Source organism: Microbacterium sp. Cr-K32 (assembly GCF_000708345.1).
Taxonomy (GTDB): Bacteria; Actinomycetota; Actinomycetes; order Actinomycetales; family Microbacteriaceae; genus Microbacterium; species Microbacterium maritypicum_A.
In genome coordinates this window covers 228,899-341,885 of the sequence record NZ_JARD01000008.1, presented here as the reverse complement: position 1 = coordinate 341,885, position 112,987 = coordinate 228,899, and the positions used below count along the sequence as shown (strand labels likewise).

Annotated in this window: 111 protein-coding genes, 2 tRNA genes and 1 other RNA gene (1 of these 114 only partly in view); 49 read left to right on the top strand and 65 right to left on the bottom strand. The window is 68.0% G+C overall.

What is annotated here, in order from left to right; translation table 11 throughout:
• Nucleotides 1-235: 235 nt before the first annotated feature.
• The 4 genes from rnpB to GZ64_RS0102995 form a co-directional block, all read right to left on the bottom strand.
• Nucleotides 236-592, bottom strand: an RNA gene (gene rnpB / locus GZ64_RS19365) — RNase P RNA component class A.
• A 43-nt stretch (nt 593-635) separates the two neighbouring features.
• The gene (locus GZ64_RS0103005) at nt 636-2,336 is read right to left on the bottom strand and encodes a bifunctional 3'-5' exonuclease/DNA polymerase (RefSeq protein WP_029265059.1); all 1,701 of its coding nucleotides are present in this window, start codon (nt 2,334-2,336) and stop codon (nt 636-638) included.
• Nucleotides 2,337-2,358: 22 nt separating this feature from the next.
• Entirely contained in the window at nt 2,359-3,093 is a 735-nt protein-coding gene (locus tag GZ64_RS0103000; protein WP_029265058.1) for a zinc ribbon domain-containing protein, read from the bottom strand.
• A 36-nt stretch (nt 3,094-3,129) separates the two neighbouring features.
• Nucleotides 3,130-3,552 (bottom strand): YchJ family protein, encoded by a 423-nt coding sequence (locus GZ64_RS0102995; protein ID WP_029265057.1) that lies wholly within the window; start codon nt 3,550-3,552, stop codon nt 3,130-3,132.
• A gap of 42 nt (nt 3,553-3,594) precedes the next feature.
• Here GZ64_RS0102995 and GZ64_RS0102990 point away from each other — a divergent pair, with 42 nt between their 5' ends.
• The gene (locus GZ64_RS0102990) at nt 3,595-4,443 is read left to right on the top strand and encodes an aldo/keto reductase (RefSeq protein ID WP_036330961.1); all 849 of its coding nucleotides are present in this window, start codon (nt 3,595-3,597) and stop codon (nt 4,441-4,443) included.
• 12 nt (nt 4,444-4,455) lie between these two features.
• Here the strand turns inward: GZ64_RS0102990 and GZ64_RS0102985 are convergent, their stop codons facing one another.
• Nucleotides 4,456-5,292: a helix-turn-helix transcriptional regulator gene (locus GZ64_RS0102985; RefSeq protein WP_029265055.1), complete on the bottom strand. Its 837-nt coding sequence runs from the start codon at nt 5,290-5,292 to the stop codon at nt 4,456-4,458.
• A gap of 100 nt (nt 5,293-5,392) precedes the next feature.
• Here GZ64_RS0102985 and GZ64_RS0102980 point away from each other — a divergent pair, with 100 nt between their 5' ends.
• A complete protein-coding gene (locus GZ64_RS0102980; protein WP_029265054.1) occupies nt 5,393-6,157 on the top strand; it encodes an SDR family oxidoreductase in 765 nt (254 codons plus the stop codon).
• A 33-nt stretch (nt 6,158-6,190) separates the two neighbouring features.
• Here GZ64_RS0102980 and GZ64_RS0102975 read toward each other — a convergent pair whose 3' ends face one another.
• The 6 genes from GZ64_RS0102975 to GZ64_RS0102950 form a co-directional block, all read right to left on the bottom strand.
• Entirely contained in the window at nt 6,191-7,144 is a 954-nt protein-coding gene (locus GZ64_RS0102975) for an L-lactate dehydrogenase (RefSeq protein ID WP_021200718.1), read from the bottom strand.
• A 74-nt stretch (nt 7,145-7,218) separates the two neighbouring features.
• Entirely contained in the window at nt 7,219-8,106 is an 888-nt protein-coding gene (locus GZ64_RS0102970) for a TIGR01777 family oxidoreductase (RefSeq protein WP_029265053.1), read from the bottom strand.
• 82 nt (nt 8,107-8,188) lie between these two features.
• Nucleotides 8,189-8,746, bottom strand: coding sequence for a dihydrofolate reductase family protein (locus tag GZ64_RS0102965; RefSeq protein ID WP_029265052.1), 558 nt, complete (start codon nt 8,744-8,746; stop codon nt 8,189-8,191).
• 75 nt (nt 8,747-8,821) lie between these two features.
• On the bottom strand, nt 8,822-10,252 hold the full coding sequence (locus GZ64_RS0102960; RefSeq protein WP_029265051.1) for a PepSY-associated TM helix domain-containing protein: 1,431 nt from the start codon (nt 10,250-10,252) through the stop codon (nt 8,822-8,824).
• A 166-nt stretch (nt 10,253-10,418) separates the two neighbouring features.
• Nucleotides 10,419-11,024: a hypothetical protein gene (locus GZ64_RS0102955; protein ID WP_051667816.1), complete on the bottom strand. Its 606-nt coding sequence runs from the start codon at nt 11,022-11,024 to the stop codon at nt 10,419-10,421.
• A 51-nt stretch (nt 11,025-11,075) separates the two neighbouring features.
• Nucleotides 11,076-11,148 (bottom strand) — tRNA-Val (locus GZ64_RS0102950).
• 153 nt (nt 11,149-11,301) lie between these two features.
• Here GZ64_RS0102950 and aceE point away from each other — a divergent pair.
• The 6 genes from aceE to GZ64_RS0102920 all read left to right on the top strand — a co-directional run bounded on the left by aceE (nt 11,302) and on the right by GZ64_RS0102920 (nt 18,919).
• Nucleotides 11,302-14,028 (top strand): pyruvate dehydrogenase (acetyl-transferring), homodimeric type, encoded by a 2,727-nt coding sequence (aceE, locus tag GZ64_RS0102945; protein ID WP_021200723.1) that lies wholly within the window; start codon nt 11,302-11,304, stop codon nt 14,026-14,028.
• Between the two features lie 31 nt (nt 14,029-14,059).
• Complete coding sequence (locus GZ64_RS0102940; RefSeq protein WP_021200724.1) at nt 14,060-15,256, top strand: PucR family transcriptional regulator; 1,197 nt, start codon at nt 14,060-14,062, stop codon at nt 15,254-15,256.
• 92 nt (nt 15,257-15,348) lie between these two features.
• Nucleotides 15,349-16,269 carry an ACP S-malonyltransferase gene (locus tag GZ64_RS0102935; RefSeq protein ID WP_029265048.1) on the top strand — a complete coding sequence of 307 codons (921 nt, stop codon included), beginning with the start codon at nt 15,349-15,351 and terminating at the stop codon, nt 16,267-16,269.
• Nucleotides 16,266-17,267 carry a beta-ketoacyl-ACP synthase III gene (locus GZ64_RS0102930; protein WP_029260261.1) on the top strand — a complete coding sequence of 334 codons (1,002 nt, stop codon included), beginning with the start codon at nt 16,266-16,268 and terminating at the stop codon, nt 17,265-17,267. Before GZ64_RS0102935 ends, GZ64_RS0102930 begins: the two co-directional genes overlap by 4 nt.
• 68 nt (nt 17,268-17,335) lie before the next feature.
• Nucleotides 17,336-17,584: an acyl carrier protein gene (locus GZ64_RS0102925; RefSeq protein ID WP_017830435.1), complete on the top strand. Its 249-nt coding sequence runs from the start codon at nt 17,336-17,338 to the stop codon at nt 17,582-17,584.
• 96 nt (nt 17,585-17,680) lie between these two features.
• On the top strand, nt 17,681-18,919 hold the full coding sequence (locus GZ64_RS0102920; protein ID WP_029260260.1) for a beta-ketoacyl-[acyl-carrier-protein] synthase family protein: 1,239 nt from the start codon (nt 17,681-17,683) through the stop codon (nt 18,917-18,919).
• A gap of 138 nt (nt 18,920-19,057) precedes the next feature.
• Here the strand turns inward: GZ64_RS0102920 and yczE are convergent, their stop codons facing one another.
• Nucleotides 19,058-19,723 carry a membrane protein YczE gene (gene yczE, locus GZ64_RS18905; protein WP_029260259.1) on the bottom strand — a complete coding sequence of 222 codons (666 nt, stop codon included), beginning with the start codon at nt 19,721-19,723 and terminating at the stop codon, nt 19,058-19,060.
• A 95-nt stretch (nt 19,724-19,818) separates the two neighbouring features.
• Here yczE and yczR point away from each other — a divergent pair, with 95 nt between their 5' ends.
• Entirely contained in the window at nt 19,819-21,222 is a 1,404-nt protein-coding gene (yczR, locus tag GZ64_RS0102910) for a MocR-like transcription factor YczR (protein WP_029265047.1), read from the top strand.
• A gap of 134 nt (nt 21,223-21,356) precedes the next feature.
• On the opposite strand, the gene GZ64_RS0102905 is transcribed toward yczR, so the two are convergent.
• Both GZ64_RS0102905 and GZ64_RS0102900 read right to left on the bottom strand, forming a co-directional pair.
• Nucleotides 21,357-21,860 (bottom strand): DUF3145 domain-containing protein, encoded by a 504-nt coding sequence (locus GZ64_RS0102905; RefSeq protein ID WP_017830431.1) that lies wholly within the window; start codon nt 21,858-21,860, stop codon nt 21,357-21,359.
• Between the two features lie 185 nt (nt 21,861-22,045).
• Nucleotides 22,046-22,819 carry a hypothetical protein gene (locus GZ64_RS0102900; RefSeq protein WP_021200730.1) on the bottom strand — a complete coding sequence of 258 codons (774 nt, stop codon included), beginning with the start codon at nt 22,817-22,819 and terminating at the stop codon, nt 22,046-22,048.
• 176 nt (nt 22,820-22,995) lie between these two features.
• On the opposite strand from GZ64_RS0102900, the gene GZ64_RS0102895 reads away from it, so the two are divergent.
• From GZ64_RS0102895 to GZ64_RS0102885, 3 genes are read left to right on the top strand one after another with little or no spacing between them, the layout of a single operon-like run.
• Nucleotides 22,996-24,999: a DUF262 domain-containing protein gene (locus GZ64_RS0102895; RefSeq protein ID WP_029265046.1), complete on the top strand. Its 2,004-nt coding sequence runs from the start codon at nt 22,996-22,998 to the stop codon at nt 24,997-24,999.
• Nucleotides 25,000-25,001: 2 nt separating this feature from the next.
• Complete coding sequence (locus GZ64_RS0102890; RefSeq protein WP_029265045.1) at nt 25,002-26,249, top strand: alpha/beta fold hydrolase; 1,248 nt, start codon at nt 25,002-25,004, stop codon at nt 26,247-26,249.
• A 56-nt stretch (nt 26,250-26,305) separates the two neighbouring features.
• Entirely contained in the window at nt 26,306-26,587 is a 282-nt protein-coding gene (locus tag GZ64_RS0102885) for a hypothetical protein (RefSeq protein ID WP_021200733.1), read from the top strand.
• A gap of 89 nt (nt 26,588-26,676) precedes the next feature.
• On the opposite strand, the gene GZ64_RS0102880 is transcribed toward GZ64_RS0102885, so the two are convergent.
• The 3 genes from GZ64_RS0102880 to glgA all read right to left on the bottom strand — a co-directional run bounded on the left by GZ64_RS0102880 (nt 26,677) and on the right by glgA (nt 29,013).
• Nucleotides 26,677-26,934 (bottom strand): type B 50S ribosomal protein L31, encoded by a 258-nt coding sequence (locus GZ64_RS0102880; RefSeq protein ID WP_021200734.1) that lies wholly within the window; start codon nt 26,932-26,934, stop codon nt 26,677-26,679.
• Nucleotides 26,935-27,025: 91 nt separating this feature from the next.
• Nucleotides 27,026-27,811, bottom strand: a complete 786-nt coding sequence (locus GZ64_RS0102875) for an ABC transporter ATP-binding protein (protein ID WP_021200735.1) — start codon at nt 27,809-27,811, stop codon at nt 27,026-27,028.
• A gap of 17 nt (nt 27,812-27,828) precedes the next feature.
• Nucleotides 27,829-29,013 (bottom strand): glycogen synthase, encoded by a 1,185-nt coding sequence (glgA, locus tag GZ64_RS0102870; RefSeq protein WP_029260256.1) that lies wholly within the window; start codon nt 29,011-29,013, stop codon nt 27,829-27,831.
• A 46-nt stretch (nt 29,014-29,059) separates the two neighbouring features.
• Between glgA and glgC the strand changes: the two genes are divergently transcribed.
• Genes glgC through GZ64_RS0102855 form a run of 3 tightly spaced genes read left to right on the top strand, consistent with a single transcriptional unit; the run spans nt 29,060 to nt 31,728 of the window.
• Nucleotides 29,060-30,301 carry a glucose-1-phosphate adenylyltransferase gene (gene glgC, locus GZ64_RS0102865; protein WP_029265044.1) on the top strand — a complete coding sequence of 414 codons (1,242 nt, stop codon included), beginning with the start codon at nt 29,060-29,062 and terminating at the stop codon, nt 30,299-30,301.
• Nucleotides 30,302-30,350: 49 nt separating this feature from the next.
• On the top strand, nt 30,351-30,986 hold the full coding sequence (serB, locus tag GZ64_RS0102860; protein WP_021200738.1) for a phosphoserine phosphatase SerB: 636 nt from the start codon (nt 30,351-30,353) through the stop codon (nt 30,984-30,986).
• 46 nt (nt 30,987-31,032) lie between these two features.
• Complete coding sequence (locus GZ64_RS0102855; RefSeq protein ID WP_029265043.1) at nt 31,033-31,728, top strand: alpha/beta fold hydrolase; 696 nt, start codon at nt 31,033-31,035, stop codon at nt 31,726-31,728.
• 15 nt (nt 31,729-31,743) lie between these two features.
• On the opposite strand, the gene GZ64_RS0102850 is transcribed toward GZ64_RS0102855, so the two are convergent.
• A complete protein-coding gene (locus GZ64_RS0102850) occupies nt 31,744-32,454 on the bottom strand; it encodes a beta-ketoacyl-ACP reductase (protein ID WP_017830420.1) in 711 nt (236 codons plus the stop codon).
• A 139-nt stretch (nt 32,455-32,593) separates the two neighbouring features.
• Between GZ64_RS0102850 and GZ64_RS19975 the strand changes: the two genes are divergently transcribed.
• From GZ64_RS19975 to GZ64_RS0102830, 4 genes are read left to right on the top strand one after another with little or no spacing between them, the layout of a single operon-like run.
• Nucleotides 32,594-33,127 carry a DUF4190 domain-containing protein gene (locus GZ64_RS19975; RefSeq protein ID WP_036331007.1) on the top strand — a complete coding sequence of 178 codons (534 nt, stop codon included), beginning with the start codon at nt 32,594-32,596 and terminating at the stop codon, nt 33,125-33,127.
• A 52-nt stretch (nt 33,128-33,179) separates the two neighbouring features.
• Nucleotides 33,180-33,527, top strand: a complete 348-nt coding sequence (locus GZ64_RS0102835) for a DUF3099 domain-containing protein (protein WP_029265042.1) — start codon at nt 33,180-33,182, stop codon at nt 33,525-33,527.
• Nucleotides 33,524-33,718 (top strand): hypothetical protein, encoded by a 195-nt coding sequence (locus tag GZ64_RS20140; RefSeq protein ID WP_081859644.1) that lies wholly within the window; start codon nt 33,524-33,526, stop codon nt 33,716-33,718. Before GZ64_RS0102835 ends, GZ64_RS20140 begins: the two co-directional genes overlap by 4 nt.
• Nucleotides 33,715-34,527 (top strand): SURF1 family cytochrome oxidase biogenesis protein, encoded by an 813-nt coding sequence (locus tag GZ64_RS0102830; RefSeq protein ID WP_029265040.1) that lies wholly within the window; start codon nt 33,715-33,717, stop codon nt 34,525-34,527. Before GZ64_RS20140 ends, GZ64_RS0102830 begins: the two co-directional genes overlap by 4 nt.
• Nucleotides 34,528-34,531: 4 nt before the next feature.
• On the opposite strand, the gene GZ64_RS0102825 is transcribed toward GZ64_RS0102830, so the two are convergent.
• From GZ64_RS0102825 to abc-f, 4 genes are read right to left on the bottom strand one after another with little or no spacing between them, the layout of a single operon-like run.
• Nucleotides 34,532-34,981, bottom strand: a complete 450-nt coding sequence (locus tag GZ64_RS0102825) for a cupin domain-containing protein (protein WP_021200743.1) — start codon at nt 34,979-34,981, stop codon at nt 34,532-34,534.
• On the bottom strand, nt 34,978-35,601 hold the full coding sequence (locus tag GZ64_RS0102820) for a pyridoxine/pyridoxamine 5'-phosphate oxidase (RefSeq protein WP_051667814.1): 624 nt from the start codon (nt 35,599-35,601) through the stop codon (nt 34,978-34,980). The genes GZ64_RS0102825 and GZ64_RS0102820 overlap by 4 nt, the downstream gene beginning before the upstream one ends.
• 44 nt (nt 35,602-35,645) lie before the next feature.
• A complete protein-coding gene (locus tag GZ64_RS0102815) occupies nt 35,646-36,314 on the bottom strand; it encodes an HAD family hydrolase (protein WP_051667813.1) in 669 nt (222 codons plus the stop codon).
• A 42-nt stretch (nt 36,315-36,356) separates the two neighbouring features.
• On the bottom strand, nt 36,357-37,955 hold the full coding sequence (gene abc-f / locus GZ64_RS0102810; RefSeq protein WP_029261766.1) for a ribosomal protection-like ABC-F family protein: 1,599 nt from the start codon (nt 37,953-37,955) through the stop codon (nt 36,357-36,359).
• Nucleotides 37,956-38,117: 162 nt separating this feature from the next.
• Here abc-f and GZ64_RS0102805 point away from each other — a divergent pair, with 162 nt between their 5' ends.
• From GZ64_RS0102805 to GZ64_RS0102790, 4 genes are all read left to right on the top strand, one after another.
• On the top strand, nt 38,118-38,735 hold the full coding sequence (locus tag GZ64_RS0102805) for a DedA family protein (protein ID WP_021200747.1): 618 nt from the start codon (nt 38,118-38,120) through the stop codon (nt 38,733-38,735).
• Between the two features lie 5 nt (nt 38,736-38,740).
• On the top strand, nt 38,741-40,003 hold the full coding sequence (locus tag GZ64_RS0102800) for a sensor histidine kinase (RefSeq protein ID WP_036330957.1): 1,263 nt from the start codon (nt 38,741-38,743) through the stop codon (nt 40,001-40,003).
• Nucleotides 40,000-40,671 (top strand): response regulator, encoded by a 672-nt coding sequence (locus GZ64_RS0102795; RefSeq protein ID WP_029260246.1) that lies wholly within the window; start codon nt 40,000-40,002, stop codon nt 40,669-40,671. The genes GZ64_RS0102800 and GZ64_RS0102795 overlap by 4 nt, the downstream gene beginning before the upstream one ends.
• A gap of 98 nt (nt 40,672-40,769) precedes the next feature.
• Nucleotides 40,770-42,095 carry an acyltransferase family protein gene (locus GZ64_RS0102790; RefSeq protein WP_051667812.1) on the top strand — a complete coding sequence of 442 codons (1,326 nt, stop codon included), beginning with the start codon at nt 40,770-40,772 and terminating at the stop codon, nt 42,093-42,095.
• A 1-nt stretch (nt 42,096) separates the two neighbouring features.
• Here the strand turns inward: GZ64_RS0102790 and GZ64_RS0102785 are convergent, their stop codons facing one another.
• Together GZ64_RS0102785 and GZ64_RS0102780 are read right to left on the bottom strand one after the other, a co-directional pair.
• On the bottom strand, nt 42,097-42,690 hold the full coding sequence (locus GZ64_RS0102785; RefSeq protein ID WP_029265035.1) for a CbiQ family ECF transporter T component: 594 nt from the start codon (nt 42,688-42,690) through the stop codon (nt 42,097-42,099).
• Complete coding sequence (locus GZ64_RS0102780) at nt 42,687-43,385, bottom strand: energy-coupling factor ABC transporter ATP-binding protein (RefSeq protein WP_029260243.1); 699 nt, start codon at nt 43,383-43,385, stop codon at nt 42,687-42,689. Before GZ64_RS0102780 ends, GZ64_RS0102785 begins: the two co-directional genes overlap by 4 nt.
• 62 nt (nt 43,386-43,447) lie before the next feature.
• Between GZ64_RS0102780 and GZ64_RS18895 the strand changes: the two genes are divergently transcribed.
• A complete protein-coding gene (locus GZ64_RS18895) occupies nt 43,448-44,032 on the top strand; it encodes a TetR family transcriptional regulator (RefSeq protein WP_029265034.1) in 585 nt (194 codons plus the stop codon).
• On the opposite strand, the gene GZ64_RS0102770 is transcribed toward GZ64_RS18895, so the two are convergent.
• From GZ64_RS0102770 to sufB, 7 genes are all read right to left on the bottom strand, one after another.
• Nucleotides 43,995-45,365, bottom strand: coding sequence for an MFS transporter (locus GZ64_RS0102770; RefSeq protein WP_029265032.1), 1,371 nt, complete (start codon nt 45,363-45,365; stop codon nt 43,995-43,997). The two genes, GZ64_RS18895 and GZ64_RS0102770, sit on opposite strands and share 38 nt — an antisense overlap.
• Nucleotides 45,362-46,516, bottom strand: coding sequence for a MalY/PatB family protein (locus tag GZ64_RS0102765; protein ID WP_029265031.1), 1,155 nt, complete (start codon nt 46,514-46,516; stop codon nt 45,362-45,364). The genes GZ64_RS0102770 and GZ64_RS0102765 overlap by 4 nt, the downstream gene beginning before the upstream one ends.
• Before the next feature lie 89 nt (nt 46,517-46,605).
• Entirely contained in the window at nt 46,606-46,935 is a 330-nt protein-coding gene (locus GZ64_RS0102760; protein WP_021200756.1) for a metal-sulfur cluster assembly factor, read from the bottom strand.
• Nucleotides 46,936-46,944: 9 nt separating this feature from the next.
• A complete protein-coding gene (gene sufC / locus GZ64_RS0102755; protein WP_021200757.1) occupies nt 46,945-47,715 on the bottom strand; it encodes a Fe-S cluster assembly ATPase SufC in 771 nt (256 codons plus the stop codon).
• A 3-nt stretch (nt 47,716-47,718) separates the two neighbouring features.
• Nucleotides 47,719-48,045, bottom strand: coding sequence for a non-heme iron oxygenase ferredoxin subunit (locus GZ64_RS0102750; protein ID WP_017830403.1), 327 nt, complete (start codon nt 48,043-48,045; stop codon nt 47,719-47,721).
• Nucleotides 48,042-49,259, bottom strand: coding sequence for a Fe-S cluster assembly protein SufD (sufD, locus tag GZ64_RS0102745; RefSeq protein ID WP_029265030.1), 1,218 nt, complete (start codon nt 49,257-49,259; stop codon nt 48,042-48,044). Before sufD ends, GZ64_RS0102750 begins: the two co-directional genes overlap by 4 nt.
• Complete coding sequence (sufB, locus tag GZ64_RS0102740; protein ID WP_021200759.1) at nt 49,259-50,677, bottom strand: Fe-S cluster assembly protein SufB; 1,419 nt, start codon at nt 50,675-50,677, stop codon at nt 49,259-49,261. The genes sufD and sufB overlap by 1 nt, the downstream gene beginning before the upstream one ends.
• Before the next feature lie 233 nt (nt 50,678-50,910).
• Between sufB and GZ64_RS18890 the strand changes: the two genes are divergently transcribed.
• Nucleotides 50,911-52,017, top strand: a complete 1,107-nt coding sequence (locus GZ64_RS18890) for a COX15/CtaA family protein (RefSeq protein WP_081859643.1) — start codon at nt 50,911-50,913, stop codon at nt 52,015-52,017.
• 66 nt (nt 52,018-52,083) lie between these two features.
• A complete protein-coding gene (locus tag GZ64_RS0102730; protein ID WP_029265029.1) occupies nt 52,084-52,605 on the top strand; it encodes a hypothetical protein in 522 nt (173 codons plus the stop codon).
• A 76-nt stretch (nt 52,606-52,681) separates the two neighbouring features.
• Here the strand turns inward: GZ64_RS0102730 and GZ64_RS0102725 are convergent, their stop codons facing one another.
• Nucleotides 52,682-53,587: a heme o synthase gene (locus tag GZ64_RS0102725; protein WP_021200762.1), complete on the bottom strand. Its 906-nt coding sequence runs from the start codon at nt 53,585-53,587 to the stop codon at nt 52,682-52,684.
• 220 nt (nt 53,588-53,807) lie between these two features.
• Here GZ64_RS0102725 and tkt point away from each other — a divergent pair, with 220 nt between their 5' ends.
• From tkt to pgl, 6 genes are read left to right on the top strand one after another with little or no spacing between them, the layout of a single operon-like run.
• On the top strand, nt 53,808-55,919 hold the full coding sequence (tkt, locus tag GZ64_RS0102720) for a transketolase (protein ID WP_029265028.1): 2,112 nt from the start codon (nt 53,808-53,810) through the stop codon (nt 55,917-55,919).
• Nucleotides 55,916-57,028, top strand: coding sequence for a transaldolase (gene tal / locus GZ64_RS0102715; RefSeq protein WP_029265027.1), 1,113 nt, complete (start codon nt 55,916-55,918; stop codon nt 57,026-57,028). The genes tkt and tal overlap by 4 nt, the downstream gene beginning before the upstream one ends.
• A complete protein-coding gene (locus GZ64_RS0102710) occupies nt 57,025-58,632 on the top strand; it encodes a glucose-6-phosphate isomerase (protein WP_029265026.1) in 1,608 nt (535 codons plus the stop codon). Before tal ends, GZ64_RS0102710 begins: the two co-directional genes overlap by 4 nt.
• 21 nt (nt 58,633-58,653) lie before the next feature.
• Nucleotides 58,654-60,204: a glucose-6-phosphate dehydrogenase gene (gene zwf, locus GZ64_RS0102705; RefSeq protein ID WP_021200766.1), complete on the top strand. Its 1,551-nt coding sequence runs from the start codon at nt 58,654-58,656 to the stop codon at nt 60,202-60,204.
• The gene (locus GZ64_RS0102700; RefSeq protein WP_029265024.1) at nt 60,201-61,136 is read left to right on the top strand and encodes a glucose-6-phosphate dehydrogenase assembly protein OpcA; all 936 of its coding nucleotides are present in this window, start codon (nt 60,201-60,203) and stop codon (nt 61,134-61,136) included. Before zwf ends, GZ64_RS0102700 begins: the two co-directional genes overlap by 4 nt.
• Before the next feature lie 5 nt (nt 61,137-61,141).
• The gene (gene pgl, locus GZ64_RS0102695; RefSeq protein ID WP_029260233.1) at nt 61,142-61,921 is read left to right on the top strand and encodes a 6-phosphogluconolactonase; all 780 of its coding nucleotides are present in this window, start codon (nt 61,142-61,144) and stop codon (nt 61,919-61,921) included.
• Nucleotides 61,922-61,973: 52 nt separating this feature from the next.
• On the opposite strand, the gene GZ64_RS0102690 is transcribed toward pgl, so the two are convergent.
• On the bottom strand, nt 61,974-63,083 hold the full coding sequence (locus tag GZ64_RS0102690; RefSeq protein ID WP_036330954.1) for a DMT family transporter: 1,110 nt from the start codon (nt 63,081-63,083) through the stop codon (nt 61,974-61,976).
• Nucleotides 63,084-63,144: 61 nt separating this feature from the next.
• Between GZ64_RS0102690 and def the strand changes: the two genes are divergently transcribed.
• Both def and GZ64_RS0102680 read left to right on the top strand, forming a co-directional pair.
• On the top strand, nt 63,145-63,711 hold the full coding sequence (gene def, locus GZ64_RS0102685) for a peptide deformylase (RefSeq protein ID WP_081859642.1): 567 nt from the start codon (nt 63,145-63,147) through the stop codon (nt 63,709-63,711).
• A 168-nt stretch (nt 63,712-63,879) separates the two neighbouring features.
• Nucleotides 63,880-64,347, top strand: coding sequence for a septum formation family protein (locus GZ64_RS0102680; RefSeq protein ID WP_231479813.1), 468 nt, complete (start codon nt 63,880-63,882; stop codon nt 64,345-64,347).
• A gap of 60 nt (nt 64,348-64,407) precedes the next feature.
• Here GZ64_RS0102680 and GZ64_RS0102675 read toward each other — a convergent pair whose 3' ends face one another.
• Complete coding sequence (locus tag GZ64_RS0102675) at nt 64,408-65,826, bottom strand: PucR family transcriptional regulator (protein ID WP_029265021.1); 1,419 nt, start codon at nt 65,824-65,826, stop codon at nt 64,408-64,410.
• Between the two features lie 113 nt (nt 65,827-65,939).
• Between GZ64_RS0102675 and GZ64_RS0102670 the strand changes: the two genes are divergently transcribed.
• Together GZ64_RS0102670 and GZ64_RS0102665 are read left to right on the top strand one after the other, a co-directional pair.
• Nucleotides 65,940-67,037 carry an alcohol dehydrogenase catalytic domain-containing protein gene (locus GZ64_RS0102670; protein WP_021200773.1) on the top strand — a complete coding sequence of 366 codons (1,098 nt, stop codon included), beginning with the start codon at nt 65,940-65,942 and terminating at the stop codon, nt 67,035-67,037.
• Nucleotides 67,038-67,093: 56 nt separating this feature from the next.
• Nucleotides 67,094-68,530 carry an APC family permease gene (locus GZ64_RS0102665; RefSeq protein WP_029265020.1) on the top strand — a complete coding sequence of 479 codons (1,437 nt, stop codon included), beginning with the start codon at nt 67,094-67,096 and terminating at the stop codon, nt 68,528-68,530.
• A 172-nt stretch (nt 68,531-68,702) separates the two neighbouring features.
• Here the strand turns inward: GZ64_RS0102665 and GZ64_RS0102660 are convergent.
• From GZ64_RS0102660 to dusB, 5 genes are all read right to left on the bottom strand, one after another.
• Nucleotides 68,703-68,778 (bottom strand) — tRNA-Asn (locus tag GZ64_RS0102660).
• A 97-nt stretch (nt 68,779-68,875) separates the two neighbouring features.
• A complete protein-coding gene (locus GZ64_RS0102655) occupies nt 68,876-69,649 on the bottom strand; it encodes an ATP-binding cassette domain-containing protein (protein WP_029265019.1) in 774 nt (257 codons plus the stop codon).
• A 36-nt stretch (nt 69,650-69,685) separates the two neighbouring features.
• On the bottom strand, nt 69,686-71,545 hold the full coding sequence (dnaG, locus tag GZ64_RS0102650) for a DNA primase (protein WP_029260226.1): 1,860 nt from the start codon (nt 71,543-71,545) through the stop codon (nt 69,686-69,688).
• Nucleotides 71,545-72,930, bottom strand: coding sequence for a deoxyguanosinetriphosphate triphosphohydrolase (locus GZ64_RS0102645; protein ID WP_029265018.1), 1,386 nt, complete (start codon nt 72,928-72,930; stop codon nt 71,545-71,547). Before GZ64_RS0102645 ends, dnaG begins: the two co-directional genes overlap by 1 nt.
• Complete coding sequence (gene dusB, locus GZ64_RS0102640) at nt 72,920-74,074, bottom strand: tRNA dihydrouridine synthase DusB (RefSeq protein ID WP_021198588.1); 1,155 nt, start codon at nt 74,072-74,074, stop codon at nt 72,920-72,922. Before dusB ends, GZ64_RS0102645 begins: the two co-directional genes overlap by 11 nt.
• 59 nt (nt 74,075-74,133) lie before the next feature.
• Here dusB and GZ64_RS0102635 point away from each other — a divergent pair, with 59 nt between their 5' ends.
• Entirely contained in the window at nt 74,134-74,628 is a 495-nt protein-coding gene (locus GZ64_RS0102635) for a glutathione peroxidase (RefSeq protein WP_021198587.1), read from the top strand.
• 32 nt (nt 74,629-74,660) lie between these two features.
• Here GZ64_RS0102635 and GZ64_RS0102630 read toward each other — a convergent pair whose 3' ends face one another.
• Nucleotides 74,661-75,347 (bottom strand): DsbA family oxidoreductase, encoded by a 687-nt coding sequence (locus GZ64_RS0102630; RefSeq protein ID WP_029265016.1) that lies wholly within the window; start codon nt 75,345-75,347, stop codon nt 74,661-74,663.
• A gap of 69 nt (nt 75,348-75,416) precedes the next feature.
• On the opposite strand from GZ64_RS0102630, the gene GZ64_RS0102625 reads away from it, so the two are divergent.
• Nucleotides 75,417-76,028: an ATPase AAA gene (locus GZ64_RS0102625; protein ID WP_029265015.1), complete on the top strand. Its 612-nt coding sequence runs from the start codon at nt 75,417-75,419 to the stop codon at nt 76,026-76,028.
• Here GZ64_RS0102625 and GZ64_RS0102620 read toward each other — a convergent pair.
• Both GZ64_RS0102620 and recO read right to left on the bottom strand, forming a co-directional pair.
• Nucleotides 75,968-76,771: an isoprenyl transferase gene (locus tag GZ64_RS0102620; protein ID WP_021198584.1), complete on the bottom strand. Its 804-nt coding sequence runs from the start codon at nt 76,769-76,771 to the stop codon at nt 75,968-75,970. The two genes, GZ64_RS0102625 and GZ64_RS0102620, sit on opposite strands and share 61 nt — an antisense overlap.
• A complete protein-coding gene (gene recO / locus GZ64_RS0102615; RefSeq protein ID WP_021198583.1) occupies nt 76,768-77,511 on the bottom strand; it encodes a DNA repair protein RecO in 744 nt (247 codons plus the stop codon). The genes GZ64_RS0102620 and recO overlap by 4 nt, the downstream gene beginning before the upstream one ends.
• Before the next feature lie 34 nt (nt 77,512-77,545).
• Between recO and GZ64_RS0102610 the strand changes: the two genes are divergently transcribed.
• Nucleotides 77,546-78,244: a trimeric intracellular cation channel family protein gene (locus GZ64_RS0102610; protein WP_021198582.1), complete on the top strand. Its 699-nt coding sequence runs from the start codon at nt 77,546-77,548 to the stop codon at nt 78,242-78,244.
• A 19-nt stretch (nt 78,245-78,263) separates the two neighbouring features.
• Here GZ64_RS0102610 and GZ64_RS0102605 read toward each other — a convergent pair whose 3' ends face one another.
• A complete protein-coding gene (locus GZ64_RS0102605) occupies nt 78,264-78,998 on the bottom strand; it encodes a TetR/AcrR family transcriptional regulator C-terminal domain-containing protein (RefSeq protein ID WP_029265014.1) in 735 nt (244 codons plus the stop codon).
• 67 nt (nt 78,999-79,065) lie between these two features.
• Here GZ64_RS0102605 and GZ64_RS0102600 point away from each other — a divergent pair, with 67 nt between their 5' ends.
• Nucleotides 79,066-79,446 (top strand): VOC family protein, encoded by a 381-nt coding sequence (locus GZ64_RS0102600; RefSeq protein WP_029265013.1) that lies wholly within the window; start codon nt 79,066-79,068, stop codon nt 79,444-79,446.
• 82 nt (nt 79,447-79,528) lie between these two features.
• Here GZ64_RS0102600 and leuA read toward each other — a convergent pair whose 3' ends face one another.
• A complete protein-coding gene (leuA, locus tag GZ64_RS0102595) occupies nt 79,529-81,283 on the bottom strand; it encodes a 2-isopropylmalate synthase (RefSeq protein WP_029265012.1) in 1,755 nt (584 codons plus the stop codon).
• A 193-nt stretch (nt 81,284-81,476) separates the two neighbouring features.
• Between leuA and GZ64_RS0102590 the strand changes: the two genes are divergently transcribed.
• The gene (locus tag GZ64_RS0102590; RefSeq protein WP_029260221.1) at nt 81,477-82,124 is read left to right on the top strand and encodes a hypothetical protein; all 648 of its coding nucleotides are present in this window, start codon (nt 81,477-81,479) and stop codon (nt 82,122-82,124) included.
• 56 nt (nt 82,125-82,180) lie between these two features.
• Nucleotides 82,181-82,681, top strand: coding sequence for a hypothetical protein (locus GZ64_RS0102585; RefSeq protein ID WP_029265011.1), 501 nt, complete (start codon nt 82,181-82,183; stop codon nt 82,679-82,681).
• Nucleotides 82,682-82,733: 52 nt separating this feature from the next.
• Here the strand turns inward: GZ64_RS0102585 and GZ64_RS0102580 are convergent, their stop codons facing one another.
• The 12 genes from GZ64_RS0102580 to hrcA form a co-directional block, all read right to left on the bottom strand.
• Nucleotides 82,734-83,690 carry an NADP-dependent oxidoreductase gene (locus tag GZ64_RS0102580; protein WP_029265010.1) on the bottom strand — a complete coding sequence of 319 codons (957 nt, stop codon included), beginning with the start codon at nt 83,688-83,690 and terminating at the stop codon, nt 82,734-82,736.
• A 15-nt stretch (nt 83,691-83,705) separates the two neighbouring features.
• A complete protein-coding gene (locus tag GZ64_RS0102575) occupies nt 83,706-84,179 on the bottom strand; it encodes a hypothetical protein (protein WP_029265009.1) in 474 nt (157 codons plus the stop codon).
• Nucleotides 84,176-85,156, bottom strand: coding sequence for a hypothetical protein (locus GZ64_RS0102570; protein ID WP_029260217.1), 981 nt, complete (start codon nt 85,154-85,156; stop codon nt 84,176-84,178). The genes GZ64_RS0102575 and GZ64_RS0102570 overlap by 4 nt, the downstream gene beginning before the upstream one ends.
• A complete protein-coding gene (locus tag GZ64_RS0102565) occupies nt 85,149-85,676 on the bottom strand; it encodes an RNA polymerase sigma factor (RefSeq protein WP_029265008.1) in 528 nt (175 codons plus the stop codon). Before GZ64_RS0102565 ends, GZ64_RS0102570 begins: the two co-directional genes overlap by 8 nt.
• 54 nt (nt 85,677-85,730) lie before the next feature.
• Nucleotides 85,731-86,627, bottom strand: a complete 897-nt coding sequence (era, locus tag GZ64_RS0102560) for a GTPase Era (protein ID WP_029260215.1) — start codon at nt 86,625-86,627, stop codon at nt 85,731-85,733.
• Nucleotides 86,620-87,915 carry a hemolysin family protein gene (locus GZ64_RS0102555; protein WP_021198571.1) on the bottom strand — a complete coding sequence of 432 codons (1,296 nt, stop codon included), beginning with the start codon at nt 87,913-87,915 and terminating at the stop codon, nt 86,620-86,622. The genes era and GZ64_RS0102555 overlap by 8 nt, the downstream gene beginning before the upstream one ends.
• Nucleotides 87,912-88,370: an rRNA maturation RNase YbeY gene (ybeY, locus tag GZ64_RS0102550; RefSeq protein ID WP_021198570.1), complete on the bottom strand. Its 459-nt coding sequence runs from the start codon at nt 88,368-88,370 to the stop codon at nt 87,912-87,914. The genes GZ64_RS0102555 and ybeY overlap by 4 nt, the downstream gene beginning before the upstream one ends.
• A complete protein-coding gene (locus tag GZ64_RS0102545; protein WP_208323627.1) occupies nt 88,367-89,392 on the bottom strand; it encodes a PhoH family protein in 1,026 nt (341 codons plus the stop codon). Before GZ64_RS0102545 ends, ybeY begins: the two co-directional genes overlap by 4 nt.
• Nucleotides 89,393-89,471: 79 nt before the next feature.
• The gene (locus GZ64_RS0102540) at nt 89,472-89,822 is read right to left on the bottom strand and encodes a histidine triad nucleotide-binding protein (RefSeq protein WP_029265007.1); all 351 of its coding nucleotides are present in this window, start codon (nt 89,820-89,822) and stop codon (nt 89,472-89,474) included.
• A 67-nt stretch (nt 89,823-89,889) separates the two neighbouring features.
• Nucleotides 89,890-90,618 carry a 16S rRNA (uracil(1498)-N(3))-methyltransferase gene (locus GZ64_RS0102535; RefSeq protein ID WP_029265006.1) on the bottom strand — a complete coding sequence of 243 codons (729 nt, stop codon included), beginning with the start codon at nt 90,616-90,618 and terminating at the stop codon, nt 89,890-89,892.
• 2 nt (nt 90,619-90,620) lie between these two features.
• Nucleotides 90,621-91,736, bottom strand: a complete 1,116-nt coding sequence (dnaJ, locus tag GZ64_RS0102530; RefSeq protein WP_029265005.1) for a molecular chaperone DnaJ — start codon at nt 91,734-91,736, stop codon at nt 90,621-90,623.
• 37 nt (nt 91,737-91,773) lie between these two features.
• On the bottom strand, nt 91,774-92,805 hold the full coding sequence (gene hrcA, locus GZ64_RS0102525) for a heat-inducible transcriptional repressor HrcA (protein WP_029260211.1): 1,032 nt from the start codon (nt 92,803-92,805) through the stop codon (nt 91,774-91,776).
• A 103-nt stretch (nt 92,806-92,908) separates the two neighbouring features.
• Here hrcA and GZ64_RS0102520 point away from each other — a divergent pair, with 103 nt between their 5' ends.
• Entirely contained in the window at nt 92,909-94,327 is a 1,419-nt protein-coding gene (locus GZ64_RS0102520) for a carboxylesterase/lipase family protein (RefSeq protein ID WP_036330997.1), read from the top strand.
• A gap of 13 nt (nt 94,328-94,340) precedes the next feature.
• Here GZ64_RS0102520 and hemW read toward each other — a convergent pair whose 3' ends face one another.
• The 3 genes from hemW to lepA all read right to left on the bottom strand — a co-directional run bounded on the left by hemW (nt 94,341) and on the right by lepA (nt 98,150).
• Nucleotides 94,341-95,558 (bottom strand): radical SAM family heme chaperone HemW, encoded by a 1,218-nt coding sequence (gene hemW, locus GZ64_RS0102515; RefSeq protein WP_021198563.1) that lies wholly within the window; start codon nt 95,556-95,558, stop codon nt 94,341-94,343.
• Nucleotides 95,558-96,211, bottom strand: coding sequence for a DUF1990 family protein (locus GZ64_RS0102510; protein ID WP_017830360.1), 654 nt, complete (start codon nt 96,209-96,211; stop codon nt 95,558-95,560). The genes hemW and GZ64_RS0102510 overlap by 1 nt, the downstream gene beginning before the upstream one ends.
• An 85-nt stretch (nt 96,212-96,296) precedes the next feature.
• Complete coding sequence (lepA, locus tag GZ64_RS0102505; protein ID WP_021198562.1) at nt 96,297-98,150, bottom strand: translation elongation factor 4; 1,854 nt, start codon at nt 98,148-98,150, stop codon at nt 96,297-96,299.
• A 241-nt stretch (nt 98,151-98,391) separates the two neighbouring features.
• Here lepA and GZ64_RS0102500 point away from each other — a divergent pair, with 241 nt between their 5' ends.
• The 5 genes from GZ64_RS0102500 to GZ64_RS0102480 all read left to right on the top strand — a co-directional run bounded on the left by GZ64_RS0102500 (nt 98,392) and on the right by GZ64_RS0102480 (nt 104,890).
• Entirely contained in the window at nt 98,392-99,375 is a 984-nt protein-coding gene (locus tag GZ64_RS0102500; RefSeq protein WP_029260209.1) for an ABC transporter permease, read from the top strand.
• 2 nt (nt 99,376-99,377) lie between these two features.
• Complete coding sequence (locus tag GZ64_RS0102495) at nt 99,378-100,307, top strand: ABC transporter permease (protein ID WP_029265003.1); 930 nt, start codon at nt 99,378-99,380, stop codon at nt 100,305-100,307.
• Nucleotides 100,304-102,232 (top strand): ABC transporter ATP-binding protein, encoded by a 1,929-nt coding sequence (locus tag GZ64_RS0102490; protein WP_029265001.1) that lies wholly within the window; start codon nt 100,304-100,306, stop codon nt 102,230-102,232. The genes GZ64_RS0102495 and GZ64_RS0102490 overlap by 4 nt, the downstream gene beginning before the upstream one ends.
• A 117-nt stretch (nt 102,233-102,349) precedes the next feature.
• Nucleotides 102,350-104,059 (top strand): ABC transporter family substrate-binding protein, encoded by a 1,710-nt coding sequence (locus GZ64_RS0102485; RefSeq protein ID WP_029260206.1) that lies wholly within the window; start codon nt 102,350-102,352, stop codon nt 104,057-104,059.
• A 75-nt stretch (nt 104,060-104,134) separates the two neighbouring features.
• Nucleotides 104,135-104,890 (top strand): alpha/beta fold hydrolase, encoded by a 756-nt coding sequence (locus GZ64_RS0102480; RefSeq protein WP_029265000.1) that lies wholly within the window; start codon nt 104,135-104,137, stop codon nt 104,888-104,890.
• Here the strand turns inward: GZ64_RS0102480 and GZ64_RS0102475 are convergent.
• Complete coding sequence (locus GZ64_RS0102475) at nt 104,885-106,123, bottom strand: MFS transporter (protein ID WP_029264999.1); 1,239 nt, start codon at nt 106,121-106,123, stop codon at nt 104,885-104,887. The genes GZ64_RS0102480 and GZ64_RS0102475 overlap by 6 nt on opposite strands.
• Nucleotides 106,120-107,499, bottom strand: coding sequence for a glycoside hydrolase family 1 protein (locus tag GZ64_RS0102470; RefSeq protein ID WP_036330951.1), 1,380 nt, complete (start codon nt 107,497-107,499; stop codon nt 106,120-106,122). Before GZ64_RS0102470 ends, GZ64_RS0102475 begins: the two co-directional genes overlap by 4 nt.
• Before the next feature lie 222 nt (nt 107,500-107,721).
• Here GZ64_RS0102470 and rpsT point away from each other — a divergent pair, with 222 nt between their 5' ends.
• Nucleotides 107,722-107,982 carry a 30S ribosomal protein S20 gene (gene rpsT, locus GZ64_RS0102465; RefSeq protein ID WP_017830351.1) on the top strand — a complete coding sequence of 87 codons (261 nt, stop codon included), beginning with the start codon at nt 107,722-107,724 and terminating at the stop codon, nt 107,980-107,982.
• Nucleotides 107,983-108,084: 102 nt separating this feature from the next.
• Here the strand turns inward: rpsT and holA are convergent, their stop codons facing one another.
• From holA to leuS, 4 genes are all read right to left on the bottom strand, one after another.
• On the bottom strand, nt 108,085-109,122 hold the full coding sequence (gene holA / locus GZ64_RS0102460; protein ID WP_029264997.1) for a DNA polymerase III subunit delta: 1,038 nt from the start codon (nt 109,120-109,122) through the stop codon (nt 108,085-108,087).
• A 61-nt stretch (nt 109,123-109,183) separates the two neighbouring features.
• Complete coding sequence (locus GZ64_RS0102455; protein ID WP_036330949.1) at nt 109,184-111,511, bottom strand: ComEC/Rec2 family competence protein; 2,328 nt, start codon at nt 111,509-111,511, stop codon at nt 109,184-109,186.
• On the bottom strand, nt 111,508-112,122 hold the full coding sequence (locus GZ64_RS0102450) for a helix-hairpin-helix domain-containing protein (RefSeq protein ID WP_029264995.1): 615 nt from the start codon (nt 112,120-112,122) through the stop codon (nt 111,508-111,510). The genes GZ64_RS0102455 and GZ64_RS0102450 overlap by 4 nt, the downstream gene beginning before the upstream one ends.
• Before the next feature lie 112 nt (nt 112,123-112,234).
• Nucleotides 112,235-112,987, bottom strand: partial view of a leucine--tRNA ligase gene (gene leuS, locus GZ64_RS0102445; protein WP_036330993.1) — the end only. 1,824 nt of this gene lie beyond the right edge of the window; 753 of the gene's 2,577 nt are visible here — the last part of the coding sequence; its start codon lies off the right edge, out of view — the gene reads right to left on this strand; its stop codon occupies nt 112,235-112,237.

Below are 112,987 nucleotides of genomic sequence, written 5' to 3'. Positions count from 1 at the left end.
GCCTAGTCGATCTACGCGAGCCTGTTGATCCGATACGGCGAGTCAGTGAAAACGGTTCAGGCTCGGCTAGGCCACGAATCCGCGATAGAGACGCTGGACACGTACGGGCACATGTGGGCGGACTCTGATGACCGGACTCGAGAAGCCGCCGACAGCGTGCTTGGGAGTTCTGCGGACTCTCCGCGGACTCTGCCCGGAGTGGTCTAGGAAAATACCTGCTCAAGTCGGATTAATGCGAATGGGCCGACCTGTACGCCGGGTTCTGTTCCGGGGTTCTTCGCCCCTTCGACGGCCATCTCTCTCGGCGACACGTTGCCGTGGCACTCTAGCGGTCTACCCGAGGACTCGGCGAGCCGCGTCAACATCCTCTGTCTGACCTTGCTCCGGACGAGGTTTACCTGGCGGGCCATGTCACCATGGCCCCCGGTGGTCTCTTACACCACCCTTTCACCCTTACCCCTTGCGGGGCGGTCTACTCTCTGTGGCACTTTCTCGCGGATTGCTCCGGGTGGGCGTTACCCACCGTCCTGCCCTGAGGAGCCCGGACGTTCCTCGGTGCGGTCACCCGCAACGCGGCCGTCCAGTCGACCCATTCGCGTCTCCAGTCTACGTTCTCCGGATCCCCCGGCCTGCGACTACTTCTCCGCCGACTCCGCGATGCGCAGGTCGAGGGGCACATCGATCGGGAAAGAGCCGAACAGTCTCGTCGTCGCGGTGGCCGCTGCCTCTCGCACGGCCTCCGCAGCGGCCTCGGCATGTTCGAGCGGAACATGCAGGATCACCTCGTCGTGCAGGAAGAACGCGAGGTGCGGCGCGCGTGCGAACGGACCGGATGCCGCAGCCTCGGCGAACACCTCGGGGATCTGCTGCAGCCGATGACGGATCTCCGCCAACCAGATCAAGGACCACTCGGCAGCCGTGCCCTGCACCACGAAGTTCCGGGTGAACCGCCCCCAGTCGCGTGCTCTGCGTCGCGCGAGAGCCACGACCGCCGGGTCGGCGTCCGCGTCGGTCGCTTCCGACTGCAGCCGCATCCACTCCACCGATGGCCGCGGGGAGGATCGGCCGAGCCAGGTCGACACGATGCCACCGTCCTCTCCCGTGCGCGCTGCGGCATCGACGAGCGCCATCGCGCGCGGGTACACCTTGCGCAGGCGCGGAACCAGCCGGCCGCTGTCGCCCGTCGTGGCTCCGTACATCGCTCCGAGAACCGCGTACTTCGCCTCCTCCCGAGTCGCGACCGCACCGGAGGCGACGACTCCGGCGTAGAGATCACTCCCCCGGGCGGCCCGGGCCATCGCCTCATCGGCCGCCATCGCGGCGAGCATCCGGGGTTCCAACTGCGCGACGTCCGCCACGACCAGAGTCCATCCGGGATCCGCCCGCACTGCGGGGCGCAGGCTCCTCGGCAGCTGGAGCGCCCCACCGCCGGCCGAGGCCCAGCGCCCGGTGACGACGCCACCCGGGATGTACACCGGACGGAATCGTCCCTCGTGCACCCACTCCGCAAGCCATGCCCAGCCGTTCGCGCTGAGCAGTCTCGAGAGCTTCTTGTACGCGAGCAGCGGTTCGACCACGGGATGATCGTGCTCTGCAAGCTCCCACCGACTCGTCGACTCCACCTGGATGCCGACGCGATGCAGCGCCCGAAGCAGCTTCTGCTGGCTGTCGAGGTGGAGCGACGAGTCACCGAGGAGCTCACGCACCCGATCGCCGAGCTCGACCATGCGGCTCGGCACTCCCCCGGCGACCGGACGCGTCCCCAGGGCGTCGGTCAGGATCGCATCGTGCACGCCCGCGTCCCAGGGCAACCCTGCGACCCGCATCTCCTCGGCGATCAGGCCACCCGCCGATTCGGCGGCGCACAGCAGCGTGAGACGTCCGTCCGGTGCCGCAGCGATCACGTCGCGCTGCGCCCGGTACTGATCGAGCGTCACAGCGACCGCATCGTCATCGACGACATCGTCGAACACGTCGAACAGCGATGGGACCGCTGCGGCCGGTTCGCGTCGCTCCCAATCGGGCGATGCCGGGAGCGGGCTCGGAACCGACGAGGTGTCCCGCAGGATGGCGTGGCACAGGACCAGATCATGGCTGCGCGTGATCCGAACTCCGTGGCCCAGGAGAAGCGCGTAGGTTTCCGCGGCGGAGCGCATGATCCATCGCGGAGCATCGGAATCCTCGACCGAACGAACCCACGCGGCGAGATCATCGGCGCGCAGAAACGTGCGGTCCTGCTCTCGGTCGTTCCCGTCGAGTTCGATCGCCGCGTACTCCCGCGGCCCGACGGATATCAGCACGATGCGTCTCTCGACGCGCGACGCCGGTGTCGTCATCGCCGGCGCGCGCAGGCGCCGCTCATGCGAGCCCGGACTCCTCGGTGCGCACGAGGATGCAGCCGCACTCAGGACATGAGACGACGAGGTCGTCGGCCGCGCGACGGATGTCATTCAGGTCGGTGCTGGGGAGCAGGATGCGGCAGCCTTCGCAGGTGCCGCGAGTGAGCAGCGCGGCGCCCGCGCTGTTCGCGGCACGGCGTGCGTACTCGGCCAGCAGCTCCGGCGCCACGCCTTCCGCAACGGCAGCCCGATCGCGGGCGAGTTGTGCACCGAGCTCGGTGGCCGCGGCGACATCCGCCTTCGCCTGCGCCGTCAGCGCGGAACCCTCCGCCGTCGTGGTGTCGAGAAGTGCCTGCTGGGCGGCAAGGGCGGCTTCCGCTTCCTCGAGCCGTCCCATCACATCGAGTTCGGCGTCCTCGAGGTCGCTCTGCCGGCGGGCGAGGCTCGCCAATTCGTGCTCGAGCGCCTGCGCGTCCTTGGAGTTCGTCGATGCGGCGAGCCGCTCCGCGTCGCGATTCCGTCGTGCCTCGACGACGGCGACATCGGATTCCAGGCGCTTCAGCTCGGTGCGCACATCGTCGCGGGTGCCGGCGAGCGCGGTCAGCTCGCGGAGCTGCTCCTGGCGGATCGCGACGAGCTCGGTGATCCGCCCCGCCTGGCTCGGCTTCGTTCGTGCACGCTCGGTCTGCGCGATGCGCCGATCGAGGTCGGCGATGTCGAGCAGGGTGCGCTGGTTCTCGGGGCTGGCGTTCACGCTCTCAAATCTAGTCGCTGTCACGACATCCGCCCATCAGTGCACGTCGCCGTCGACGTAGTACCAGTGACGGTCCTCCCGCACGAAGCGGCTGCGCTCGTGCAACGAGCCCCTCACTGCTCCCTGACGCCAGAGCGCCTCGAACTCCACCACGCCGTCGCGGTCGAAGGGGCCACCGGCCACGCGATCGATGACGACCAGCCGCCGCCACTCGAGGTCGGGCTCGAAATCGATCATCTCCGGCCTCGTCGTCGGATGCCAGCTGCGCAGAAGGTGCGCCGCGTGCTGAACGACGAAGGCCGTGTAACGCGAACGCATCAGACGCTCCGCCGTCGGAGCAGCGGCTCCATCGAGAATCGGGCGGCAGCACGCGCCGAACGTGTCCCCGGACGAGCACGGGCAGCGTGACCCGTCGTCGATCACGACGTCATCCGGCGCCATCTCCGCCTCCGTTGTCATCCCCTCAGCGTACGCTCGACGAAAAGGCCAAGAAGGAGCATCGTGACCACTCAGCCCGTCGTCCCCTCGTTCACAGCCCACAACGGGTTCGCTCTCCCGGCCATCGGCCTCGGCACCTACGGACTCCACGGCGATGTCGGGGCGGAGGCCGTCAGCGGCGGCATCGCCGCGGGCTACCGCCTGGTCGACACGGCGTTCAACTATGAGAACGAGGGCTCGGTCGGGCGCGGGGTCGCCACCTCGGAGGTCGATCGCTCCGAGATCATCGTGACCACCAAGCTCCCCGGCCGCCACCATCCCTCGGCGAAGGCGCGCACGAGCATCGAGGAGAGTCGCTCCCGGCTCGGTCTCGACGTCACGGATCTGCACCTCGTCCACTGGCCCAACCCCATTCAGGACGAGTACGTCCAGGCCTGGGCCGCGCTCGTCGACGCCCAGGCCCGCGGTGTCGTCCGGCAGATCGGCGTCTCGAACTTCCTCCCGGAGCACCTGGAGCGCATCGAGCAGGAGACCGGGGTGCGGCCCGTCGTCAACCAGATCGAGGTGCATCCGTACTTCCCGCAGGAGGAGCAGCTCGCCTACCACCGAGAGCACGGCATCCTCACCGAGGCATGGAGCCCGCTGGGTCGCGCGAAAGAGCTCTTCGACGAACGGGTGATCCACGACATCGCCGCGGCCCGTGGCATCACGACCGCGCAGACGGTCCTCGCGTGGCACGTCGCCCGCGGCACGGTGTCGATCCCGAAGGCGTCGTCGCTCGCACACCAGGTGGCGAACCTCGCGGCGGCGGAGATCGTGCTCGACGACGCCGAGGTCGCGGCGATCACCGCGCTGGGACGCGCGGACGGACGCCTCTTCGACGCCGACCCGCGAACCCACGAGGAGTCCTGAGGCAGGCTCGCGTCAGACCTTCTGCGTGCCGAGCACCCTCAGGAACTCGAGCTTGCTCGCCGATTCGCTTCCGGGTGCGGCGGTGAGAACGATCAACGCGTGCGATTCATCCTCGGTGAAGAGCGCCTGACAGTCCACCTCGATCTCGCCCAGTTCCGGATGCACCATCACCTTATGCTGCTCGAACCGACGGCTCACCACGTGGGCGTCCCACAGCTCGACGAACTCCGGGCTCCGGGCGGTCAGCTCTGCGACGATCTCCCCGGCGCGGGATCGGGGGCCCATCACGCCGTGCGCGGCACGCAGCGACCCGACCAGGGCGCGGGCCTGTCGCGGGTGATCGGCCTCGCGATACCGACGCCGTTCGACGTCGGGATACGCGAACCAGCGGTAGATGCCGCTGCGGTCGAGCCCGGTGAGTGCACTCGCATCGCCCACGAGCGCGCGGGACGCATCGTTCTGCACCAACACTTCATCGAGGACGGAGACGACGAAGGCCGGGGTGTCGTGCAGTCGGTCGAGCACGCGGAGGATGCCGGGGCGTACGTACTCCGTGATGTGTGCACGATCGGGGGCACTGTGGCCGCAGAGCCGGAAGAGGTAGTCGCGCTCGTCCTCGGTCAGGCGCAGAGCCCGGGCCAGCGCGGCGAGGATCTGCACGCTCGGCTGCGGACCACGCCGCTGCTCCAGACGGGCGTAGTAATCGGTCGACATGGTCGCCAACTGCGCCACCTCCTCCCTGCGCAGTCCCGAGGTGCGTCGTCGCGGCCCTGCCGGGAGCCCGACGTCGACGGGCCTCAGCGCCTCCCGCCGACGGAGGAGGAATTCGGCCAGTGCATCACGATCCACCCCTGAAGTATCCCCCGCTGTCGACCCCGGTTCCAGGGATCCCCGATCCCTGGATGTCCGCTCTCTGGATGGACGGCGCCAGGAGGCCGAGGCTGGTTGCATGAACACCAGCGGAAACACCATCTTCATCCCGGGAGCGACGAGCGGTATCGGCCTCGCCCTCGCGCTGCGCATGCACGATCGGGGCAACACCGTGATCGTGGGCGGACGCCGCGAGGACCGCCTCGCGGCCATCGCGACCGCGCACCCCGGCATCCATACGATCCGCATCGACACTGCCGACGCGCGCAGCATCGAGGCCGCTGCCCGTGCTGTGCTCGCCGAGCACCCTGATCTCAATGTGCTCATCACCATGGCCGGCGTCATGCGGGCAGAGGACTGGACGACCCCGTCGGGCTTCCTCGCCACCGCCGAGGAGACGGTGACCACGAACGTCCTCGGGCCCATCCGGCTCATCGCCGCTTTCATCGAACACCTGCGCGCGCAGCCGGATGCGACGATCATGACGGTCTCCTCCGGGCTCGCGTTCGCCCCGCTCCGGGTGACGCCGACCTACAACGCCAGCAAGGCCGCCATCCACATGCTCAGCGAGTCTCTGCGCCTGCAGCTCGAGGGGAGCAGCGTGTCGGTGCTCGAACTGGAGCCGCCGGCCGTGCGCACGCCACTCATGCCCGGGCACGAGGAAAACGAGTCGGCGATGCCGCTCGACGAGTTCATCGACGAGGTCATGATGCTGATCGAATCGCAGCCGGACGCCACCGAGATCCAGGTCGAGCGGGTCAAGTTCCTCCGCTACGGCGAAGCGCGCGGCGACTACGACCAGGTCGTCGCGACGCTGAATCGCACCGACCCGCACGGTCGCTGAGAACTGAGGGCGTCGGCCTCCGAGCCGGCGCCCTCAGGGACGCAGGGTGGCAGCCGCGGCGGTGAGGGCGTCGGCGGACTGACGCAGCAACGCCAGCTCACCGTCGGAGAACGATGTGTTCCGGATCGGCACGGCACCCGCCGCACTCACGATCGACGGCACCGAGAGGGCGACACCGTCGAGCCCGTGGAAGTCGCGCAGCACCGTGCTCACCGGCATCACGGCATGCTCGTCGCTCAGGATCGCCTCGACGATGCGCGCGCTCGACAGGCCGATCGCATAGTTCGTGGCTCCCTTGCCCTGGATGACCTTGTACGCGGCGTCACGCACGTCGACCGCGATCTCCTGCAGCTCGTCGAGCGTGAAGCGCGGGTGCCCCGGCGTCTCCCACTCCAGGATCGGCACGGTGCCGATCGTCGCGCGGGACCAGAGCGGGAACTCGGTGTCGCCGTGCTCGCCGATGATGTGGGCGTGCACGCTGGCGGTCGACACTCCGGCGCGCTCACCGAGCTTCCACCGCAGCCTCGACGTGTCGAGCACGGTTCCCGAGGCGAAGATCCGCTCCGGCGGAAGCCCCGTCTCCTCCTGTGCGATCACCGTCAGCACGTCGCAGGGATTCGTGACGATCACGTAGATGGCGTTCGGTGCGACTTCGAGCAGATCGGGCATCATGCGGCGGATGATGCCCGCGTTGACCTCGGCGAGCTCGATGCGGGTCTGGCCGGGCTTCTGCTTGGCCCCGGCCGTGATCACCACGACGTGCGAACCGGCTGCGACAGAGATGTCGCTGCCGCCGATGATGTCGCTGGAGCCCGTGAACTGCGTGCCGTGGGCCAGGTCGAGCACCTCGGCCTCGACCTTTTCGGTCGCGATGTCATACAGCGCGACGTGCCGGGCAGAGCCACGGATCAGTGCCGCATAGGCGACACTCGATCCCACGCTTCCCGCACCGACGACCGTGAGCTTCGAGTTCTCGATGATCTCCATGCGCACAGTCTTGCAGTGCGGCACCCCGATCCGGGAGGGGTCTCACCGGAAGAATGCCGTCCCGTTCGACGACGTCACAGCGCGGCGGCGACAGCCTCCGCCGCAGTCGCGTGTGTGAACCGGAATCCGGACCGCTCCAGCACCTGAGGCCGGACATCGGCGTCGGGGAGCAACAGCGATTCCGCAGCGTCCCCGAGAACCCAGCGCAGCGCCCAGGCCGGCGCGGGCAGCCAGAACGGCCGGTGCATCCGCGCGGCGAGCGCACGACCGATGTCGTTCGCGGAGGCCGGAGTGGGTCCGGTGAGGTTGACCGGACCCACGATCTTGGCGTCCAGGATGTGGCGGATCGCCCGCACCTCGTCATCGAGCGAGATCCACGGCCAGATCTGCGTGCCGCGGCCCAACGGCCCGGAGACGCCGAATCGGGTCAGCTGGATGAGGGGCTTGAGGACTCCGCGTCTGTGCACCACCGGCGCGGTACGGAGCAGGGCGACCCGGGTGTGGTCTTCCGCGCGTCGCGCTTCGGCTTCCCACCGCACGGTCAGATCAGCCAGGAAGGTCTGCCCTGCGGCCGAGTCCTCGGTGAGGATCTCACCGGGGGCGGAGCCGTAGTACCCGACGGCGGATGCCGAGACGAGCGCCGGGGCGTCGGAGCGCAGTGCCCGAAGCGCGGTGGTCAGGGTACGCGTCGCCTGGAGCCGCGAGTCGACGAGCTCCCGACGATAGCCGCGTGTCCAGGGCAGCCGTCCCACGCTGGCTCCGCCGAGGGCGACGACCGCGTCTGCGCCCGTCAGAACCTCGGGGTCGAGTGCGCTCTCCCCCGGCGCCCATTGCGCCTCGTCCTCCGATCGCGGGATCCGACGGACCAGAGCGGTGACTTCGATCCCATCCGCGCGGAGCGATGCGGCGAGTGCGGTGCCGATGAGGCCCGATGCCCCGCTGATGACGATACGTCCCGCCATGTGTGAAAACTCCCCTGTCCGATCGCCGAATCGTGTCGTGCGGTCCAGCGTACGCGCCGCCTCGCTCCCCGGAGGTCAGGTCTCAGCGGGCCCGCCGATAGTGCGTCGCTATGACCCCGCTGCGAAGCGGTGTGGCGGAGATCAGCTCGAGACGGCGTGTTCCTGGCAGTCCGTCCTGATAGAGGGTCGGGCCGTGACCCACGATCCGGGGGTGCACGAGGAACCGGTACTCGTCGATCAGGTCCAGGCGATCGAGTTCGCTCGCCAGCATCCCGCTGCCGAGCAGGACACCATCGGGGGTGTCGTCCTTGAGTCTCTGCACGCTCGTGCGCAGGTCTCCGACGAGGCGATGGCTGTTGACCCAGGGGAAGTCGTCTCGCGTGGACGAGACCACATACTTCGGCTTCGCGTCCAGCGCGACCGCCCAGTCGTACAGCGCGCGTGGAGCGTCCACCTCACCGCGGGCGACCGCCGGCCAGGCGTCCTCCATCATCTCGTAGGTGGTCCGGCCCCAGAGCATCGCACCGGATTCCTGCAGCAGTCGCGTGAAGTGGGCGTGGGTCTCGTCGTCGGCGATCCCCTCACGATGATCGACGCAGCCGTCGAGGGTGACGTTGATGCTGAAGGTCAGAAGTCCCATGCGGGGAGCATAGGTCTGCGGCGAGGCGACCGCCAGGGGTTCTCGGGCGGTCGCCTCGCCGCTCATCGGCTGCCTTCACCCGCCCTTGGTGCCTCGCGAACGCGTGACGCCGATGACCGTGTCGAGGATCACGAAGCCGAGGAGTGTCCATCCGACGAGCGGAAGCCAGAAGCCGATGAGAACGGCGGCGACTCCCACCGCTCCGATCCCCCACCACGGTGCCGTCGGCAGCACGCGGCGGGGTGGGGCCCCGACGACGGGGCCCGTGACACGCGGCGTCCTCCGTTTCCACCACAGGAGATAACCGAGCACGACCATCGCGGCGAGTCCGACCGCGACGACGAACAGCACGACCTGGTTGACGAGTCCGAACATCACCCCCATGTGCACATTGATGCCCCAGCTGGCGAGCTTTGCCGCGAGCGGGAGGTCCGCGAAGTCGATCCGGTCGACGACCTGCATGGTGATCCCGTTGATCGCGAGGGAGTCGCCTTCCGTGGGGAAGCTGCTCTTGATCTCGCGGATCGTCCATGCCGTGCCGGGTTCTGCCGGTGGTTTGATCTCGACCTGCCCCGTGTTGACGTTCTCTTCTTGCGCGATCGCGAGGATCGCGTCGAAGGTAGCAGGATTGGCGGCGCCGGTCGGTGCGGTCATCGCGCCGTTGTGGCCGGCGTGCTCATCCGCTGACGCGGTTCCGCCGTCGAGGCTGGTCTCGATCGAGGGCGTGCCCCAGTCGAGTGCGGCGCGAAGACTGCTGACGTTGTTCCCGGCATACTGCGACCAGGTGATTCCGGTGGCGGAGAGGAAGAGCGCACCGAGGATGACCCAGATCCCGATGCTCGTGTGCCAGCCCAGCATCCCGCGGTAGCCCTTGTGGGCGAGGTTCGGGCGAAGGAGGTCCTTCTTCGCACGGGACTTCCGGATGCGGACGATCCACAGCGCCAGACCCGCCACGACCACGATCCCGAGCCAGGAGGCGGCGAGTTCGCTGTAGAGACGTCCGGCGTCTCCCAGGTGGAGGTTGCGGTGGAGATTGCTGATCCAGGTGCGGAGCGGCGTCGCGCCGCTGGTGCCGTAGACGACCAGATCGCCGCGGATCTCTCCGGTTCCGGGATCGACGAACACGGCCCTGGATTCGCTCGGTCCCAGCCCGTCCTCGGCGTACATGATCCGTGTGGTGTCGCCGGGTTCGGGTGCGGGCCGCACAGCGAGGAGTCCGGAGGGGTCGCCACGGTAGTCGGCGGCGGCCTCGATCTGCTCCGCGAGGGTGAGTGATGTCTGCGTGTCGGGTGCACGCAACTGTTCCGCGTAGACGGCCTGTTCCAGCTGCGGGGTCAGCGCGTACAGGGCGCCGCTGACGGCGGCGATGAGGATGAACGGCCCGACGAGGATGCCCGCGTAGAAGTGCAGACGGAGCAGCAGAGGGACGAACCATCCGCGTCGACGGGACCTGGCGGGCGGGGAGGGTGGGGAGTGTGGGGCGGATTCGGACGATGTGAGGGTCATGGTGATGCTTTCCGGATGTGAGGGGTCGCCGATGGATCGTCGTGCACACCCGGAAGAAGGGAATGCCCCGGGCGCAGACGGACGGCACCGACGGTCGTTCAGGAGGCTCTGGGCGCGCGTGGCGACCAGAGCGGGAACACACCGGCCGCAGACGAGCCGGTGCGGATCAGATCACGCCGTGCGCCGGCGGAGCCCGCCCCCGGAGACTCGCCAGTGTCGACGACTCACGCAGACGACGACCATGCGGCGAGACGCCGGGTTCGCGCAGATCGAGCATCGCGGGCGCGCCCAACGCCGCTGCCACCCGACGACGCACCCAGAGGACCACCCGAATCGCGAGGTCTCGCAGCGCGAGCAGCATCCGCTCACCGCGATGCGCGGCGGCGACCGTCACGATCGCCGCCGACAGGTGTCCGATCCACATGGTCCCGTCGGCGACGACCAACTCCGTCGTGCCGGAAGCACCGGGCAGAACCATGGCAGTGCCGTGCACGTGACCGAGGGACCGCCCCGAGGGCTCGATCGTCCCCAGGACGAACAGGAGGTGGAACAGGAGTTGGCTGATAGCGATGGAGATGCTCGATCGGATCACCGAGAGCTTCCGGCCCGCGAGGAGCACGCAGACCATGAGGGAGAAGATCCAGGGCACCAGGATGCCCAACGGGCCCGGCATCTGTCCGCCGCCGGTCACGTGGCCGGCCAGCGCCGCGAACGTCGCGAGCGACGCCGAGGAGAAACCACGCACGAGTGCGCTCTTCCTCGACGGGATCATGTTCCCATCCTGTCATCGCCGCGGCGACAGGATGGAGCTCGCGATCTGGGGTGGGCCCTGCCGGGATCGAACCGACGACATCCACGGTGTAAACGTGGCGCTCTACCAGCTGAGCTAAAGGCCCTGGTGTCGTCAGTCTATCGGGAGCCCGATGCGCACCCGTGTCGTAGAAGAGGGATAGGCTGAATCCGGCGCGCGTTGTGCACAGCTGACAAGGCTGCCCGTGTCGCTTCCCGTTTCCTTGGCATGACCTGCCAGCTTGACGAAAGGTTCCCCCGTGACCGTGCACGACCAGGATCCGTACTCCCAGGGCCCCCTCGACAGCGATCCGGAGGAGACCGGCGAGTGGCAGCAGTCCCTCGATGAGCTGGTGGATGCCAAGGGCCACGGCCGCGGCCGCGAGATCATGCTCAGCCTGCTCAAGCGCTCGAAGGAGCTGCACCTGGGCGTGCCGATGGTCCCGACGACGGACTACATCAACACCATCGCCTCGGAGAACGAGCCCGAGTTCCCCGGCGACGAAGAGGTCGAGCGTCGCTACCGTGCATGGATCCGCTGGAACGCCGCGATCACCGTGCACCGCGCGCAGCGCCCCGGCATCGGCGTCGGCGGACACATCTCGACGTACGCGTCGTCGGCCGCGCTGTACGAGGTCGGCTTCAACCACTTCTTCAAGGGTGCCGACAACCCCGGCGGCGCCGACCAGATCTTCATCCAGGGTCATGCCTCGCCCGGCACCTACGCCCGCTCGTACCTCGAGGGACGTCTGAGCGAAGACCAGCTCGACGGCTTCCGCCAGGAGAAGTCGCACGCCCCGAACGGCATCCCGTCGTACCCGCATCCGCGTCTGATGCCGGAGTACTGGCAGTTCCCGACCGTGTCTATGGGGCTCGGGCCGATCAACGCCATCTACCAGGCGATGTCGAACAAGTACCTCGAGAACCGCGGCATCAAGGACACCTCGCAGTCGCACGTCTGGGCTTTCCTCGGCGACGGCGAGATGGACGAGGTCGAGAGCCGCGGCCAGCTGCAGGTCGCCGCCAACGAGGGCCTCGACAACCTCACCTTCATCGTCAACTGCAACCTGCAGCGCCTCGACGGTCCGGTGCGCGGCAACGGCAAGATCATCCAGGAGCTCGAGTCGTTCTTCCGCGGTGCGGGCTGGAACGTCATCAAGGTCGTCTGGGGTCGCGAATGGGACGACCTGCTCGCCCGCGACACCGAGGGCGCACTGCTCAACCTGATGAACGTCACCCCGGACGGCGACTACCAGACGTACAAGGCCGAGTCCGGCGCTTACGTGCGCGAGCACTTCTTCGGACGCGACGAGCGCGCCGCGGCCCTCGTCAAGGACTACTCCGACGAGGACATCTGGAACCTCAAGCGCGGTGGCCACGACTACCGCAAGGTCTACGCCGCGTTCAAGGCAGCGACCGAGCACAAGGGCAAGCCCACCGTCATCCTCGCGAAGACCGTCAAGGGCTACGGCCTCGGTCCGCACTTCGAGGGCCGCAACGCGACCCACCAGATGAAGAAGATGACGCTGGACAATCTCAAGACTTTCCGCGACGCGATGCACATCCCGATCACGGATGCGCAGCTCGAGGAGAACCCCTACCTGCCCCCGTACTACAACCCGGGCCCCCAGGACGAGACGATCCAGTACATGCTCGAGCGTCGTCAGGCGCTCGGCGGCTATCTGCCGGAGCGCCGTTCCACCCACGTCGGACTGTCGCTGCCGGACGACTCGGCGTACGCCCTGCCCAAGAAGGGCTCCGGCACGCAGGAGATCGCCACGACCATGGCGTTCGTCCGTCTGCTGAAGGACCTGCTGCGCTCGAAGGACTTCGGCCACCGCATCGTCCCGATCATCCCGGACGAGGCCCGCACGTTCGGAATGGACGCCTACTTCCCGTCGGCGAAGATCTACAACCCCAACGGCCAGCACTACACGTCGGTCGACCGCGAGCTCCTCCTCGCCTACAAGGAGAGCCCGCAGGGCCAGATCGTGCACGTCGGCATCAACGAGGCGGGTGCCCTCGCGGCGTTCACCGCGGCCGGCACCTCCTACGCCACGCACGGCGAGCCGCTGATCCCGATCTACCTCTTCTACTCGATGTTCGGATTCCAGCGCACCGGCGACGCCCAGTGGGCGGCCGGCGACCAGATGGCCCGCGGGTTCATCATGGGCGCCACGGCAGGTCGCACCACCCTCACGGGTGAGGGCCTGCAGCACGCAGACGGCCACTCGCACCTGCTCGCCGCCACGAACCCGGCGACGGTCTCGTACGACCCGGCCTACGGCTACGAGATCGCGCACATCATGCGCTCCGGTCTCGAGCGCATGTACGGCGGCAACCACGAAGACCCCAACGTCATGTACTACATCACGCTCTACAACGAGCCGATGGTCATGCCGGCGGAGCCGGAGAACGTGGACGTCGACGGCATCGTGCGCGGCATCCACCGCGTTTCGGTCGGCGAGGGCGAGGGCCCCCGCGCCCAGCTCTTCGCGTCGGGCGTCGGTCTTCCCTGGGCACTCGAGGCTCAGCAGCTGCTGAAGAACGACTGGGGTGTGATCGCCGACGTCTGGTCGGTCACGTCCTGGACCGAGCTTCGCCGCGACGGCCTCGCCGCCGACGAGCACAACTTCCTGCACCCGGAGGAAGAGCCCCGCACCGCGTACCTCACCCAGAAGCTGCAGGGTGCCGAGGGTCCGGTCGTCGCGGTCAGCGACTTCATGCACGCTGTGCAGGACCAGATCCGCCCGTGGGTGCCGAACCGCTTCGCCACGCTCGGTGCCGACGGCTTCGGCTTCTCCGACACGCGGGCCGCGGCTCGTCGCTTCTTCAAGATCGACGGCCCGTCGATCGTCGTCCGCACGCTGCAGTCGCTCGCCGAAGACGGGGTCGTCGACCGTTCTCTCGCCGCGCAGGCCATCCAGAAGTACAGCCTGCACGATGTGAACGCCGGAACCAGCGGCAACGCGGGCGGCGAAAGCTGAGCCCTCGGTGACAGGTTCTCCTCCTTCCGGCATGGACAAGGCCGCGACGCTCACCTGGCTGCGCCGGATCTCCGGTGACATCGCCTCGGTGACGATCAAGCGCCTGGAGGACACCCTCCCGTGGTACGCCGATATGCCACCAGCCCGCCGCTCTGCGGTCGGGCTGGTGGCCCAGGCGGGCATCACGTCGTTCATCCAGTGGTACGAAGACCCCACCTCCACCCCGTGGATCGCGGCCGACATCTTCGCCGCGGCCCCGCGTGAGCTCCTGCGCAGCGTCAGCCTCCAGCAGACCCTGCAGCTGATCCGCGTGACGGTCGAGGTCACCGAGGAGCGCGTCGCCGGACGGGGAAACGATCTCCGCGAAGCGATCCTGCTCTACTCGCGTGATGTCGCCTTCGCGGCGGCCGACGTGTACGCCAGGGCTGCGGAGGCCCGGGGCCTGTGGGATGCGCGCCTGGAGGCGCTCGTCGTCGACTCGATCCTCACGGGCGAGGCCGACGAAGAGCTCCCGAGCCGGATCGCCGCGCTCGGATGGCACGGACACGGGGAGGTCGCCGTCCTCGTCGGCACCACGCCTCCCCAGTTCGACGTCGATCTGGTCCGCCGTACGGCGAGGAAGCTCGCTGTCGACGTGCTCATCGGCGTGCAGGGCTCCCGACTCGTCCTGGTGCTCGGACGCGCCAGAGTCGAGGGGCACGAGGTCGAAGAGGAAGAGCTCGGCTTCCAGGAGATCGCCTCCCGCCTCGAGCCGTCCTTCGGCCCCGGATACGTCGTACTCGGCCCCGAGGTCGCCGCCCTCGTGGACGCGAGCCAGAGCGCACGCGCCGCGCTCGCGGGGTTCGCCGTCGCCCGTGCATGGCGCGGTGCTCCCCGTCCCGTCGAAGCCGATGACCTGCTCCCGGAACGGGCACTCGCCGGAGACCCGTTGGCGAAGCAGACCCTGATCGAGCGCATCTTCCGCCCCTTGCAGGCGCACTCCACCGATCTGGTGACGACCCTGTGGAGCTACCTCGACAACGGGCGCTCCCTCGAAGCCACAGCACGCGAGCTGTTCGTGCACCCCAATACCGTGCGCTACCGCCTGAAGCGCGTGAGCGAGGTCATCGGCTGGGACGCCACCGGCCCCCGTGAGGCTCTCATCCTGCAGACCGCGCTGATCCTCGGTTCGATCGGTGCGGCGGATCAGGTACGGCGGCGGCCACCGCTTCGACGTCCGCAGCGCTGAGCGCGCCCTTCTGTACGCCACACACAAGGGTTTTTCCGAATCTTGTGATGGATCATCCACCGATCTCCGGCAATCGTTGGCAGACTGGGTGGGTGATTGTCGTCGTATGCCCAGGTCAGGGCTCGCAGACCCCCGGATTCCTCGCCCCTTGGCTCGAGCTCGACGGGGTGGCCGAGCGCCTCGCCTCGTACTCCGACGCCGCGGAGGTCGATCTGCACGAACACGGCACGGCGTCCGACGCCGACACGATCCGTGACACGCGTGTCGCGCAGCCGCTGATCGTCGCCGCGTCGTTGATCGCCGGTGACGCATTGACGCAGCGCGCCGGTCGTCGCGCCGACGGCATCGCCGGCCACTCGGTCGGAGAGATCGCGGCACTCGTCGGCAGCGATGTGATCGACGCCGACACCGGCATGCGCCTGGTGGGCATCCGCGGCCGTGCGATGGCCGACGCTGCGGCGCAGGAGCAGACCGGGATGAGCGCCGTGCTCGGGGGCGACGAAGACGCCCTTCTGGCGCGCCTCGCCGAGCTCGACCTCTCCCCCGCCAACTACAACGGCGGCGGACAGATCGTCGTCGCCGGCGCCCTCCCGGCTCTCGCCGCTCTCGCGGAGGAACCCCTCAAGGGCACCCGCGTGGTCCCGCTGCAGGTTGCCGGAGCCTTCCACACGCGGTACATGGCGTCCGCCGTCGCCGCTCTCCGCGATGCGGTGGCCGACGTCACCCCCGCGAACCCCGACATCACTCTCTGGACCAACCGTGACGGCTCCGTCATCGCGGACGGGGCCCAGGCGCTGAGCTTCCTCGTCGACCAGGTCTCGTCGCCGGTGCGCTGGGACCTCTGCATGCAGTCCTTCGCGGACGCCGGCGTGACCGGGGTCATCGAGCTCGCCCCCGCCGGCGCCCTGGTCGGCCTCGCCAAGCGCGGCCTCCGCGGTATCCCGACCGTCGCCGTGAAGACTCCCGAAGACCTCGATGCAGCCGTCGCGCTGCTGAATGGAGAAGCCGCATGAGTGCCACCCTCGCCCAGGTGACCGGCCCGGCATACACGCGCATCTACTCCTACGGCGCCGCCCGCGGCGAGAACGCCGTGCCGAACGAAGACCTGGTGGGTCCGATCGACTCCAGCGACGAGTGGATCCGCCAGCGCACGGGCATCATCACCCGCGCGCGAGCCGACAAGGGGACGGACGCGATCGACCTCGCGACCACGGCGGCGGCCGAGGCGATCGAGAAGTCGGGTGTCCCGGCGGACCAGGTCGATCTGGTGATCGTCGCGACCATCAGCAACCCCAAGCAGACCCCGTCCGTCTCGGCGATCGTGGCCGACCGTGTGGGGGCGAACCCCGCGGCGGCCTACGACATCAACGCTGCCTGCGCCGGCTACGCCTATGCGATCGCTCAGGCCGATGCGCTGATCAAGGCCGGCGCTGCGCGCTACGCGCTGGTGATCGGCACCGAGAAGCTGTCCGACGTCGTCGATCCGACCGACCGCAGCATCTCCTTCCTCCTCGGCGACGGTGCGGGCGCTGCGCTCATCGGCCCGAGTGACACGCCGGGCATCGCTCCCGCGGTCTGGGGCTCCGACGGCTCGAAGGCCGACGCGGTAGGCATGAACGGCACACTCACCGACTTCCGCGACGGCATGGTGCCGTGGCCGACCCTCCGCCAGGAGGGCCCGACGGTCTTCCGCTGGGCGGTCTGGGAGATGGCCAAGGTCGCACGCGAGGCGCTGGACAAAGCGGGCGTCGAGCCCTCCGACATCGCCGCGTTCATCCCGCACCAGGCGAACATGCGCATCATCGACGAGTTCGCCAAGCAGCTGAAGCTTCCCGACACCACGGTGATCGCGCGCGACATCGAGACGACGGGCAACACCTCCGCCGCCTCCATCCCGCTGGCCAGCCACCGCCTAATGGCCGAACACCCCGAGCTGTCGGGCGGTCTCGCCCTGCAGATCGGCTTCGGTGCCGGTCTCGTGTTCGCCGCACAGGTCGTCGTCCTTCCCTGAGAATGCGCTGACCTTCCCTAGACTGTTCCACGGTTCCGAAAACAACCCGCAAGAAAGAGGAAGACCACATGGCTTTCACCAACGATGAGGTCCTCGCCGGCCTCGCAGAGCTCATCACCGACGAGACCGGCATCAACGCTTCCGAGGTCGCCCTCGAGAAGTCGTTCACGGACGACCTCGACATCGACTCCATCTCGATGATGACGATCGTCGTCAACGCCGAGGAGAAGTTCGGCGTCACCATCCCCGACGACGAGGTCAAGAACCTGAAGACCGTCGGCGACGCTGTCAGCTTCATCGTCGCGGGCCAGGAGTAATCCCGGCAGGATGCCACTCCCGCGCCTCGCGGGGAGTGGCATCCTCCGCCTGCCCTCTCACCCGTTCGACTTCGTTTCGACAAGGAACCACACCTCATGACCAAGCGCATCGTCGTCACCGGCATCGGCGCCACTTCCGCCATCGGCGGCACGGCCCCGGAGAACTGGACGAACCTGCTGGCCGGCATGTCCGGCACCCGCACGCTCGAACACGACTGGGTACAGCAGTACGAGCTGCCCGTCACCTTCGCCGCCGAGGCGATTGTCCGCCCTGAAGAGGTGCTCCCCCGCCACGAGGCCAAGCGCCTCGACCCCTCGTCGCAGTTCGCGCTGATCGCCGCACGCGAGGCCTGGGAGGACGCTGGTTCTCCCGATGTCGCCCCCGAGCGCCTCGGCGTCGACTTCGCCACCGGCATCGGCGGCCTCTGGACGCTTCTGGACGCCTGGGACACCCTCCGTGAGAAGGGTCCGCGCCGGGTCATGCCTCTCACCGTTCCGATGCTCATGCCGAATGCCGCTGCCGGAAACCTGTCGCTGCAGTTCCACGCCCGCGCTTACGCGCAGACCGTGGTCAGCGCGTGCGCCTCCAGCACCGAATCGATCATCCACGCTTTCCATCACCTGCAGGACGGGCTCGCGGACGTCGTGATCGCCGGCGGCACGGAATCCGCGATCCATCCGATCACGATGGCCTCCTTCGCCTCAGCGCAGGCCCTCTCGCGCCGGAACGACGACCCCGCCCATGCCTCGCGTCCCGGCGCGATCGACCGTGACGGCTTCGTCATGGGCGAGGGCGCAGCCGCGCTGATCCTCGAGACCGAGGAGCACGCCAAGGCCCGCGGCGCCAAGATCTACGGCTATGTGCTGGGTGGTGGCGTCACCGCAGACGCCTATCACATCACCGGCAACGACCCCGAGGGCAACGGCGCGGCCCGTGCCGTCACGCAGGCGCTCGAAGAGGCCGGGGTCACGGCCGATCAGGTCACGCACATCAACGCGCACGCGACATCGACTCCGGTCGGCGACCCCAACGAGTACGTGGCACTCAAGAAGGTCTTCGGAGACCGGATCGACGAGATCCCCGTCTCAGCGACGAAGGCATCGACCGGGCACCTTCTCGGTGGCACCGGTGCGCTCGAGGCGATCTTCGCCCTCCTCGCGCTGCGCGACCGTGTCGCCCCGCCGACGATCAACATGACGGAGCCCGACCCGGCAGTCCCGTTCCGCCTCTCCGGCGAAGCCACGCCCCTCGGAGACGGTCCGCAGGTCGCGATCAGCAACTCGTTCGGATTCGGCGGTCACAACGCGGTCCTCGTGGTCGCCAGCGCCGACTGACACGCCACAACGATGAGCGGCCCTCGGGATTCCGAGGGCCGCTCTTCTCATCTGCATGAAGATCACACGGAAGCATGAGCATCCGCCGGTACTCGGTAATGCAAGCGTGCACAGGTCATGCAGGTGCGCGGTGTTCCGTCAGACGGTGCGGAGGCTCCCGAGCTTCTGCGATCGGGCCTCGCGCATCCGGGTGATGCGCGGGAGGAACCAGCCGATCAGCGGGCCGACACCGAAGGCGAAGAGCACGGTGCCGACGCCGACGGGACCGCCCAGCAGGAAGCCCACGAGCAGCACGCTCCCTTCGATCAGTGTGCGCACCAGCCATACCGCCCATCCGGTTCGACGGACGAGCCCCGTCATCAGGCCGTCACGAGGGCCGGGGCCGAAGTCGGCGGCGATGTAGAGGCCGGTCGCGAAGGACAGCAGAAGCAGCCCGAAGACGAACATCGGAGCGCCGATCCACACCGAAGACGGTTGCGGAATCAGGGCGAGCGCGAGATCCGCACTCGGACCGACGAGCAGGGCATTCAACACGGTGCCCAGCCCCACGCGTTGGCGCAACGGAATCCACAGCAGAAGGACGACGATCGAGACCAGTACGGTCATGACGCCGTAGCCGAGGCCGGTCTGCGCGGCGAGACCGAGAGCCAGCACGTCCCAGGGAGCGACGCCGATGCCTCCCCGCACCATGAACCCGAGCGCGACGCCGTAGAGGAACAGACCGGCGAGCAGCTGCACGAGCCTCTCGACGAGGTCGCGCCGACTGGTCGCCGTCACGGGGAGGAGCACAGAACGCAGGAGCATCCCTCCACTCTGGCCCCCGATCCGCCTTTCGAGGCGAAGCCACTCGCCGCAAAGTGGTCTGCAGAGATCAGGCCACTTTACGTCATGCTGAACGTATGGGATCACGACTCGTCGAACAGCTCGGAGCGCACAATGTCGCCGGCGCCACGGCGTCGGGGCTCGCGGACCGGATCAGGGCACTGATCCTCGACGGCCGACTCACCGTCGGCGAGCGTCTGCCGAGTGAGCGTGCACTCGCAGTCGAGCTGCGCCGTTCCCGTTCGACGGTCACCCGCACCTACGGCGTGCTGGAGACCGACGGCTACGTCTCACGTCTGCACGGCGGAAGCACGCGTGTCACGCTCCCCAACGGCCACACCGCTCCGGGCGCGGAGGCCGACGACGACTCCATCGACCTGTCGATCGCGTCGATGGACTCGACCCCGGGCCTGTACGACGCGACGGTGCGCTCGCTGCCCCGCCTCGCGGCGCTGCGCGGCACCAGCGGATACTCGCTGCGTGGACTTCCCGAGCTGCGAGAAGCCGTCGCGCAGCGGTTCCGTGATCGCGGCGCACCGACGTCGGCCGACGAGATCATCATCACCTCCGGTGCACTCAACGCGGTGAACCTGATCCTCACGGCGATCGGGCGGCGCGGTGAGCGAGCCCTCGTCGAGCAGCCGACGTTCCCTCACGCTCTCGAGGCGCTGAGCCGCCACGGGTACCGGCTTCTCCCCACGCCGGTAGACGTCGACGGATGGGACACGCGGCATCTGAACGAGACACTGATGAGCTCCCGGCCTCATGTCGCGTATCTCATCCCGGACTTCCACAATCCGACCGGCGCGACCCTCCCCGACGACGAGCGTCCGCGCATCGTGACCACCGCGCGCAACGTGGGCACTCACCTCATCGTCGACGAGACGACGACCGAGCTCGACATCGACCGGGGCTGGGCACCGATTCCCATGGCCGCGGGCGGCCCCAACGTGATCACCGTCGGATCGATGTCGAAGATCGCATGGGGCGGGATGCGCATCGGCTGGGTCCGCGCGGAGCGTTCCGTCATCGCGCGGCTGCTCGCGGTGCGCCCCTCGTTCGAACTCGGTACGGCGCTGCTCGAGCAGTGCATCGCCGTCGAGCTGCTCTCCGACACGCCGGCGCTCAGCGCGCACGTCCGCCGGCGCCTGCGCGCGGGTCGTGGGGCGGTTGAGGCGGGTGTGGCCGGTATCCCCGGGTTCCGGATGCCGCCGACGCCCGGAGGCCTCTCCGCGTGGATCGACATCGGCGCGCCACTGTCCACCTCGCTCTCCCTCGCTGCGCGCGAGCGGCGCCTCGTTCTTCCGCCCGGCCCCCGCTTCACGACGGGCGGCGTGCTCGAGCGCCGGGTGCGCATCCCGATCACGCTCCCACCCGAGCGGATGGCGGAGGCGATGCGGCGGTTGACCCTCGCCTGGGGAGACGTGCGCGAGGGAAGCGCATCGCGCACTGCGGAACTCCAACACTCCGCGGTCATCTGATCCGGATGACGAAGACGCCGCCCCGTTTCCGGGGCGGCATCTTCGTGGGAGCGGGGATACGTCTTCTCAGCGTCCGGGATGACTCACCGGCATCCGATACTCACGCCTCCCCCGTTCCGGTCTGTGGTGTCGGCTCAGCCGACCTTGTGGAGCCAGACGACCCTGGCATCGTCGCTGGCGTGGCGGAAGGGCTCGAGCTCCTCGTCCCAGGCGGAGCCGAGGGCGATGTCGAGCTCGCGCTGCAGCTCGACCGCGCTCCCGGCGGCGATCTCCATCGCATAGCGGATGCGGTCTTCACCGATCACGATGTTGCCGGCGGCATCGGTCTGGGCGTAGTGGATGCCGAGATCGGGTGTGTGCAGCCAACGGCCGCCGTCGCTGCGGGGCGTCGGGTCCTCGGTCACCTCGAAACGGAGGTGTTCCCACCCGCGGATGGACGTCGCGAGAGCCGCTCCGGTGCCGACAGGGCCGTCCCAGTAGAACTCCGCGCGTCGTGCGCCGTCCAGGACGGGCTGCTCGGTCCAGTCGAAGTTCACCGCACGCCCGATAGCGCGACCCACCGCCCATTCGAGGTGCGGGCAGAGCGCGCGAGGCGCAGAGTGGATGAACACCACTCCACGTGCGTAAGCCGTCGCCATGATCTCTCCGTTTCATCAGGTGCGTCTTCCCCAACGACCTGAACCACGAAGTGGCAAGAATATGCGGTTGTGCGCCCATTCTCGCCGAGATCCACAGAAATCACAAGCATGTCATTCCATGACGAAGGCCCCGGTCACAGGGACCGGGGCCTTCGGACCGCAATCGGTCGTGGAGCTGACGAGGATCAGGCCTCGCTCATGGCCTGCTTGACCTGCTGGCCCTTGGCGGCGTAGTACGCCGCACGAGCGGCGTCCTTGCGCGCCTGCTCGGCGTAACCGAACTCCAGCGTCTCCTGGTCGACCTCGTAGTTGGGCACATCGTCGGTGCCGTGGTACTTCTCGATGTAGGCGTCGAGCTCCGGGCCCGAGGTCCACGAGGTGATGAGGCAGTAGCGCGGCTCGGTGCCGTTGTGCGTGGCCGCGTGCCAGAGGCGCTGCGTGTCGACGATAAGCTGCGCACCGGCCGGAAGGGCGATGCGGTACTCGATGCTCGGGTCGGTGCGGTTCTCGCGCAGGACGAAGTAGCTGTCCTTGTCGTCCGTCAGGTTGAAGAAGCCGCGGACCACCCAGCCCGTGCCGTCGGGGTTCAGGCGGTTGTTGTCATCCTGGTGCAGGTTGTAGAGGCAGTCGCCGTACGGGGTCGGCTGCAGCTCGATCACGCGGCAGCGGCCAACGTTGGCACCCGGCTCCTGCGCGCGGCGCGTCAGGTTCGGGGCCTTCTCGGTCTGCGAGTCGATCCAGACGCCGTCCTTGTCGGTGCGCGGCGGCTTGTGGTTCCAGAAGCCGTTGCACTCGATGTCACCGAAGGCACTGGCGAGAGGGGCGAAGCGGGTGTCACCCGACGACTTCCAGTCGTTGTACTCGATGTCGAGCCATTCCTTGGGGTCGAGCTCCTGGTTGTAGCTGTCGAGGACGACGAATCCCTTTTCCTCGAGGGCAGCGGACTTGATGTAACCCATGATCGAGTCATGTTCCTTTCATCGGGGGCCAGCACGTTTTAACAGGCCCTGATAAGGCAAGCCTAACAGCGTGGTCCGGGAGCCCTTCGGAGGTCGGCCGTGCATAACCGAATAGACTGATCGGGGCGCCCGGCGAGTCCTCGGCGCCCGTCGCTACGGGAGGACGAGACACCAGCATGAGCACCGCGACCAACGTCGAGGCGACAGCAGTCAACACGATCGAATGGCTCGCGGCAGGGAGCACGACCATCGTCGTCCCCGTGTATCAGCGGCAGTACCGGTGGGACATCGGCGGCTGCGAACGTCTCCTCTCCGACATCCGCGCGGTCGCCGGCGAAGACGATGCCCACCGTCACTTCATCGGCTCGATCCTGTCCGCCGAAGACGGCTCCGCAGCCGACTCCGACCTGATCCTCATCGACGGCCAACAGCGCATCACCACTCTCATGCTGCTGGTGGCCGCCCTGCATCATGCGATCCGCGATACCGACAGCGCCATGGCCGCAGCGCTCGAACGCGTGCTGGTGCGCTCCGACGCTCCGGACCGCACCAAGCTGCGCCCGCACGATGCCTGGGCCGACCTGTACGAGTCCGTGGTCCTGGATCGACGCGATGACGCCGACCGAGAGTCGCGCTTCGACGACAACTACGCCTTCTTCCGCAGCCAGATCCACGTCGACGAGGTTCCGGCCATCTGGCGCGGGCTGCAGAAGCTCGAGCACGTGTCGATCACCCTCGGTGCGCAGGCGAACGCACAGCAGATCTTCGAGAGCCTGAACTCGACGGGCGAGCCGCTGCGCGACCACGAGCTCATCCACAACTACATCCTGATGGGGCTCAGCCACGCGGAACAGGTCGACGTCGAGGCCCGGTTCTGGGTTCCGATAGAACGGCACACCGGCGAGGCGATCGGTGCCTTCTGGCGGCACTACCTCGTACTCGTCACCGGACGCGAGGTCGCCGCGAACGGCGAGCACGGCGTGTACAGCGCCTTCCGGCAGTCGTTCCCGCGCGTCGACGTCGACCATCTGCAGGCGGACGCGGCCGAGTGGCGGCACTACGCCGAGATCTACGGCACCCTGCTGGATCCGTCGCGGGAGCAGGACCCGGAGATCGCGCGGCAGCTGCGCCACGTCAACACGTTCGGCCGCTCCTCTTACCCGCTCGTGATGAGCGCCTACAGCGATCATCTGCGCGGCGTGATCGACCGCGCAGAGCTCATCGAGACGTTGGAGTGGTTGCAGGCCCTCTCCCTCCGCCGCGCCCTCGTGAACCTGCCCGCGGAGAGACTCGTCGCCAGACTGTGCCGAGCGCGCCGCGACGGTCGCGATGCGCTCGCCCGGGCGTTCGCGCGCATCACGCCCTCCGACGAGCGCGTCAGTGCGGTCGTGAAGTACAGCGAGCTCCCCCACCCCGCGTATGTGCTGGGACGGCTCGAAGGTGTCGACGAGGTCGACGACTTCGACGTCGAGCACATCGTCCCGACCGTACCCGGAGATGCGTGGTCGGGCGACGGGGAGCGATCGTGGATCGACTATTCCGAAGACGAGCAGAACAGCCACCGTGCCCTCGCTCCGACGCTCGGCAATCTGACCCTGCTCGAGCAGTCGCTGACGGAGCGGGTGTTCGGTGCCTCCTTCCCCGTCAAGCGCTCGGAAGCCTACGCGCACAGCTCCGTGCCGGCCACGCGCGATCTCACCGACCTCGACTCCTGGAACACGGCGGCGATCACCCGCCGCACGATCGCGCTCACAGCCGACCTCATCCGCATCTGGGCGCGCCCCGCGCTGCCGGAGATCGATGACGACGGCCTGACGCCGATCCTCGATGCGGTCCGTCGCCGCGGATGGCCGACGGGCTGGGAGCGGGAGTTCGATTACGTCGAGTATCGCGGTGAACGCTGGGAGGTTCCCGACGTCAAGTATCTGTTCAATCGGGTCTTCCGTCGCGCCTGGACCGACACGAGAGAGGCCGCCCTGGCCTACTGCGCCGCGCACGGCGGTCCGATCTACCAGGACATGGCCTGGAAGGGGCAGTGGGATGAGCTCGACGAGGGTCATTTCCTCTACATGGGCTGGGATTCCAACTACATGATGACCGCGGTGCAGGGCGTGCTCGAGGAGTCGGGCATCGCCTCGGAGGTCTTCGTCAAGTACTCCTATATCGGAAATGTGATGTGAACATGAGCACCATCGTCCGCACGCTGCAGGATCTGACCGTCGAAGAGCACACGCTCACCGTCCCGCTGGTCTGGGGCGATCCGGGCGATCACCGCACCATCGAGATCTTCGCCCGCGTGGTCACCCGCGAAGGCGGCGACGCCCTCCCCTACCTGGTCTTCCTCCAGGGCGGGCCCGGGCATGAGGCTCCGCGCCCTTTCCACTCGTCGACATCGCCGGCCTGGCTCGACGAGGCCCTCGCCCACTATCGCCTGGTGCTTCTCGACCAGAGAGGGACCGGTCGGTCCACTCCTGTGGGCGACGGCGACCTCGAGCGCGGCTCGGCCGCCGTCGCCGAGCACCTCACGCATCTGCGCGCCGACGCGATCGTGCGCGACTGCGAGGCCGTGCGCGAGCACCTGGGCGCCACCACCTGGAGCGTGCTCGGACAGTCGTTCGGCGGCTTCACGACCTTGGCGTACCTCTCCACCGATCCCTCCTCGCTCAAAGACGTCTTCATCACCGGAGGCCTCAGCGCCGTGGGTCGGCACCCTGACGACGTGTATGCGCTCTGCTACGACAAGATGCGCGACGCCTCGGAACGCTACTACCGCCGTTTCCCGGAGCACCGCGATGTGATGCGACGGCTCGTCGAGCTGGCGGATGCCGGCGACATCGTCCTGCCCGACGGAGAAGTCGTCTCCCGCTCACGCCTCCGGTCTGTGGGATCGGCCCTCGGCACGAACGACGGCTGGCAGACCCTGTGGTCGATCCTGGAGCGCGATCCCTCCTCCAACGCCTTCCGGTACGACCTGATGCACGCGATGCCCTACGACGGCCGCAACCCGCTGTACTTCGCCTTCCACGAATCGAGCTACGCGGACGGGCACGCGACCCGGTGGTCGGCCGAGCGCACCGAGCCCACGGACTTCCGCGACGACCCCACGCTGTTCACAGGTGAGCACATCCGGCGCGAGTGGGCAGAGACGGTGCCCGCGTTCCGGCCATGGCGCGAGGTCGCCCTCGAGCTCGCCGAGTTCGAGTGGCCGAGTATCTACGACGCGGCCGCGATCGCCGGGTCGGAGGCGACCGGTGCGGCCGCGGTCTACGTCAACGACGTCTACGTGCCATATGAGTTCTCTCTCGAGACGGCGAAGCTCATCCCGGGGGTGCAGCTCTGGCAGACGAGTGAGCACGAGCACAACGGTCTGCGTTCGGGACCGGTGCTCTCACATCTCATCGACCTCGCGCACGGTCGCCGCATCCGCTGAACATCTCCTCCTGACGGAGGATGCTCTCGCCTCACCCGACGCCTACTCTGGAGCACATGGAACAGGGAGTGGGCGTGCTCGTCACGGTCGGAGTGCTGCTGCTCCTGGTCTCGGCGGTGATCGTCGTGATCGCCTTCGGCTTCTCGAGGGTGCCGATCGAGAAGAAGTACGAGACCAGTGGAGGGGGACTCGGCGGCGCATTCGACGCCGTCTGGTCTCCGTCTGCGCACGAGGCGGGTATCGAACGCGACCGCCAGACGCAGCGGACGGCCCCGGCACCATCGCCGGGCGATCCTCCGGACACGATCGACGACGGCCGGATCCGACTCGACCTCTGAGGTTTCGGGCACGGCCGCGAACGCAGCGGCCGGGGAACGAAGAAAGCCCCACGCTCCGAGGAGCATGGGGCCTTGTTCGTTGGCGATCGTTACTTGGACGAGCCGCCGAAGCCCTTGAAGCGCTGGTTGAACTTCTCGACGCGGCCGGCCGAGTCCATGATGCGCTGCTTACCCGTGTAGAACGGGTGCGAAGCCGAGGAGATCTCGACGTCGATGACGGGGTACTCCACGCCGTCCAGCTCGATGGTCTTGTCGCTCGACACGGTCGAACGGGTGAGGAACGTCTCGCCCGAACCGAGGTCGCGGAACACGACAGCCTTGTACTCGGGGTGAATGTCAGTCTTCATGGGATTCCTTAGTTGCTGCCCTGGATTGTGCCAGGGACGAGGGAAGTCTGCGGTGCAGAGAGCACCAAGGGTCGATTCTATCAGACCCGGATCAGGATGCTGCGCGGGCGGCGTAGCGGCCGTCCTCGCCGCTGAGCACGATCGGCATGCCGAACGTGTCGCTGAGAGCCTCGGCCGTGAGCGTCTCCGCGATCGGGCCCGCCGCGACCACGGCACCGTCCCGGATCAGCATCACGTGGGTGAATCCCACGGGGATCTCCTCCACGTGGTGCGTCACCATCAGCATGGCCGGGGTGGTCGGCGAGGACGCGTACCCGCTGAGGAGCGCGAGGAGCTCTTCACGAGAGCCGAGATCGAGCGAAGCCGTGGGCTCGTCGAGAAGCAGGAGCTCGGGGTCTGTCATGACGGCACGCGCGATCTGGACCCTCTTCTGCTCGCCGTCGCTGAGGGTGCCGAAGGTGCGGTCGGCCAGATGGTCGAGACGCCAGTCGCCGAGGACGCGGAGCGCGCGGCGCTCGTCGATGGCCTCGTAGCTCTCGTTCCAGCGGCCGAGCACGGAGTACGCGGCCGTGAGCACGGTGTTGAGAACCGTCTCGTCCCGGGGCACACGCTTGGCCATGGCCGACGAGGCGAAGCCGATGCGCGGGCGCACCTCGAACACGTCGGTGCGGCCGAGGGTCTCCCCCAGCACCGTCACCGTTCCCGACGTCGGGTGCATGAGAGTGTCGGCCAGCTGCAGGAGCGTGGTCTTTCCCGCGCCGTTCGGGCCGAGGATCACCCATCGTTGATCGTCGTCGACCTTCCAGGTCACGTGATCGATGATGTTGCGCCCCTCACGGCGCACGACGACGTCGGTGAATTCCAGAGCGCTCGGCATGCCTTCAGCCTATCGGCTCAGGCGGTCAGCTCCGCGTAGAGCGCGCGCGTCGTCTCGGCGATCGCCGCCCAGCTGAACTCCTCGCGCGCCCGCTCCCGTCCGGCCTCGCCGTACGCGCGTGCCCGATCCTGATCCATCGCCACCTCCGTGAGCACGGCGGCCAGATCCGCGACGTAGCGGTCAGGGTCCACCGGCGTGCCGGTGCCGTCCTGAACCTGCTCGATCGGGACGAGACGCCCGGTCACACCGTCGGCGACGACCTCGGGGATCCCGCCGGTCGCGGTCCCGACGACCGCCGCCCCGCACGCCATAGCCTCCAGGTTCACGATCCCGAGGGGCTCGTAGACGGACGGGCAGACGAACGTCGTCGCGGCCGTCAGGACCGTCGACAGCTCGTCGCGCGGCAGCATCCGCTCGATCCAGATCACCCCGTCCCGCTCCTGCTGGAGCAGCCGGACGCCTTCTTGGACCTCCGCCATGATCTCCGGTGTGTCCGGCGCTCCGGCGCAGAGCACCAGCTGCACCTCTGGCGGCAGCAGACGCGCGGCCTGCAGGAGAAACGGCAGCCCCTTCTGCCGCGTGATGCGACCGACGAAGACGACCGACGGTCGAGCAGGGTCCATTCCGATCGATCGCAGGAACTGGTCGTCGCGTACCGGACGCCAGCGTTCCACGTCGATCCCGTTGTGGATCACCCGCACCTTCGCCGGGTCGACCTGCGGGTAACTGCGCAGGATGTCGGCACGCATCCCCGCGCTCACGGCGATCACCGCTGCGGCGTTCTCATACGCCAGACGCTCGATCCCGCTGGAGACGGCGTAGCCGCCGCCGAGCTGCTCCGCCTTCCATGGTCGGAGGGGTTCGAGGCTGTGCGCCGTGAGAACGTGGGGGATGCCGTGCAGCTGCGACGCGAGATGCCCCGCGAAGTTCGCGTACCAGGTGTGGCTGTGCACCAGATCGGCCTCGGCGATGGCCGACACGATCTCCAGATCCGTGCCGAGCGTCTGCAGAGCGGCGTTCGCCCCGGCGAGCTCGGCGGGCGTGCGGTAGGCGAAGGTGCCCGCCTCGTCACGGGGTGCGCCGAACGCACGGACCCGCACGTCGACGTGCTCCCTGAGGGCCGCGACGAGCTCGGCGACGTGCACGCCGGCACCGCCGTAGACCTCCGGCGGGTACTCCTTCGTGATCATTTCAACTCGCATGTCTGAACGCTAGTACAGCGACGATGATGGCATCTATGGTGGAGCCATGTCCGCTCCAAAGAAGGTCTTCGGGATCATCCTCGCCGGCGGCGAGGGCAAGCGCCTCATGCCTCTCACGGCCGATAGAGCGAAACCCGCAGTGCCCTTCGGCGGACAGTACAGACTCATCGACTTCGCGATCTCGAACCTCATCAACTCCGGGTTGCGGCAGATCGTGGTGCTGACGCAGTACAAGTCCCACAGCCTCGACCGACACATCTCGCAGACCTGGCGGATGTCGGCGCTCCTCGACTCCTACGTGACCTCCGTGCCGGCCCAGCAGCGCCTCGGCAAGCGGTGGTTCTCGGGCTCCGCCGACGCGATCCTGCAGAGCATGAACCTCATCAACGACGAGAAGCCGGACATCGTCGTCGTGATCGGCGCGGACCACGTGTACCGGATGGACTTTCGCCAGATGCTCGAGGCGCACATCGAGTCCGGTGCCAAGGCGACCGTCGCCGGCATCCGCCAGCCACTCGCGCTCGCGTCGCAGTTCGGCGTGATCGACGCCGACGCGGAGTCCGGACGGATCAAGCAGTTCCTCGAGAAGCCGACCGACATCACGGGCCTCGAGGATTCGCCCCACGAGGTCCTCGCCTCGATGGGCAACTACATCTTCGACGCCGACGCGCTGATCGCCGCCGTCGAGGCCGACGGGGAGTCTCCCGTGTCCGGGCACGACATGGGGGGCGACATCGTCCCCTACTTCGTCGAGCGCGGCGAGGCCGGCTACTACGACATGAAGCAGAACGAGGTCCCCGGTTCTTCTCCACGCGACCGGTCGTACTGGCGGGACGTGGGGACGATCGACTCGTTCTTCGACGCGCACCGGGACCTCATCTCGACGCTTCCCGTCTTCAACCTCTACAACATGGAGTGGCCGATCCACTCGCAGGCCGTCAACTCCCCGCCGGCGAAGTTCGTCAGGGACTCGGTCGGACGGATCGGCAACGCGATCGACTCGATCGTCTCCCTCGGCTCGGTGCTGTCCGGAACGCACCTGGAACGCAGCGTGGTCGGTCCGTGGACACTCGCCGGAGGAGGATCGACCATCACCGACTCGGTCGTGTTCGACCACGTGCACGTCGGCCAGGGGGCACGCATCCACCGGGCGATCCTCGACAAGAACGTGGTGCTGGCTGATGGAGCGACGGTCGGTGTGGACCGTGAACGCGACCTGGCGCGCGGCTTCACCGTCACGGAGTCCGGCATCACCGTCGTGGGCAAGGGCATCTTCATCGACCGCTGAGCACGTCACGCCGCACACCGACCACTCGGGCGATCGCTAGGCTCGACGGGTGACCAGCGCGCGCTTCCTCGTCGTCCTCGATGCCGATTCCACCCTCATCCGCAACGAGGTGATCGAATTGCTCGCCGACGAAGCCGGGCGGCGTGCCGAGGTGCAGGCCGCCACCGAAGCGGCGATGCGCGGTGAGGTCGACTTCTCGACGAGCCTGCGCTCGCGGGTCGCGGCTCTGAAAGGTGTACCGGTGTCGGCCTTCGAGCGCGTCCGCGCGCGCATCGAGCCCACGCCCGGCGTGCGAGAGCTGACTGCGGCCGTCCACGACCGCGGCGGGGTGGTGGGCGTCGTCTCCGGAGGATTCCACGAGATCCTCGACAGCGTCGCGCCGGCCCTCGGCGTCGATCGCTGGCGAGCCAACCGCCTCGACGCCGCAGAAGGCGTGCTGTCCGGCCTGGTCGACGGTGACATCGTTGACGGCGCGGCGAAGGCATTGTCGCTCCGGGAGTGGGCGGCGGAACTCGGGGTCGCTCCCCGGGCGACCATCGCGATCGGCGACGGTGCGAACGACCTGCCGATGATGGCGGTCGCCGGTCTCGGTCTCGCCTTCAACGCGAAGCCCGCCGTTCGGGAGGCCGCGAGCCTCGTCATCGGCCCGCAGGACTTGGCGGAGGTCATCGCCCTGCTGCCGTAGGGGGAACGCTGTGGTGAAAGTCCGACGCCACCGCTAGCGTCAGCTCATGGACATCATCCTCATCCCGGGACTCTGGCTCGATGCGTCCAGTTGGGAGGAGGTGATCCCTGCCCTCGAACAGGCCGGGCATCGCGCACATCCCCTCACCCTCCCCGGCCTCGGCGCGCCCGCCGCCATCTCCGCGGGGATCGGTATCGCCGAATGGATCGACGCCGCCGTCCATGCTGTGGACGCCCTGCAGGGAGAGATCGTGGTGGTGGGTCACAGCGGCGGGGGCAACGTGGCATGGGGCGTCGCCGATGCCCGCCCCGAGCGCCTGAAGCGAGTCGTCTTCGTCGATACCGTGCCGCCCCCTCCCGGGAGCGGCATCAGCGAGTTCGAGATCGTGGACGGGGTCGTGCCCTTCCCCGGTTGGAACTTCTTCCCGGACGAGGATGTGAGCGACCTCGACGACGCGACTCGAGCGCGCACGGCTCCCCTCACCCGCAGCGTTCCCGCGAGGGTGCCGACCGACGGCATCGTCCTGGAGAACCGCTCGCGCCATCGGGTTCCGGTGACGCTGCTGATGGCTGGCCTCGATCAGGCGGCGTTCGACGAGATGATCGACGAGTGGGGTGCGTACGCCGACGAATACCGGTCGATCGATGACGCCGAGGTCGTGCGCATCGACTCCGGCCACTGGCCGCAGTTCTCCGTGCCCGAACGGCTCGGTGCGCTGATCAACGCGGCGATCGCGCGCTGAACACCGGTCTCGGGGTCAGTGCCCCATCCCGAGGCCGCCATCGACGGGGATGACCGCACCGGAGATGTACCCGGCGTCGTCGCCCGCGAGCCACGTCACGACGCCCGCGACCTCATCGGGGGTGGCGAAGCGTGCGGCGGGGATGCTCGCCTTGTACTGCTTCTGTGTCTCCTCAGGGAGCTCCGCGGTCATGTCGGTCTCGATGAACCCGGGAGCGACGACATTGGCGGTGATCCCCCGAGCGCCGAGCTCACGGGTGATCGAACGGGCGAAGCCGACCAGGGCGCTCTTCGACGCCGAGTAGTTGGCCTGGCCTGCGGAGCCGTAGAGTCCGACGACGCTCGAGATCAGGATGATGCGGCCGAAGCGCGCGCGGAGCATCCCTTTCGAGGCACGCTTGACGACACGGAACGTGCCCCCGAGGTTCGTCGCGACCACACTGTCGAAGTCGTCCTCGCTCATGCGCATCAGCAGGGTGTCCTTGGTGATGCCCGCATTCGCGACGACGATCTCCACCGGGCCCAGCTGCTGCTCCACCTCGGTGAACGCCGCATCGAGCGCGGCCGCATCCGTGACATCCGCCCGGACCGTGAGAGTCCCCTCCGGCCCCTCGCCGCTGCGAGCGGTGACCGCGACGCGGTATCCGTCCCGCACGAAACGCTCCGCGATCGCGCGGCCGATACCGCGGTTTCCGCCGGTGACGAGGACGACGCGCTCAGCGCTCATGGGGACACTCCTGCTCTGGCCGGTGGCTCGGGGTTCCGAGCCGTCATCGATCCTACCGACGATGCCCGCGACGACCGTCGTCCCTCGTTTGACAGGTCTGGACGCTGCTGGGACTCTGTTCGAGACGAAAGGCTTCCTCGTGAGCGAAAACCACATCCCGTCTCCCGGTGCCGAGCCGCCGTTCACACCGCCACCGCTCCCGGTCCGGATTCCCGCAGCCCCTGCGTCCGCCGCTGCGCTTCCCGCGTACCCGATGCAGCCCCCGCCGCAGCCGACGCAGAGCTATCCCGGTGCCCCGCCCACCTATGCACCCCCCGGCGGACTCCCGCCCGCACAAGCGGCATACGCCCCGTACGCTGCACCGACCTACCCCGCCGACGCGCCGCGTCCCACGAGTGGACTCGCCGTCGCAGCGCTGATCTGCGGAATCGCCGGGGTCGTCCTGTTCTGGGCCCTCATCCCGGTCCTCGCGTCGATCGCGGCGGTCATCACCGGTCACATGGCGCTCGGACAGATCAAGCGCGACCCCGGGATGGGCGGGCGCGGCCTCGGCATCGCCGGCCTGATCCTCGGGCACGCGGTGATCGCGCTCAGTGCCATCACGCTCGTGGGCACCATCATCAGCTTCCTGTTCGTCGGCGCATTCAGCCTGCCTTTCCTCTTCTCGACCTGAGCGGGAGCAACGGCACGCCGGGAGGCTCGTACCGGCGTAGGCTTGAGACATCGTGAAGAACGCGCGTCAAGTCCCGGCCGTCACCTCACTGCCGCAGTCTCCGCGGGATGAGGCAGACCATCGTGTGCGCCGTTACGTCCTGACGATGTCCATCCGCATCGCGTGCTTCGCTCTGATGGTGCTGGTCCAGCCGTACGGGTGGTACACCTGGGTCTTCGGGATCTCCGCCGCCGTGCTGCCGTACATCGCCGTGGTCTTCGCCAACGCGGGCAGCGACAGCACCGAGACCGGTGCCGAGTCGCCGGTTCAGGAGTTGGCCGCCCCGGGGCCCGCACCGATCGAGAGCCAGCCCGCGACACCCCCGGTGTTCACGATCCACGAAGGCCCGAAGGACCGATGACAGACCTCGAATGCTCGCGTGCCGGTTGCCGGAGCGCGGCGACCAGACAGGTCGTGTGGCGCAACCCCCGCATCCATGCCGCCGATCGGGAGAAGATCTGGTTGGCGTGCGATGAGCACGTCGCCTACCTCCGGGACTATCTGGCAGCACGTGACTTCCCTGTCAGTGTTCGGGATGGGATCCCCGCATGAGCGGACGTCTGACCCGATGGGCCGTCTACGTGCTCATCGCGATCGGTTTCGCGGTCGCGTGCGTCTTCCTGTCGAACTGGCAGTTCGAGCGCAACGAGACCAGAGCCGCGCAGATCGAGCTCGTTGAAGAGAACTACGACGCGAAGCCTGTTCCCCTCTCCGACCTCATCGGGGAAGACGGTGCCCTCGATCCCTCCGACGAGTGGCGACCGGTGATCCTGCAGGGCGAATACCTCGCCGACCAGCAGCTCCTGGTGCGCAACCGCCCGCACGGCGGGACGAGCGCCTTCGAGGTGCTCGTGCCGTTCCGCGACGTCGATGGTCGCATCTTCATCGTCGATCGCGGCTGGGTGCCACCGGGTGACGGGGACGCGCCGGATTCGGTGCCAGCGCCGCCGGAGGGCCAAGCCGAGGTCACCGTGCGTCTTCGCCCGGGTGAGCAGGTTCCGGCATCGGGCCGTGGCGCGCCCGAAGGTCAGGTGCCGACCATCAATCTGCCGACCATCGCCGATCTCGTCGACGGTGACGTGATCACCGGAGCCTACGGACGGATGATCAGCGAGGACCCGGCCGGCACAGGGACGCTGGGGGGATTCGACTCCCCCACCGACGATCCGGGTCCGCACCTGTCGTATGCCATCCAGTGGATCCTCTTCGCGCTGATGGGCTTCATCTTCATCGGATACATCATCCGGACGGAGATCGTGAAGCACCGCGAGGAGGTCGAGGGAGTCCAAGCCCCCGTCAAGAAGTCGCGCCGCAAGGACCACGACGCCGACGTCGAGGACGAACTGCTCGACGTGCGGTGACTGTTCAGCCGGTGCTCGCTCGGTCCGACCATGGCATCGGGCGCTCCGGCAGCCGCGAGCTGTCGTCCGGAAGGTGCGGCAGTTCCTCGCCGCCGGCGCGGAGACAGAGCCAGCGCAGTTCGCCCGGACTGTCCGGTCGCGCCCGCCACGTGCGAGCGACGCCCTGACCGACGCGGATCACGGTACCGGGGCCGACCTCCACCACATCGTCGTCCAGCCCCATCTGCCCTCGCCCTCCGAGGAACACGTAGACCTCTTCGATCTTCCGGTGCACGTGCCAGTAGCCGGCCTCTTCGCCCGGCTCCAACGCGTTCGCGGTCATCCCGATGTACTGCATCGTCAGCTCATGGTCGACGACGCGACGCCCGTCGCGCGATCGTGCGGCATCGAAGCCACCATGGTGGGTGCGCCACTCGTCGAGCGACCCGATCTCGAGCACCTGATAACCGCTCATGTCCGCTCCCCTGCGACTCTATATCTCGCCACACCGGCGGCCTCGCCCGTCACGCTGCGGCTCCAGCCGCCCTCCGCGCGCTGAAAGACGATCCGGCTGTGGTTCCGGTCCGCCGATCCCTGCCAGAACTCGACGCGCGCCGGGACGATCCTCCAGAGCACCCATTCCCCCGGCGCGACACCGCGACGAGCGTCAGCCGACCGCGCGGCGAGATCTGCGGCGCTCTCCGCCTCGGACGCTTCCTGGATCATTCCCCGGACCCGCACGGCCCGTCGGAGCGGCTGCCACCAGAAGTTCAACGCCGCGGCAGGGCGTGCGGCGATCTGCTCGCCCTTGCGGGACGAGCGCGTCCCGGCGAACGCCCATCCTCGCGCGTCGACGCCCTTGAGGATCAGTGTCCTCGCATCCGGCACGCCGTCATCGTCGACCGTCGCCAGGGTCGCCGCGTGCGGTTCCGCGACCCCGCTCTCGGCGGCCTCTCCGATCCAATCGACGAAGAACGGCACGGGATCTTCGGGAAGCCCTGCGAGATCGAGCGGCGGCGCGACCCCGGTGAGGGAAGGCTGCGCACGCAACCAGTCGCTGATGTCTGACGAGGACGGGGGATGCGCGAACGGCATGCTCTCGACTATGCCATGGGTCCGCCCCGGGCAGGGCCGAGTGGTCAGTCGAGTTCGGCGGAGGCGGAACCCACCGGGAGCGGCCCCAGGAGGTCGATCAGCTCGCCGAGCGTCGAGACCCGGCGGGTGTCTCCCGCCCACTTCTGGTGCCCGCCGTCGAAATGGACGAACTCCGCGCCGAGATCGTCCGCGATCTCTCGATCGTGATTGGTGTCGCCGACGACGAGCACATCATGCGCAGTCATCCCGGATGTCGCCAGCCATCGCGAGATCACATCGTGCTTGGAGGCGCGGAAGGGATCGTCGATCGACAGCACCGCTTCGAACGCCTCGCCCAGGTCGTGCGGGGCCATCTGCCGAGCGAGGGCATCCGGAAGAGTCGCCGAAGCGAGGACCTGGCGGATCCCTCGCTCACGGAGCACCGCGAGCGTGGCCCGCACGTCGGAGTGGAGCGGCGCCTCGCCGACGCGCTGGGCGAGCAGGTCGAGATACGTGGTTGCGGCCGACACGAATCGGTCGTCCCCGAGTCCGACCGAGCGGTAGAAGTCCCGGATCGGGAAGCGGAAGACGGATCGGTACGCGTGCTCGTCGGCGAGCGGTTCGAGCGCGTGCTCCTCGAGCACGGCGTTCATGACCTGACGGCAGATCTCGGCATCGTCGAGCAGCGTGCCGTTCCAGTCCCAGCAGATCGCGCGGATGGGACCCAGCTCCATGTCCGTCACGATATCCCGGGCCGCCGACACGGAACCGACCCCCTAGGCGAGCTCGATGAGGTCCTGGTACTCCTGGCTCCAGATGTCCTCGACCCCGTCCGGCAGGATCAGCACACGTTCGGGGTTGAGTGACTGCACCGCACCGGGGTCGTGCGAGACGAGCACGACTGCGCCCTCGTAGTGCGCGAGCGCACCGAGGATCTCCTCGCGCGAGGCAGGATCGAGGTTGTTGGTCGGCTCATCGAGCAGCAGCAGGTTCGCCGACGACACGACCAGCGTCGCGAGCGACAGACGGGTCTTCTCACCACCGGAGAGGACGCCGGCGGGCTTGAGCACGTCGTCACCCGTGAACAGGAACGACCCGAGCACCTTGCGCGCTTCGGTCTCCGTGATGTGCGGAGCGGCCGAGACCATGTTCTCGAGCACCGAGCGATTCACGTCGAGGTTCTCGTGCTCCTGCGCGTAGTAGCCGACCTTGAGGCCGTGCCCCGGCTCGAGCTGTCCCGTATCGGGCTGGTCGACTCCGGCGAGCATCCGCAGCAGGGTGGTCTTTCCTGCACCGTTGAGTCCGAGCACGACGACCTTGGAACCGCGATCGATCGCCAGGTCGACGTCGGTGAAGATCTCGAGCGAGCCGTACGACTTCGAGAGGCCGGAGGCCATCATCGGCGTCTTACCGCAAGGGGCGGGCTTCGGGAAGCGCAGCTTCGCCACCCGGTCCTCCTGACGCACCTCGTCCAGGCCGGCAAGCAGCTTCTCGGCGCGCGCGATCATCTGGTGCGCAGCAGCGGCCTTCGAAGCCTTCGCACCGAAGCGGGCGGCCTGCAGCTGCAGGGTCGTCGCCTTCTTCTCGGCGTTCGCGCGTTCCTTCTTGCGGCGCTCCTCATCAGCCACCCGCTGACGCAGGTAGTTCTTCCAGTTCATGTTGTACGTGTCGATGATCTGGCGGTTCGCGTCGAGGTAGAACACCCGGTTGACGGTCTCGCCGACGAGCTCCACATCGTGACTGATCACGATCAGCCCGCCCTTGTAGCCCTTGAGGAACTCGCGCAACCACACGACACTGTCGGCGTCGAGGTGGTTGGTCGGCTCGTCGAGGATCATCGTCTGCGCGTCGGAGAAGAGGATGCGCGCGAGTTCGATCCGACGGCGTTGACCGCCGGACAGCGTCGACAACGGCTGGTCGAGGATACGGTCGGGAAGCGACAGGTTGTTGGCGATGGACGCGGCTTCGGCTTCGGCCGCGTAGCCGCCCTGCGCCTCGAACTGCTCGGTGAGTCGGGCGTAGCGCTTCATGGCCTTGTCGGCCACCGCGGGGTCGTCGGAACCCATGGCGAGGGCCGCCTCGGTCATGCCGAGGTTGAGCTGACCGAGCCCGCGGGCATCGAGGATGCGCGTACGCGCGAGGTCTTCGGGATTGCCCGAACGAGGGTCCTGCGGCAGGTAGCCGAGTTCCCCGGAGCGGGTGACGCTTCCGCCCGACGGGAGCACGTCACCGGCGAGCACCTTGGTGAGCGTGGTCTTCCCGGCCCCGTTGCGGCCGACGAGTCCGATCTTGTCTCCGTCGGCGACGCGGAACGAGACGTTCTCCATCAGCAGGCGCGCGCCAACGCGGATCTCGAGGTCGTGCACGGCAAGCACAGCGGACGTCCGTTCTTTCGGGGAGGTTGTCGGCCGATCGGCCAGCCTCCCAGTATAAGCGGCGTCGCCGGGAGTCGCGCTCAGCAAGATCACTCCGAAGGGTGAGGGTCCCGATACCCGAGAGGGATGCCCGGCTCGGGATCCGCTGCATAACGTACGGGAGTGGACATCCTCAACGAGCTCATCATGCAGGCGATCGCCTCACCCTGGCTGTACCTGGTCCTGTTCGCCGTCACCGTCATCGACGGCTTCTTCCCCCCGGTTCCCAGCGAGACCGTGCTCGTCGCCGCGGCGGCGGTCACCGCCTCCACCGGCGAGGGAAACCTGGTGCTCCTCGGGCTCGTCGCCGCGATCGGTGCGGCGATCGGAGACAATCTCGCCTTCGTCATCGGGCGAGCGGTGGGCACGACGAGGTTCGCGTGGATGCGACGCCCCCGGGTGGCGGCGGCATTCGCTCACGCCCAGCGCGCACTCGACCGTCGGAGCGCGACGCTCATCCTCGGTGCCCGCTACATCCCGGTCGGTCGGGTCGCCGTCAACATGAGCGCGGGCGCTCTCCACTTCCCCTGGCGGCGCTTCCTCCCCTTGAGTCTCATCGCCGGGGTCAGCTGGAGCGTGTTCAGCCTCGCGATCGGTCTGCTCGCCGGCGCCTGGATCAAGGACCAGCCCCTGCTCAGCGCTGGGCTCGGCATCGTCATCGCCCTCGTCATCGGGTTCGTGATCGACCGGATCGCCGCGGCCCGTCGCCGCCGTGCGCCGGCGCCCCAGCTGGCAGGATGACAGTCATGGCACGACGCCGGGAGCGCACACCGCTCCGCCAACGGATCAACCGCCGCACCTCCGCCCTCGTGGCGCTGGGTGCGGCGGTCGTGGCGCTGTACGCGGTGCTCGTCCCGCTGCAGACCCTCCTGTACGGCACACCGCTGCCGCTGTCGTTCATCCTCGGAGCTGTGCTGTGCGCTTCGCCGCTCCTCGCGATCTCACGTCCTCGCTGGGCTCTCATCCTGTTCACGGCGAGTGCGTTCACCCTGCCGCTCACGGTCGTGCCGGAGCTGGCGATCCAGTCTCCCTGGCCGTGGTCCGTTCCGGCACTCCTCGTCTTCGTCCTCTTCGTCGGCGTCGTCACTTTCCTCCATGGGACGAGGATCGGTGCCTTCGCCCTGATCCTCGGGGCGATCGCCTCGCTTCTCGCCCCCGTGCTCCGGCCCGACATGGTCGCCCTCCCGGCGTCATCCGCCAGTGCGACCGCCGACCTGATCGTCACGACTGCAGTCGCCTCCGCGATGTTCCTCATCGCAGCACTGATAGCCGGGCGGGTCCGCGTCGCCGCCGAGCTGACGCGCGAGAAGGAGCACAGCGCGCTCGAGGAGGCCAGGCGCGCGCTCGTCGAAGAGCGCACACGGATCGCCAGGGAGCTGCACGACGTCGTCGCCCACAGCATGTCGGTGATCCAGGTGCAGGCCTCGACGGCCAAGTATCGGATTCCCGAGCTCGGCACCGCCGCCATCACGGAGTTCGACGACATCGCCGCCACCGCCCGGACCTCGCTCACGGAGATGCGACGCATGCTCGGGGTGCTCCGCACCGAAGACCAGAGCGCCGAACTGGCCCCGCAGCAAGGCGTCGACGACATCCCCGCCCTTGTCGACAGCATCCGCCGCGCCGGTGTCGACGTCGGACTCGTCCTCGAAGGAACCGAAACCGCCTCCGCCACACCTGCTGTCCAGATCGCCGCCTTCCGCATCGTGCAGGAGGCACTGAGCAACGCCGTGCGACACGCACCCGGTGCGCGCATCGCTGTGCGCGTGCGCGCAGAGGCGCGCAGCATCCACATCCAGGTGCACAACGACGCACCGCCGCACCGCGCCGAGAGTCACGGCACCGGCTACGGGCTCCGGGGCATGCGGGAGCGCGCCGAGATCCTCGGCGGCAGTCTCTCCGCCGGCCCCGCGTCCGACGGAGGATGGGATGTCGACGCCGTCCTCCCCCTCGACGCCGCCCCGGCCGGCACGCCTTCATCCCCTTCCCCTGACAAGGAGAGCCTGTGACCATCAGCGTCCTCATCGCCGACGACCAGGCCATGGTTCGAGCGGGGTTCGCCGCGCTCCTCGACGCCCATGACGGCATCCATGTCACCGGGCAGGCGGCGAACGGTGCGGAAGCGGTCACCCTCGCCGCGCGTCTCGATCCCGATGTGATCCTCATGGATGTGCGCATGCCGGAGCTCGACGGGATCGAGGCGACGAGGCGCATCCTCGGCCCCTCCTATCCGGCCGCGCACGTACCTCGAATCCTGATGCTCACCACATTCGACATCGACGACTACGTGTACGACGCGCTCGAGGCCGGCGCCAGCGGCTTCCTGCTGAAGGATGCTCTACCGGAGGAGCTCGTGCACGCGGTTCGGGTCGTCGCGGACGGCGATGCGCTGCTCGCGCCCAGCGTGACGCGCCGCATGATCGAGCAGTTCGCCGGCCGCCGCCCCCGCGCACCGCGCTCGGCGACGGCTCTCGCCGAGCTCACGGATCGCGAGCGCGAGGTGCTCGTGCTCATCGGTCGAGGTCGTTCCAACACCGAGATCGCCGCCGATCTCTTCATCGCAGAGCAGACCGTCAAGACGCATGTCGGCAAGGTGCTCGCCAAACTGAGCCTGCGAGACCGCGTGCACGCCGTGATCCTCGCGTACGACACCGGACTCGTCGAACCGTCGTCCTGACTCACCCCGTCGTAGGGGGTCGTGACGGCACCCACGGGTGATGCCCTCGCCGGCACCACCTCCATAGTCTCCTGGAACACCGCTTCCGAGGAGGACTCATGGCCATCGTCCAGGCACCGCGCGCCGTCAGCACCACAGCTCCCCCACGCGCATCCCGCGACACCGGGATCGACTTCCTCCGGGCCCTCTGCGTCCTCGGGGTCGTGCTCCTGCACGCCATCATGGTCGGCGTCACCGTGACCGATTCCGGACCGGTCTTCGCCAATGCCAGCGACGGGACCGGATGGATCGCGCCGCTCAGCTGGTTCCTCCAGGTGATGCCCCTGTTCTTCGTCATCGGAGGGTTCTCGGGTCTGCTGGCCTACCGGCGGATGCATCAGCGCGGAGGCACGGCCATCGGCTTCGTCGCCGGCCGTGTGCATCGACTGCTGCGTCCGGCGATCTTCACGATCTCGGTCATCGCACTCGCACTCGCGCTGCTCACGGTCTTCGGCGTTCCCGCCGACCTCATCGCGACGGCGGGATTCCGATACGGGCAGCCGCTGTGGTTCCTGGGCGTCTTCCTGCTCTGTCAGGCTCTGCTCCCTCTTCTCGCCTCCGCCCATGAACGCGCACCGCTGCGCACGATCGGCGCGCTGGTGCTCGCCTCGATCACCGTCGACGTGCTGCGCACAGCCACCGGCATCGACGGGCTGGGGTTCCTGAACCTCGCTTTCGTGTGGATGACCCTCCAGCAGCTCGGGTTCTTCCTGGCCGACGGCAGCATCGACCGCCTCGCCAGGCGCGTACGCGCCACCGCCGGGATCACGGCCCTCCTTCTGCTCGTCGCGACCTTCGCCTTCGGCATCTACTCCCCCGACCTCATCGCGAACATCAACCCGCCGACCGCGGCGCTCCTCCTCGTCGGAATTGCGCACACCAGCCTGCTGTCACTGCACCGCGAGCGTCTCGAACGGTTCAGCCGTCGGCCGCGGGTCGCCGCGTTCACCGCCTTCGTGACGGTGCGCACCATGACGATCTACCTCTGGCACATGCCGGTACTGCTCCTGATGGCCGGTGTCACCGCAGTGTACGCACTCGTCGCCGGAGCCAGCCTGCCGGCGTTGGACAGCGCGGGATGGTGGGCCGGGCGTCCCCTCTGGCTGGCGACGGCTCTCGCTCTCACCGCTCTCGTCGCCGTCGCCTTCACGCGATTCGAGTCGCAGCCCGCGCCCTCGGCGACGACCTCGATGCACCGCATCGTCATCGGAACCTTGAGCGGTCTGGTCGGGATCGTGCTCCTTCTGGTGCTCGGCACCTCGGTATCGACCGCGCTGATCGCGATCGCGCTGATCGGCGCCGCGCTGCGACTCTCGTCGCTGTCGGCTTCTCAGCGACCGACACAGCGAGTACGAGTCGCAGTCAACGCGCCCGTGCCGGCCTGAGTCAGACGATGCCCCGGGCCGCCAGCGCTTCGCCGACGTCATCCGCGTGCCGCAATGCGAGCACCAGCAGCGGCACGACGGTGCGGATCCCCAGGCGCACATCGCGGGCCTGCTCGGCTTCTCGCACGCGTGCGGCGAACCCGGCGATCACCGGGACTGTCGTGAGGGTGAGCGATATCGTCAGCGCCACCGCCTCCGGATCGACCCCCATGCTGCGAAGCGGACGGAGGAGACGATGGAGCACCGCGAGAAGGTCCGACATCCGAGTGGTCAGGGTCAGCAGGCTCGCCAGGAGGAGCACAGCCACGACCCTCCCGGTGCTGATCCACGCGGCGACGGGCGACACGAAGATGAGCAGGGCCGCGGCGAGGACGAGGACGATCCAGCGCAGACGCCAGACCTCCGTGACGAGCACACGGAGCGGCAGTCCGCTCAGGCCGTACAGCCCCACGACGATCGCGAGCGAGACGCCGATGCTCAGCGAGTCGTGCGGATACAGCGAGAGCACGAGGGCGCCGACAGCCAGGGCCGCGAGTTTGAACCCTGCCTGCGCTCGATGGATGAGCCCCGTTCCCGGACGGTAGAGCGGGATCATGCGCACGCCCGCCGGTAGGCGTCGATCACGCGCGCCGGCTCACCGGAGGCGGCGATCCTCCCGTCCTCGAAGAGCAGCGCGGCGTCGCAGCGGGCAGCGAGGTCGAGGTCGTGCGTGACCACCACCACCTGCGCCTGCTGTGCGAGCAGGAGGTCGCCGATGCGGCGGGCGTTCCGTAGATCCAGCAGCGTGGTCGGCTCGTCGGCGACGATCACGCGCGGTTGCGCGATGAGCACCGACGCCAGCGCGAGCATCTGCTTCTGCCCACCGGACAGCATCGATGCCGGGACCTCGGCGTGCGCGCCCAGTCCGTTCGTCTCGAGGGTCTCCTGGACGCGCGCGGCCACTTCCGCCTTCGGGCGACCGCGCAACGACAGCGCGAGATCCTCGGCCGGAGTCGGCATGAGGATCTGCGCATCCGGATTGGTGAAGACGAAACCCACGAGGCGGCGCACCGCTGCACGCTCCTGCACGGTGTCATGTCCGTGCACACGCACGGTGCCGCTGTGGGGTGTGACGAGTCCGTTCAGCAGCCTCGCGAACGTCGACTTCCCCGAACCGTTCGCCCCGATCACGGCGATCGTGGAAGCCGTGAGCTCGACGCTGATGTCATGCAGCACCGAACGTCCGTCGAGTTGCACCGACACCCGCTCGAGCGTGATCGGAGCCCCGGCGACCTGAGGGCACCCCGTCATCTGATCTCCCCGTCACGGTCCTGAACACTGTTCACCTGAACGTCGTTCACTATAATCGGAGCATGAGTCCCGAGCACAATCCGGCACGTCACGACCGCGACAGCGTGGCCAGGCGCGCTCTCGCCCTGCTCGACGAGGTGGGACTCGCCGATCTCTCGATGCGGCGCATCGCCGCCGGGCTCGACGTGCAACCCAGCGCGCTCTACTGGCACTTCGCGAGCAAGCAGGAGCTGCTGGCCGAACTCGCCGACCGGATCACCGCATCGATCCCTCACGGGAGCACCGACGTCCTCACGACCGCGCGCGGCATCCGCGACGCACTCTTCGCCTACCGTGACGGCGCCGAACTGGTCCTCAGCACCTATGCGCTCCAACTCGGCTCGTCGCAGGCGCAGACCGCGCTGACCGATGCGCTCCGCGCGCAGGGAGCCCCCGATGCGGATGACCGTGGAGCCGCGATCCTGCATTTCGTGCTCGGACACGCAACGCTCGTCCAACAGCGCATGCATGCCGACAGCCACGGCGCTCTGCCCGACGCCGGCGCTCTCGACGTCACCGCCGGACTCGATGGCGTGTTCGACCTCGGGGTCACCGCCCTCGCGGGAGCCCTCAGCGCGCCGGCGCCTCCGCCGCGTGCCCGAGTCTGAGCCCGGGTACGACAGCCAACGCGACGAGAGCGATACAGAACGCGAAGACCGCGCTGAACGCCCCGGCCTCGCCGCCGAGCGTCGCGACACCGAGACCGGCGAGTGCGATGGCGACGGCCGATCCGGCCGCGTCCGAAATCGACAACGCGGAGGAGTTGAACCCCTGATTGGTCTCGTCCGAGTAGGCCAGGGTCAGGACGGTGAGGCGTGGATAGAGCAGTCCCATCCCGCCGCCAGCGAATGCCCAGCCCACCACCACGACGGCCGCCGAGACGTCGAACATGGCGGCGGTGAGCACGCACAGCATCGCGACCAGGAGTGACCCCAGGCTGATCGTCGTGATGCGGTGATTGCCGAGTCTCTCGCCGAACCGCCCCTGCAGGGCCGAGGCACCCGCCCACGCGAGGGCCGCGAGCATGAGGGCGACGCCCGCCCAGGTCGCGCTGAAGTCGAACTTCTTCATCAGCAGATAGGGGATGTAGGCCTCCGCAGCGAAGAAGGCTCCCGCCACGATTCCTCGCATGAGCACCACGCTGGGAAGCCCCAGCCCTGCCCGCAAGGTACGCCGCGGCAGCAGTGGCAGCACGGCGAAGCCGATCGCCAGCACGGCGCCGAGCGCCACCGGCCATCTGATCGAGGGGGTCATCTCGGCGGAGAAGCCGACGACGACGGCGAGGACCGCGACGACGACCGCGAGCAGCAGGCGGACGATGAGCGTACGGCGATCCTGCGGCTCGCCACGCCCGAGGTCGACCCCACGGAGGCGGACGGCGATCATCAGGAACGCCGCAGCGGTGAGCACGGCCACGCCCAGGAAGGCCCAGCGCCAGTCGAGATACTCGGCGACGGCGCCCGCCAGAAACGGACCGACCATGGACGGCACGACCCACGCCGCGGCGAAGGCGGCGAAGATCCGACCGTGCAGATGGGGCGGATACAAGCGTGCGACCACGACGTACAGTGCGACCGTCTGCCCTCCCGTCCCGAGCCCCTGGACGAGGCGTCCGACCAGGAACTGATGCATCGTGACGGCGAAGCCCGAGAGGAGCAGACCGATGATGAAGAGCGTCACCGCGACGTAGAGGGCGCCACGGGGGCCGCGGGCATCCGACCAGGCTCCGGTCGCGACCATGCCGATCACGCTCGTCGCGAGGGTTCCCGCGAAGGCCACGGCGAACAGCGCCTCCCCATCGAGAGCCTCGCTGACGATCGGCATCACCGTCGTGACGGCCAGAGCCTCGATCGCCGCGAGGAAGATCAGCGCGACCGCGCCGAGAGTCACCCAGATCCGTTGGCGGTCCCAGATCGTCGCGTCGTCGGCGGCGACGGTCATCGGCCGACGAGCGACGCGATGCGTTCGATGGCCTCGGTGAGGATCTCCGGGCTGGTGCCGAAGTTCAGTCGCACGTGGCCCGCGCCCTCCGCGCCGAACGACGGCCCGAAGTGCAGGGCGACCTTGGCGTCCTTGAGGATGCGTCGAGCAGGGTTGTCGCCCCACTCCAGTGCGGAGAGATCGATCCAGGCGAGGTAGCCCGCATCGGGGATGCGGTAGCGCGCGCCGGGAAGACGGGCGGAGAGAAGATCCTCGAGCAGCACGCGGTTCTCGTCGAGAGTGCGCAGCAGACCGTCGAGCCACTCATCGCTCTCCTCCGAGAACGCCGCGACGGCCGCGAGCAGCCCGAACTGCCCCGTTCGCCATTCGACCTCGACCGGAAGACCTCGGACGACGGCGCTGGTCGCGTCGTCGGCCGTGACCATGAGGGCGCACTTGAGCCCGGCGAGGTTGAACGCCTTGCTGGCGCTCACGACGGCGTAGCCCACCCGCTGCGCGGAGTCGCTCACGGACAGGAAAGGGGTGAACCCCGTGCCCGGCTGGGCGAGCGGAGCATGGATCTCGTCCGAGACGACCGCGACGCCGTACTCGTCGGCCAGCTCCGCCAGCGCAGCAAGACTGTCCCGATCGTGCACCGTGCCGGTGGGGTTGTGCGGGTTGCAGAGCAGGATCGCCGTCGCACCGTCGTCGAACGCCGCGCGGATCCCGTCGATGTCGAGCTCCCAGCCGGTGCCGGTGTCGCGAAGCGGTACCCGTTCGACCTCTGCACCGGCCTCGGCGACCAGATCATAGAAGGGCGGGTACACGGGCGGCGTCACGACGATCCGCTCCCCCGGCTGCGTCACGCGACGCAGGATCTCCACGATCCCCATGCTCACGTCAGCCGTGCTGCGCATCCGGGCCGGGTCAGGGTCCCACCCGTAACGTCGGCTCGCGAAGGCCGCGAACGACTCCGCGAGTGGCGTGCGTGAGGCGACATACCCCGTGTCACCGATCTCCACCGCACGCTGCAACGCCGTCGAGATGGCCGGAGCCAACGGGAAATCGGTCTCCGCGACGAACAGCGGCAAGACGTCGGCGGGGTACTCCCGCCACTTCTCGCTGCTGCGCTCGCGGAGTTCCGCAAGAGGCAGGGCCTTCACCTGAAGCATTGGTTCTCCCGAGGTTCCGACACGCGCCGTCGCGGTGCCATCCGATCCGACGCACGCCGATGATGCCTTCCGGCAATGCTCCTGCGGGGTCAGATAGCGAAGCCGAGGGCGCGCATCATGTCGCGTCCGTCATCCGTGATCCGCTCCGGGCCCCACGGTGGCATCCAGACCCAGTTGATCCGGAAGCGATCGACGACGCTGTCCAGAGCCTGGGCGGTCTGGTCCTCGAGGACGTCCGTGAGCGGGCAACCGGCGCTGGTCAGCGTCATGTGGATGACGAGAGCATCGTTCTCGTCATCCCAGGCGAGGTCGTAGATGAGGCCGAGGTCGACGACGTTGATCCCGAGCTCGGGGTCCATGACGTCTTTGAGAGCCTCGGTGACCGCGTCGTACTTCTCGTCCGTGAGGGTCGCTGTCATGCGATCAGCCTACGCCTCGATGGGGGCTGCAGGGTCGAGGAAACGGTCGTATCCCTCGTTCTCCAGCCGGTCCGCGAGCTCGGGGCCACCCTCTTCGACGATCTTGCCCGCGACCACCACGTGGACGAAGTCGGGCCGGATGTAGCGGAGGATGCGGGTGTAGTGCGTGATCAGCAGCACGCCGAGCCCGGTGGACTCCTTCGCACGGTTGACGCCCTCGGAGACGATCTTGAGCGCGTCGACGTCGAGGCCGGAGTCGGTCTCGTCGAGGATCGCGAACTTCGGCTTCAGCACCTCGAGCTGCAGGATCTCGTGACGCTTCTTCTCGCCACCGGAGAAGCCCTCGTTGACGTTGCGCTGCGCGAACTTCGGGTCCATGCGCAGGTTCGACATGGCCGCCTTGACGTCCTTGGTCCAGCCGCGGATCGCCGGCGCTTCGCCGTCGAGTGCCGTCTTGGCCGTGCGCAGGAAGTTCGTCACCGTGACGCCGGGGATCTCGACCGGGTACTGCATCGCGAGGAAGAGGCCGGCGCGGGCCCGCTCGTCGACGCTCATCTCCAGGACATCCTGCCCGTCGAACGTGATCGAACCGGAGGTCACCGTGTACTTGGGGTGCCCGGCGATCGTGTAGGCCAGCGTCGACTTGCCAGAACCGTTGGGGCCCATGATGGCGTGGGTCTCACCCGTGTTCATGGTGAGGTTGATTCCGTTGAGGATCGGGGTGGTCCCCGCATCGGTCTCGACCGTCACATGCAGGTCGCGGATCTCGAGAACAGACATTCTTCAGACTTCCTTAATCACAGTCGGATCGATGAGCACGTCGTCGCCGTCGATCTGGACGACGTAGACGGGGACGGGCTCATATGCGGGGAGATTCTGGGGCTTGCCGGTGAGCAGCGAGAAGGCGGAGCCATGGGCCCAGCACTCCACGGTGTCACCCTCGACGAAGCCCTCGGACAACGAGATGTCGCCGTGGGTGCAGGTGTCGCCGATGGCGTGGATGACGCCCTCGCCGTCTTTGATCACCGTGATGGGGACGCCGCCCGGGTCCACGCGCAGCGGCATGTCCTGTTCGAGGTCGGCGACGCCGCAGACGCGCTCGGCGGTCATGCGCTCACCTCGGCGAGCTCCGTCTCGATCGCTGCCAGCAGTTCGGTCTCGAGGGCGGGGATGCCGAGGCGCTGCACGATGTCGGTGAGGAACCCGAGCACGACCAGACGTCGCGCCTCCTCCTCGGTGATGCCGCGAGCCTGCAGGTAGAACAGCTGCTCGTCGTCGAACCGACCGGTGGCACTCGCGTGTCCGGCGCCGAGGATGTCACCGGTCTCGATCTCGAGGTTCGGGATGGAGTCGGCACGCGCGCCCTCCGTCAGCACCAGGTTGCGGTTCGCCTCGTAGGAGTCGGTTCCGGTCGCGTCGGCGCCGATCAACACGTCGCCGATCCACACGCTGTGCGCGCCCTCACCCTGCAGCGCGCCCTTGTAGAGGACATCACCCTTGGTGTGGGGTCCCTTGTGGTGCAGGTAGACCTGACTCTCGAGGTGCTGCCCGGCATCCGCGTACGAGAGCCCGTACAGGTACCCCTCGGACCCGGCGCCCGTCAGCTCGACGCTCGGGTTGACGCGGACCACTCCGCCGCCGAAGCTGATCACGAAATGCCGGAGTGTCGCGTCTGCTCCGACCGTCGCCTGGTGAGCGGACGCGTGAACCGCGTCGTCTTCCCAGCGCTGGAGACTGACGACGGTGAGCTTGGCTCCGTCGCGCACGATGATCTCGACGTTCTGCGCATACTGCGCGGAACCGGAGTGCGCGAGCACGATGGTGCCGCGCGAATGCGGGAGGGCTTCGATGAGGATCTGCCCGAAAGCGCGCTTGTCTGCGCCCTTCCCCTCGACGGGGACGATGATCGGCTCGTCGAGTTCGGCCTCGGCAGGGATCTGGATGTGCAGACCGCGGGGGCTGTGCTTCCACGCGAGAGCGCTCGGCAGATCCTCGGGGCGGAAGAACTCGCCGTACGGGCCCTTCTCGTCCGCAGACGGCTCGAGGAACGCTTCGGCCGCGCCGAGACCATAGGTCACCGCGTCCTCGTCTCCCTGCTCGTCGGTGAAGAGTCCGCCGAACTTCGCGACCGGCGTGTGCTTCCAGTTGACCTCGCGCCCGGTCGGGGTGCCGAAATCAGCGGGGTCGAAGGAGTGCGGGCGCTCCGAGCGGGTCTGCACGGGGACGAATCCCGCGGCGGCGACCTGTGCCGCCGGATCGATGTGCGCGCTCGCGGGCGCGTCGGTGTTCTGCGCCTCGGCGGGCGCTGTCGTCGAGGCCGTCACTAGCCGACCGATCCTTCCATGCCCATCTCGATGAGCTTGTTCAGTTCCATCGCGTACTCCATGGGAAGCTCCCGTGCGATCGGCTCGATGAAGCCGCGCACGATCATCGCCATCGCCTCGTCCTCGGGCATGCCGCGGGACTGCAGGTAGAACAGCTGCTCCTCGCTCACCTTCGAGACCGTGGCCTCATGGCCGAGCTGCACGTCGTCGACGCGGATGTCGATGGCCGGGTAGGTGTCGGAGCGAGACTTGGTGTCCACGAGCAGAGCGTCACAGCGCACCGTGTTGGCGGAGTGGTGCGCCGCTGCGTCGACGCGCACCTCACCGCGGTATCCGGCACGTCCGCCACCACGAGCGATCGACTTCGAGACGATCGACGACTGCGTGTAGGGCGCCATGTGGATCATCTTGGCGCCGGCGTCCTGGTGCTGACCGGGACCGGCGAAGGCGACGGACAGGGTCTCGCCCTTGGCGTGCTCGCCCATCAGATAGATCGACGGGTACTTCATCGTGACCTTGGAGCCGATGTTGCCGTCGACCCACTCCATGGTCGCGCCCTCGTACGCCACGGCGCGCTTGGTGACCAGGTTGTAGACGTTGTTCGACCAGTTCTGGATCGTCGTGTACCGAACGCGGGCGTTCTTCTTCACGATGATCTCGACGACGGCCGAGTGCAGGGAGTCCGACTTGTAGATCGGAGCCGTGCAGCCCTCGATGTAGTGGACATAGCTGTCCTCGTCGGCGATGATGAGCGTCCGCTCGAACTGCCCCATGTTCTCGGTGTTGATGCGGAAGTAGGCCTGCAGCGGGATCTCGACGTGCACGCCCTTCGGGACGTACACGAACGAACCGCCAGACCACACGGCGGTGTTCAGCGCAGCGAACTTGTTGTCGCCTGCGGGGATGACGGTGCCGAAGTACTCCTCGAAGAACTCGGGGTGCTCGCGCAGTGCCGTGTCGGTGTCCATGAAGATGACGCCCTGGGCTTCGAGGTCTTCGCGGATCTGGTGGTAGACGACCTCGGACTCGTACTGAGCCGCGACGCCGGCCACGAGGCGCTGACGCTCGGCCTCGGGGATGCCGAGGCGCTCATAGGTCTCGCGGATCTCGGCGGGAAGGTCTTCCCACGTCTGCGCCTGCTTCTCGGTGGAGCGGACGAAGTACTTGATGTTGTCGAAGTCGATCTCGCTGAGGTCTGCACCCCAGGTCGGCATCGGCTTGCGCCCGAAGAGCTGGTACCCCTTGAGACGGGTCTTCAGCATCCATTCGGGCTCATTCTTGAGGCTCGAGATCCCACGGACGACGTCTTCGGAGATGCCGCGTTTCGCGATGGCACCCGCAGCATCCTCATCGTGCCAGCCGAATTCATACACCCCCAGACCGTCAAGCTCCGGGCGGTCGATCAGCACATCCGACATCCAACACTCTCCTCACAGGTCCCAAACGGTGTCATCCGCCCCGACACACCTGATCCCCGTCGAGTCTGCGGGAGCGGGTGCCGTTGGTGGGCCCTCATCACCGGCGCTTCCATCGCGCCTAAACTGTTGACGATGCTTCAGCGCCGTCAGCGCTCATCGCAACAATCCGATTCTACAGGTTCCGCCTGACAGACGGGCCATGCCCGCCGCGTCCCGTGCGGTCCGGAGGACTTATGCCCGAGACGATGATCCCCGCCAGCTCGACGACGCCGGCGGTCCCCGCCCGTTCCTCGTCCTGGGGGCGCGCGTTGACGGTCTTCGCGTGGTTGTCGTTCATCAGCGAGACCATCATCATCGGCACCGGCGGCGCCGTCCGTCTCACCGGATCGGGCCTGGGATGCTCGGACTGGCCCCTGTGCACGCCGGACTCACTGGTGCCGATCCTCGAGGTGCAGGGCATCCACGGGGTCATCGAGTTCGGCAACCGTCTGATGACCGGCGTGGTCGGGATCATCGCGCTGGTCGTGGTGCTGCTGGTGCTGCGTCTGTTCAGCGGGAAGCGCGGCCTCGTCAACGCGCTCTGGTTCGCGGCCGGCGGCCTCGTCGCCGCGGGTGTCGCCTACGCCATCGCCGCTCCGTTCCACATCCCCGCCTTCCCGATCGCCTCCGGTGTCCTGCTCATCGCGGTCATCGCCGCGGCTGTCCGATCCGTGCGCACGACTCCCGCGAGACGGGACCTCGTCCTGCTCGCCTGGCTCACGCTGATCGGCGTGGTCGCGCAGGCGCTCGTCGGCGGCATCACGGTCCTCACCGGACTCAACCCGTTCATCGTGGGCTTCCACTACACCTCGTCGCTGCTGCTCGTGTGCATCACCGCGGCCTTCCTCGTGCGGTTGAAGACCTCCCCCGGACCGCGCGAGCGTGCGGTGCCCTCCTGGTTCGCCGTCGTCACGCACGTGACCGGCCTGGCTCTGGCCGTCACGATCGTCTTCGGCGTGCTGACCACCGGTTCCGGCCCGCACTCGGGCGACGCCGATGTGCTGCGTCACGGGTTCGACGCGACCGTGCTGGCACACGTGCACTCGTGGCCGGGCTACATCCTGGCGGCGCTAGTGCTGTTCCTCACGGTCGCGGCGTGGGTGCTGCGACTCGAGCCGCGCCGGTGGCTGCTCGTCCTCGTCCTCGCGATCCTCGTGCAGGTCGGCGTCGGCGTCTGGCAGGCCAGAGAGGGCCTCCCGCCTCTCCTCGTCGGCATCCACATGGTCTTGGCCTCGCTCTCCGCCGCGACCTACACCGTGGTCGTGCTGCACCTCAAGCGCACAGCCGCAGCCGCGGACTGACCCCGCACAGGCGATCCACAGGCGGCGCATCGTCGACTCATCAGGATGTCGGCGATGATGGTCCGCATGAACAAGTCACTCACACGAAGCATCGGATTCTGGCTCCTCCTGGTCGTGTCCCTCGCCACGACGGCGGTCGGCGCCTGGCTGATCTCCGGTCAGATCGGCACGATGACGACCACGCTGCTCGATGGCACCGCCACCGGCGTCGAGGTGTACGTCGGTCAGTCGCTCGTCGTGGTGGGTGCCGGCGTGCTCGCAGCCGGAATCGTCGGCATCCTGCTGACCCTCGGACTCGTCGCTGCACGTTCACTCGTCCCCACGCCCGCCCCGGCCGTCGTCGAAGCGATCGACTGGACCGTCGAGACCGACGAGACGCCCGCCCCTGTCGCGGTCGCCCCTGCGGTCGACACCACGCCGTCGACCGAAGCCACTCCTGTGTCCGAGGACGTGGCGACCGACGCCGTTCCCGAGACCGCGGCCACGAACGACACGGCCACGAACGACACCGCCACGAATGACGCGGCCACGAACGGCGCGCCCGCGACCGACGCCGAGCCGGACAGCACTCCGCCGATCACCCGCTGATCGTCGGAACGGATGACGACGGAGCGGCGCCGAGGAATTCCTCGGCGCCGCTCCGTCGTCTCAGACGTAACCCGGGTCAGAACGGCAGCAGCGGGTCGACCGCAACCGCCACGAAGATCAGCGTGAGGTAAGTGATCGACGCGTGGAAGACGCGCATCGGACGCGGTTCGGTTCCGTGGACCGCACGGTTGTAGAGGCGGTGCGACTCGTAGATGAACCATCCGCCGAACACCGTGGCAGACACGGTGTACACCAGCCCCATGTTCGCGATCGGGATGAGGAGAAGCGAGCAGGCGACGGTGGCCCACGCGTAGAGGATGACCTGGAGGCCGACCTGCGAGGCGTTGCGCGTGACGCCCAGCATCGGAACGTCGACATCTTCGTAGTCGTCCTTGTACTTCATCGACAGCGGCCAGTAGTGCGGCGGCGTCCACAGGAAGACGAGGAGGAACAGGATGAACGCCGGCCAGTCGAGCGAACCGGTGACCGCGGACCATCCGATGAGCACCGGGAAGCAACCGGCGATCCCGCCCCAGATGATGTTCTGCTCGGTGCGGCGCTTGAGGATCATCGTGTAGATCACGACGTAGAAGAAGATGGCCGTCGCCGAGAGGGCCGCCGTGAGCCAGTTCGTCGTGACGAGGAGCCAGACGGTCGAGGCGACGGCGAGTGTCCACGAGAAGATCAGGGCGCCGCGCGGGCTGACCTCGCCGGTCACCAGCGGGCGGTTCTCGGTGCGGTGCATGTGCGCATCGATGTCGCGGTCGAGGTACATGTTGAAGGACGCCGCGGAACCGGCGCTCAGCGAGCCGCCGATGACGGTGGCCAGCACGAGCCACAGGTTCGGGAGTCCACCCTGCGCCAGGAACATCACCGGCACGGTCGACACGAGCAGCAGCTCGAGGACACGCGGCTTGGTCAGCGTGACGTAGGCCTTCACCGTGCGACCGATGGACGACTTCCTCACGGTCTGATCAGACATCGTCGAGATCTCGATCGCCTCCTCCGCACGTGTGACCGGACAACCTCTCCAGTGTATGACACGGGATGACGTGTTCCGGCTCGCGGGCCCGCGTAGCGCAAGGCACGTCACCGCTATGCTGAAAACACTCGCGCGCCCGGCGATGTGCACACTTCTCCGTGATGATGCGGATGCGCCAGGGAATACGGGCGCCCTCGAAACTGTCGGAAAGGGCATGAACGTGTCGGAATTGCAGTGGGATGAGATCGATCGACGCGCGGTGGACACCGCTCGAATCCTGGCGGCCGATGCCGTGGAGAAGGTCGGTAACGGTCACCCCGGCACAGCCATGAGCCTCGCTCCGGCCGCGTATCTCCTCTACCAGCGGGTGCTGCGTCACGACCCGACCGATGTCGACTGGCTCGGTCGCGACCGGTTCATCCTTTCGGCCGGGCACTCCTCCCTCACCCAGTACGTCGAGCTGTACCTCGGCGGCTTCGGTCTCGAGCTGGACGACCTCAAGGCGCTGCGCACCTGGGGCTCGCTGACGCCGGGCCACCCGGAGTACGGCCACACCAAGGGTGTGGAGATCACCACCGGCCCCCTCGGCCAGGGCCTCGCATCGGCCGTGGGCTTCGCGTACGCCGCCCGGTACGAGCGCGGTCTCTTCGACCCCGAGGCTGCGGCCGGCACGAGCCCCTTCGACCACTTCGTGTACGTGATCGCCGGTGACGGCGACCTGCAGGAGGGCGTGACCAGCGAGGCCTCCTCGCTCGCGGGCCACCAGCAGCTCGGCAACCTGATCGCGATCTACGACTCCAACCAGATCTCCATCGAGGACGACACGAACGTCGCCTTCACCGAAGACGTCGCGAAGCGCTACGAGTCCTACGGCTGGCAGGTGCAGGTCGTCGACTGGAAGAAGACCGGCGAATACGTCGAAGACGTCGCCGAGCTGTTCGCTGCGATCGAAACCGCCAAGGGCGAGACCTCGAAGCCGTCGCTGATCATCCTCAAGACCATCATCGGCTGGCCGTCGCCGGGCAAGCAGAACTCCGGCAAGATCCACGGCTCCGCTCTCGGCGCCGACGAGCTCGCCGCGACCAAGAAGGTGCTCGGCTTCGACCCCGAGCAGAACTTCGTTGTCGCTGATGACGTGCTCGCACGCACCCGTGGACTCGCAGCTCGCGCCGCCGATGTCCGTGCCGCCTGGCAGGAGTCGTTCGATGCCTGGGCCGCCGCGAACCCCGAGAAGAAGGCCCTGCTCGACCGCCTGGAGGCGCACGAGCTGCCTGGCGACATCACGAGCGCGCTGCCCGTCTTCGAAGCCGGCAAGGAGGTGTCGACCCGCGCCGCGTCCGGCCAGGTCATCAACGCCCTCGCTGCCGAGCTCCCCGAGCTGTGGGGCGGTTCGGCAGACCTCGCCGAATCGAACCTCACCACGATCAAGGGCGCGCCGTCGTTCATCCCGGCGGAGTGGTCGACCCACGAGTGGTCGGGCAACCCCTACGGTCGAGTGCTCCACTTCGGCATCCGCGAGCACGCCATGGGCGCGATCATCAACGGCATCGTGCTCCACGGACCGACGCGCGCCTTCGGCGGGACCTTCCTGATCTTCAGCGACTACATGCGCCCGCCCGTGCGTCTCGCAGCGCTCATGAACGTGCCCAGCATCTTCGTCTGGACCCACGACTCGGTCGCCCTCGGCGAAGACGGTCCGACCCACCAGCCCGTCGAGCAGCTCGCGACGCTCCGCGCGATCCCGAACTTCACAGTCGTGCGACCCGCGGACGCGAACGAGACGGCAGCGACGTGGCTGGAGATCCTCCGCCGCCACGAGGGACCCGCCGGCATCGCCCTGACTCGCCAGAACATCCCGGTGTTCGAACGCGGCGAGGGCGCAGCCTCCGGCGACACCTTCGCGTCGGCCGACAACGCCGCCAAGGGCGCCTACGTCCTCGCCGAGGCCCCCAACGGCACCCCGGACGTCATCATCGTGGCCACCGGCTCGGAGGTGCAGCTCGCGGTGAACGCCCGCGAGGCACTCGCTGCGGAAGGCGTGAACGTGCGGGTCGTCTCCGCTCCGTCGTTGGAGTGGTTCGACGAGCAGGATGTGGAGTACCGCGAGAGCGTGCTCCCCGCCTCCGTCACCGCCCGTGTCTCGGTCGAGGCGGGATCCGTGCTCAGCTGGCGCGGCATCGTCGGCGACCGCGGCCGTTCGGTCGGCATCGACCACTTCGGCGCCTCCGCCGACTACAAGACCCTCTTCGAGAAGTTCGGCATCACCACCGAGGCCGTCATCGCGGCCGCCCGCGAGACCATCGCGGCCAACAGCACCAAGGAGAACGCATGAGCACCCCCACCGCACAGCTCGCCGCCGCCGGCGTCAGCATCTGGCTCGACGACCTCTCCCGCACGCGCATCTCCTCGGGTAACCTCGCCGACCTGATCTCGTCGCGCAACGTCGTGGGCGTGACGACCAACCCGACGATCTTCGCGAACGCGATCACCGACAAGAACGACACGTCGTACGACGCTCAGGTCACCGAGCTCGCCGCCTCCGGCGCCACTGCGGAGGAAGCGGTCTTCGCCGCGACCACCCAGGACGTCGCTGCCGCCCTCGACGTGTTCCGCCCGGTCTGGGAGGCATCGAACCACGTCGACGGCCGCGTCTCCATCGAGGTCTCCCCCGATCTGGCGCATGACACCGCCGGCACCGTGGCACAGGCCAAGGAGCTGTGGGCCAAGGTCGACCGCCCGAACCTGCTCGTCAAGATCCCGGCGACCAAGGCCGGTCTCCCCGCCATCGCCGAGGCGATCGGGGCGGGCATCAGCGTCAACGTCACACTGATCTTCAGCCTGGAGCGCTATGCCGAGGTCATCGAGGCGTACCTGACCGGCCTCGAGACCGCCAAGGCCGCGGGCATCGATCTGTCGACGATCCACTCCGTCGCCTCGTTCTTCGTGTCGCGCGTCGACACCGAGACCGACAAGCGCCTCACCGCGATCGGCACGGAGGCCGCAGAGGCCCTCAAGAGCAAGGCTGGGCTCGCCAACGCACGCCTCGCCTACGAGTTGTTCGAGAAGACGTTCGCCGGCGAGCGTGCCACGGCTCTCCTCGACGCGGGCGCGAACCTGCAGCGTCCGCTGTGGGCGTCCACCGGCGTCAAGGACCCGGCCCTGCCCGACACGCTCTACGTCACCGAGCTCGTCGCCCAGGGTGTCGTCAACACGATGCCCGAGAAGACGCTCGAGGCCACGTTCGACCACGGTGTCGTCACGGGCGACACCATCACCGGTGGCTACGAAGAGGCCCGCGCCGTGTTCGCCGGGCTCGCCGAGGTCGGCATCGACTTCGCCGATGTCACCCAGGTGCTGGAAGACGAGGGTGTATCGAAGTTCATCGACTCGTGGCACGATCTGCTGACGCAGGTCGCCGAAGGACTGGAGTCGCAGCGATGACGTTCTCGATCCACGCATCCGGCGCGCCCCGCGCCGCGATCGATGAGACGGTACCCAGCCTCGTCCATGATCTGATCGCCTCGCGCATCACCGGCGGAGACGCGACTCTCTGGGGCCCCTCGGCCGAAGCCGAGGCCTCCGTGCGCCTCGGATGGGTGGAGGCCGTCTCGGTCTCCCGTCCGCTCGTCGCCGAGATCGTCGCCCTGCGCGCCGATCTCGAGGCCAAGGGCGTCACCCGCGTCGTGCTGGCGGGCATGGGCGGTTCGTCGCTCGCGCCCGAGGTCATCGCGCAGACCGCGGGCGTCCCCCTCACGATCCTCGACTCCACGGCTCCGGGACAGGTGCTCGCCGCTCTCGACGAGGGCCTCGCCGACACCGTGCTCGTCGTCTCGTCGAAGTCCGGCTCCACGGTCGAGACCGACTCGCAGCGGCGCACGTTCGAGGCGGCGTTCCGCGACCTCGGCATCGACCCCGTCGAGCGCATCGTGGTCGTCACCGATCCCGGCTCACCGCTCGACGCCTCGGCTCGCGAGGCGGGTTACCGCGTCTTCAACGCGGACCCGAACGTCGGCGGACGCTACTCGGCGCTCACCGCCTTCGGCCTGGTGCCGTCCGGGCTCGCGGGAGTCGACATCGATGAGCTGCTGAACGAGGCCGAGGCCTCGCTGCTCGAGGTCGCCGTCGACTCGGCCGAGAATCCCGCCCTGCGCCTGGGCGCGGCGATCGCCGCGACGAACCCCCGCCGCGACAAGCTCGGGCTGATCACCGACGGCACGCACATCAAGGGTCTCCCGGACTGGATCGAGCAGCTCATCGCCGAATCCACCGGCAAGGAGGGCACGGGCATCCTCCCGGTCGTCCTGCTCCCGGTCTCCCCCGAGCTCGATCCCGTGCCCGCCGACCTGCAGATCGTCCGACTGGTCGATGACGCCAACGAGTTCCACCTGCACGAGCGTCACGAGGGCGAGATCCTCGTCAGCGGAACGCTGGGCGCCCAGCTGATCGTGTGGGAGTACGCCACGGCGATCGCCGGACATCTGCTGCACATCAACCCGTTCGACCAGCCCGACGTCGAGTCGGCCAAGGTCGCTGCTCGCGGCCTCCTCGACGCGCGTCCGGAGCCGACCGCTCCCGCATTCGTCGAGAACGGCGTCGAGGTCCGCGTGTCGGATCCGGCTCTCGCCGTGTCCGGCAATGTCGAGGGCGTGCTCGATGCCCTCTGGGCCCAGCTTCCGGCAGACGGCTACGTGTCGATCCAGGCCTACGTCAACCGTCTCGAGGTGCCGCAGCTCCAGGGCCTGCGCGAGCTGGTCGCGGCAGACTCCGGAAGACCGACCACGTTCGGATGGGGGCCGCGGTTCCTGCACTCGACCGGGCAGTATCACAAGGGCGGCCCCGCGCAGGGCGTGTTCCTGCAGATCCTGGAGCGCACCGAGGTCGACCTCGAGATCCCGGACCGTCCCTTCACCTTCGGGCAGCTCATCCAGGCCCAGGCCGCCGGTGACGCTGCTGTGCTCGCCGAGCACGGCCGCCCCGTCGTCACGCTGACGATCACGGAGTCCTCCGACGACGTGCTCGCCCTCTTCGAAGCCGCACAGAAGTAACAGCAGGAGAGTCCCCCACCGATGTCTGTTCCCATCTCGCGCGGGCACAACCCGCTGCGTGACCCCGATGACCGCCGTCTCAACAGGATCGCCGGGCCCAGCGCCCTGGTGATCTTCGGCGTCACCGGAGACCTGTCACGCAAGAAGCTGATGCCCGCGGTCTACGACCTCGCGAACCGCGGCCTTCTCCCTCCCGGGTTCGCCCTGGTCGGATTCGCCCGCCGAGACTGGGAGGACCAGGACTTCGCGCAGGTCGTCTACGATGCGGTCAAGGAGCACGCTCGCACGCCGTTCCGTGAGGAGACGTGGACCCAGCTGCTGCAGGGCATCCGGTTCGTCTCGGGTGAGTTCGACAATCCGGACTCGTTCCGCAAGCTCCGCGAGACCATCGAGAAGCTCGATGTCGAACGCGGAACGATGGGCAACCATGCGTTCTACCTGTCGATCCCGCCCAAGGACTTCCCGCTGGTCGCCAAGCAGCTGAAGGACTCCGGCCTCGTCGGCGAGAACAGCGACGACGACGAGCGCTGGCGCCGTGTCGTGATCGAGAAGCCCTTCGGGCACGACCTCGAATCGGCGCGCGCACTCAACGCCGCGCTCGAGGTGGCCTTCCCGGCCGACTCGATCTTCCGCATCGATCACTACCTCGGCAAGGAGACGGTCCAGAACATCCTGGCGCTGCGCTTCGCGAACGAGCTGTACGAGCCGATCTGGAACCGCAACTACGTCGACCACGTGCAGATCACCATGGCCGAGGACATCGGTGTGGGTGGACGCGCGGGCTACTACGACGGCATCGGCGCGGCACGCGACGTGATCCAGAATCACCTTCTGCAGCTGCTGGCCCTCACCGCGATGGAAGAGCCGATCAGTCTCTCGGCGGAGCACCTGCGCGCCGAGAAGGAGAAGGTCCTCGCCGCAGTCCACGTTCCGGACGACCTCTCCCTCGCGACCGCGCGCGGTCAGTACGCGGGTGGGTGGCAGGGCGGCGAGAAGGTCACCGGTTTCCTGGAAGAGGAGGGGATGAACCCCGAGTCGACCACGGAGACGTATGCCGCGATCAAGCTCGAGATCGATACGCGCCGCTGGGCGGACGTGCCGTTCTATCTGCGCACGGGCAAGCGCCTCGGACGGCGCGTGACCGAGATCGCCGTCGTCTTCAAGCGCGCACCGCAGCACCTCTTCGGGCGCGGCAACGCCTCGGAGCTCGGACAGAACGCTCTGGTCATCCGCGTGCAGCCGGATGAGGGCGTGACGATCCGCTTCGGCTCCAAGGTGCCGGGCAACGGCACGAACGTGCGCGACGTGACCATGGACTTCGGATACGGCCACGCCTTCACCGAGGCGAGCCCCGAGGCCTACGAACGCCTGATCCTCGACGTCCTCCTGGGCGATCCGCCGCTGTTCCCGCGGCACGAGGAGGTCGAGCTCTCCTGGAAGATCCTCGACCCCGTGGAGAAGTACTGGGCAGCCGAGGGCGGTCCGGTCGAGCAGTACGCGCCCGGCTCGTGGGGACCGGCATCCGCCGACGACCTGCTGGCCCGCGATGGACGAGTCTGGAGACGCCCGTGATCATCGACCTTCCCGACACCACCGTCAGCCAGGTCGCGAAGCAGCTGGTCAAGGTGCGCGAAGAGGGCGGCGCCGTTGCCCTCGGGCGTGTGCTCACCCTTGTGATCGCCGCACGCAACGGCGTCGCCGAAGCGGCGATCGACGCGGCGAACGACGCCTCACGAGAGCACCCGATGCGCGTGATCGTGATCACGACGGGCGAGGGCGACTCTCGTCTCGACGCGCAGATCCGCGTCGGCGGAGACGCCGGCGCCAGCGAGGTCGTGGTCCTCCGCGCCTTCGGGGACGCCGCCAGCAACGAGGAGAGCCTGATCACCGGACTCCTGCTTCCGGATGCTCCCGTGGTCGCCTGGTGGCCCGAAGCCGCCCCCGTGGCACCCGCCCAGTCGCCCCTCGGCAAGATCGCCCAGCGCCGCATCACCGATGCCGCGACGGCGACCGACGTCCGCGACCGGCTCGCCCTCCTCGGCGAGACCCACGCCCCTGGCGACACCGATCTGGCGTGGACCCGTCTGACCCACTGGCGCGAACAGCTCGCGGCCGTGCTCGACCAGCCGCCGTACGAGCCGATCACCGGCGTCGAGGTGCGCGGAGCCGCGGCATCGCCGTCGACCGCTCTGCTGGCCGCCTGGCTGCAGATGGCGCTCGACGTTCCGGTGCGCTGGTCGTACGAAGACCCCGAGCACTGGGCGGAGGGCATCAAATCGGTGCGCCTGACGCGCGAGTCCGGGGACATCCTCCTGGAGCGTCCCACTCCCGGCGTGGCCGTGCTCACGCAGCCCGGGCAGCCGAACCACGATCTGCACCTGCCACGACGCACTCTTCGCGAGTGCCTGGCGGAGGAGCTGCGTCGACTCGACCCCGACGTCCTGTACGGTCGAGTCATCACCGAGGGCTGGGAGAAGTTGGGTTCGCCCGAGACAGGAGAGTGACGTCGATGACGACATCGTCCGCCGAGAAGCGGGTCGTGGTGGAAGCCACGCCCGCCGCCCTCGCCACCCGTGTGGCCGACCGATTCCTCACGCGGGTGCGCGCGCGCACCCGCAACGGTCGGATCGCACACATCGCCCTCACCGGCGGTTCGATGGGTGGAGCGGTGCTGCGTGCGGCGTCCGAGCACCCGCGGGCGACGGAGATCGACTGGTCACTCGTGCATTTCTGGTGGGGTGACGAGAGGTTCGTGCCGCGCGACGACGTCGACCGCAACTCGCTGCAGTCGCGACAGGCCCTCCTCGATCACATCCCGGTGCCCGTCGAGAACGTGCATGAGGTCGCGGGGCCAGACAGCGGTCTGACATTGGACGAATCCGCGGCGGCCTACGCCGCCGAACTCGCGCGGTTCGGCACCGAGGAGCATGCCTGGCCCTCGTTCGCCGTGTGCTTCCTCGGCGTCGGTCCCGACGGCCACATCGCGTCGCTCTTCCCCGATCGGGAAGAGGTCACGGTGACGGATGCGGCCGTCCTCGCCGTCCGCGACTCACCGAAGCCGCCGCCCGAGCGCGTCACGCTGACCCGCCCCGTGCTCAACTCGTCGAAGCGCGTGTGGCTCGTGCTGACGGGTGCGGACAAGGCATCAGCCCTGGGGCTCGCTCTCGCGGGAGCGAGCTACACGAGCGTGCCCGCTGCCGGGGCCAAGGGGCGCAAGCGCACGGTGTTCTTCGTGGACGAGGCTGCGGCCGCCGAGGTGTCGGTCGACCTGATCGATCAGGCGTACTGAGTCCGTATCGCCACGGGCGACCGGCACACCTCCACGGACGAGCGGAGCGGCGCTAGGGCCGGTCAGCGGAGCCGTCGTACGGCGGCGGAGTCTCCGGGCTCACCGACCCGCTCGAGCGCTCAGGCGCAGCCGTGGAGGAGGAACTCGATGATGCTGCGCCCTCCGTCCCGCCCTGCCCAGCTCCGCCCGGGGTGCTGCCACCCGGGGTGCTGCCGCGTTGGATGCCCAAGTCCTGGCTGTCGCTGAGCACCTGAGGATGGTAGCGGGCCAGGCCGACCACACCCCACACGGCGATGGCTCCGGCGACCGCGAAGATCACGAGCACCCACCACGGTGCCGCAGCGGCCTCGCCCAGCACGACCATGCCGATGAGCACCGCGACGAGAGGGTCGACGACCGTGAGCCCGGCGATCACGAGGTCGGGTGGACCTGAGCTGTACGCCGTCTGCACGAAGTACGCACCGACCGCGGCTGCCGAGACGAGCGCGAGCACGCAGATGCCGGTGATCCACTCGAACTGACCTGCTTCGATGCGCTTGATGACCACCTTCGCGAGCGTGGCGACGAATCCGTAGAGGATGCCGGCGCCGATCACGTAGAAGAGCGCCCGCATGCGATGGCGCAGGATGAGCCAGCACGCGCCGAGCACGATGATCACGACCAGGAGGAGCGCCAGGATCACGAACAGCTCGCGATCGGTGACGTCCTGCTCGGTCGCGTAGATCGCCGCGAAGAAGACGAAGAGGAAGATGCCGCCCACACAGGCCACGATCGCGGTGAGCGACTGCTTGGTGGGCGAATGACCGGAGACGCGGGCGTTGAGCAGAGTGGTGATGACGAGCGCGATGGCGCCCAGCGGCTGCACCACGATGAGCGGTGCCTTCACGAGCGCGGCGAGCTGGCAGATCACGGCGAGCCCGAGCATGAGTGTGCCGATGAGCCATGATGGGCGGGTGAGAAGCCGTTTGAGCTGATCGAAGCTCAAGCCCGACGCGCCGTTGGCACCGCTGAGACGCTCGACCTTCTCGACCCCGCGGTGCTGGTACTGCGCTCCGAGCGACATGAAGACGGCACCGGCGAGAGCGAGGGGAATTCCGAGCAGAAGGCCCGGGTTCTGGAAGGCGCCGACGAGCTGATCGCCGACATCCTCGACCGCGTTCATCCATACCCCGGCATTCACAGTACGACCCTACCTGCCGACTGCCGCCGACTAGGGTTGTGACGTGGCTGTACTTCCGATTCGCATCATGGGCGACCCCGTCCTGCACTCCCCTGCTTCCCCCGTCGACGAGATCACGGAGGACATCCGCACCCTCGTGGCCGACATGTTCGAGACGATGGACACGGCGCCTGGAGTCGGCCTCGCCGCTCCGCAGGTGGGCGTTCCCCTGCGGATCTACACCTACGCGTACATCGATGACGACGACCAGCCCTGGCGTGGCGTTCTCATCAACCCCGTGCTCTGGATGGTGCCCCTCGAGCCCGGCGATCCGGACCCCGACCTCGAGTCCGAAGGCTGCCTCTCCTTCCCGGGCGAGCGGTTCCCGCTGCGGCGGTCGGAGCGCGTCCACGTGACGGCGACCGACCTGGAAGGCCAGCCGGTCTCGATCGACGTCGACGGCTGGCGCGCACGCATCATGCAGCATGAGTTCGATCATCTCGACGGCATCCTCTACGTCGATCGCCTCTCCGACGGCGATTGGAAGACAGCCCAGAAGGTCGCCCGCAAGCGCGGTTGGGGCCGCCCGGGATCGAGCTGGATGCCCGGCGTCGACGACCTCGAAGGCTGAACCGCTCTCAGCCGAACCACAGGCTCCTCGAAGTTGCATCACAGACTCGCGAACGGCTAGCGTGTTCGCGGCGGGGGCTTTTCGCATGCCTCCACATCACGCTTCGGAGGGGAACCAATCATGATGAAGATGCGCACGCGACGCGCTCTGATGCTCGCAGGATCCGCAGTGGCACTCTCAGTCGCCCTGAGCGGCTGCAGTGCTCTCAACAGCCTTCTCGGCAGCGGCTCTGGCGACGCCAACCGCGATGAGGAGACCGGCCAGGTCACGGAGAGCGCGAACGTCGGCGTCTTCTCGGTGAAGCTGGGCGACTGCATGCTCGACACCGGCTCCGGCATGCTCACGGACGCCAACGTCCTCCCGTGCACCGACCCGCACGACCAGGAGGTGTACTACGAGATCACCATGCCCGACGGCGAGTTCTCCGACTCCGACGTCGACGCGGCGACGCAGGAGTGCATCGGCGATGCCTACACGACCTTCGTCGGTGTGGCCTACCAGGACTCGGCCCTCGACGTCACCACGCTCGTTCCCACCAAGGACTCCTGGGAGCAGAACAACGACCGCGTGATCCAGTGCATCATCTTCGATCCGGCCGGACAGACCACCGGATCGCTGGCCGGCGCCGCACGCTGACCGACAGCCATCAAGGAGGGTCTCGCCAATCGGCGGGGCCCTCCTTCGTGCACGCGCGCATCAGTCGTCAGAGGCACGTATCGCGAGCCAGGCGGCCACCCGATCATCGGGATCGGCGAATGACAGCCCGATCAGGTCTTCGATCCGTCGGATGCGCGCTGCCAGAGTCTGCCGGTGGATGCGCAACCGCGTGGCGCTCTCGCCCCAGGCGCCGTTCGTGGCGAGGAATACGCGCAGGGTCTCGATGAGCTCGGTCCGCTGCTCGACGGCCCTCAGCGGATCGAGAAGCCGCGCGATCCTCTGCGTCTGGTCCGCATCCAACTGCCCGAGCACGAACGACACCGTCGGGATCGACGTATAGCGGACGACGCGCTCCCCTCCCGCGCGAGCCGTCTCGCAGGCTTGACGGGCTTCATCGACACTGCGGGCGAGCGCATCCGTCGTGGCGGGCCGACCGAGCCCGAGATAGAGCGTCGAGGCGAAGGACCGCGCCCGATGCGCGATCTCCTCCGCATGTTCCTCGCGCACGACGCCGCGGATCAGACCACGCTGCGCGGCGAAGACATGCTCCGCCCCGAGCTCATCCAGCCACAGCGCCAGCAGATGCTCCACGTCCACGCCACTGGTGCGCGAGGTCAGGACGAATCCCACCAGGCTTCGTTCGTGCACGCCCCAGCGACGCAGGAGACGCGTCGCCTCCTCCCCTCCCTCGAGCACGGTCTCCAGCATCATGGATCGGCCGAGACGCTCGAGGTGGCTGCTGTCCCGCGTGCGCATCAGAAGATCGAGCATTGCCGCGGCCTGCGAGCTGAGCTCCCTCCCCCGACCCGAGCTGTCGTTGCGGGGTGCGGTGACGAGTTGAGCGGTGATGTCCTGCCCCGGGCCGACCGGATGCACCTGGAGCGCGCGATGGCGCACGCGAACCGGGCGCCCCACGGCGACCGCCACGGCGTCGTCGATGTGCAGGCTTCCCGCTCCCGCCGTCGTGATCACCTCCCCGTGGCGGTCGAGGAGCACCGCCCATCCGTCGATCCGATGCGCGAGCTCGGCGATGACCCCCGTGATGCCGCTGCGGCGTGCGGCCAGGGTCAGCACCCGCATCGCCGAGGTGATCGCTCGGGCCTCGGCTGCCTGGTCGACGGCGAGCAGGGCCGTCAGCATCGGCGTCAGCAGCTCGCCCGACGTTCCTGCCCCGACGATCGCCGTGATGCCTCCGTCCTCGAGCAGACGTCGGAAAGAGGGCGTGTCCGCATCCGTCACGACGACCACGTCCCGGAGCAGGGCGACCCGCTCCGCATCGTCGGCGAGCCGGTCCAGTTGCCAAGCGTCGACGGTGACGAGAGTGGTGAAGAGACTGTCGGTCGGGGCGCCGAACACTTCGAGCGCGACGACGGAATTCACATGTCGCGAACTCGGAACGCGCCCGTGCAGCAGCTCCCCTTGGAGGTATCGCGCCACGGAGGCGACATCACGAGCCACCTCCTGATCATACAAAGTGTGAAAACGTTCTCTGCAATCCACATATTTGTCGGATGCCCGCGGTCCCGCACTCTCCTAGCATCGTCGGCAGCCCCCTCCACCCGAAGGATGTCATGAAAGCTGTTGTCTTCCGCGATCCGCAGTCCCCGATCGAGTTCGTCGACGTCGACCTCGCCCCGCCGCGTGCAGGTGAGGTTCGAGTACGCATCGCCGCTGCCGGCGTGTGCCACTCCGACCTCCACGTCAAGCGCGGCGAATGGGATGCGGCCGCTCCCCTGGTCATGGGACACGAGGGTTCCGGTGTCGTGACCGAACTCGGTGAAGGTGTCACCACACTGGCCGTCGGCGATCACGTCGTCCTGAGCTGGGTGCCGCCGTGCGGTGAGTGCCGCTACTGTCGCGCCGGCCACGAGGCCCGCTGCCAGAAGGTCGCGACCGTGGTCGCTCCCCTCGGCGTGCTGTTCGACGGCACCTCGCGCCTCAGCCTCGACGGCGAACCGCTGCACCACTATCTCGGAGTCTCCTCGTTCGCGGAGGAGGTCGTCGTTCCCGCCTCGGGGGCCGTCAAGGTCCGTGACGATGCGCCGCTCGATGTCATCGCCGTAGTCGGCTGCGCGGTGGCCACGGGCGTCGGCGCCGTTCTCAACACGGCGGCGGTCGAGCCCGGTTCCACCGTCGTCGTGATCGGCTGCGGCGGCGTCGGCCTCAATGTCGTGCAGGGCGCGCGCCTGGCCGGCGCCGAACGCATCATCGCGATCGACGTGCGTCCGGAGAAGACGCAGATGGCGCTGCAGTTCGGCGCGACGGATCGCATCGATGCCTCGCTGGGCGACCCCGTCGCCCAGCTGCGCGAACTCATCCCGGACGGCGTGGACTACGCGTTCGACGCGATCGGCCGCACATCGACGACCGAGCAGTCGATCCAGATGCTCGGCCTCGGCGGTGCCGCCGTGATCGTCGGCCTCCCTCCCACGGGAGCCCGTGCCTCGTTCGAACCCCTCGTCCTCGCCGAGGCCGACCAGCGCATCCTGGGATCGAACTACGGCTCCGTGCGTCCCTCGATCGATGTCCCGGCGCTGGTGGACCGCTACATGGACGGCCAGCTCAAGATCGATCCGCTCATCTCCGGTCGACGTCCGCTCGCCGAGGCCGCTGCGGCGCTCGACGATCTCGAGACCGGCTCCGCGCTCCGCACGCTTCTCATCCCCTGACCGCACGCCACCCGCAGCCTCCACCCCATCCCCGGAAACCCGAATCCAGGAGAACCATGTCAGACACCGTCGTCGCCCCACCCGGCACGCCCACCGATGCCGGTCTTCGCACCGGCGTCATGAGCGGACCGGAACTCGCCGCCCAGGCCATCGCGAACATCGCCCCCAGCGCCGTCATCGCGTTCACCGCTGCGGCTATCTTCCTCGGTGCCGGCAACGGCACCATCTACGCCTTCGCACTCGCGACCATCGTCATCCTGTGCGTCGGCTACTGCGTTGTCGTGTTCGCCCGCAAGCACGCCTCTGCGGGATCGCTCTACACCTATGTCTCCAAGGGGCTCGGTCCGTTCGGCGCATTCCTCGCCGGCGTCACACTGCTGATCGGCTGCTTCGGCATCGCTGCGGCTTCGCTCAGCGGCTCCGTCAGCTACATGGCGCAGTTCCTCACCATGCTGGGCCTCCCCGCCCAGGGCCTCGGGTGGGACATCGGCCTCGCCGTCGTCCTCGGCGGCCTGGCGACGCTGTTCACGATCCGCGGGATCCGCCTGTCCGCCCGGGTCTCGCTCGTGCTGGAGCTCGTCTCGGTGGGAATCATCCTCGTTCTCCTGGTCGCCGCGCTCGTGTGGGCCGGCCCCGCCGCGTGGGACCCCGCGCAGGTGCTCGCTTCCGGATCGTCGTTCCAGGGGGTCGCGTCCGGCATGGTCCTCGGCATCCTCGGTTTCGTCGGCTTCTCCTCCGCCGACGCGCTCGGTCGCGAGGCCAAGGAGCCGTACAAGGCCATCCCCCGCGCGATCATGTGGAGCGCCCTCGGTGTGGGGGTGCTGTACGTGTTCGCCGCCTACACCCAGATCACGGTACTCGGTGACGACCTCGCCACCTCGTCCAGTCCCCTGGAGAGCATGTCCGCACTGATCGGGATGCCCGGCTGGTTCGCGGCCGTGCTCACGTTCGGTGTCTCCGCGTCGTTCTTCGCCGTGGTCGTCGCTCCGCTCAACGTGATCGGTCGCATCGTGTACGTGATGGGCAAGGAGGGCGTCGTCGCCGAACGATTCGGACGCACCCACGAGCAGCATCTGACGCCTCACCGCGTCCTGATCATCGCCGGCGCTGCAGCCGTGGCAGTGGACATCGTGCTGCTGCTCTCGGGCGCGGCGACCGGCGAGATCCTCGTCTGGGTGAACACCTGGGGCACCTACGGCTACATGGTCGCCTACGCACTCGTCGCGATCGCCTGTGTCGTCTACACGCAGCGCGCGAAGATGCGCAATCGACTCGTGAAGGTCTGCGCGACGGTCGCCGTCGTCACCATGGCCTACGTCTTCTTCGCGAACGTCTGGCCGGTACCGGTCTTCCCCTACAACGTGATCCCCTACGTGTTCCTCGTGACGGTCGCCCTGGCCCTCACCCGGTACGCCTACCTGGCCCGCCGTCGGCCCGACGTCATCGCCCGCATCGGCAACACCGAGACGAGCGCGATGGAGGGCGTCGGCTGATCCGACCTCCTCGGACGAGAAGAGCCCCTTCCGATGAAGGGGCTCTTCTCGTCCCTCGGCTGATCGACGTCGGCTCTTCGACGGTGCCTGCTCGACGGTGCCCGCTCGACGGTGCCCGCTCGGTGCACGGGAAAACGAGAGAAGCCCCCTCCGTGGAGGGGGCTTCTCTCGTTGGCTCCCCGGCTTGGACTCGAACCAAGAACCTGCCGGTTAACAGCCGGCTGCTCTGCCAATTGAGCTACCGAGGAATGTGCACCGCTGAGCGGGCAACTCGACAAGCTTAGCAAACTCCCGGACCTGTTCACGACACCGGGGCGCCGTTCGCGGATGCCGGGCGTGTCGGGGTCAGTGGCGCGAATCCGCCTCCGCGTTCGGCACCCACAGCAGGTCCTTGCCCACGCCGCGCGCGACGACATGTCCGTTGCGGAGCATGAGCGTCTCGGCGTTCAGCTCGCGGATGAAGTCGGCGTCATTGGTGACGAGGAGAGCGGCCATCGACTGCTCCTTGCGACGACGGGTGATCGCATCGAACACGACCGGCCGCACCTCGAGGTCGAGATTCGCGAGCACCTCGTCGGCGATGAGCACCTTCGGCTCCAGGACGAACGACCGCGCGATCGCCACGCGCTGACGCATGCCCGCACTGAGCTCGTAGGGGAACTTCGCGGCTGTTCCGAGAGGAAGGTGCAGCTCGTCGAGCAGAGTGGCGACGCGGATCGAGAGCGCCTTCGTGTTCACCCGCCGCTCGCGCATGAGGATGGGCTCCGCGATCACCTCGTTCACGGTGAGTCGCGGCGGCAGATCGGCGCCGGCGCCCTGCGGTACGAATCCGGTGCGGTAGGTGAGGATCCGATGCTTGCGACCCGGGCGACGCACATCCACCCCGCACACCTCGGCGCGCCCGCCGACGACCTTGACCGAGGGATCGGTGGAACCGGCGAGAGCGGCGACCAATGTCGATTTGCCCGAACCCGTGGGGCCCGCGACGCAGATGAGTCCGCCCGGGGCAAGGGAGAAGGTGACGCCGTCGACTGCCCGAGTCGGGATCCCGTGGCCGATGCGGTCGATCACCAGATCGGAGCAATCGATCGCGTTCGTGGATACGGGCCTGCGGGACATGACTCCATCCTGCCCTCTGGGCGATGCCGGTACGCGTTACGACTCGGCGAAGCGCTGACGCTCTGCGTCGATGTCGCGCAGACGCATCCGCAGCGCGCGACCACCGTCGGAATCGGCGGGCACGCGCTGCACCGCACCGAGGAGCTCCTGCTTCTCGTGCTCGAGCTGGCGGAGCACGAGCCTGCGGGCGAGGTCGGCCACGGTGGCGACGGCCCGCTCTTCCGTCCGCTCCGGGAACGGCGTCATCAGCAGCTCCCCCGCGAGCGAGCGGTAGGGCTCGCGGACGCCGTTCACGGCCTCGGTCACCCAGCCGGCCCTGGTGCGGTCGGGAGCCGCGGCGACGGCCTCGCGCACGGCATCCAGTGCCGGGGTGCGGAACGGCGCCTCCAGAGCCCTGTTGAGGAGGGCCTGATCGACCTGATGCCCGTACTGCAGGGCTCCCATCAGCGCATCGCGTTCGACCGCGACGTCGGGGCTGCGGGGCAGGGTCGCGAGAGTGACCGGAGCGACGAGGGGAGCGCCGGTCACCGAGTCGATCTGCGGAGCCTCCCGACGCACCTGATGCGGTGCAGGTCCCCCACGAGCCGCGCGTTCGACTTCACTGCGCACCTCGGTGGGATCCATCCCGAGCCGACGCGCCAGCACACGCTCGTATCCCGGCCGGAGGAGCTGGTCACGGATCTCGGCCACGATCGGAGCGGCGGCCCGCAGAGCCCCGACCCGACCCTCGACCGTCGAGAGGTCGAAGCCACTCAGCTTGCGGTCGATCGCGAACTCGAACATCGGCTGCTTCGCGTCCATCAGTCCGCGAACCGCGGCGTCTCCGCGCTGAAGACGCAGATCGCACGGGTCGAGGCCGTCGGGCGCGACGGCGACGAAGGTCTGCGCGTTGAAACGGTCGTCCTCCGTGAAGGCACGCAGCGCGGCCTTCTGCCCCGCCTCGTCACCGTCGAACGTGAAGACGACCTCACCGGATGCGTTGTCGTCACCCATCACCCGGCGCAGCACCTTGATGTGATCGGTGCCGAAGGCCGTGCCACATGTCGCGATCGCCGTCGTGAGACCGGCGAGGTGACAGGCCATCACGTCGGTGTATCCCTCGACCACGACCACACGGCGAGGGTCGCCGCGAGCGATGTCGCGCTTGGCGAGGTCGAGCCCGTACAGCACCTGCGCCTTCTTGTAGATGGGCGTCTCCGGGGTGTTCAGGTACTTGGGTCCCTGGTCGTCGTCGAAGAGCTTGCGCGCGCCGAATCCGATGGTCTGCCCCGAGACATCCCGGATCGGCCACACCAGACGCCCGCGGAAGCGGTCGTAGACCCCGCGCTGCCCCGTGGAGACGAGACCCGCATTGCTCAGCTCCTCGCGGGTGAACCCCTGTGCGGTCAGGGCCTTGAGCATCCCGTCCCAGCCGCGCGGAGCGAAGCCGACTCCGAAATGCGCCGCAGCTCCGGCGTCGAATCCTCTCTCACCGAGAAAGCGCCGTCCGGCCTCCGCATCGGGGGTGAGCAGCTGCGCACGGAAGAACTCCGCCGCCGCGGTGTTCGCCGCGTACAGCCGGCTGCGGCCGCTCGTCTCGGGGGCTGCTCCCCCGTCTTCATAGTGCAGTGTGTACCCGATACGCCCGGCGAGACGCTCGACTGCTTCCGTGAAGCTGACGTGATCCATCTCCCGCAGGAAGGAGTAGACGTCCCCCGACTCCCCGCATCCGAAGCAGTGGTAGTACCCCACCTGCTGGCGCACATGGAAGCTCGGGCTCTTCTCATCGTGGAAAGGACACAGCCCCTTGAGCGACCCGACACCGGCCGACTTGAGAGCGACACGCTCCCCGATGATGTCGGCGATGTTCGTGCGCGCCTTCACCTCATCGACATCGGCCTGCCGGATCCGGGGCATCAGTGCGCCCTTTCGGCGACGGGCAGCCGCTCGGCGTGCGCCTGGGCGCCAGGGCGGCCGTGACGGGGAGTCCAGATCCCGACCTCGGCCGGATCGATCTCGCCGACGAGGCGGTTGTGCCAGTCGATCGCGCTCTGGTCGGTGAGGCTCGCGATCTGGTCCACCACGACTCTGGCGCGTTCGGCGTCGTTCTCCGCCGCGACGAAGTCCGCGGCGAACGCGGGCTCGAGCACATCGGACCCGGCGGACCACAGCGCGTCGGTCGACCAGAGGGCGTCGGCGAGTCTCTTCAGCACCCGCCGCTGCTCTTTGTAGACGCCCTTGCGGGCTTCGATCGTGACGATCGCCTGCCCCATGATGCCCTTGAGCACGGCGATCTCGACCTCGATCACTCGCGGGACGACGACATGGGCGTTGTAGCGGACGAGTGCTGTCGTGCCGTAGGCCTCCGTGGTCGCGGAGACCGAGGCTCGGGCGAAGCGTCCGATCAGATCGCTCGTGAGGTTCTTGAGACGGGCCAGTGCCTGGCGGGAGCGGTCGAACGACGAGAGCCACATCGGCTGCGACGCGAGGCGGTAGAGCGCATCGGCGAGTTCATCGCGAGTGAAGTCGTATCCCACCCACTGCTGGATCCGTCCGACGAGAGCGTCGTGCTGACGGGGGTCGGCGAGCTGAGCGACGTCGACATAGCCGTTCACGATGGCGTCCTCGAAGTCGTGGACCGAGTACGCGATATCGTCGGAGAGATCCATGATCTCGGCTTCGATGCAGCGGAGACGCCCCGGCGCCCCTTCGCGCATCCAGCGGAAGACCGCCTCGTCCTCGGGGTACACCCCGAACTTCAGCCGACCACCCGGGTCCGGCACCGGGCTGTCGACCGTCCACGGGTATTTGCACGTGGCGTCGAGGCTCGCACGGGTCAGATTCAACCCCACGGAACGGTCGGCGTCGTCGAGGACCTTCGCCTCCAGCCGCGAGAGGATGCGCAGGGACTGGGCGTTCCCCTCGAAGCCCCCGATGGGCTCTGCCCACTCGTTGAGAGCGCGTTCGCCGTTGTGCCCGAAGGGAGGATGCCCCAGGTCGTGGCTCAGGCACGCCGTGTCGACGACATCCGCCGAGACGCCGAGGGCGACAGCGAGCTCGCGCCCGACCTGAGCCACCTCGAGGGAATGCGTCAGACGGTTGCGGGCGAAATCCGCGGTGCTGGCGGGACTGAGCACCTGCGTCTTCGCGGCGAGTCGGCGCAGCGCGGCGGAGTGCAGAACACGGGCACGATCGCGAGCGAAATCGTTGCGCTCGGAACGATGGGTTTCGGCGAAGAAGCGTTCGGCGTCTCGCGCGTCGTAGCCGTCGGCGCGCAGGCCTGCCTTGGGGTCAACCGCCACTGTTCTCGATCTCCGCTCCACGCATCATCTCCGAGGTGTCGGATGCGATCTCCCGCGACTCCAACCACTTCTCCGGCAGGGCGGTGCGCTTCGGGTGTCCCGCTCGACCGCGCTGCCCCTCGGCGTCCGCACCGGGATAGGGCGCCGTGTGATCGAGCCGGCCGAGGAGGTCGTCGATCTCGGCGAGGCTGGATGCCGTGGCGAGTCCGGTGCGGATGTCGCCCCCGACCGGGTAGCCCTTGAAGTACCAGGACACGTGCTTGCGGATATCCCGGCACCCGCGGTCCTCATCCTCGAAGAACTCGACCAGCAGCTCGGCGTGGCGACGGAAGGCGTTCGCGACGAAGCCGAGTGTCGCATCGACGGTCTTCCCCTCCCCACCGAAGGCCGTGGCCAGCTCGCCGAACAGCCACGGGCGTCCGAGGCAGCCACGCCCGACCACGACACCGTCGCAGTCGGTCTGCGCCATCATGCGCACGGCGTCGTCGGCCGACCAGATGTCGCCGTTGCCGAGCACCGGGATGCTCGTGACCGCCTGCTTCAGCTCGCCGATCGCGTTCCAGTCCGCGAACCCCGAGTAGAACTCGCCAGCGGTCCTGGCGTGCAGCGCGACCGCGGCCGCCCCTGCATCTTCAGCCGCTCGCCCGGCATCGAGGAAGGTGAGGTGGTCTTTATCGATGCCCTTGCGCATCTTCACCGTGAGCGGGATGTCGCCTGCGGCTTTCACCGCCTGGTCGACGATGTCGGCGAACAGCTTCGACTTCCACGGCAGCGCCGCTCCCCCGCCGCGGCGCGTGACCTTCGGCACCGGGCACCCGAAGTTGAGGTCGATGTGGTCGGCGTGGTCCTCGGCGACGATGATGCGGACGGCCTCGGCGATGGTCTTCGGGTCGACGCCGTACAGCTGGATGGACCGCGGCGTCTCCGACTCGTGGTGGCGGATCAGTCGCATGGTGGTCTCGTTGCGCTCGACGAGAGCGCGCGAGGTGATCATCTCGCTGACGTACAGCCCGGCGCCGTACTCACGACACAGTCGCCGGAAGGCGGTGTTGGTGATCCCCGCCATGGGTGCGAGGACGACCGGCACGTCGAGATCGATCGGACCGATGCGAAGGGGGCGGGCAGGTGCGGTGGCGAGAGTCATGTCCCCTCTATTCTCCCAGACGCGGAGCCCACGGGGATGCGGCGATCTAAGCTGTGAATATGACCGAATCCGCGCTCCGCACGATCCCGTTCACCGACGCGAAGGGCGAGGAGAAGACGCTCGACGATCTCGGTGCCGACGTGGTGCTGGTCGTGAACGTCGCCTCCAAGTGCGGCCTGACGCCGCAGTACGAGCAGCTCGAGGAGCTGCAGCGTCTGTACGGCGACCGCGGGTTCACGGTCGTCGGCTTCCCGTGCAACCAGTTCTTCGGCCAGGAGCCCGGCTCGGTGGACGACATCCTCGAGTTCTGCTCGACGACGTACGGCGTCACGTTCCCGGTCAACGACAAGGTCAAGGTGAACGGCAAGAACGCCGCGGAGCTCTACAAGGCACTCAAGGAGACCCCCGACGCCGGCGGAAAAGCCGGACGGGTCGAGTGGAACTTCGAGAAGTTCCTCGTGCTGCCGGATGGGGACGTCCTGCGCTTCCGCCCGAAGCAGAAGCCGGACGCCCCCGAGATCGTCAGCGCCATCGAAGCCGCGCTGACCCGCTAGATCGAGCCGAGCGTCGGACCGGCGCCGAACGGTCAGACGGCTGCCGTCTCCGTCTCGGCTTCTCCGCGCTTCGACCAGAGGTCGCGGAGGACGTTCTCGAACGCCGCCGGTGGCTGCGCCCCGCTGATGCCGTACTGGCCGTCGACGACGAAGAACGGCACACCCTGGATGCCGTAGGCGCGGGCCTGGGTCTGATCCTGACGAACCGCCGGCAGGTACTGCTCGCTCTCGAGCGCCGCGCGAGCGCGATCTGCGTCGAGGCCGACCTCGGTCGCGAGCTCGACCAGGTCGTCGATACGGCCGACGTGCTTGCCTTCGGTGAAGTAGGCGGACATGAGCCGCTCCTCCAGCTCGTGCTGCAGGCCCTCGGCCTTCGCGAAGTGCAGCAGCTCATGAGCCTTGACCGTGTTGGTGTGCTGCAGCAGGTCGAAACGGTACTCGAGTCCCGCGTTCGCGGCGACACCGGTCACATTCGACAGCATCTGCTCGACCTGCTCGCGCGGCATTCCCTTGTGCCCGGCGAGGAAGTCGATCTCGTCGCCGTCGAAGTCGACGGGGGTGTCGGGCGAGAGCTCGAAGGAGTGGAAGGTGATGTTGACCTGCGGTGCGTCCTCGTCGGCGGCGACCGCTTCGAGACCCTTCTCGAGGTTGCGCTTGCCGATGTAGCACCAGGGGCAGGCGATGTCGGACCAGATGTCGATGGAGATGGGTTCAGTCACACTCTCATGCAACCGCATGCGCCTATGAGCTATTCCGAGGCAGCCACAGCTCGCGGGTAGGCTTCTCGGATGCTCTCCGCCGACGACCCGCTGCCGCTCCGGCCGGAGCGGGTTCTGGTGGCGGGCGTCTCCGGCTCGGGGAAGACGACCCTGTCGCGGCGTATCGGCACGATGTGGAGCCTGCGCCACGTCGAGATCGACGGTCTGTTCCACGGACCGAACTGGACTCCTCGCCCCGAGTTCCTCGACGACGTGCGCGCCTTCGCGTCCGACGACCGTTGGGTCACCGAGTGGCAGTACACGAGCAAGGGCACGGATGCGATCCTCACGCCGCGCGCGCAGCTCGCCGTCTGGCTGGACTATCCCCACCGCGTCGTGCGCGCCCGTCTGATCCGGCGCACGCTCGCCCGCGGCATCCTGCGACTCGAGCTCTGGAACGGGAACCGCGAGAAGGGACCGTGGAACCTGCTGAACCGCGATCCCGAGGAGAACATCCTCGCGTGGCAGACGGCGACGCTCCACACATGGAGCGAGCGGTTTCCGGCCCTGCAGGAACACTTCCCCCACCTCGTCGTCGTGAGGCTGCGCCATCCGCGGGAAGCCGAGAGGTGGCTCCGGGCTCAGGCCGAGGCCTCCGGCGTGTCGATCGCGCCGCCGAAACGACGATCGCGCGACAGGTAGATACCGATGGCGCGCCACAGCTCCTCACGCGAGAAATCGGGCCAGAGGGTGTCGAGGAACACCATCTCGGCGTAGGCCGACTCCCACAACAGGAAGTTCGAGGTGCGTTGCTCCCCCGAGCTGCGCAGGAACAGGTCGACGTCCGGCATGTCGGGCACATACAGGTTCCGGCGGATCATCTTCTCGGTGATCGCCTTCGGCTTCACCCGCCCGGCGGCGACATCCTCGGCGATCGCCCGCATCGCATCGACGAGCTCCACCCTGCCGCCGTAGTTCACACACATGGTGAGGGTGAGCACGTCGTTGCCACGAGTGAGCTGCTCGGCGTGCTGGAGCTCCTTGATGACGCTTCCCCACAGACGCGGCTTGCGTCCGGCCCAGCGGATCCGCACGCCCCATTCGTTGAGCTGATCACGGCGTCGGTGCAGCACGTCGCGGTTGTACCCCATCAGGAAGCGGACCTCCTCGGGAGAGCGCGCCCAGTTCTCGGTCGAGAACGCGTACACGGAGAGATGCTTCACCCCGGCCTGGATCGCGCCGGCGACCACATCGAGAAGCACCTCCTCCCCTGCCTTGTGACCTTCGATCCGGTTGAGACCCCGGCGGTTGGCCCAGCGGCCGTTGCCGTCCATGACGATCGCCACGTGCTCCGGCACGGCCCGGAACGCAGGGGGATGCACGCCGGTCCAGTCCAGCGGGCGATAGGCCACGGCGTCCTTGTGCGTATACGGCTTCGGGCTCACCGTTCTCCTTCCGAAGGGATGTCGGACACGTGGGCGAGGGAGCGGATCCCGCGTTCCAGATGCCATTGAGCGTAGGCGGAGACCAGGCCGGACGCGGCGGCCGTGTCGGCGGGCGAAGACCCGTCGATGACGTCCCACTCGCCGGCGATCAGCGCCCGGAGCAGCGCCAGGGTCTTCTCGGCGACGCGGGGGCTCCCGGCAGGGGCGCAGTTCTGGCAGACCAGTCCGCCCAGCTGCGCGACGAACCGGGAGTGCGGACCCGGAGTGCCGCAGCGCGCGCATTCGTCGAGGGAGGGCGCCCATCCGGAGAGGGACATCACCCGCAGCAGATACGAGTCGAGGATGCTGCGGGCGACATGCTCTCCGCGGGACAGCGCACGCAGCCCGCCGACGAGGAGCAGGTACTGGTCGGGCGTCGCCTCCGAGTCGCTCAGGCGATCGGCCGTCTCGACCATCGCGTTGGCCGCCGTGAACCGGTCGTAGTGCGCGGCGATGTCCGTTCCGTAGGAACCGAGCGACTCGGCCTGCTGCACGATGTCGAGCGAGCGGCCTTGATACAGCTGCACGTCGGCGACCATGAACGGCTCGAGTCTGGCCCCGAACTTCGACGAGGTCCGGCGCACGCCCTTCGCGACCGCGCGAACCTTGCCATGACGCCGCGAGAGCATGATGACGATGCGATCCGCCTCACCGAGCTTGTGGGTGCGCAGGATCACCGCTTCGTCTCGATAGGTGGGCACCCTCCGATTATCCTCCGTGCGCGAGAATGGAGGCGTGACCGAACCGCTCTTCACCATTCCGCTGTGGGCGGACCTCCTCGGCGTCGGCCTCGGTGGCGTCCAGGGCGCGATGTTCGCATCGGGGTTCCAGGGGCAGCGTCGACTCGACTGGCTCGGCGTCTCGATCATCGGCATCATGATCGGGATGGGTGGCGGTCTCATCCGCGACATCCTGCTGGGGCAGACGCCCGCCACCCTGCAGAATCAGTGGTATCTGGTCACCGCCGGCGGGGCGGCCCTGCTCGGCATGCTGCTCGCGGGCCTCTTCACCCGGCTGAACACCGTGATCGTGGTCCTCGATGCCGTGGTGATCGGCATGTTCGGCGCCTTCGGGACGAGCAAGGCCCTCGCATTCGGGATCCCCGAAGTCCCGGCGGTCTTCATCGGCGTCTGCGCCGCGGTCGGTGGGAGCGTGCTCCGCGACATGCTCATGGGGCTTCCGACCGCGATCATGCACGTCGGTTCGCTCTACGCGGTCGCCGCGGGGGCAGGATGCACCTTCATCGTGATCGCCGTCGCCCTCGGAATGCCGATCACTCTCGCGGCGGTCATCGGCATCGCCGTCACAGCCGTCATCCGGGTCCTCGCCGTCACGTTCGACGTCTCCCTGCCCGAGCAGCGGCGCATCTACCGCCGCAAGGTGGCCGCAGAGACCGGCGCGATCGCGATCGTCAAGCCCAGCGCCGACCTCTGAGGACCAGCACGACACGCTCTCAGCGCGGCGAGGAATCCGAGACGATGCCGGCGAGCCCGTCGATCACCCGTGCCACACCGAAGCCCCATGCGACGTCGGCGTCGTAGGGGCCGTCCATCGCTTCGCCGGCTGCTTGACCGACCGCCTGAGCAAGGGGGAAGTCCGCCCCGAGATATCCCGTCACGCGCGGCGCGGCGTCGGCCCAGAACGGCCCGAAGCGCTCCCGCTCTGCACTCCCGCGCATTCTCGCCGCCGTCGCCCTCACGAAGTCGAGGACGAAGGACAACGCCGCATCACGCTCGACAGCAGACAGTCCGGCGTCGTCGAATGCCCGCAACTCGCGGTCGTACTTCGCTATCGTTCCCGGACCCACGACGACTCGAGCATCATCGACGTCCAGCAACCACGCATGGGCGCGGAACAGGGCGAGATTCTCATCGGCCACGCGACGCACGCGGGCTCGCCACCCCGCTCCGTCCGCCGGCGACGTCGCCATCCTCGCGTGCGCCTCGTCGACCATCAGGACGAGCAGGTCCGCCCGACTGTTGACGTGCGTGTAGACGGACATCGCCGTGAGGTCGAGCGACTGCGCCAGCGCACGGATCGTCATCGCCACGGTCCCACCGGCGTCCGCGAGTTCGATCGCCCCGGACACCACGGCGTCGACGGATACGCGAGAACGGGGCCCGCGACGGCCGTCCGCTCGCTCGGACGCGTCCTTGCGCCAGAGCAGGTCCACGAGATTCTTGGCCATTTCGGAATATCCTCCCGCGTCGACGACTTAACTCTGTACGTTGTACGTAGTTTATGACAGGAGAACTGTGAACATCACTCAGACCGCCATCTCGCTCAACGTTCCCGACGTCGCCGCCTCGGCGTCCTTCGCCAAGACCCACTTCGGCTTCGAGGAGGCGATGTCCGCCGAGGGATTCGTCTCCCTGCAGCACCCGGACTCGCCACCGAACATCATCTTCCTCGAGACCGGACTGAGCACGTTCCGCCCGCAGGAGATCTCCGGCTCCGCAGGGGAAGGCACCCTGGTCGTGTTCGTCGTCGACGACATCGACCGGGAGTTCGCGCGCATCTCCGACGCCGGAGCGCGGGTCATCACTCCCCCGGAGACCGAGCCGTGGGGTGAGCGCTACTGCCAGTTCGCCGATCCGAACAGTCTCGTCTGGCAGCTGGTGCAATGGGTCGCATAGCCCCCTGACCAGAGGTGCACACACAGACGACGGCGGCCGGGGTCCTCGGGGGATTCCGGCCGCCGTCGTCGAGATGCGTCGATCAGACCGACGCGAGCTCCTGCTGACGCGTGCGGATCGAACGGTTCACACCCGACACGATCGCCTTGAGGGACGCGGTCGAGATGTCGCCGTCGATGCCGACGCCCCACAGACGCTGATCGCCGACCTGCAGCTCGACGTAGGCTGCCGCCTGCGCGTCGCCACCGGCGCTGAGCGCATGCTCGACGTAGTCGTACACCGTGATGTCGAAGCCCTGCCCACGCAGCACCTCGACGAAAGCGGCGACAGGCCCGTTGCCGTTGCCGGTGACGGACACCTGCTGATCGTCGTCGCGCAGGACCACGTCGAGGGCGACGTCGCCGGACATGTCACTGCGGGTCTGCGTGGCGAGGAGCTCGAAGCGTCCCCACTTCGCCGCCGTGTCGACCGCCGGAAGGTACTCGTCGTTGAAGATCGACCAGATCTGCTCGCTCGTGACCTCTCCACCCTCGGCATCCGTCTTCGCCTGCACGACGCCCGAGAACTCGATCTGGAGCTTGCGGGGCAGATCGATCGCGTGGTCGGCCTTCAGCAGGTAGGCGACACCGCCCTTGCCGGACTGCGAATTCACGCGGATGACGGCCTCGTAGGAGCGACCGAGGTCCTTCGGGTCGACGGGCAGGTACGGTACGGCCCACTCGATGTCGTCGACCGTCACACCCTCGGCCTCGGCACGCACGGCCATGGCTTCGAAGCCCTTCTTGATCGCGTCCTGATGCGATCCGCTGAAAGCGGTGAAGACGAGGTCGCCCGCCCACGGGCTGCGCTCCGGCACCGGCAGCTGGTTGCAGTACTCGACCGTGCGCTTGACCTGGTCGATGTCGCTGAAGTCGATCTGCGGGTCGATACCCTGCGTGAAGAGGTTGATGCCCAGCGCGACGATATCGACGTTGCCCGTGCGCTCGCCGTTGCCGAACAGGCATCCCTCGATGCGATCGGCGCCGGCCATGTAGCCGAGCTCAGCCGCTGCGATCGCGGTACCGCGGTCGTTGTGCGGGTGCAGCGACAGGATCACGTTCTCGCGGTGCGCGAGGTGACGGCTCATCCACTCGATCGAATCGGCGTAGACATTGGGCGAGGCCATCTCGACCGTGGCGGGCAGGTTGATGATCACCTTGCGGTCGGGAGTGGGCTCGAAGACCTCGATCACCTGGTTGCAGATGTCGACGGCGAACTCGAGCTCCGTGCCGGTGTAGCTCTCGGGCGAGTACTCGTAGTAGACCTTCGTGTCGGGGATGGTCTTCTCGAACTGCCGGCACAGGCGCGCCCCCTCGAGCGCGATGTCGATGATGCCCTGTTTGTCGGTGCGGAAGACGACCTCGCGCTGCAGCACGCTCGTCGAGTTGTACAGGTGAACGATGGCCTGCTTGGCGCCGGCGATCGACTCATAGGTGCGCGCGATGAGGTGCTCACGCGCCTGCGTCAGCACCTGGATGGTGACGTCGTCCGGGATCAGGTCCTCTTCGATGAGCTGACGGACGAAGTCGAAGTCGGTCTGGCTCGCCGAGGGGAAGCCGACCTCGATCTCCTTGTACCCCATGCTGACGAGCAGCTCGAACATCACGCGCTTGCGCTCGGGCGACATCGGGTCGATCAGGGCCTGGTTGCCGTCACGGAGGTCGACCGCGCACCAACGGGGCGCCTTGGTGATGCGGGCGTCGGGCCAGGTGCGGTCAGGCAGGTGGACGTTGATCTGCTCGTGGAACGGCCGGTACTTGTGGATCGGCATAGCGGACGGGCGCTGAGTGTTCTGCATGATGGGGCTTCTTCTCTTCGTCAAGATGAACGGGCCAACACAAGCGCCGCGACGAGGAAGGCCCTAGCTTTAGGACTCGTCGCGGCAGCTAAGAAGAAGCAGACCGCCGAAAGGCATGAGGTCATGCTAGCAGGGATGCGATCGCGGTACCGACGTGTCTGAGACGATCCGGATCCCACCGACACTCGTCGGTATGAGCACATCGCAGCGTCGCCTGTCCATCGCCGCCGCCTCAGGCGTCGCCCTCCTGTTCCTGAGCGCATGCACGACGGGCCCCGGCACCTCGCCGGCGCCGACGAGCACGACGGCGTCATCCGAGCAGCGCATCGAGGACGCCCGGCCCGATCTCCCCGAAGGGCGCGTGATCGGGGTGGGTACGGTGCTGGACGTGGGTGGCGACGTGCAGCTGTGCATGGGAGCGATCATGGAGTCGTCTCCTCCGCAATGCGACGGCGTCCCCGTCGACGGCTGGTCCTGGGACGACGTGGAGGGTCGCGAGTCCAGCGGGGAGACGACGTGGGGTGCATACGCCGTGTATGCCACCTACGACGGCGAGCGACTCACGAACACCGATCCGCCGATCATGCTCGCACTCTTCGACCCGATCGCCCCGGAGGATCCGACGGACGGTGTCGACGGCACGACGCCGCCCGGAGAACTCAGCCGCATCCAGGACGACATCTCGGCCCGCCTCGGGGATGAGGCGGTCACGCTCCGCACCGATCGCGGTTACGTGTGGCTCGATGTCGTCTGGGATGACGGGACGATCCAGGATGCCGCGGACGCGGAGTACGGAGACGGTGTCGTGATCGTGACGTCCGCGCTCCGGGAGATCGACTGAGCGCCCGCCGTCGTGTGCGATCATTTCCACATGCATAGACCTCCGGTCGCGATGCGATGAGAATCGAGTTGCTCATCGGCGGGTTCGCCATCCTCATCGGCATCCTCGCGTCGATCCTGTCCCGGCAGACCACCGAGCTCATCATCGCGGGGAACTACGTGATCGGATCACATCGCGGATCCGTGGCGAATGCCACGCAACGACCATGGATGACACGACTGATCGGCATCGTTTTCGTGATCGTCGGAGCAGCCCTCGTGGTGTACGGCGTCGATGACGCGCCTGGTCCCCGCCCCGCTCCTGCTGAGCAGTGGGAGCTCATCCTGCCGCTCGTGTCCTCGGGTGTTCTGGGAGCCTTCGGGCTCGGCGTCCTCGCCTCACGACGCCGCCTCACCGCCCTTGCCGCCGAACGGTTGAAGGTGAATGGTGCTGAGATCTATGAGGGCGATCAAGCGGAGAGGAGTGCCCGCATGATCGTGTTGACGTTCGGTATCTGGATCTTCGTCGTCTCCGCATTGATTTCTGCGGCCGGGATCATCTTCTACCTGCGGGCCTGAGCCGGAGGACGCTGAAGCAGCGGACACACATCGGACAGACAACGCCCCTGCACTAGGGGATCAGAGCGATCTTGCCGCCGGGATGGCCGGTGGCGAGAAGCCGATGCGCCGCCGGTGCGTCGGCCAGGGGGAAGGTGCGGGCCAGAGGGACCACGAGATCGCCGTTCTGCGCCAGCGCGACCAACTCTCCCCGCACCTCGTCGCGGAAGCGGGCGCTCTGAGGCATCGACCCGGCGATGAAGCGGATGCCGTCACCCTCCGCGCGACCCGCGGCGGCTATCGTGACGATCCGTCGACGGTCGGTGACGAGTTCGAGGGACGCGTCCACGGCTTCCCGCGTTCCCGCCGTGTCCAAGGCCGCAGCGATCGGAACATCCGCAAGGTCGCGGACTCGGCCGGAGAGCCCGGCGCCGTACTCCACAGGGACGCCCCCGAACCTTCGGACTTCGCCGAAGCGGGCTGGGCTCGCCGTTCCGATGACGCGGATGCCGCGGAGCCGCGCCTGCTGCAGCACGCTCACGCCGACGGCGCCGGACGCGCCGTGGAGAAGGATCGTCTCCCCTGGTGCCGCAGCGGTGACGGCGAGCATCTCTGCGGCCGTGGTGCCGACGAGCAGCAGATTCGCGGCCTCGGGGTGCGTGAGCGTCGACGGCTTGGCGAACACCTTCTCGGCGGGCACGGTGATCTCGGTCGCGTAGCCCCCGCGCACGCGGAAGGCGATGACCTCGTCGCCGATGTCGACGGCCCCCGAGCCTGTCCTGGTGTCCGCGCCGATGGCCGAGATCTCCCCCGAGACCTCATACCCGATCGGGACGGGCAGCTCGATGCCCGTGCGGGGAGCCGCGACATGCTTCGCGTCTGCGGGGTTCACCCCCGCGGCGCGGACACGGATCGTGACCTCGCCGGGTTCGGGAGTGCGCAGCTCATGCTCGACGAACGCCCAGGTCTCGGGCGGGCCCCACACCGGCGCGGTCCACTGCCACGCGCGGAACGGATCAGTCGAGGCCACGGTGCGCGATGCTTCTCAGAGGACGCAACGCAGGTTCGTGACGGTGCCCGATACGTTGGACCAGTTGCCCGCGTAGATGGTGGCGAGCACCGATGATCCGTTTCGCGCCTGCATGTAGCCGGAGGTCCGTGCATTCGCGGCTGACCTGGTCACGAAGCTCGCTGGCACGGCGTTGACGGTGCACGAACTGAAGCTCAGAATGCTCCCGCCGAGAGAGGCGAGACTGAATGCGCAGGTCTTGCCGGTCGCGCAGCCGCCGACTGTGCGCGCGGAGATGCTGGACGCGCCGACGATCTGCAGCTCCATGCCGAGATCGGGCCACACCGCTCGCGTCGCATCGATGACGATGCCGCCCGGCACCTCTTCGAGCATGGCGGCGACGGCAGGGTCGACCTCACGATCGCTCGGGTCTGCGGCCATCGCCGGAGTCGCTCCGAAGGCGACGAGCAGCCCGAGGACGATCGCCGCGAGAGCAGTCGAGCGCCTCATCGGAACACATCCTCCTCCACGTCCCACATCTGATACGAGATGATCGAGCCCGCAGCGAAGAGCTCGTCGGCGATCAGCACGGTGCGCTCCACTCCGACGATCCTTCCCGTGTCGCGGGACACCAGCACCACGTCGCTCACCGCCCCATCGGGCGACTGCACACGGATGCCGTCGACGGGTCGCCCCAGCCGATCCGTCGTCGTTCCGAGCGCCTGACCGCCGCCGGCCTCCTCGAGGAGGAGCAGCAGCTCGCGGTGCTGCGCATTCGTCAACGTCCATTGGCCGAGGACGGAGGTGAATGCGGTCTCCACGTCGAATGCCGTCGGGTCGTCCGGCATGCCGAACGCACGGAGCATCGCCACCATGTCGTCGTGCGTCTCGCCGGGCACAGCGGTCCAGGGAGTGGTGAAGTCCCCCGGTGCCATCACCAGATCGTTGACCACTCTTCCGCTGCTGGTGACCTCTGCAGCATTGCTCGCCGCCGCGTCCGAGGGGTCGTACGGAACACCGTCGATGGTGGTCGCACGTCCGGACCCGTCCGGTTCCCACGTGAGCGTCGAAAGCTGGGGAACGACGGTCGTGGTCTTCGAATCGACCTCGACGTTGAACCCCCAGGAGGCGGTCCTGACCGATCGCACCGGCTCACCGGGACCGGGGCTCTCGGCGAGGCTCGCTTCGGCCCCGTCGACGACCTGAGCGACAGTGACCGAGCCGTCGAACTCGAGCGGTGACGGCATCCCGGCCACCGCCGCCCCCTGCGGGGAGAGCACGGCGAAGGCCAGAGCCGTCGAAGCTGCGACCGCGGTCAGACCGGAAGCCCAGCCGAGTGCACGCCGACGGCGACGCCTCGGTGCGGTGCTCGTGCGGAGGATGCGGTCGCGAGTCGCGAGGGCCCGCGCGTCGGGCGCAGCGTCACGTGGAGTCGGTGCGGGATCGGCATCGCTCAGCATCCGTTCGAGCACGGCGTTGTCAGTCATCACCCGTCGTCCGCCCCTCCAGGCCCAGCTCCGCACACAGGCGATCCTGCGCGCGTCCCAGCGTCTTCCGCACTCGCAACTCGGAAGCGCGCAACAACTCCGCGATCTCCCCCACCGTGAGTCCGTCCCAGTACGTGAGCATGATGATACGCCTCTGACCTGGAGTGAGGACAGCCAAAGCCCGCAGGACCGCGAGGCGACTGTGCTGATCCGGTCCGCCCTCTTCGCCGGAGAGCCCCAGATGCACAGCGTCGAGCGCACCGTAGGGCGTCGACGCCCGGCCGGAACGAGCCCGCAGCCGCCGATCCGTCGCCCGCAACAGCCAGACACGGCTCGGCGGTCGTGCAGGTCTGAGCTTGGACCAGGCGAGCAGGAACACCTCGGAGACGATCTCGGTGACCTCGTCCTCCGCGCCGACGACGCCCTCGATGTGATGCCGCACTGCTGCCCAGTGCTCATCGAACACTCGGGTGAAGACCTCGTTGCGCAGCGGATTCGGGTCTTCGCTGCGACCACTCATGTCGCCGGGGTCGGCGGCCTGTCCGCCGCCATCGACGTGATACCGGATGTCATCTCAGAATCCGAGCCTGCCGAGCTGCTTCGGATCGCGCTGCCATTCCTTCGCGACCTTCACATGCAGCCCCAGGAAGACGCGCGTGCCGAGCAGCTCCTCGATGCCGACGCGCGCTCGTGCCCCCACCTCGCTGAGTCGCTTTCCCTTATGCCCGATGATGATCGCCTTCTGACTGTCGCGCTCGACCACGATCGAGGCGTGCACGTCGGTGAGGTCCGTGCCCTCACGGGGCGCGATGTCGTCGATGACGACGGCGATCGAGTGCGGGAGCTCGTCACGCACCCCCTCCAGGGCGGCCTCTCGGATCATCTCGGCGATCCGATCCTCCTGCGACTCATCCGTCGTGATGCCCTCCGGATAGAGTGCCGGCCCCTTGGGCATCAGCGTCAGGATCTCGTCCGAGAGCACGTCGAGCTGCTCGCGCGTCAGGGCGGACAGCGGGATGACAGCGGCCCAGTCCTCACGCAGCGAATCGACCTCCAGGAGCCGCTCGGTGACCTCATCGCGAGCGGCAGCGTCCATCTTCGTCACGATCGCGATCTTCTTCGCACGCGGGTAGCCATCGAGCGAGGCGGCAATCCGTCGATCCCCCGGACCGACCTTCTCGTTCGCGGGCACGCAGAAGCCGATGACGTCGACGTCGCCCAGCACCTGCTCGACGAGATCGTTCAGCCGCTCGCCGAGCAGCGTGCGCGGCTTGTGGATTCCAGGGGTGTCCACGATGACGAGCTGACCCTCGGGACGGTTCACGATGCCGCGGATCGCCCGACGCGTGGTCTGCGGCTTCTCGCTGGTGATGGCGATCTTCTCGCCGACGAGGGCGTTCGTCAGCGTCGACTTCCCGACGTTGGGGCGGCCGACGAATGTCACGAACCCGCTTCGAGTGTCGTCAGTCATCGTCTCGATCTCCTTCATCCTGCGAAGCGTCGGGTTCCCCCGCCGCACGTTCCACGAACACCGTCGCGATACCTCTGCCACGGCCGCGCGATGCGCCACCCGTGAGAACCAAACCTTCCACGGTGGCCGTTGCACCGGGCTGCGGAACCTGTCCCAGCGCTTTGCCGAGCAGCCCACCGATCGAGTCGACATCCTCGTCCTCGAGCTCGAGACCGAAGAGATCGCCGACGTCCTCGAGCGAGAGACGGGAGCTCACGCGGTATCGTCCGTGACCGAGATCGACGAACTCCGCCGACACCTGATCGTACTCGTCCGAGATCTCGCCGACGAGTTCCTCGATCAAGTCCTCCAGCGTCACCAAGCCCGAGATCCCGCCGTGCTCGTCGATCACCAGACACACATGCACGGCGTCGCGCTTCATCTGCTGGAGCAGGGTCTCGGCGCGCATCGACTCGGGGACGAAGGTCGCCGGGCGCGCGATCGGCCGGATCGAGGCCGCGCGCCACGCGCTGTCGTCACGATAGGCGAACTGCACGAGGTCCTTGAGATAGAGCACGCCGACGACGTCGTCCGCATCGTCATCGACGACGGGCATGCGCGACACACCCCGGTTCAGGAACAGCGACATGGCCTCATCCGTCGTCGCCGTGGCATCGACGGTCACCATCTCGGTGCGGGGCACCATCACGGCGCGGACGAACTGATCGGTGAAGTCGAACACCGAGTGGATGAGATCGCGGTCGTCCTCCTCGATGAGGTCGTTCGACGCCGCCTCGTCGACCATGCTGAGCAGCTGGTCCTCACTGGTGAAGGAGCTGCGGCCGGTACCCGGCGTGACGCGGTTGCCGAGCACGACGAGTCCCTGGGCGAGGGGGCCCAGGAAGATACGGAGTCCACGCACGACCGAGGCCGTGCCGCGGATCATGCCCTCAGCGTGCTGGCGCCCGAACGAGCGCGGGCTCGCCCCCACGAGAACGAAGGTGATCGCGGTCATCAACAGGGCGGCGGCGAGCATCGCCCACCAGTTGTTCTCGATCAGGATGGTGAACGCCACCGTCACGAGCACGGCGGCTGTGACCTCTGCCAGCACGCGGATGAACGCCACGGCGTTCACGTGCGCATCGAGGTCCGCGGCGATGCGACCCAGCGCCTTGGCCCTGCGCCCTTCCGTCGCCATGTCGGCCAGACCCGCCCGTGACGTGACACCGTATGCCGCATCGATCGCGGACATGAGACCGCCGAAGGCCACCAGCAGCACGGCGGCGATCAGCAGGAGAGCCGCGGTCATCGCCGGCGTTCAGCTGCGGCGAAGCCCTGGATCAGTTCCTTCTGCAGCCCGAACATCTCACGCTCCTCGTCAGGTTCGGCATGATCGAATCCGAGAAGGTGAAGCAACCCGTGCGTGGTCAGCAGGATCAGCTCGTCCATCAGAGTGTGTCCTGCGGCCTGCGCCTGCGCTTCCGCGACCTGCGGGCAGAGGACGATGTCGCCGAGCAGACCGGGAGCGGTCGGGCGATCCTCGGTACCGGGGCGCAGCTCGTCCATCGGGAAGCTCAGCACGTCCGTGGGACCGGGCTCATCCATCCACTGCACGTGAAGAGCCTCCATGGCGCCCTCGTCGACGAGAACGATCGCCACCTCGGCGTCCGGGCTCACGTGGAGCTGTGCGAGGTTGAAGTCGGTCAGTCGCTGCAGCACGGTCTCATCGACGTCGATGGCCGACTCGTTGTTGATCTCGATCATGAGAGTCCTCGTTTCGGGGCGCGATCACGCGGTCCTGGTCGTTGCGCTCCTCGGCGCTCGGCACGATTGGCGAACTCGGCCGCCTGTTCGCGCTCGAACCGCTGCGCGGTGCGCTTCTCGTCGTACTCGCTGTACGCGTCGACGATGCGGCCGACGAGCGAGTGGCGCACCACGTCATCGCTGGTGAGGCGGGAGAAATGGATGTCGTCGATTCCGTCGAGCACACGGGTGACCAGACGGAGACCGGATGCACCCTGCGGAAGATCGACCTGCGTGATGTCGCCGGTGACGACCATCCGCGTGCCGAAGCCGAGGCGCGTGAGGAACATCTTCATCTGCTCGGGAGTCGTGTTCTGCGCCTCATCGAGCACCACGAAGGAGTCGTTGAGGGTGCGGCCGCGCATGTAGGCGAGCGGGGCGACTTCGATCGTGCCCGTCGCCATCAGTCGCGGCACGATCTCGGGGTCCATCATCTCGTTCAGCGCGTCGTACAGCGGGCGCAGGTACGGATCGATCTTGTCCGTGAGGGTGCCGGGGAGGAACCCGAGCCGCTCCCCCGCCTCGACGGCGGGACGGGTGAGGATGATGCGGGTCACTTCCTTGCGCTGCAGGGCCTGCACCGCCTTCGCCATCGCGAGATAGGTCTTGCCCGTGCCGGCGGGACCGATGCCGAACACGATCGTGTTCTCCTCGATCGCGTCGACGTACTCCTTCTGCCCGAGGGTCTTCGGACGGATCACCTTGCCACGGGTGGTCAGGATCGCCTCGCCCAGCACCTCGCTCGGGCGCGGTCCGCCCTCCTGGCGCAGCATGCGCGCGGAGCTCGACACATCGCTCGGGGCCAGGTCGTGCCCGGCCCTCGTCATGGCGAGGAGCTCGTCGACCAGCGCTTTCGCCTTCGCGACCGCATCGGTGCTGCCACCGAGCGTGATCTCGTTGCCGCGCACGAGCACCTGGACGCCGGGGTGCTCCTTCTCGAGCATCCGCAGAAGCCGGTCCTGGGGCCCGAGCAGTTGCACCATCGCGACGCCGTCGGCGTAGATCTTCTCGACGGCCTCGGGAGGCTGACCTCCCCGGCTGCGCTCCTGGGGTTCGTGGTTCTCAGGCACCGACGCTCTTCTCGGTCAATCCGCCGCCCAGCACATGCGCGTGGACGTGGAACACGGTCTGCCCGGCGTTCGCGCCGGTGTTGAAGACGAGGCGGAAGTCGCCGTCTTCGGTGTGCTCCGCGGCGAGCTCCCCCGCGAAGGCGATCATCTCGGCCAGCAGAGTGGCATCCCCGGCAGCGAGCTCGGTCACGTCGCGGTACTCCTCGGTCTTCGGCACCACGAGCAGATGCACGGGTGCCTGCGGCGCGATGTCGCGCAGAGCGAAGAGGCGGTCGGTCTCGCCGATGATCTCGGCAGGGATCTCCCCGTTCAGAATGCGCGTGAAGATCGAGGGTTCCGTCATGCCGTCAAGTCTACTGACCACAGCGCGCTCGCAGCCCGGTGCGCGTGGGCAGGCGGGCGAGTCGCGTTCACCATCGGCCGAGTGCGACCGACAGCACGGCGATCGCGGCCGGCCCTGCCGTCGAGGTGCGCAGCACGGTGTCGCCCAGGAGCACCCGCTCGGCCCCCGCCTCCGTCAGGCGGTGGAGCTCCTCTTCGGAGATCCCGCCTTCCGGCCCGACGACGAGCACCAGGTCACGGCCGTCCGTCACGATCTCGGACAACCGCACGGGGGCCGTCGGGTCGAGGAGCAGAACACGCTGCGAGCTGACGCGCTCGGCGAGCTGCTTCGTCGAGACCGGCGCGACCACCGCCGGGACCCACGCGCGGTGCGCCTGCTTCGCGGCCTCGCGCACGATGCTCGCCCAGCGCTCCCTCCCCTTCACCGCCTTCGGACCTTCCCAGCGCGACACGCTGCGACTCGCCTGCCAGGGCACGATCTCGTCGACGCCGAGCTCGCACGCGGCCTGTACGGCGAGCTCATCGCGATCGCCCTTCGCGAGCGCCTGCACCAGGACGATCCGCGGACGGGGCGCGGGACGCTCGACGCGCTCTGCGATGCGCACGTCGACGCGAGCGGGCGACACCTCCTCGGCGACACCGGCCAACCACACTCCGGCACCGTCGCCGACCGTGACGGCCTCGCCGACGCGAAGCCGTCGTACGACGGCCGCGTGCTTGGCTTCGGCTCCGGTCAACGACACGATGTCGCCGACTCCGGCATCGGTCGACGAGTCGACGAGGAAATGCAGGGCCATGGTCAGTGGCTGCGGAAGCGGTCGCGGAGCTTCGAGAACAGTCCCTGTTGGAACTGCGCGAGCTGGGGCTCCGGCGACTTCGTCTTCTTGGCGAAGTCCTCGATCAGGGCCCGCTGCGCGGAGTCCAACCTGGTCGGGGTCAGCACCTGCACGCCGACCCGGAGATCGCCGCGCTGCGTCCCTCGGAGCGGCGTGATGCCGCGGCCCTTGATCGTGAGCACGTCGCCGGACTGCACACCGGCACGGATCTCGAGGTCCACCTCACCGTCCAGTCCCTGGATCTTCGTCTCCGTGCCGAGGATCGCATCCGTCATCGACACCTCGAGCGTGGCGAGCAGGTCGTCGCCCTCACGGCTGAACGCCGCGTGCGGGTTGACCGTCACCTCGACGTACAGGTCTCCGTTCGGTCCGCCCGCCTTGCCGACCTCGCCGGAACCGGGAAGCTGCAGACGGAGCCCCGTCTCGACGCCGGCCGGGATGTCGAGCGACACGGTACGGCGCGAACGCACGCGGCCCTGGCCACCGCACGTGCCGCAGGGGTAAGGGATCGTCGTGCCGTAGCCCTCGCACGTGCCGCAGGGCTGAGAGGTCATGACGTTGCCGAGCAGGCTGCGCACCTGACGCTGCACGTGACCGGAGCCACCGCAGATGTCGCAGGTGACCGGAGAGGTGCCCTCCTGGCAGCAGGATCCCTGACACGTCTCGCACAGCACCGCGGTGTCGACGTCGATGTCGCGGTGCGCACCGAACACCACATCGCCGAGGTCGAGGGTCACGCGGACGAGGGCGTCCTGGCCACGCTCGCGACGCGAACGCGGACGCGCGCCACGTCCGCCGCCCTGTGAGGCCCCGAAGAACGTCTCGAAGATGTCGCCGAAACCGCCGAAACCGCCGAAGTTCCCTGCCGCACCGTCTCCGCCGCCCATGTCATAGCGCCGGCGGGAGTCGTCGTCGCTGAGCACGTCGTACGCATGCGTGACGAGCTTGAACTTCTCCGCCGCGTCCTCTCCCGGGTTCACATCCGGGTGCAGCTGCCGGGCGAGGCGCCGGTACGCCTTCTTGATCTCATCGGTGGAAGCGTCTCGGGACACCCCGAGAACCTCATAGTGGTCCGCCACAATCGCCTTTCTTGCGTGTGTCTCGGTGGCGACCGCGTCAGCGGCCGGCCTCGTCTTCATCGAGCATCCGTGACAGGTAGCGGGCCACGGCCCGCGCTGCGGCGAGGTTGCTCGGGTAGTCCATCCGCGTCGGTCCCATCACTCCGACGCGCGCCGTGCCGCTCGGGGCGGCGTAGTTGCTGGCGACGATCGACGCCTCGCCCAGGCCGAACGGGGCGTTCTCCGTGCCGATGCTCGCGGCGAGTCCGTGCTCGTCAGTCACCATCTCGCTCATCAGACGCAGGAGCGTCACCTGTTCCTCGATGGCTTCGAGGAGAGGGTGGATGCTGCCGCGGAAGTCCTGCTCCCGGCGCGCGAGGGTCGCCGCTCCCGCCATCACCAACCGCTCCTGGCGGAACCCTCCGAGTTCGTCGACGATCACCGCAGCAAGCGTGCGCAGCACGGCATCCTGGGGCTTCTCCTCGGCGACCAGCAACGCCTGCAGCCGATCGGATGCCTCCCCGATGCCCTGACCGGTGATCGACGCGGACAGCCGTGCGCGCAGCACAGCCATGTCAGCATCGTCGATCGGCTCCGGGAGGACGGCCATACGCTGCGAGACCCCGCCGGCATCGGTCACGAGCACGATCAGAAGCCGGTTCGGCGCGAGCGCGACCAGCTCGACGTGTGTGACATGCGCGCGGGCGAACGAGGGGTACTGGGCGAGCGCGACCTGGCCGGTCAGCTGTGTCAGCACCCGCACCGTTCGCGCCATCAGGTCGTCGAGGTCGGCCGGCTCGCCGAGGAAGGACTCGATCGCCGAGCGCTGAGCCGACGAGAGCGGTCGCAGCTGGGCGAGGTGGTTCACGAAGACGCGATAGCCCTTGTCGGTGGGCACACGGCCGGACGAGGTGTGCGGAGCCGTGATGAGCTCTTCGTCCTCGAGCAGCGCCATGTCGTTGCGGATCGTCGCCGCCGAGACGCCGAACGAGTGCCGGTCGACGATGGAGCGGCTGCCGACGGGTTCGTGGGTCTCGACGTAGTCCTGCACGATCGCTCGGAGAACCTGGAGTCCTCGCTCTGTGACCATCGCCCTTCCCTTCCGCTGGCACTCGGACGTTCAGAGTGCCAATCCTACCCCGTGCAGCTCGGGATTCTCCGTACCGCGGGCGCACGACCCTAGGATGACGCTCATGACCACCTCGCCCCAGGCCACCCTGTCGAACGGCCTCGTCCGCGGCACCGAGGAGGCCGGGGTGGTCCGCTACCTCGGCATTCCCTATGCCCAGGCTCCGTTCGGGGAGAACCGCTTCCGCGCACCGCAACCCGTCCCGGCCTGGGAGGGCGTGCGAGAGGCGACGCAGTTCGGGCCGACACCACCCCAGGTCCCCTACGCCGGAGCGATCGGCGAGCTGCTGGGATCTGTGCGCATCGACGGCGACGACATCCTCACCGCGAACGTGTGGGCTCCCGCTGATGCCTCTGGCGCGCCCGTCCTGCTCTGGATCCACGGCGGCGCGCTCGAGCGAGGGACCGCCGCGCTGCCGCTGTACGACGGCACCGTGTTCGCCGCGGCAGGCCTCGTCTTCGTCTCGATCAACTACCGACTCGGTTCGGAGGGCTTCTCGGTGCTGGACGGCGCCCCGCGGAATCTCGGCCTGCGCGATGCCGCCGCCGCTTTGGAGTGGGTGCACCGAGAGGTCCAGGCGTTCGGCGGCGACCCGGCGCAGATCACCGCCATGGGCGAGTCGGCCGGTGGCGCGATCGTGGCCGGTCTCCTCGCGCGGGACACCTCCCGTGAATTGATCGGCCGCGCGATCATCGAGTCCGGCCCACTTCGCGCCCAGACCGCGCGGAAGGCAGGAAGAGTGACCGCGCAGATCGCGAAGCGACTCGGTGTGCGGGCCGACCGTGAGGCCTTCGCCGCGCTGACACCCGACCAGCTGCTGGACGCACGCACGGCGCAATCGGCGGGATCGTCACCCCTCGGCGGGGCACCGGGGTTCCAGTTCGCGATCGACGCCGAGAGCCTTCCCCGCTCGCCGCATGAGGTGCTCGGGGAGATCGACACCCCGCTCCTCATCGGCAGCAACACCGACGAGTATCGGCTCTGGTTCCCGCCGGAGGCGCTGGCCGCCATCGGCGGGATGAAGCTGCAGGCCGCACGGCTGCTGTCACGCATCCCCCGGCGCGCGGTGGCCGCGTACCGATCCGCATTCCCCGACGCGAGCACCGGGGAGATCTTCGGGCAGCTCGTCACGGACATGATGCTGCGTGCGCCCCTCAGCCGCGTGGCGGCGGCCCGCCCGGACACGACCTACGTCTACGAGTTCGCCTGGCCGAGTCCGGTGCGAGACCTGCGGGCGGCCCACGCACTCGAGCTCGGGTTCGTGTTCGACCGGCTCGATGATGCCGAGGCCGAGCGACTGGCGGGTCCCGATGCTCCGCGCCGGCTCGCCGCCGAGATGAACGCCGCCTGGGTCGGGTTCGCGACCGCCGGAGACCCCGGGTGGCCCGCCTATGGGCCGGACCGCCGGACGCGTGTCTTCGATGCGGACAGCGCGACGGTGACGCAGCGGCGGACAGCGGGCATGGATCTGCTTCCCGGATGATTCCGAGAAGGAATCAGTCGGTCAGCTGGCGGACCACGGCATCCGCGAGAAGACGGCCCCGCAGTGTCAGCTGGATGCGCCCCTGCAGCGCTGCAACGGGGTCGACGAGCCCGTCGGCCATGAGCCCGGCGACCCTGCTCCGGTTCGCACTCGGCACGTCGTCGACGGCGATGCCCTCACGGATACGACTGAGCAGCAGGATGCGCTCGAGCGTGCGCGACTCCTCGTCGGGGCGCTCGGTGCCGGCTGCCGGAGACTCGGATGCCGAGAGACGCTGCGCGTACGCGGCCGGGTGCTTCACGTTCCACCACCGCAGGCCGGCGACGTGGCTGTGCGCACCAGGACCGAAGCCCCACCAGTCGCTCCCCCGCCAGTACGCGAGGTTGTGCCGCGACCGGCGATCAGGCGTGCGCGCCCAGTTGCTCACCTCGTACCAGTCGAAGCCACCGTCGGCCAGGCGCGCATCGGCGAGCTCGTACATGTCGGCCTGCAGGTCGTCGTCCGGCGTCGGCACCTCGCCGCGACGGATCTGGCGGGCCAGCTTCGTACCGTCCTCGATGATGAGCGCGTACGCGGAGATGTGATCGGGTTCGAGCGCGAGGGCAGCATCGAGAGAGGCCTCCCAGTCGGAGAGCGACTCCCCCGGTGCGCCGTAGATCAGATCGACGCTCACGGCGAGACCTGCATCCTTCGCGGCGGCGACAGCGGTGCGCACGTTCTCGGGGCGATGGGTGCGATCGAGCGCGGCGAGCACGTGGGGAACGGCGGACTGCATCCCCACCGACATCCTCGTCACCCCGGCATCCGCGAGGATGCGGGCCACCTCAGGTGTCACGGTGTCGGGGTTCGCCTCCACCGTGACCTCCGCACCCTCGGCCAGGCCGAACGCGTCGGTCGCCGCGTCGAGCATGCGTGCGAGGTCACCCGCGGGAAGAAGGGTGGGCGTACCTCCACCGAAGAAGACCGTGTCCATCGGCCGCCGTGCCCCGGCGTCGTCCAGCACGCGACGGGCGAGGGCGATCTCGGAGATCAACGTGGACGCGTAGTCCTCCTGCTTCGCCCCGCGCAGCTCGGTGGATGTGTACGTGTTGAAGTCGCAGTACCCGCAGCGCACCGTGCAGAACGGAATGTGCAGGTATGCCGAGAACGGAACGGCCGTGTCGATCGCGAGGTCGGACGGCAGGCGCCCGTCCGCTGGCGCGGGATCTCCGAGGGGAAGCGGTCCCGCCATCAGAGCGGGGTCGCGTAGAGCGGAGAGATCGCCCGGAGGTAGCGCGCGAAGAGCTCACGACGACGACGCTTCACGAGCGCGGGAATCGTGCGGTAGAGAAGACCGTTGGGCGCATCGAAGGCCCGGACGGTGAACCACACCTCGTCGTTGTCTTCACGCCAATCCACGTCGAACGACTCCTCGCCGCTGACGACCGATCCGCCGACCGTGCCCAGGACGAACCCGACACGTCGGGTCTCCTCGGTGACGGAGATCACGCGCAGCTCGGAATCGGCGCGCATGCCGGCGACGCGTCCGCGAAGGTGCAGGGTCATCCCCGCCCCGACGAACGGCATCCCCTCGGCGTCGTACCGCGGCTCGACGTCTCGCTTGCTCGGAGCGATCGGGTTGCCTTCCGCGTCGAAGCTCACTCCGGCGTAGGCAGGTCCCGGCGCGGGTCGCACGTCCTCGACCGAGAGGCCGGCCGCACGCTGCGCCGTCCACGACAGAAGCGCTTCGCCAGCCGTCTGGAACCGTTCGACCCCACTGCCGATGCGCCAGGATTCCTCCGCCGGGATGCTGCGCTCCGGTGGGTACTGCATCAGGTCGGGCGCATGGGTCGCACCCACGGCCGCATAGTCCACCGTGTCGTCTCGGAAAGTCCCGCGCCGCATGACTTCCACCCTACTTCGCGTTACCTGAGCGAACACCCCCCACGCGCCGCGGGACGTCACATCCCCCGGGCGCGATCGGGTCCGACTACTTCTTGTCCTTGCCTTCGACGTCGCCCGAGAGCGCGGCGATGAACGCCTCCTGAGGGACCTCGACGCGGCCGACCATCTTCATGCGCTTCTTGCCCTCCTTCTGCTTCTCGAGAAGCTTGCGCTTGCGGGTGATGTCACCGCCGTAGCACTTGGCGAGCACATCCTTGCGGATCGCACGGATGGTCTCGCGGGCGATGATGCGCGCACCGATCGCCGCCTGGATCGGCACCTCGAACTGCTGGCGAGGGATGAGCTTGCGCAGGCGCTCTGCCATCATCGTGCCGTAGGCGTAGGCCTTGTCGCGGTGCACGATCGAGCTGAAGGCGTCGACCTTCTCGCCCTGGAGAAGGATGTCGACCTTGACGAGGTCGGCCTCCTGCTGACCGGACGGTTCGTAGTCGAGCGACGCGTAGCCCTGGGTCTTCGACTTCAGCTGGTCGAAGAAGTCGAACACGATCTCGCCGAGGGGCATGTTGTAGCGCAGCTCGACGCGCTCCTCCGAGAAGTACTCCATGCCGAGCAGCGTTCCGCGGCGCGACTGGCACAGCTCCATCACGGTGCCGACGTAGTCCTTCGGCAGCAGGATCGCGGCCTTGACCATCGGCTCCGACACCGAGCCGATGCGCCCGTCCGGGTACTCGCTGGGGTTGGTGACGGTGACCGTCTCGCCGGTGTCGCTCGTGAGCACCTCGTAGATCACGCTGGGCGCTGTCGTGATGAGGTCGAGGTTGAACTCGCGGGCCAGACGCTCGGTGATGATCTCGAGGTGCAGCAGCCCGAGGAACCCGCAACGGAAGCCGAAGCCGAGCGCGACCGAGGTCTCCGGCTCGTAGACGAGCGAGGCGTCGGAGAGCTTCAGCTTGTCGAGCGCCTCGCGCAGCTCCGCATAGTCGCTGCCGTCGATCGGGTACAGGCCCGAGAAGACCATCGGCTTCGGGTCGGTGTAACCGGGAAGGGCCTCGGAGGCCGGCTTCCGGGACGTGGTGATCGTGTCACCGACCTTCGACTGACGCACGTCCTTCACACCGGTGATGAGATAGCCCACCTCGCCGACGCCGAGTCCCTTGGTCGGGGTCGGCTCGGGGCTCGACACGCCCACCTCGAGGGCCTCGTGGTTCGCGCCGGTCGACATCATCTGGATGCGCTCGCGCGGCGAGAGGCTGCCGTCCACCATGCGTACGTACGTGACCACTCCGCGGTAGGCGTCGTACACGGAGTCGAAGATCATCGCGCGGGCCGGAGCATCCGCGTCCCCGGTCGGGGCGGGGATCTCCTGCACCAGTCGGTCGAGCAGATCCTCGACGCCGACGCCGGTCTTGCCGGAGACGCGAAGGACATCCTCGGGCTTGCCGCCGATGAGCGAGGCCAGCTCCTTCGCGTACTTCTCCGGGTCGGCGGCCGGCAGATCGATCTTGTTCAGCACCGGGATGATGTGGAGGTCGTTCTCGAGCGCGAGGTAGAGGTTCGCGAGCGTCTGCGCCTCGATGCCCTGTGCCGCGTCGACGAGCAGGATCGCTCCCTCGCAGGCCGCGAGCGAACGCGAGACCTCGTACGTGAAGTCGACGTGGCCGGGGGTGTCGATCATGTTCAGCGCGACGGTCTGGCCATCGAGTTCCCATGGCATCCTGACCGCCTGGCTCTTGATGGTGATGCCGCGCTCACGCTCGATGTCCATGCGGTCGAGGTACTGCGCACGCATGTCGCGATCGGAGACGACTCCGGTGATCTGGAGCATGCGATCGGCGAGCGTCGACTTGCCGTGGTCGATGTGGGCGATGATGCAGAAATTACGGATCTGCGCAGCCGGCGTCGCAGCAGGCTGAAGAGGGGTGAGAGCGCGTGGGGACATGTCCACTCGATTGTACGGTCAGGGGAGGCTAATCCCCGATTCGGCCATACCGGTGATAGTCTCCCGAAGTTGCCAGGGAAAATCCGTGACACCGGATCCCGCAAGCGATAAGACTCCGTCACATACCCCGTGATGGTCGTCGCATCGCAGAGTTCGGTGGATGGCGATTGTGTATCCAACTGACTCAGCGTTGCGTCGGCAGATCCCGAGCGCGTCTGTAGAAGAGAAAGACTGACCCCTTTTGATCAAGTACCTCCTGCGCCGAGCACTCGGCTGGCTGCTGATGATCGTGGTCGCCACGAATCTCACGTTCTTCCTGGCGTGGGGCTTCCTCGATCCGCGCAGCAACTACGTGGGACGGCGTCCCCCGCTCTCCCCCGAGCAGATCGACAACGTCCTCACCCCGCGCAACCTCAGCGACACCGTTCCCCTGATCGAGCGGTGGTGGAACTGGTTCAGCAGCATCCTGTTCCGTTGGGACTGGGGCGTGAGTCCCACGGGTCAGTCCGTCAACGAGCAGGTCTCGTATCGCATGTGGGTCAGCGCGGAGCTCGTCCTCGGCGCGACGATCATCGCCGCAGTGCTGGGCATCTGGCTCGGTGTCTACACCGCCTCCCGCCAGTACAAGCTCGCCGACCGCATCGGCCAAGCGACCTCGATCATCACGATGAACGTGAACATCATCGTCGCGGGTCTCGCCGTGGTTCTTCTCGCGATCGCCCTCAACGAGTGGACCGGGGTCCGCATCTTCTACGTCACCGGCTCCTCGAGCCCGGGCGTCACCGGCTTCTTCCCGGTGCTGGTGGACACCCTGCAGCACCTCACGCTGCCGACCATCGCCCTCGTGATCGTGGGCTACGCCCAGTACCACTTCCTGCAGCGTTCGCTCCTGCTCGACAACATCAACGCCGACTATGTGCGCACCGCACGCGCGAAGGGTCTCACGAAGGCGCAGGCCGTGCGCAAGCACGCCCTGCGGACGTCGCTCATCCCGGTCGCGACGCAGGTCGCCTTCACCATCCCGACGATCTTCACCGGCGCGATCCTGACGGAGCGGATCTTCGCCTGGCAGGGCATGGGACGGTACTTCCTCGACACCATCAACAACAACGACATCAACGGCGTCGTCGCCGTCGCCGCCTTCGGCGCCGTGCTGACGGCGATCGGCGCGGTGCTCGCCGACATCGTCGTCGTCGTTCTCGACCCGCGAGTGAGGGTGAGCTGATTATGACCACCGATATGATCGACCCCCTCGTCGAGCCGCCGGCCGCGCCGCCGACCGCCGACCGCGCCTCGGGCAAGTCGTTGTCCAAGTGGACGCTCTACACCCGCCGGTTCATGCGCAACAAACCGGCCGTGGGTGGCGTCGTCGTCCTGCTCGTGCTGATCCTCTTCTCCACGCTCGGACCGCTCCTCTCGCAGTACCAGGTCGACAGCATGGACTTCCTCGCCCTGAGCCAGCCGCCGTCCGCTGCGCACTGGTTCGGCACCAACGGCGCCGGCAACGACACCTACGTGCAGACCGCCATCGGCTTGCAGCGATCCCTCATGATCGCGATCACCGTCTCGGTGGGCACGACGATCCTCTCGGCGCTCGTCGGGACCGCGGCCGCGTACTTCGGCGGCTGGTTCGAGCGCATCGCTCTCCTGGTGATCCACTTCATGATGGTGGTCCCCACCTTCCTCCTGCTGTCGATCGTCTCGAACGACTCCGGCGGAGTGTGGTGGGTCATCGCGTTCGTGATGATCTTCGTCAGCTGGTTCTTCCCCGCGAGGATCATCTGGACCATGACCCTGTCGCTGCGTGAACGCGAGTACGTACAGGCCGCTCGGTACATGGGTGTCCGGGGACTGCGCATCGTGACGCGTCATCTCATCCCGAACATCGGCTCGCTGCTGGTGATCAACTTCACCCTCGGCATCGTCGCCGCTGTGACGACCGAGACAGGCCTGTCGTTCATCGGCTTCGGCGTGAAGATTCCCGACGTGTCGCTCGGCTCGCTGATCGGCGAGGGCAGCTCGTCCATCGTCAGCGCACCATGGCTGTTCTACTTCCCCGCATTGGTCCTCACCTTGCTGACCGTCTCGATGGCGCTCATCGCCGATGGACTGCGCGATGCTCTCGATCCCACCTCGGCTGCAGGAGGCCGCGCATGAGCCCTGTACTGTCCGTCCGCGACCTCAGGGTCAGCTTCGCGTCCGAGGCCGGCCGTGTCGACGCCGTCCGCGGCGTCTCCTTCGACCTGGAAGCGGGAAAGACCCTCGGCATCGTCGGCGAGTCCGGCTCCGGAAAGTCCGTCACCTCTCTCGCTGTGATGGGTCTGCTCGACGAGAACGCCAAGGTCACCGGCTCCATCGTGTTCGACGGCCAGGAGCTTCTCGGCAAGACCGACACGCAGCTCTCCGCCATCCGCGGCAACGGCATCTCGATGGTCTTCCAGGATCCGCTCACCTCGCTCACCCCGGTCTACACGATCGGCGCCCAGCTGATCGAGGCGCTGACGGTGCACCGCAATCTCAGCATCAAGGAGGCGACCGCACGTTCGATCGACCTTCTCAAGCTGGTGGGCATCACCGAGCCCGAGAAGCGGATGAAGTCGTTCCCGCACGAGTTCTCGGGCGGCATGCGCCAGCGCGTCGTGATCGCGATCGCGATGGCGAACGATCCGAAGCTGATCATCGCCGACGAGCCCACCACGGCTCTCGACGTCACGATCCAGGCGCAGATCCTCGACCTCATCGAGAAGGCGCAGGCCGAGACGGGTGCCGCCGTCATGATGATCACCCACGACATGGGTGTCGTCGCCCGAACGGCCGACGACGTGATGGTCATGTATGCCGGCAAGCCCGTCGAGCAGGCGCCCGTCCGCGAGCTGTTCCACCAGACCCGGATGCCGTACTCGATCGGTCTCCTCGGCGCGATCCCTCGCGTGGACAAGGCCGAGAAGGAACCGCTCACCCCTATCAAGGGCAACCCGCCGCTGCTGATCAACCTTCCGGACGCGTGCCCGTTCGCGGACCGCTGCCCCATCGTCATGGACGCGTGCCGCACCCGTGAGCCCGAGCTGCTGCCCGTGCTCACCGGTGGCGGCGAAGAGCACCGTGCCGCGTGCATCCGCGCGAACGAGATCACCGACGGCGGCCTGCTCGGTGGTCTCCCGGTGTACCCGGTGCGCGAGGCACCGGAGAGCGAACTGACTCGACTCCCCCGCGAAGAACGACCGATCACGCTCGAGGTGAAGAACCTCACCAAGACGTTCCCTCTGCTCAAGGGGGCTTTCCTGAAGCGCAAGGTCGGCGAGGTGCACGCGATCAAGGGCATCAGCTTCGACGTGCGCGAAGGTGAGACCCTGGCCATCGTCGGTGAATCCGGCTCCGGCAAGACGACGACGCTGCTGCAGATCATGGACATGGTGAAGCAGACCGACGGCGACATCGTCATCGCGGGAACAAGCGTCAACGACATCCACAGCCACAAGGTGGAGCGGGCACTGCGCCGCGACATCCAGATCGTGTTCCAGGACCCGATGGGAGCCCTCGACCCGCGTATGACGGTCGCGGACATCATCTCGGAGCCGCTCTCGGCCATCGGCAGCCCGAAGGCCGAGGCGCACCGCCGTGTGAAGGAGCTGATGGACCTCGTCGGACTCAACCCGGCGCACAGTGATCGCTTCCCGCAGGCGTTCTCCGGAGGCCAGCGTCAGCGCATCGGCATCGCCAGGGCGCTGTCGACGAACCCGAAGATCCTGGTGCTCGATGAGCCGGTCTCGGCGCTCGACGTGTCGATCCAGGCCGGTGTGATCAACCTGCTCGACGATCTGAAGGTCAAGCTCGGACTGTCCTACCTCTTCGTGGCGCACGACCTGTCGGTCGTCCGTCACATCGCCGACCGGGTCGCCGTGATGTACCTCGGCGACTTCGTCGAGCACGGCGACGTCGACGACGTCTTCGACAACCCGCAGCACCCCTACACGAAGGCGCTGCTGTCCGCGATCCCGGTCCCGGACCCCGACATCGAGCGCACGCGTGAACGGATCGTGTTCGATCCCGCCACGGTGACAGCGCGGCCTGCGGCCTCATGAGCAGACCACGGATCACCGTCCGATAACGGTTAGCCGATATTCACTCGCCGCCCGGACATTCGAGGATCCGGCGAACTATTCTCCCCTTATGACACGCCGCAAGGCGAAAGGAGCACCATGAAGCAGTACAAGCTGATGGGAGCGCTGGCACTCACCGGCGCTTTCGCACTCGCGCTCAGCGGGTGCGCTACCGGCAACACCGGCAGTAGCGACAAGGGCGACAACGGCGAAGCAGCCGAGGTCGAGATGGCGAACTACAACCCGCAGCCCCGCGAGAACCTCAAGGAGGGTGGTGACGTCAACTTCGCCATCCGCGAGGTTCCGGACCAGCTCAACGCGTTCAACAGCGACGGCAGCGCCGACACGGCTCGCGTCGCCGCCTGGTACACGCCGCAGATCATCCTGATGAAGCCGGACGGCACGCAGTACAAGAACGACAACTACCTCTCCGAGTGGAAGAACGAAGTGAAGGACGGCAAGACCGTTCTGACGTTCACGTTCACCGATGAGGCGCACTGGAACGATGGCACCGACATGGATTGGACCGCCATCGACGCCACGTGGAAGGCGAACCGCTCCTACGACGAGGGCTTCAACCCCAACGCGACCGACGGCTATAAGGACATCGAGTCCGTGGAGCAGGGTGACACCCCCAAGACGGCCATCGTCACCTTCAAGGGCGAGTTCGCGTGGCCGCAGATGCCGTTCAACAGCGGCGTCCTGCACCCGGCTCTCGCCGACCCGACGAACTTCAACGAAGCGATGATCGACAACCCGCACCCTGAGTGGGGCGCAGGTCCGTACACCGTGGACGAGTTCGATGCCAATAAGGACTACATCTCGTTCAAGCCGAACCCCGAGTGGTGGGGCGATGCACCGCTGCTGGACAAGGTCACGATGACCGGCATGGACGCCCAGGCCGGCGTCAACGCCTTCAAGAACGGCGAGGTCGACATGGTCGAGACGGGTTCCCAGGAGCTCATCGACCAGGTCAAGGACGTCGACGGTGCGAAGGTGTACCGCGCGCAGCAGACCGCCAACACGATCCTGCAGGTCGACTCGACCAAGCCGCAGTTCGAGGACGTCAAGGTTCGCGAGGCGTTCTTCAAGGCCGTCAACATCGATCAGCAGAAGCAGATCGCCTGGAACGGTCTCGGCTACTCCGAGGACCCGGCCGGCTCGCTGACCCTGTACTCGTTCCAGCCCGGCTACAGCGACTCCATGAAGGAGGCCGGCTGGAAGTTCGACGTCGAGGGCGCCAAGAAGCTGCTCGACGAGGCCGGCTGGAAGGAAGGCTCCGACGGCATCCGCGAGAAGGACGGCGTCAAGCTCTCCGTCGTGTACCCGATCTGGAGTGACTCCGCCACGCAGAAGGCCCTCGCGCAGTCGCTGCAGGCTCAGGAGAAGGCGATCGGCATCGACGTCAAGGTCGAGGTGCGACCCTCCAGCCAGTTCTCCGACGACTACACGTCGAAGAACTGGGATGTCTCCGGACTCCGCTTCACCGCCTCCGACCCGTTCGGTGCGGCATGGTTCTGCCAGCTGTACTGCTCGGACTCCGGTCTCAACCTGTCGGGTGTCGGCGATGCCGAGCTCGACGCCGAGATCAAGGACAAGGTCGAGTCGCAGACCGACCCCGAGGCGCAGACCGCTGCCGCGATGAAGCTCGAGCCGGAGATCTACAAGCGCTGGGGCCTCATCCCGCTGTACAACGGCCCGCAGATCTACACCGTCAAGGAAGGCCTGGCGAACCTCACGCCCGAGCCCTACGTCGGTCTGGACCTGTTCGGTATCACCCCGGTCGAGAACGTCGGCTGGGAGAAGTAACACTCTCTGACACACATGGTGTCGAAGCGGGGTCGGTGGTTCATCCACCGGCCCCGCTTTCCTTATGCTGAACCCGTGAGCGTCCAGATCGTCTTCGTGCACGGTATCCGCACGTCCGCCACCATGTGGCGGTCACAGGCGGCCTACCTCGAGGAGCGCGGCTACGCCTTCACCGCCGTCGACCTCCCGGGGCACGGCACGCGGATGCCGGAGGACTTCACCCTCCACGAGGCGCTGCACACCATAGATGAGGCGGTGCGCACCGCGGCCGAGAAGGGCCCCGTCCTGCTGGTGGGGCATTCGATGGGCGGATTGCTCTGCCTCGCGTACGTCGGGGGCGCGGAGCAACCTCCCGTCGCGGGGCTGATCGCGGCGTCCTGCACCTCGATCCCCCACGGTGCCGGGCTCGCGGCCTACCGTCTCTTCACTCGAGCCGTCGATGCCCTTCCCGACCGCGGGATGTGGCTGACCGGCCGGATCCTCGAAGCCACCGTGCCTGTGGAGACCCGGTCCGACTTCGCCGCCGGCGGCTACGCGCTCGACACCCAGGACGCCGCGCTGCGCAGTCTGGCCGCGCTCGACATCGCCGCGGCGATCCCTCGCATCACGATTCCGCTCTGGTTCGTGAACGGGCAGTACGACCAGCTGCGGCTCAACGAGTCACTGTTCCGACGGCTCGCCCCGCATGCCGAGCTCATCATCGTGCCACGCACGACGCACCTCGTCACCGCGATGCGGCCGCCGATCTTCAACGCCGTGCTGCAGCTCGCCATCGCGACCGTGGAGCGTGACGCCGCGCAGGGAGTGGCGCCTGACCCCTCGAGTTCATGACGCCCTGGCCGGCTGCCGCGCGAACGCCGTGAGCAGCCCGCCGACGAGGGAGAGAACCGCCGCCGCGACGAACACGAGCCAGAAGCCGCCGACCAGCGCGACCAGTCCCGCCCCCAGCACCGGGCCGATGAGCTGCCCGAGCGCGGCTGTGACGTTCACGATCCCGAGGTCCCTCGCATGGTCCTGCTCGTCCGGCAGCAGGTCGGCGGCGAATGCGAGGCCCACCGTCGAGAACGCGCCATAGCCGAGGCCCATCAGCGCGGCGGCGACCATCGTCATCTCGAACGTCGGTACCAGCGCGATCGCCACCCCCGAGGCCGCCTGCACGACCGTCGCCGCCACCGTGAGCGTCCGGCGATTCCCTGTCCGGTCGGAGACGATCCCCGTGATCACCGAGGCGATGACGACGAACACCGTGTAGACGACGATCAGCAGCAGCAGGTTGTCCTGGGCGATGGCGCTGGGCTGGCCGAGGCCGTGCAGCAGGAAGAACAGGAACAGCGCGGTCCCGAGCGCGTTGCCGACGTTCGTCACCAGGCGCCCGGACAGCATCCAGGCGAAGTCGCGATCGCGCAGTGAGTCCAGGTGGCGGCGTCCGATCCGTTTCGGCCGCATCGCCTCCGTGGTCGGTGGATCGGGCAGCAGCAGCGCCGCCGTCGTACCGACCACCGCGATGATCCCGGCGAGCAGGAGATAGCCTTCCCGGAGCTCGAGACCGAGCAGGACAACGAGGCCGACCCCGACCACGATGCCGACAGCCTGGCTGGACCCGACCGCGGCGGAGGCGGCCCCGCGCTGTGTCGTCGGCAGCTGGTCGGCGATCAGCGCGGTGAAGGCGGCGGACGACACCGCCACGCCGATCGACACCCCGACCCAACCGGCGCCCACGGCCCATGGCCCTTGCGCGTAGCCGGTGAGGACGAGGCAGACCGCGGTGAACAGCACACCGCCCAGCGCCCACGGACGCCGACGGTGGCGGCCCGCAGCCGCGCGGTCCGAGAGCGCGCCGGCCGCCGGTCCCGCGATGATCCCGGCGAACCCGCCGATTCCGAGAACCAGTCCCGAGGAGACGACGCCCCGGATCCAGTCGTCCTGCGGGGTGTCGAGCTGCAGCGGCAGGAGCAGCTGCACCGGCGTGAGCTGCACGGTCCAGATCGCCAGCCACGCGAGCGTGAACAGCGACATCCAGCGCGCACCCGCGCGGACCGGGCGCGTTCCGGTCGCTTCGGTCATCTCGCCGCCTCCGTCGTGGCAGCGGTCGCATCCGTCCGCGCGCTCTCGATGATCCCGCGGTACCAGTCGTACGACGCCTTGGGCGTCCGTTCCCCCGTCTCGAAGTCGACGTGGACGAGTCCGAAGCGCTGAGTGTAGCCGTCAGCCCACTCCCAGTTGTCGAGCAGCGACCACACCGTGTACTCCTCCACCGGCACCCCCGCATCGATCGCCTCCCCTACCGCGGCGATGTGTCCCGCCAGATAGGCGATCCGATCGGCGTCATCCACGCGGAGGGCGCGCTCGGGTTCCGGGAACGAGGCACCGTTCTCGCCGATGATCACGGGCGGCATCTGCGGATGCCGGGTGTGCAGGTCGATCAGGAGATCGCGCAGCGCGCTCGGCATGATCGGCCATTCCGGACCGAACCCGGTGACCGGGACTCCCGGAGTGGGCACGATGTCGAACGGGATCGGGCTCTCCTGCTCGGCGGCGGTCACCGTGGTCGGGTTGTAGAAGTTGATGCCGTAGAAGTCGATCGAGCGTCCTATGGCCTCGAGGTCGCCGTCCTGCACAGGCATCGGGGGCAGGCCGAGTGATTCCAGGTCGGGGTATGTTCCGGCGAGGAGGGGTTCGCTGAAGATCCGGTTGTGGATCAGATCGTAGACCGCTGCGGCCTGGTGGTCTTCAGCGGTGTCGCCCAGCGGCAGGACCCGAGTGTGGTTGTTGACCAGTCCGACCGATGCGGCACCACGCTCCCGCAGAGCGGCTGCCGCGCGAGCATGGGCGAGCAGTTGATGGTGAGCGGTCGGCAGCGCGCCGAAGAGGAGCTGCTTCCCGGGCGCCAGCGCGCCGACCGCGTATCCCTGAAGCGTCATCATGGCGGGCTCGTTCAGGGTGTACCAGTGCTGCACCCGGTCGCCGAGACGATCAGCCACGATGGCCGCATAGTCGGCGAAGCGCTCCGCGGTATCGCGCTCGAGCCAGCCGCCGCCTGCTTCGATGAGACTCGGCATCTCCCAGTGGAACAGGGTGGGGAACGGGACGACCCCGGCATCGAGGAGGAGATCGACCAGGCGCGAGTAGTGATCGAGGGCCGACGCGTCGCCGCGGCCGAGGCCGTCGGGCTGCACGCGAGCCCACGGGATCGAGAACCTGTAGCGGTCGAGACCCAGGCCCGCCGCGAGGGAGACATCATCCTCGGGGCGCCGGTAGCTGTCGCACGCGGGATCCGCCGTCGATCCGTCGACGATCGCTCCCGGTCTCTCGAGGAAGTCATCCCAGATGGAACGACCGGATATCCCGGTGGGGCGCGACCCCTCGATCTGGAACGCTGAGGTCGCGGCGGACCAGCGGAGCCCGGCAGGCGCAGACAGGCGAGGGAACGCGGGGATCATGGGGCTCCTTGACATCAGTGTCGAGATAGTGATGATTCTGCACCCGGTACCATCGAATGCGCGACTGCGTCTCGCATTCTCCTCGTCGTTTCGCGTCAACAGCCCCTCTGCTGGTAGACTCGACTCTTGGCTTGCGTGTGGGTTCTTCCCTCACGACCGCTGTGCAGCAGCCCTCTTCTGCTGCCGGCATTCCGAACACTCCTGTACAGAAAGCGTCCACACGTGGCAAACATCAAGTCGCAGATCAAGCGCAACAAGACCAACGAGAAGGCGCGCGAGCGCAACAAGGCCGTGAAGAGCGAGCTCAAGACGGTCATCCGCACCACTCGCACGGCCGTCTCCGCCGGTGACAAGGCCGCCGCAGAGGCCGCCCTGAAGAAGGCTGCCGTCAAGCTCGACAAGGCCGTCAGCAAGGGTGTCCTGCACAAGAACCAGGCGTCGAACCGCAAGTCGGCTCTCGCCAAGCAGGTCGCCTCCCTCTGAGCCGAAGCTTCTGAGAAAGGCCCGTCCCGTTCCTCGGGGCGGGCCTTCTTCATTGCCTCGGAGCGTCCCGCCAGTCGAATCCGACTGGCCACTCTCGCTCGATCACTCGCCGAACGGCTGGCGAGTGGCGATGACGGTGACCATGCGTTCCAGCGCGAAGATCGGGTCGCGTGCCGCACCCTTGACCTCGCCATCGGCCCTGGCAGTGGCCTGGATCGCCATTCCGAGTGACCGCTCGTTCCAGCCGGCGAGATCGCGGCGTGCGCGGTCGACCTGCCAATCCTTCATTCCCAGACGCTGAGCGAGCTGGCGGCTCGGCTCGCGGTTGCCTGCGACTCGTGCCATGGTGCGGAGCTTCATGGCGAAGGCCGCGACCATCGGAACCGGGTCGGCGCCCGACGAGAGAGCATGACGGAGGGCGATGAGGGCCTCGCCGTAGCGTCCGGCGATGGCCGTGTCGGCGACGACGAACGCCGACACCTCGACCCGACCTCCGTAGTACTTGGTGACGATGTCTTCGGAGATGTCGCCCTCGACGTCTCCGATGAGCTGCTGGCAGGCCGCGGCGAGCTCGGTGAGGTCGTCGGCGAAGGCCGAGACCAGGGCTCGAAGAGCCGGAGGCGCGATGCGCTTCTTCGCCGCGCGGAACTCGCCGGCGGCGAAGTCGACTCGGTCGCTGTCGCGCTTGATGGCAGGGCAGGCGATCTCGATACCGCCGCCGTTCCCGGCACGGACAGCGTCGAGCAGCTTCTTGCCTCGCACGCTGGCGCCCGTGTGGCGAAGGATGACGGTCGCGCCCTCCTGCGGGTTGTCGAGATACGACACCGCTTCCTGGATGAAGGCATCGGAGCACTTCTCCACGCCGGAGACGCGGACGAGACGTGGTTCCCCGAACAAGGACGGCGATGTGAGGGAGAGCAGCTTTCCGGGTGCGTAATCATCGGCCCGTACGTCACTCACTTCGAGCGCGGGGTCCTCGGCACGGAGGTAGTCGCGAACGCCGGCGATCGCGCGCTCGGCGCAGACCTCTTCCGGGCCCGACACGAGCACGATCGGAGCGGGGTGCGGCTCACGCCAGGAGACCTGCGGGATCTTGGTGGGCTTCGCGCCGCCGCGGGAAGGGGTTCGCGAAGCTGCCATGGATCCAGCCTACCGGCGGTCGCCGACATGGTTCCGCTCCTTCGAGGCTGATCCGAGCGGCTCATCCGGCAGGCTTCTCCGTCCAGACCTGCAGTTCGCCGTCGCGAAGACCGAGCAGAATGCGCCCCCGTTCGTCGGTGCGCAGCACATGTGCACCGGTCGCCGCCAGGAGATCGAGGGTCTCGGAACGTGGGTGCCCGTAGTCGTTGTCCGCTCCGACGCTGAACAGCGCCACCCGGGGCCGCATCGCCTCGTACAGACCGGGATCCTGGTCGGCGCTGCCGTGGTGCGCCACCTTGACCACGGCGTACGGCATCATCCTCGCCGTGCGCTGCAGCATGCGCTGGGGCGCGGCCGAGAGGTCGCCGAGGTAGATCGAGCGGGGCACCTCTCCCCCGTCGAACTCCATCACCACACTCGCATCGTTGCCATCGGGAAAGGCAGCGGATCGGCGCAGCGGCCAGAGCACACGCCACGCCGCCTCGCCGAGCATCCCCTGCTGACCTTCCGACGCCGCGTGGACGCGTGCGCCTCCATCGACGAGGTCATCGAGGAGACGTCGATCGGCGTCCTCGGCGATCGGACCGTGCATGACCACGTCGACACGACCGCGCACCGCCTCAGCCCCGCCGACGTGATCGAGGTCGAAGTGGGTGAGGACGAGAAGGTCGATGCGCTCGACGCCGAGCGACCGCAGACATGAGGCCAGTGGCTGGGGCTCCGGCCCCGTGTCGATCAAAGCGACCTGAGTCGCCGAGCGCACGAGCACCGCGTCACCCTGCCCGACATCGCACGCCGCGACGGCCCAGGCGTCGGGGGTCGTCGCCGTGGCGAGGGGGCCGTCGAGAAGCGCACGAGAACCGGCGAGCGACAGTACCACGACGACGATCACCGCCGCACCGCGACGTCCCCAGGCAGCCGCCCGCTGCACACGTGAGCCCGGCTGATGCGTGGGGGCACGCATCAGCACGATGGCGATCGCCGCACTCACCACCGCCACCACCAGGGCACTGCCGAGGCCGGGTGGTACCAGGACCTGCGCGCCCGGCAGCTGGGCCGTGGTGGTCGCGGTCATCGCGATCCACGCCGCGGGAAGCCACGCCGAGGCCGTCAGCAGGTCAGCGAGCACCGGCAACGGAGCGGCGAGGCAGGCGAGGAGCCCGATCACCGTCGCGACCGGGGCTGCGGGCCCCGCGATCAGGTTCGCGGCGATACCGACCAACGACTGCTGTTCCGCGAACAGGGCGATGATCGGGCCGCACGCGAGCTGCGCGGAGAGCGGGACCGCGACAGCGAGCGCGACGGGGCGCGGCATCCCCCGAGCCAAGCCGCGCGCCAGAGGTGGGGCGAGCAGGATCAACGCACCCGAGGCGACGACCGACAGCGCGAACCCCGGCGTCGCCGCCAGCCAGGGGTCCGCAACCAGAATCGTGGTGGCGCACAGCGACAGCATCCCGGCCCCGGCGCTCGGCTTCCCCGACAGCACGGAGAGCATCCCCACCGCCGCCATCACCCCCGCCCGGATCACACTCGGCTCGGGAGTCACCAGAACCACGAACCCGGTCAGGCCCACGAGTGACAGGACGACACGCAACCGGCGGCCGCCTCCGCACAGTGCCGTCAGCCAGAAGATCGCGCCGACCACGATCGCGCAGTTCGCTCCGCTGACCGCAGTGAGGTGACTGAGCCCGCTGGTGCGCATGTCGTCGTTCAGCTCGGCGGTGACGGCGCGCGTGTCGCCGACCGCGAGTCCGGGAAGCAGCCCGTTGCCCGGTTCCGGCAGGCGTAGAGACCGTTCGACGAACACGCTCTTGATCGTCGCCGCCGCACCGAAGACACCAGGCGCGGGCGAGATGACCTCGGCGTCGCTCGCGAAGACGACCAACGCTGAGCGCTCCACGGCATCCGTCGCCGATGACTCGCCCACGACCCGAACCGTCGCGCCGAGGTCGAAGCCCTCGGCCGGGACGACCCCCAGGCGCACCGGGGCGGCGGACGCCACCGCACGGCCCGGCGGCCCGAGCGTCGATGTCACCGCCTCGAACCACAGCCGCCCATCGCGTCCGATCGATGCGGAGGACGTCACCTCGGCCGTGATCTCGACCACGCGAGCGTCCCACCCCTTCGCCGCTTCCCGCTCGGGGACGGCGAACCCGACCGATACCGCCGCAGCCGCCATCGCGGCCAGCACGACGACGGCGAGGCCCCCGAGTGCCCAGGACTCTCCATGGCGGTTTCGACGGTGCACGACCGATGCCAGCACGCCTACCGCCCCGAGCCCGCACACGGCGGCGCACCCCCACGCGACCGCAGGGAACATCACACACAGCAGCGCGACGCACCACACCGCCACCGCGAGCGGCACGAGCCGGAGGTCTCGTCCCCTCACACCCTGACCCCGTCGCGCAGGCCTGCGACCAGCTTCTCCCCGATGCCGGGAACCGCCAGGAGGTCATCCACCGAGGCGAACCGGCCGTTCTCCTCCCGCCAGGAGATGATCCGCTCCGCGAGTGCCGGACCGATACGCGGGAGCGTCTCCAACGCCGCCTGATCCGCGGTGTTGAGGTCGATCCGGTCATCGTCCGGTGGCGGTGCGACTTCGCCGGGCCCACCCGCCATGGCTCCGGCTGCCGGCACGACGACCTGCTCTCCGTCTTCGAGCATTCGAGCGAGGTTGACCGCGGCCAGATCGGCCTCGACGGTCGTTCCCCCTGCAGCCGCCAGCGCATCGACGAGCCGTGCGTCACGATCGAGCACATAGAGTCCGGGCTTCTCGACAGCCCCGAGAACGTGCACGTAAAGGTCATCGGTCACTTCGGGGCCTGCGCCTGTTCCCGTACTCGTGTCTTCGAGCGGCACCGATTCGACAGGCGCGGCCTGCCCCCGCATGATCCCGAGCCCCACGGCAGCCGACAGCACGACGAGAGCCAGCACCACCGCCGCTCCGATGCTCAGACGCAGTCGGCGCCGAGGTGGGAGGGGTGCCTGCGGAGATTCCATCCGGCCACGCTAGGCGCGGTCGATCCTCCGGCCGGGCGGCATTCGCCCCTGCCGGGGACAACCCCGTGCGAGGAGACTTCCGTGGAGGACAGGCGATCAGCCCGTACGTCGATCAGCCCTTGACGACGAAGCTCACGATCTTCGGAGCACGCACGACGACCTTCACGATCTCGCGGTCGCCGATCGACCGGATCACGCGCTCGTCGGCGCGGGCCAGAGCCTCGAGCTCCGACTCGCCGATACGCGCCGAGACCTCGAGCTGGGCGCGCACCTTGCCGCCCACCTGCACGACGGCGGTGATCGTGTCCTCGATCAGCAGTGCCGGGTCGGCGGAACGCCACGTCACCAGGCCGACGGAAGGCTCGTGTCCGAGGATCTCCCACATCTCCTCCGCCGTGTGCGGAGCGATGAGGTCGAGCATCACGGCGATCGTCTCCGCGGCTTCGCGGACGGCGGGGTCAGCCGCGCCGGCGGCACCGTCGATCGTCTTGCGGGTGACGTTCACGAGCTCCATCAGGCGCGCGACCAGCACGTTGAACTTCGTCTGCTCGACCAGCGCGGGCGCTTCGGCGAGCAGCTTGTGCGTCGCGCGTCGCAGCGCGGAGTCACCGCCGTCGAACACCACGTCGACCGGGCTCGACACCTCACCGGCGATGCGCATCGCGCGCGCCAGGAACTTCTGGGCGCCGGTCGTCGAGACGTCGGCCCAGTCCTTGTCGTCCTCCACGGGACCGGCGAACGCCAGCCCCACACGCAGGGCGTCGGCGCCGTGGGCGTCGAGCTCCTCCTGGAAGAGCACCAGGTTGCCCTTGCTCTTGGACATCTTCTGCCCGTCGAGCAGCACCATGCCCTGGTTGATGAGGTT

Bases quoted from the DNA above. Each gene is read 5' to 3' on its own strand.
- GZ64_RS0103005 (WP_029265059.1), bottom strand. From the start codon at position 2,336: ATGACGACACCGGCGTCGCGCGTCGAGAGACGCATCGTGCTGATATCC.
- GZ64_RS0102995 (WP_029265057.1), bottom strand. From the start codon at position 3,552: ATGACAACGGAGGCGGAGATGGCGCCGGATGACGTCGTGATCGACGAC.
- GZ64_RS0102980 (WP_029265054.1), top strand. From the start codon at position 5,393: ATGAACACCAGCGGAAACACCATCTTCATCCCGGGAGCGACGAGCGGT.
- GZ64_RS0102975 (WP_021200718.1), bottom strand. From the start codon at position 7,144: ATGGAGATCATCGAGAACTCGAAGCTCACGGTCGTCGGTGCGGGAAGC.
- GZ64_RS0102970 (WP_029265053.1), bottom strand. From the start codon at position 8,106: ATGGCGGGACGTATCGTCATCAGCGGGGCATCGGGCCTCATCGGCACC.
- GZ64_RS0102965 (WP_029265052.1), bottom strand. From the start codon at position 8,746: ATGGGACTTCTGACCTTCAGCATCAACGTCACCCTCGACGGCTGCGTC.
- GZ64_RS0102960 (WP_029265051.1), bottom strand. From the start codon at position 10,252: ATGACCCTCACATCGTCCGAATCCGCCCCACACTCCCCACCCTCCCCG.
- GZ64_RS0102955 (WP_051667816.1), bottom strand. From the start codon at position 11,024: ATGATCCCGTCGAGGAAGAGCGCACTCGTGCGTGGTTTCTCCTCGGCG.
- GZ64_RS0102940 (WP_021200724.1), top strand. From the start codon at position 14,060: ATGGACAAGGCCGCGACGCTCACCTGGCTGCGCCGGATCTCCGGTGAC.
- GZ64_RS0102930 (WP_029260261.1), top strand. From the start codon at position 16,266: ATGAGTGCCACCCTCGCCCAGGTGACCGGCCCGGCATACACGCGCATC.
- GZ64_RS0102925 (WP_017830435.1), top strand. From the start codon at position 17,336: ATGGCTTTCACCAACGATGAGGTCCTCGCCGGCCTCGCAGAGCTCATC.
- GZ64_RS0102920 (WP_029260260.1), top strand. From the start codon at position 17,681: ATGACCAAGCGCATCGTCGTCACCGGCATCGGCGCCACTTCCGCCATC.
- yczE (WP_029260259.1), bottom strand. From the start codon at position 19,723: ATGCTCCTGCGTTCTGTGCTCCTCCCCGTGACGGCGACCAGTCGGCGC.
- yczR (WP_029265047.1), top strand. From the start codon at position 19,819: ATGGGATCACGACTCGTCGAACAGCTCGGAGCGCACAATGTCGCCGGC.
- GZ64_RS0102905 (WP_017830431.1), bottom strand. From the start codon at position 21,860: ATGGCGACGGCTTACGCACGTGGAGTGGTGTTCATCCACTCTGCGCCT.
- GZ64_RS0102900 (WP_021200730.1), bottom strand. From the start codon at position 22,819: ATGGGTTACATCAAGTCCGCTGCCCTCGAGGAAAAGGGATTCGTCGTC.
- GZ64_RS0102895 (WP_029265046.1), top strand. From the start codon at position 22,996: ATGAGCACCGCGACCAACGTCGAGGCGACAGCAGTCAACACGATCGAA.
- GZ64_RS0102890 (WP_029265045.1), top strand. From the start codon at position 25,002: ATGAGCACCATCGTCCGCACGCTGCAGGATCTGACCGTCGAAGAGCAC.
- GZ64_RS0102885 (WP_021200733.1), top strand. From the start codon at position 26,306: ATGGAACAGGGAGTGGGCGTGCTCGTCACGGTCGGAGTGCTGCTGCTC.
- GZ64_RS0102880 (WP_021200734.1), bottom strand. From the start codon at position 26,934: ATGAAGACTGACATTCACCCCGAGTACAAGGCTGTCGTGTTCCGCGAC.
- GZ64_RS0102875 (WP_021200735.1), bottom strand. From the start codon at position 27,811: ATGCCGAGCGCTCTGGAATTCACCGACGTCGTCGTGCGCCGTGAGGGG.
- glgA (WP_029260256.1), bottom strand. From the start codon at position 29,013: ATGCGAGTTGAAATGATCACGAAGGAGTACCCGCCGGAGGTCTACGGC.
- glgC (WP_029265044.1), top strand. From the start codon at position 29,060: ATGTCCGCTCCAAAGAAGGTCTTCGGGATCATCCTCGCCGGCGGCGAG.
- GZ64_RS0102855 (WP_029265043.1), top strand. From the start codon at position 31,033: ATGGACATCATCCTCATCCCGGGACTCTGGCTCGATGCGTCCAGTTGG.
- GZ64_RS0102850 (WP_017830420.1), bottom strand. From the start codon at position 32,454: ATGAGCGCTGAGCGCGTCGTCCTCGTCACCGGCGGAAACCGCGGTATC.
- GZ64_RS20140 (WP_081859644.1), top strand. From the start codon at position 33,524: ATGACAGACCTCGAATGCTCGCGTGCCGGTTGCCGGAGCGCGGCGACC.
- GZ64_RS0102830 (WP_029265040.1), top strand. From the start codon at position 33,715: ATGAGCGGACGTCTGACCCGATGGGCCGTCTACGTGCTCATCGCGATC.
- GZ64_RS0102825 (WP_021200743.1), bottom strand. From the start codon at position 34,981: ATGAGCGGTTATCAGGTGCTCGAGATCGGGTCGCTCGACGAGTGGCGC.
- GZ64_RS0102820 (WP_051667814.1), bottom strand. From the start codon at position 35,601: ATGCCGTTCGCGCATCCCCCGTCCTCGTCAGACATCAGCGACTGGTTG.
- GZ64_RS0102815 (WP_051667813.1), bottom strand. From the start codon at position 36,314: ATGGAGCTGGGTCCCATCCGCGCGATCTGCTGGGACTGGAACGGCACG.
- GZ64_RS0102800 (WP_036330957.1), top strand. From the start codon at position 38,741: ATGGCACGACGCCGGGAGCGCACACCGCTCCGCCAACGGATCAACCGC.
- GZ64_RS0102790 (WP_051667812.1), top strand. From the start codon at position 40,770: ATGGCCATCGTCCAGGCACCGCGCGCCGTCAGCACCACAGCTCCCCCA.
- GZ64_RS0102785 (WP_029265035.1), bottom strand. From the start codon at position 42,690: ATGATCCCGCTCTACCGTCCGGGAACGGGGCTCATCCATCGAGCGCAG.
- GZ64_RS0102780 (WP_029260243.1), bottom strand. From the start codon at position 43,385: ATGACGGGGTGCCCTCAGGTCGCCGGGGCTCCGATCACGCTCGAGCGG.
- GZ64_RS18895 (WP_029265034.1), top strand. From the start codon at position 43,448: ATGAGTCCCGAGCACAATCCGGCACGTCACGACCGCGACAGCGTGGCC.
- GZ64_RS0102770 (WP_029265032.1), bottom strand. From the start codon at position 45,365: ATGACCGTCGCCGCCGACGACGCGACGATCTGGGACCGCCAACGGATC.
- GZ64_RS0102765 (WP_029265031.1), bottom strand. From the start codon at position 46,516: ATGCTTCAGGTGAAGGCCCTGCCTCTTGCGGAACTCCGCGAGCGCAGC.
- GZ64_RS0102760 (WP_021200756.1), bottom strand. From the start codon at position 46,935: ATGACAGCGACCCTCACGGACGAGAAGTACGACGCGGTCACCGAGGCT.
- sufC (WP_021200757.1), bottom strand. From the start codon at position 47,715: ATGTCTGTTCTCGAGATCCGCGACCTGCATGTGACGGTCGAGACCGAT.
- GZ64_RS0102750 (WP_017830403.1), bottom strand. From the start codon at position 48,045: ATGACCGCCGAGCGCGTCTGCGGCGTCGCCGACCTCGAACAGGACATG.
- sufB (WP_021200759.1), bottom strand. From the start codon at position 50,677: ATGTCGGATGTGCTGATCGACCGCCCGGAGCTTGACGGTCTGGGGGTG.
- GZ64_RS18890 (WP_081859643.1), top strand. From the start codon at position 50,911: ATGCCCGAGACGATGATCCCCGCCAGCTCGACGACGCCGGCGGTCCCC.
- GZ64_RS0102730 (WP_029265029.1), top strand. From the start codon at position 52,084: ATGAACAAGTCACTCACACGAAGCATCGGATTCTGGCTCCTCCTGGTC.
- GZ64_RS0102725 (WP_021200762.1), bottom strand. From the start codon at position 53,587: ATGTCTGATCAGACCGTGAGGAAGTCGTCCATCGGTCGCACGGTGAAG.
- tal (WP_029265027.1), top strand. From the start codon at position 55,916: ATGAGCACCCCCACCGCACAGCTCGCCGCCGCCGGCGTCAGCATCTGG.
- GZ64_RS0102710 (WP_029265026.1), top strand. From the start codon at position 57,025: ATGACGTTCTCGATCCACGCATCCGGCGCGCCCCGCGCCGCGATCGAT.
- zwf (WP_021200766.1), top strand. From the start codon at position 58,654: ATGTCTGTTCCCATCTCGCGCGGGCACAACCCGCTGCGTGACCCCGAT.
- pgl (WP_029260233.1), top strand. From the start codon at position 61,142: ATGACGACATCGTCCGCCGAGAAGCGGGTCGTGGTGGAAGCCACGCCC.
- GZ64_RS0102690 (WP_036330954.1), bottom strand. From the start codon at position 63,083: ATGAACGCGGTCGAGGATGTCGGCGATCAGCTCGTCGGCGCCTTCCAG.
- GZ64_RS0102670 (WP_021200773.1), top strand. From the start codon at position 65,940: ATGAAAGCTGTTGTCTTCCGCGATCCGCAGTCCCCGATCGAGTTCGTC.
- GZ64_RS0102665 (WP_029265020.1), top strand. From the start codon at position 67,094: ATGTCAGACACCGTCGTCGCCCCACCCGGCACGCCCACCGATGCCGGT.
- GZ64_RS0102655 (WP_029265019.1), bottom strand. From the start codon at position 69,649: ATGTCCCGCAGGCCCGTATCCACGAACGCGATCGATTGCTCCGATCTG.
- dnaG (WP_029260226.1), bottom strand. From the start codon at position 71,545: ATGCCCCGGATCCGGCAGGCCGATGTCGATGAGGTGAAGGCGCGCACG.
- dusB (WP_021198588.1), bottom strand. From the start codon at position 74,074: ATGACTCTCGCCACCGCACCTGCCCGCCCCCTTCGCATCGGTCCGATC.
- GZ64_RS0102635 (WP_021198587.1), top strand. From the start codon at position 74,134: ATGACCGAATCCGCGCTCCGCACGATCCCGTTCACCGACGCGAAGGGC.
- GZ64_RS0102625 (WP_029265015.1), top strand. From the start codon at position 75,417: ATGCTCTCCGCCGACGACCCGCTGCCGCTCCGGCCGGAGCGGGTTCTG.
- GZ64_RS0102605 (WP_029265014.1), bottom strand. From the start codon at position 78,998: ATGGCCAAGAATCTCGTGGACCTGCTCTGGCGCAAGGACGCGTCCGAG.
- leuA (WP_029265012.1), bottom strand. From the start codon at position 81,283: ATGCAGAACACTCAGCGCCCGTCCGCTATGCCGATCCACAAGTACCGG.
- GZ64_RS0102590 (WP_029260221.1), top strand. From the start codon at position 81,477: ATGAGCACATCGCAGCGTCGCCTGTCCATCGCCGCCGCCTCAGGCGTC.
- GZ64_RS0102585 (WP_029265011.1), top strand. From the start codon at position 82,181: ATGAGAATCGAGTTGCTCATCGGCGGGTTCGCCATCCTCATCGGCATC.
- GZ64_RS0102575 (WP_029265009.1), bottom strand. From the start codon at position 84,179: ATGAGGCGCTCGACTGCTCTCGCGGCGATCGTCCTCGGGCTGCTCGTC.
- GZ64_RS0102570 (WP_029260217.1), bottom strand. From the start codon at position 85,156: ATGACTGACAACGCCGTGCTCGAACGGATGCTGAGCGATGCCGATCCC.
- GZ64_RS0102565 (WP_029265008.1), bottom strand. From the start codon at position 85,676: ATGAGTGGTCGCAGCGAAGACCCGAATCCGCTGCGCAACGAGGTCTTC.
- era (WP_029260215.1), bottom strand. From the start codon at position 86,627: ATGACTGACGACACTCGAAGCGGGTTCGTGACATTCGTCGGCCGCCCC.
- GZ64_RS0102555 (WP_021198571.1), bottom strand. From the start codon at position 87,915: ATGACCGCGGCTCTCCTGCTGATCGCCGCCGTGCTGCTGGTGGCCTTC.
- ybeY (WP_021198570.1), bottom strand. From the start codon at position 88,370: ATGATCGAGATCAACAACGAGTCGGCCATCGACGTCGATGAGACCGTG.
- GZ64_RS0102545 (WP_208323627.1), bottom strand. From the start codon at position 89,392: ATGGTGCAACTGCTCGGGCCCCAGGACCGGCTTCTGCGGATGCTCGAG.
- GZ64_RS0102540 (WP_029265007.1), bottom strand. From the start codon at position 89,822: ATGACGGAACCCTCGATCTTCACGCGCATTCTGAACGGGGAGATCCCT.
- GZ64_RS0102535 (WP_029265006.1), bottom strand. From the start codon at position 90,618: ATGGCCCTGCATTTCCTCGTCGACTCGTCGACCGATGCCGGAGTCGGC.
- hrcA (WP_029260211.1), bottom strand. From the start codon at position 92,805: ATGGTCACAGAGCGAGGACTCCAGGTTCTCCGAGCGATCGTGCAGGAC.
- GZ64_RS0102520 (WP_036330997.1), top strand. From the start codon at position 92,909: ATGACCACCTCGCCCCAGGCCACCCTGTCGAACGGCCTCGTCCGCGGC.
- hemW (WP_021198563.1), bottom strand. From the start codon at position 95,558: ATGGCGGGACCGCTTCCCCTCGGAGATCCCGCGCCAGCGGACGGGCGC.
- GZ64_RS0102510 (WP_017830360.1), bottom strand. From the start codon at position 96,211: ATGCGGCGCGGGACTTTCCGAGACGACACGGTGGACTATGCGGCCGTG.
- lepA (WP_021198562.1), bottom strand. From the start codon at position 98,150: ATGTCCCCACGCGCTCTCACCCCTCTTCAGCCTGCTGCGACGCCGGCT.
- GZ64_RS0102495 (WP_029265003.1), top strand. From the start codon at position 99,378: ATGACCACCGATATGATCGACCCCCTCGTCGAGCCGCCGGCCGCGCCG.
- GZ64_RS0102490 (WP_029265001.1), top strand. From the start codon at position 100,304: ATGAGCCCTGTACTGTCCGTCCGCGACCTCAGGGTCAGCTTCGCGTCC.
- GZ64_RS0102485 (WP_029260206.1), top strand. From the start codon at position 102,350: ATGAAGCAGTACAAGCTGATGGGAGCGCTGGCACTCACCGGCGCTTTC.
- GZ64_RS0102475 (WP_029264999.1), bottom strand. From the start codon at position 106,123: ATGACCGAAGCGACCGGAACGCGCCCGGTCCGCGCGGGTGCGCGCTGG.
- GZ64_RS0102470 (WP_036330951.1), bottom strand. From the start codon at position 107,499: ATGATCCCCGCGTTCCCTCGCCTGTCTGCGCCTGCCGGGCTCCGCTGG.
- holA (WP_029264997.1), bottom strand. From the start codon at position 109,122: ATGGCAGCTTCGCGAACCCCTTCCCGCGGCGGCGCGAAGCCCACCAAG.
- GZ64_RS0102450 (WP_029264995.1), bottom strand. From the start codon at position 112,122: ATGGAATCTCCGCAGGCACCCCTCCCACCTCGGCGCCGACTGCGTCTG.